Source organism: Paractinoplanes pyxinae (assembly GCF_026626335.1).
GTDB lineage: Bacteria > Actinomycetota > Actinomycetes > Mycobacteriales > Micromonosporaceae > Actinoplanes > Actinoplanes pyxinae.
The window spans coordinates 164,043-278,204 of the sequence record NZ_JAPNTZ010000009.1 but is presented as its reverse complement, the minus strand read 5'-3'; the positions used below and the strand labels follow the sequence as shown (position 1 = coordinate 278,204).

General features: G+C 67.4%; 116 protein-coding genes and 1 pseudogene (2 of these 117 running past the window's edge). 44 read left to right on the top strand and 73 right to left on the bottom strand.

The features are described 5' to 3' along the window. From OWR29_RS26445 to OWR29_RS26430, 4 genes are all read left to right on the top strand, one after another. On the top strand, positions 1-1,179 hold the 3' end of the coding sequence (locus OWR29_RS26445; RefSeq protein WP_267565946.1) for an AfsR/SARP family transcriptional regulator. The gene continues 1,923 nt to the left of window position 1, outside the view; only the last 1,179 of its 3,102 coding nucleotides appear in the window; its start codon lies beyond the left edge, outside the window; it ends in the stop codon at positions 1,177-1,179. Positions 1,180-1,247: 68 nt separating this feature from the next. Next, the gene (locus OWR29_RS26440; protein WP_267565945.1) at positions 1,248-1,610 is read left to right on the top strand and encodes a hypothetical protein; all 363 of its coding nucleotides are present in this window, start codon (positions 1,248-1,250) and stop codon (positions 1,608-1,610) included. Between the two features lie 265 nt (positions 1,611-1,875). After that, positions 1,876-2,298: a hypothetical protein gene (locus OWR29_RS26435; protein WP_267565944.1), complete on the top strand. Its 423-nt coding sequence runs from the start codon at positions 1,876-1,878 to the stop codon at positions 2,296-2,298. Next, the gene (locus OWR29_RS26430) at positions 2,270-2,959 is read left to right on the top strand and encodes an AAA family ATPase (RefSeq protein WP_267565943.1); all 690 of its coding nucleotides are present in this window, start codon (positions 2,270-2,272) and stop codon (positions 2,957-2,959) included. The genes OWR29_RS26435 and OWR29_RS26430 overlap by 29 nt, the downstream gene beginning before the upstream one ends. Positions 2,960-3,331: 372 nt before the next feature. Here the strand turns inward: OWR29_RS26430 and OWR29_RS26425 are convergent, their stop codons facing one another. Then, positions 3,332-3,631: a hypothetical protein gene (locus OWR29_RS26425; protein WP_267565942.1), complete on the bottom strand. Its 300-nt coding sequence runs from the start codon at positions 3,629-3,631 to the stop codon at positions 3,332-3,334. Positions 3,632-3,783: 152 nt separating this feature from the next. Between OWR29_RS26425 and OWR29_RS26420 the strand changes: the two genes are divergently transcribed. Next, positions 3,784-4,098: a hypothetical protein gene (locus tag OWR29_RS26420; protein WP_267565941.1), complete on the top strand. Its 315-nt coding sequence runs from the start codon at positions 3,784-3,786 to the stop codon at positions 4,096-4,098. Between the two features lie 46 nt (positions 4,099-4,144). Here OWR29_RS26420 and OWR29_RS26415 read toward each other — a convergent pair whose 3' ends face one another. Together OWR29_RS26415 and OWR29_RS26410 are read right to left on the bottom strand one after the other, a co-directional pair. Continuing rightward, positions 4,145-4,540, bottom strand: coding sequence for a hypothetical protein (locus tag OWR29_RS26415; RefSeq protein WP_267565940.1), 396 nt, complete (start codon positions 4,538-4,540; stop codon positions 4,145-4,147). 102 nt (positions 4,541-4,642) lie between these two features. Continuing rightward, positions 4,643-4,873, bottom strand: coding sequence for a hypothetical protein (locus OWR29_RS26410; RefSeq protein ID WP_267565939.1), 231 nt, complete (start codon positions 4,871-4,873; stop codon positions 4,643-4,645). A gap of 184 nt (positions 4,874-5,057) precedes the next feature. On the opposite strand from OWR29_RS26410, the gene OWR29_RS26405 reads away from it, so the two are divergent. Together OWR29_RS26405 and OWR29_RS26400 are read left to right on the top strand one after the other, a co-directional pair. Then, complete coding sequence (locus tag OWR29_RS26405) at positions 5,058-5,582, top strand: hypothetical protein (protein ID WP_267565938.1); 525 nt, start codon at positions 5,058-5,060, stop codon at positions 5,580-5,582. 480 nt (positions 5,583-6,062) lie between these two features. Beyond that, the gene (locus OWR29_RS26400) at positions 6,063-6,356 is read left to right on the top strand and encodes a hypothetical protein (RefSeq protein WP_267565937.1); all 294 of its coding nucleotides are present in this window, start codon (positions 6,063-6,065) and stop codon (positions 6,354-6,356) included. Between the two features lie 45 nt (positions 6,357-6,401). Here OWR29_RS26400 and OWR29_RS26395 read toward each other — a convergent pair whose 3' ends face one another. Beyond that, a complete protein-coding gene (locus OWR29_RS26395; RefSeq protein WP_267565936.1) occupies positions 6,402-6,638 on the bottom strand; it encodes a hypothetical protein in 237 nt (78 codons plus the stop codon). Between the two features lie 517 nt (positions 6,639-7,155). On the opposite strand from OWR29_RS26395, the gene OWR29_RS26390 reads away from it, so the two are divergent. The 3 genes from OWR29_RS26390 to OWR29_RS26380 all read left to right on the top strand — a co-directional run bounded on the left by OWR29_RS26390 (position 7,156) and on the right by OWR29_RS26380 (position 8,737). Continuing rightward, on the top strand, positions 7,156-7,953 hold the full coding sequence (locus OWR29_RS26390) for a hypothetical protein (protein ID WP_267565934.1): 798 nt from the start codon (positions 7,156-7,158) through the stop codon (positions 7,951-7,953). Between the two features lie 183 nt (positions 7,954-8,136). Continuing rightward, complete coding sequence (locus OWR29_RS26385) at positions 8,137-8,373, top strand: hypothetical protein (protein ID WP_267565932.1); 237 nt, start codon at positions 8,137-8,139, stop codon at positions 8,371-8,373. 175 nt (positions 8,374-8,548) lie between these two features. Then, positions 8,549-8,737 carry a hypothetical protein gene (locus OWR29_RS26380; RefSeq protein ID WP_267565930.1) on the top strand — a complete coding sequence of 63 codons (189 nt, stop codon included), beginning with the start codon at positions 8,549-8,551 and terminating at the stop codon, positions 8,735-8,737. Between the two features lie 701 nt (positions 8,738-9,438). On the opposite strand, the gene OWR29_RS26375 is transcribed toward OWR29_RS26380, so the two are convergent. Continuing rightward, entirely contained in the window at positions 9,439-10,269 is an 831-nt protein-coding gene (locus tag OWR29_RS26375) for a hypothetical protein (protein WP_267565928.1), read from the bottom strand. Positions 10,270-10,373: 104 nt separating this feature from the next. Here OWR29_RS26375 and OWR29_RS26370 point away from each other — a divergent pair, with 104 nt between their 5' ends. Further along, positions 10,374-14,930, top strand: a complete 4,557-nt coding sequence (locus OWR29_RS26370; protein WP_267565926.1) for a caspase family protein — start codon at positions 10,374-10,376, stop codon at positions 14,928-14,930. A 5-nt stretch (positions 14,931-14,935) separates the two neighbouring features. Here the strand turns inward: OWR29_RS26370 and OWR29_RS26365 are convergent, their stop codons facing one another. Next, positions 14,936-15,616, bottom strand: coding sequence for a cell division ATP-binding protein FtsE (locus OWR29_RS26365; RefSeq protein ID WP_267565924.1), 681 nt, complete (start codon positions 15,614-15,616; stop codon positions 14,936-14,938). A 591-nt stretch (positions 15,617-16,207) separates the two neighbouring features. Here OWR29_RS26365 and OWR29_RS26360 point away from each other — a divergent pair. After that, positions 16,208-16,516: a hypothetical protein gene (locus tag OWR29_RS26360; protein ID WP_267565922.1), complete on the top strand. Its 309-nt coding sequence runs from the start codon at positions 16,208-16,210 to the stop codon at positions 16,514-16,516. An 88-nt stretch (positions 16,517-16,604) separates the two neighbouring features. Continuing rightward, positions 16,605-17,372, top strand: a complete 768-nt coding sequence (locus tag OWR29_RS26355; RefSeq protein WP_267565920.1) for a hypothetical protein — start codon at positions 16,605-16,607, stop codon at positions 17,370-17,372. 86 nt (positions 17,373-17,458) lie between these two features. Here OWR29_RS26355 and OWR29_RS26350 read toward each other — a convergent pair whose 3' ends face one another. Then, positions 17,459-17,749, bottom strand: a complete 291-nt coding sequence (locus tag OWR29_RS26350; protein WP_267565918.1) for a hypothetical protein — start codon at positions 17,747-17,749, stop codon at positions 17,459-17,461. Positions 17,750-18,574: 825 nt separating this feature from the next. On the opposite strand from OWR29_RS26350, the gene OWR29_RS26345 reads away from it, so the two are divergent. The 4 genes from OWR29_RS26345 (at position 18,575) to OWR29_RS26330 (ending at position 22,056) form a co-directional block, all read left to right on the top strand. After that, positions 18,575-19,075, top strand: coding sequence for a hypothetical protein (locus OWR29_RS26345; RefSeq protein WP_267565916.1), 501 nt, complete (start codon positions 18,575-18,577; stop codon positions 19,073-19,075). 544 nt (positions 19,076-19,619) lie between these two features. Beyond that, positions 19,620-20,714, top strand: coding sequence for a hypothetical protein (locus OWR29_RS26340; RefSeq protein WP_267565914.1), 1,095 nt, complete (start codon positions 19,620-19,622; stop codon positions 20,712-20,714). An 84-nt stretch (positions 20,715-20,798) separates the two neighbouring features. Beyond that, positions 20,799-21,005 carry a helix-turn-helix transcriptional regulator gene (locus OWR29_RS48395; RefSeq protein ID WP_498371635.1) on the top strand — a complete coding sequence of 69 codons (207 nt, stop codon included), beginning with the start codon at positions 20,799-20,801 and terminating at the stop codon, positions 21,003-21,005. A gap of 10 nt (positions 21,006-21,015) precedes the next feature. Then, a complete protein-coding gene (locus OWR29_RS26330) occupies positions 21,016-22,056 on the top strand; it encodes a hypothetical protein (protein ID WP_267565913.1) in 1,041 nt (346 codons plus the stop codon). Positions 22,057-22,506: 450 nt separating this feature from the next. On the opposite strand, the gene OWR29_RS26325 is transcribed toward OWR29_RS26330, so the two are convergent. From OWR29_RS26325 to OWR29_RS26240, 18 genes are all read right to left on the bottom strand, one after another. After that, a complete protein-coding gene (locus OWR29_RS26325; RefSeq protein ID WP_267565911.1) occupies positions 22,507-24,108 on the bottom strand; it encodes a VWA domain-containing protein in 1,602 nt (533 codons plus the stop codon). 26 nt (positions 24,109-24,134) lie between these two features. Then, on the bottom strand, positions 24,135-25,241 hold the full coding sequence (locus tag OWR29_RS26320) for an AAA family ATPase (RefSeq protein WP_267565910.1): 1,107 nt from the start codon (positions 25,239-25,241) through the stop codon (positions 24,135-24,137). 233 nt (positions 25,242-25,474) lie between these two features. After that, positions 25,475-25,849, bottom strand: coding sequence for a hypothetical protein (locus tag OWR29_RS26315; protein WP_267565909.1), 375 nt, complete (start codon positions 25,847-25,849; stop codon positions 25,475-25,477). Next, positions 25,846-26,514: a hypothetical protein gene (locus OWR29_RS26310; RefSeq protein ID WP_267565908.1), complete on the bottom strand. Its 669-nt coding sequence runs from the start codon at positions 26,512-26,514 to the stop codon at positions 25,846-25,848. Before OWR29_RS26310 ends, OWR29_RS26315 begins: the two co-directional genes overlap by 4 nt. Continuing rightward, the gene (locus OWR29_RS26305) at positions 26,511-27,743 is read right to left on the bottom strand and encodes a DUF4314 domain-containing protein (protein WP_267565907.1); all 1,233 of its coding nucleotides are present in this window, start codon (positions 27,741-27,743) and stop codon (positions 26,511-26,513) included. The genes OWR29_RS26310 and OWR29_RS26305 overlap by 4 nt, the downstream gene beginning before the upstream one ends. Positions 27,744-27,946: 203 nt before the next feature. Beyond that, positions 27,947-28,591 (bottom strand): GGDEF domain-containing protein, encoded by a 645-nt coding sequence (locus OWR29_RS26300; protein ID WP_267565906.1) that lies wholly within the window; start codon positions 28,589-28,591, stop codon positions 27,947-27,949. Between the two features lie 98 nt (positions 28,592-28,689). Next, entirely contained in the window at positions 28,690-29,520 is an 831-nt protein-coding gene (locus OWR29_RS26295; protein WP_267565905.1) for a MarR family transcriptional regulator, read from the bottom strand. Positions 29,521-29,698: 178 nt separating this feature from the next. Then, entirely contained in the window at positions 29,699-30,700 is a 1,002-nt protein-coding gene (locus tag OWR29_RS26290; RefSeq protein WP_267565904.1) for a VldE C-terminal domain-containing protein, read from the bottom strand. A gap of 590 nt (positions 30,701-31,290) precedes the next feature. After that, positions 31,291-31,638 (bottom strand): histone-like nucleoid-structuring protein Lsr2, encoded by a 348-nt coding sequence (locus OWR29_RS26285; protein ID WP_267565903.1) that lies wholly within the window; start codon positions 31,636-31,638, stop codon positions 31,291-31,293. 151 nt (positions 31,639-31,789) lie between these two features. Continuing rightward, positions 31,790-32,119 carry a hypothetical protein gene (locus tag OWR29_RS26280; protein ID WP_267565902.1) on the bottom strand — a complete coding sequence of 110 codons (330 nt, stop codon included), beginning with the start codon at positions 32,117-32,119 and terminating at the stop codon, positions 31,790-31,792. Positions 32,120-32,187: 68 nt separating this feature from the next. Further along, complete coding sequence (locus OWR29_RS26275) at positions 32,188-33,537, bottom strand: FAD-dependent oxidoreductase (RefSeq protein ID WP_267565901.1); 1,350 nt, start codon at positions 33,535-33,537, stop codon at positions 32,188-32,190. Positions 33,538-34,270: 733 nt separating this feature from the next. Next, complete coding sequence (locus OWR29_RS26270; protein ID WP_267565900.1) at positions 34,271-35,053, bottom strand: hypothetical protein; 783 nt, start codon at positions 35,051-35,053, stop codon at positions 34,271-34,273. Between the two features lie 422 nt (positions 35,054-35,475). After that, positions 35,476-36,333 (bottom strand): replication-relaxation family protein, encoded by an 858-nt coding sequence (locus OWR29_RS26265; RefSeq protein ID WP_267565899.1) that lies wholly within the window; start codon positions 36,331-36,333, stop codon positions 35,476-35,478. Positions 36,334-36,762: 429 nt separating this feature from the next. After that, positions 36,763-39,270 carry a type IV secretory system conjugative DNA transfer family protein gene (locus OWR29_RS26260; RefSeq protein WP_438872657.1) on the bottom strand — a complete coding sequence of 836 codons (2,508 nt, stop codon included), beginning with the start codon at positions 39,268-39,270 and terminating at the stop codon, positions 36,763-36,765. Then, on the bottom strand, positions 39,267-41,066 hold the full coding sequence (locus OWR29_RS26255) for a VirB4 family type IV secretion system protein (RefSeq protein WP_267566071.1): 1,800 nt from the start codon (positions 41,064-41,066) through the stop codon (positions 39,267-39,269). Before OWR29_RS26255 ends, OWR29_RS26260 begins: the two co-directional genes overlap by 4 nt. A 5-nt stretch (positions 41,067-41,071) precedes the next feature. Continuing rightward, a complete protein-coding gene (locus OWR29_RS26250; RefSeq protein ID WP_267565898.1) occupies positions 41,072-42,025 on the bottom strand; it encodes a PrgI family protein in 954 nt (317 codons plus the stop codon). Then, positions 42,022-42,936 carry a TrbL/VirB6 family protein gene (locus OWR29_RS26245; RefSeq protein ID WP_267565897.1) on the bottom strand — a complete coding sequence of 305 codons (915 nt, stop codon included), beginning with the start codon at positions 42,934-42,936 and terminating at the stop codon, positions 42,022-42,024. The genes OWR29_RS26250 and OWR29_RS26245 overlap by 4 nt, the downstream gene beginning before the upstream one ends. Then, positions 42,936-43,331, bottom strand: a complete 396-nt coding sequence (locus OWR29_RS26240) for a pilin (RefSeq protein WP_267565896.1) — start codon at positions 43,329-43,331, stop codon at positions 42,936-42,938. Before OWR29_RS26240 ends, OWR29_RS26245 begins: the two co-directional genes overlap by 1 nt. Before the next feature lie 923 nt (positions 43,332-44,254). Here OWR29_RS26240 and OWR29_RS48155 point away from each other — a divergent pair. Both OWR29_RS48155 and OWR29_RS26235 read left to right on the top strand, forming a co-directional pair. Next, on the top strand, positions 44,255-44,500 hold the full coding sequence (locus OWR29_RS48155) for a helix-turn-helix domain-containing protein (RefSeq protein ID WP_369077359.1): 246 nt from the start codon (positions 44,255-44,257) through the stop codon (positions 44,498-44,500). Then, positions 44,478-45,443 carry a helix-turn-helix transcriptional regulator gene (locus tag OWR29_RS26235; protein WP_267565895.1) on the top strand — a complete coding sequence of 322 codons (966 nt, stop codon included), beginning with the start codon at positions 44,478-44,480 and terminating at the stop codon, positions 45,441-45,443. Before OWR29_RS48155 ends, OWR29_RS26235 begins: the two co-directional genes overlap by 23 nt. 121 nt (positions 45,444-45,564) lie before the next feature. Here the strand turns inward: OWR29_RS26235 and OWR29_RS26230 are convergent, their stop codons facing one another. After that, positions 45,565-46,068, bottom strand: a complete 504-nt coding sequence (locus OWR29_RS26230; RefSeq protein ID WP_267565894.1) for an STAS domain-containing protein — start codon at positions 46,066-46,068, stop codon at positions 45,565-45,567. Positions 46,069-46,603: 535 nt separating this feature from the next. On the opposite strand from OWR29_RS26230, the gene OWR29_RS26225 reads away from it, so the two are divergent. Continuing rightward, the gene (locus tag OWR29_RS26225; RefSeq protein WP_267565892.1) at positions 46,604-47,596 is read left to right on the top strand and encodes a helix-turn-helix domain-containing protein; all 993 of its coding nucleotides are present in this window, start codon (positions 46,604-46,606) and stop codon (positions 47,594-47,596) included. Positions 47,597-47,746: 150 nt separating this feature from the next. On the opposite strand, the gene OWR29_RS26220 is transcribed toward OWR29_RS26225, so the two are convergent. The 4 genes from OWR29_RS26220 to OWR29_RS26205 all read right to left on the bottom strand — a co-directional run bounded on the left by OWR29_RS26220 (position 47,747) and on the right by OWR29_RS26205 (position 50,748). Further along, the gene (locus tag OWR29_RS26220) at positions 47,747-48,346 is read right to left on the bottom strand and encodes a cadmium resistance transporter (protein WP_267565891.1); all 600 of its coding nucleotides are present in this window, start codon (positions 48,344-48,346) and stop codon (positions 47,747-47,749) included. 146 nt (positions 48,347-48,492) lie between these two features. Next, positions 48,493-48,855 (bottom strand): hypothetical protein, encoded by a 363-nt coding sequence (locus tag OWR29_RS26215; protein ID WP_267565890.1) that lies wholly within the window; start codon positions 48,853-48,855, stop codon positions 48,493-48,495. A gap of 39 nt (positions 48,856-48,894) precedes the next feature. Next, positions 48,895-49,089 (bottom strand): hypothetical protein, encoded by a 195-nt coding sequence (locus OWR29_RS26210; RefSeq protein ID WP_267566076.1) that lies wholly within the window; start codon positions 49,087-49,089, stop codon positions 48,895-48,897. A gap of 750 nt (positions 49,090-49,839) precedes the next feature. Then, positions 49,840-50,748, bottom strand: coding sequence for a hypothetical protein (locus OWR29_RS26205; RefSeq protein ID WP_438872656.1), 909 nt, complete (start codon positions 50,746-50,748; stop codon positions 49,840-49,842). Between the two features lie 433 nt (positions 50,749-51,181). Between OWR29_RS26205 and OWR29_RS26200 the strand changes: the two genes are divergently transcribed. The 6 genes from OWR29_RS26200 (at position 51,182) to OWR29_RS26175 (ending at position 56,219) form a co-directional block, all read left to right on the top strand. Then, positions 51,182-52,102, top strand: coding sequence for a hypothetical protein (locus tag OWR29_RS26200; RefSeq protein WP_267565889.1), 921 nt, complete (start codon positions 51,182-51,184; stop codon positions 52,100-52,102). Beyond that, complete coding sequence (locus OWR29_RS26195; protein WP_267565888.1) at positions 52,086-53,063, top strand: TRM11 family SAM-dependent methyltransferase; 978 nt, start codon at positions 52,086-52,088, stop codon at positions 53,061-53,063. The genes OWR29_RS26200 and OWR29_RS26195 overlap by 17 nt, the downstream gene beginning before the upstream one ends. Then, positions 53,060-53,971 carry a hypothetical protein gene (locus tag OWR29_RS26190; protein ID WP_267565887.1) on the top strand — a complete coding sequence of 304 codons (912 nt, stop codon included), beginning with the start codon at positions 53,060-53,062 and terminating at the stop codon, positions 53,969-53,971. The genes OWR29_RS26195 and OWR29_RS26190 overlap by 4 nt, the downstream gene beginning before the upstream one ends. Beyond that, positions 53,968-54,531, top strand: coding sequence for a DNA cytosine methyltransferase (locus tag OWR29_RS26185; protein WP_267565886.1), 564 nt, complete (start codon positions 53,968-53,970; stop codon positions 54,529-54,531). Before OWR29_RS26190 ends, OWR29_RS26185 begins: the two co-directional genes overlap by 4 nt. Further along, positions 54,506-55,444, top strand: coding sequence for a hypothetical protein (locus OWR29_RS26180; protein WP_267565885.1), 939 nt, complete (start codon positions 54,506-54,508; stop codon positions 55,442-55,444). The genes OWR29_RS26185 and OWR29_RS26180 overlap by 26 nt, the downstream gene beginning before the upstream one ends. A gap of 169 nt (positions 55,445-55,613) precedes the next feature. Further along, positions 55,614-56,219, top strand: a complete 606-nt coding sequence (locus tag OWR29_RS26175; protein WP_267565884.1) for a hypothetical protein — start codon at positions 55,614-55,616, stop codon at positions 56,217-56,219. A gap of 306 nt (positions 56,220-56,525) precedes the next feature. Here OWR29_RS26175 and OWR29_RS26170 read toward each other — a convergent pair whose 3' ends face one another. Continuing rightward, positions 56,526-56,909: a hypothetical protein gene (locus OWR29_RS26170; protein WP_267565883.1), complete on the bottom strand. Its 384-nt coding sequence runs from the start codon at positions 56,907-56,909 to the stop codon at positions 56,526-56,528. Positions 56,910-57,212: 303 nt separating this feature from the next. Here OWR29_RS26170 and OWR29_RS26165 point away from each other — a divergent pair, with 303 nt between their 5' ends. The 3 genes from OWR29_RS26165 to OWR29_RS26155 are packed head-to-tail and all read left to right on the top strand — an operon-like array spanning position 57,213 to position 59,709. After that, positions 57,213-57,902 (top strand): hypothetical protein, encoded by a 690-nt coding sequence (locus OWR29_RS26165; protein WP_267565881.1) that lies wholly within the window; start codon positions 57,213-57,215, stop codon positions 57,900-57,902. Continuing rightward, positions 57,899-58,246, top strand: a complete 348-nt coding sequence (locus tag OWR29_RS26160) for a hypothetical protein (protein WP_267565880.1) — start codon at positions 57,899-57,901, stop codon at positions 58,244-58,246. The genes OWR29_RS26165 and OWR29_RS26160 overlap by 4 nt, the downstream gene beginning before the upstream one ends. Then, complete coding sequence (locus OWR29_RS26155) at positions 58,243-59,709, top strand: tyrosine-type recombinase/integrase (RefSeq protein WP_267565879.1); 1,467 nt, start codon at positions 58,243-58,245, stop codon at positions 59,707-59,709. Before OWR29_RS26160 ends, OWR29_RS26155 begins: the two co-directional genes overlap by 4 nt. Positions 59,710-59,977: 268 nt before the next feature. On the opposite strand, the gene OWR29_RS26150 is transcribed toward OWR29_RS26155, so the two are convergent. The 6 genes from OWR29_RS26150 to OWR29_RS26125 form a co-directional block, all read right to left on the bottom strand. Further along, complete coding sequence (locus OWR29_RS26150) at positions 59,978-60,271, bottom strand: hypothetical protein (RefSeq protein WP_267565878.1); 294 nt, start codon at positions 60,269-60,271, stop codon at positions 59,978-59,980. 24 nt (positions 60,272-60,295) lie between these two features. After that, a complete protein-coding gene (locus OWR29_RS26145) occupies positions 60,296-61,393 on the bottom strand; it encodes an NAD(P)H-dependent oxidoreductase (RefSeq protein WP_267565877.1) in 1,098 nt (365 codons plus the stop codon). A 61-nt stretch (positions 61,394-61,454) separates the two neighbouring features. Continuing rightward, a complete protein-coding gene (locus tag OWR29_RS26140; RefSeq protein ID WP_267565876.1) occupies positions 61,455-61,823 on the bottom strand; it encodes a hypothetical protein in 369 nt (122 codons plus the stop codon). A 145-nt stretch (positions 61,824-61,968) separates the two neighbouring features. Then, the gene (locus OWR29_RS26135; protein ID WP_267565875.1) at positions 61,969-62,622 is read right to left on the bottom strand and encodes a hypothetical protein; all 654 of its coding nucleotides are present in this window, start codon (positions 62,620-62,622) and stop codon (positions 61,969-61,971) included. 100 nt (positions 62,623-62,722) lie between these two features. Then, positions 62,723-63,373 (bottom strand): GNAT family N-acetyltransferase, encoded by a 651-nt coding sequence (locus OWR29_RS26130; RefSeq protein WP_267565874.1) that lies wholly within the window; start codon positions 63,371-63,373, stop codon positions 62,723-62,725. A gap of 186 nt (positions 63,374-63,559) precedes the next feature. Beyond that, on the bottom strand, positions 63,560-64,363 hold the full coding sequence (locus OWR29_RS26125) for an SAM-dependent methyltransferase (protein WP_267565873.1): 804 nt from the start codon (positions 64,361-64,363) through the stop codon (positions 63,560-63,562). 187 nt (positions 64,364-64,550) lie between these two features. Between OWR29_RS26125 and OWR29_RS26120 the strand changes: the two genes are divergently transcribed. Beyond that, positions 64,551-64,769: a hypothetical protein gene (locus tag OWR29_RS26120; RefSeq protein ID WP_267565871.1), complete on the top strand. Its 219-nt coding sequence runs from the start codon at positions 64,551-64,553 to the stop codon at positions 64,767-64,769. Between the two features lie 2 nt (positions 64,770-64,771). Here the strand turns inward: OWR29_RS26120 and OWR29_RS26115 are convergent, their stop codons facing one another. The 9 genes from OWR29_RS26115 to OWR29_RS26075 form a co-directional block, all read right to left on the bottom strand. Next, positions 64,772-65,413 (bottom strand): hypothetical protein, encoded by a 642-nt coding sequence (locus OWR29_RS26115; protein ID WP_267565870.1) that lies wholly within the window; start codon positions 65,411-65,413, stop codon positions 64,772-64,774. 233 nt (positions 65,414-65,646) lie between these two features. Beyond that, a complete protein-coding gene (locus tag OWR29_RS26110; RefSeq protein WP_267565869.1) occupies positions 65,647-66,453 on the bottom strand; it encodes a hypothetical protein in 807 nt (268 codons plus the stop codon). A gap of 232 nt (positions 66,454-66,685) precedes the next feature. Continuing rightward, positions 66,686-67,930: a pyridoxal-dependent decarboxylase gene (locus tag OWR29_RS26105; protein ID WP_267565868.1), complete on the bottom strand. Its 1,245-nt coding sequence runs from the start codon at positions 67,928-67,930 to the stop codon at positions 66,686-66,688. Beyond that, positions 67,927-68,826: a hypothetical protein gene (locus OWR29_RS26100; protein WP_267565867.1), complete on the bottom strand. Its 900-nt coding sequence runs from the start codon at positions 68,824-68,826 to the stop codon at positions 67,927-67,929. The genes OWR29_RS26105 and OWR29_RS26100 overlap by 4 nt, the downstream gene beginning before the upstream one ends. After that, on the bottom strand, positions 68,823-70,280 hold the full coding sequence (locus OWR29_RS26095) for an APC family permease (RefSeq protein ID WP_267565866.1): 1,458 nt from the start codon (positions 70,278-70,280) through the stop codon (positions 68,823-68,825). Before OWR29_RS26095 ends, OWR29_RS26100 begins: the two co-directional genes overlap by 4 nt. 418 nt (positions 70,281-70,698) lie before the next feature. Then, the gene (locus OWR29_RS26090; protein WP_267565865.1) at positions 70,699-71,343 is read right to left on the bottom strand and encodes a GNAT family N-acetyltransferase; all 645 of its coding nucleotides are present in this window, start codon (positions 71,341-71,343) and stop codon (positions 70,699-70,701) included. Positions 71,344-71,384: 41 nt separating this feature from the next. Then, complete coding sequence (locus tag OWR29_RS26085; RefSeq protein ID WP_267565864.1) at positions 71,385-71,996, bottom strand: GNAT family N-acetyltransferase; 612 nt, start codon at positions 71,994-71,996, stop codon at positions 71,385-71,387. A gap of 51 nt (positions 71,997-72,047) precedes the next feature. Beyond that, positions 72,048-73,544, bottom strand: a complete 1,497-nt coding sequence (locus OWR29_RS26080; RefSeq protein ID WP_267565863.1) for an APC family permease — start codon at positions 73,542-73,544, stop codon at positions 72,048-72,050. Between the two features lie 95 nt (positions 73,545-73,639). Beyond that, positions 73,640-74,284 (bottom strand): GPP34 family phosphoprotein, encoded by a 645-nt coding sequence (locus OWR29_RS26075; protein WP_267565862.1) that lies wholly within the window; start codon positions 74,282-74,284, stop codon positions 73,640-73,642. A 271-nt stretch (positions 74,285-74,555) separates the two neighbouring features. Here OWR29_RS26075 and OWR29_RS26070 point away from each other — a divergent pair, with 271 nt between their 5' ends. Next, the gene (locus tag OWR29_RS26070; RefSeq protein ID WP_267565861.1) at positions 74,556-75,866 is read left to right on the top strand and encodes a tetratricopeptide repeat protein; all 1,311 of its coding nucleotides are present in this window, start codon (positions 74,556-74,558) and stop codon (positions 75,864-75,866) included. A 104-nt stretch (positions 75,867-75,970) separates the two neighbouring features. Further along, complete coding sequence (locus OWR29_RS26065; protein ID WP_267565860.1) at positions 75,971-76,780, top strand: phosphotransferase; 810 nt, start codon at positions 75,971-75,973, stop codon at positions 76,778-76,780. Between the two features lie 209 nt (positions 76,781-76,989). Here OWR29_RS26065 and OWR29_RS26060 read toward each other — a convergent pair whose 3' ends face one another. The 3 genes from OWR29_RS26060 to OWR29_RS26050 form a co-directional block, all read right to left on the bottom strand. Next, entirely contained in the window at positions 76,990-77,466 is a 477-nt protein-coding gene (locus tag OWR29_RS26060) for a GNAT family N-acetyltransferase (RefSeq protein WP_267565859.1), read from the bottom strand. A gap of 885 nt (positions 77,467-78,351) precedes the next feature. After that, positions 78,352-79,293 (bottom strand): protein kinase family protein, encoded by a 942-nt coding sequence (locus OWR29_RS26055; protein WP_267565858.1) that lies wholly within the window; start codon positions 79,291-79,293, stop codon positions 78,352-78,354. After that, positions 79,290-79,865, bottom strand: coding sequence for a metal-dependent phosphohydrolase (locus OWR29_RS26050; RefSeq protein WP_267565857.1), 576 nt, complete (start codon positions 79,863-79,865; stop codon positions 79,290-79,292). Before OWR29_RS26050 ends, OWR29_RS26055 begins: the two co-directional genes overlap by 4 nt. A 34-nt stretch (positions 79,866-79,899) precedes the next feature. Here OWR29_RS26050 and OWR29_RS26045 point away from each other — a divergent pair, with 34 nt between their 5' ends. Next, positions 79,900-80,355 (top strand): hypothetical protein, encoded by a 456-nt coding sequence (locus OWR29_RS26045; RefSeq protein ID WP_267565856.1) that lies wholly within the window; start codon positions 79,900-79,902, stop codon positions 80,353-80,355. Here OWR29_RS26045 and OWR29_RS26040 read toward each other — a convergent pair. The 4 genes from OWR29_RS26040 to OWR29_RS26025 form a co-directional block, all read right to left on the bottom strand. Then, positions 80,352-80,933 carry a hypothetical protein gene (locus OWR29_RS26040; RefSeq protein WP_267565855.1) on the bottom strand — a complete coding sequence of 194 codons (582 nt, stop codon included), beginning with the start codon at positions 80,931-80,933 and terminating at the stop codon, positions 80,352-80,354. The genes OWR29_RS26045 and OWR29_RS26040 overlap by 4 nt on opposite strands. A gap of 177 nt (positions 80,934-81,110) precedes the next feature. Then, a complete protein-coding gene (locus OWR29_RS26035; protein WP_267565854.1) occupies positions 81,111-82,127 on the bottom strand; it encodes a hypothetical protein in 1,017 nt (338 codons plus the stop codon). Further along, positions 82,124-82,309 carry a helix-turn-helix domain-containing protein gene (locus OWR29_RS26030; protein WP_267565853.1) on the bottom strand — a complete coding sequence of 62 codons (186 nt, stop codon included), beginning with the start codon at positions 82,307-82,309 and terminating at the stop codon, positions 82,124-82,126. The genes OWR29_RS26035 and OWR29_RS26030 overlap by 4 nt, the downstream gene beginning before the upstream one ends. Before the next feature lie 318 nt (positions 82,310-82,627). Then, positions 82,628-82,834, bottom strand: coding sequence for a hypothetical protein (locus OWR29_RS26025; RefSeq protein WP_267565852.1), 207 nt, complete (start codon positions 82,832-82,834; stop codon positions 82,628-82,630). Between the two features lie 377 nt (positions 82,835-83,211). Between OWR29_RS26025 and OWR29_RS26020 the strand changes: the two genes are divergently transcribed. After that, a complete protein-coding gene (locus tag OWR29_RS26020) occupies positions 83,212-83,607 on the top strand; it encodes a hypothetical protein (RefSeq protein ID WP_267565851.1) in 396 nt (131 codons plus the stop codon). Positions 83,608-83,649: 42 nt separating this feature from the next. On the opposite strand, the gene OWR29_RS26015 is transcribed toward OWR29_RS26020, so the two are convergent. The 4 genes from OWR29_RS26015 to OWR29_RS26000 all read right to left on the bottom strand — a co-directional run bounded on the left by OWR29_RS26015 (position 83,650) and on the right by OWR29_RS26000 (position 88,101). After that, positions 83,650-84,768, bottom strand: a complete 1,119-nt coding sequence (locus OWR29_RS26015; RefSeq protein WP_267565850.1) for an IS630 family transposase — start codon at positions 84,766-84,768, stop codon at positions 83,650-83,652. A 189-nt stretch (positions 84,769-84,957) separates the two neighbouring features. Then, on the bottom strand, positions 84,958-86,343 hold the full coding sequence (locus tag OWR29_RS26010; protein WP_267565849.1) for an IS701 family transposase: 1,386 nt from the start codon (positions 86,341-86,343) through the stop codon (positions 84,958-84,960). Between the two features lie 109 nt (positions 86,344-86,452). Continuing rightward, positions 86,453-87,091, bottom strand: coding sequence for a hypothetical protein (locus OWR29_RS26005; RefSeq protein ID WP_267565848.1), 639 nt, complete (start codon positions 87,089-87,091; stop codon positions 86,453-86,455). A gap of 110 nt (positions 87,092-87,201) precedes the next feature. Further along, the gene (locus OWR29_RS26000; protein ID WP_267565847.1) at positions 87,202-88,101 is read right to left on the bottom strand and encodes a hypothetical protein; all 900 of its coding nucleotides are present in this window, start codon (positions 88,099-88,101) and stop codon (positions 87,202-87,204) included. Between the two features lie 410 nt (positions 88,102-88,511). Between OWR29_RS26000 and OWR29_RS25995 the strand changes: the two genes are divergently transcribed. Together OWR29_RS25995 and OWR29_RS25990 are read left to right on the top strand one after the other, a co-directional pair. Continuing rightward, the gene (locus OWR29_RS25995; protein WP_267565846.1) at positions 88,512-88,652 is read left to right on the top strand and encodes a hypothetical protein; all 141 of its coding nucleotides are present in this window, start codon (positions 88,512-88,514) and stop codon (positions 88,650-88,652) included. Positions 88,653-88,738: 86 nt separating this feature from the next. Next, positions 88,739-89,302, top strand: coding sequence for an SUKH-4 family immunity protein (locus OWR29_RS25990; protein WP_267565845.1), 564 nt, complete (start codon positions 88,739-88,741; stop codon positions 89,300-89,302). A gap of 261 nt (positions 89,303-89,563) precedes the next feature. Here OWR29_RS25990 and OWR29_RS25985 read toward each other — a convergent pair whose 3' ends face one another. After that, positions 89,564-89,947 carry a transposase gene (locus OWR29_RS25985; protein ID WP_267565844.1) on the bottom strand — a complete coding sequence of 128 codons (384 nt, stop codon included), beginning with the start codon at positions 89,945-89,947 and terminating at the stop codon, positions 89,564-89,566. Next, the gene (locus OWR29_RS25980; RefSeq protein WP_267565843.1) at positions 89,944-90,648 is read right to left on the bottom strand and encodes an IS110 family transposase; all 705 of its coding nucleotides are present in this window, start codon (positions 90,646-90,648) and stop codon (positions 89,944-89,946) included. The genes OWR29_RS25985 and OWR29_RS25980 overlap by 4 nt, the downstream gene beginning before the upstream one ends. Before the next feature lie 185 nt (positions 90,649-90,833). On the opposite strand from OWR29_RS25980, the gene OWR29_RS25975 reads away from it, so the two are divergent. After that, positions 90,834-91,391 carry an IS110 family transposase gene (locus tag OWR29_RS25975; RefSeq protein WP_267565842.1) on the top strand — a complete coding sequence of 186 codons (558 nt, stop codon included), beginning with the start codon at positions 90,834-90,836 and terminating at the stop codon, positions 91,389-91,391. Between the two features lie 35 nt (positions 91,392-91,426). Beyond that, positions 91,427-91,663, top strand: coding sequence for a hypothetical protein (locus OWR29_RS25970; RefSeq protein WP_267565841.1), 237 nt, complete (start codon positions 91,427-91,429; stop codon positions 91,661-91,663). A gap of 1,102 nt (positions 91,664-92,765) precedes the next feature. Here OWR29_RS25970 and OWR29_RS25965 read toward each other — a convergent pair. Both OWR29_RS25965 and OWR29_RS25960 read right to left on the bottom strand, forming a co-directional pair. Continuing rightward, positions 92,766-93,521 (bottom strand): annotated as a pseudogene (locus OWR29_RS25965) (SDR family NAD(P)-dependent oxidoreductase). Between the two features lie 147 nt (positions 93,522-93,668). Next, positions 93,669-94,445: an SDR family NAD(P)-dependent oxidoreductase gene (locus OWR29_RS25960; RefSeq protein WP_267565840.1), complete on the bottom strand. Its 777-nt coding sequence runs from the start codon at positions 94,443-94,445 to the stop codon at positions 93,669-93,671. Between the two features lie 125 nt (positions 94,446-94,570). On the opposite strand from OWR29_RS25960, the gene OWR29_RS25955 reads away from it, so the two are divergent. Then, positions 94,571-95,203 (top strand): TetR/AcrR family transcriptional regulator, encoded by a 633-nt coding sequence (locus OWR29_RS25955; protein ID WP_267565839.1) that lies wholly within the window; start codon positions 94,571-94,573, stop codon positions 95,201-95,203. A gap of 1,158 nt (positions 95,204-96,361) precedes the next feature. Here the strand turns inward: OWR29_RS25955 and OWR29_RS25950 are convergent. Next, complete coding sequence (locus tag OWR29_RS25950; RefSeq protein WP_267565838.1) at positions 96,362-96,892, bottom strand: hypothetical protein; 531 nt, start codon at positions 96,890-96,892, stop codon at positions 96,362-96,364. Between the two features lie 78 nt (positions 96,893-96,970). On the opposite strand from OWR29_RS25950, the gene OWR29_RS25945 reads away from it, so the two are divergent. Continuing rightward, positions 96,971-97,720 carry a hypothetical protein gene (locus tag OWR29_RS25945; RefSeq protein ID WP_267565837.1) on the top strand — a complete coding sequence of 250 codons (750 nt, stop codon included), beginning with the start codon at positions 96,971-96,973 and terminating at the stop codon, positions 97,718-97,720. Positions 97,721-97,788: 68 nt separating this feature from the next. On the opposite strand, the gene OWR29_RS25940 is transcribed toward OWR29_RS25945, so the two are convergent. From OWR29_RS25940 to OWR29_RS25930, 3 genes are all read right to left on the bottom strand, one after another. After that, positions 97,789-98,604: a MerR family transcriptional regulator gene (locus OWR29_RS25940; RefSeq protein WP_267565836.1), complete on the bottom strand. Its 816-nt coding sequence runs from the start codon at positions 98,602-98,604 to the stop codon at positions 97,789-97,791. Between the two features lie 121 nt (positions 98,605-98,725). Further along, positions 98,726-99,364 (bottom strand): TetR/AcrR family transcriptional regulator, encoded by a 639-nt coding sequence (locus OWR29_RS25935; RefSeq protein ID WP_267565835.1) that lies wholly within the window; start codon positions 99,362-99,364, stop codon positions 98,726-98,728. Continuing rightward, on the bottom strand, positions 99,361-101,307 hold the full coding sequence (locus OWR29_RS25930) for an AfsR/SARP family transcriptional regulator (RefSeq protein WP_267565834.1): 1,947 nt from the start codon (positions 101,305-101,307) through the stop codon (positions 99,361-99,363). Before OWR29_RS25930 ends, OWR29_RS25935 begins: the two co-directional genes overlap by 4 nt. A 1,352-nt stretch (positions 101,308-102,659) precedes the next feature. Here OWR29_RS25930 and OWR29_RS25925 point away from each other — a divergent pair. Then, positions 102,660-103,034: a DoxX family protein gene (locus OWR29_RS25925; protein ID WP_267565833.1), complete on the top strand. Its 375-nt coding sequence runs from the start codon at positions 102,660-102,662 to the stop codon at positions 103,032-103,034. Positions 103,035-103,668: 634 nt separating this feature from the next. Here the strand turns inward: OWR29_RS25925 and OWR29_RS25920 are convergent. The 8 genes from OWR29_RS25920 to OWR29_RS25885 form a co-directional block, all read right to left on the bottom strand. After that, complete coding sequence (locus tag OWR29_RS25920; protein ID WP_267565832.1) at positions 103,669-104,193, bottom strand: MarR family winged helix-turn-helix transcriptional regulator; 525 nt, start codon at positions 104,191-104,193, stop codon at positions 103,669-103,671. Between the two features lie 368 nt (positions 104,194-104,561). Next, entirely contained in the window at positions 104,562-106,016 is a 1,455-nt protein-coding gene (locus tag OWR29_RS25915; protein WP_267565831.1) for an MFS transporter, read from the bottom strand. A gap of 500 nt (positions 106,017-106,516) precedes the next feature. After that, positions 106,517-106,867: a VOC family protein gene (locus OWR29_RS25910; RefSeq protein ID WP_267565830.1), complete on the bottom strand. Its 351-nt coding sequence runs from the start codon at positions 106,865-106,867 to the stop codon at positions 106,517-106,519. A gap of 164 nt (positions 106,868-107,031) precedes the next feature. Next, a complete protein-coding gene (locus tag OWR29_RS25905; protein WP_267565829.1) occupies positions 107,032-107,952 on the bottom strand; it encodes an NmrA/HSCARG family protein in 921 nt (306 codons plus the stop codon). A gap of 26 nt (positions 107,953-107,978) precedes the next feature. Further along, on the bottom strand, positions 107,979-108,101 hold the full coding sequence (locus tag OWR29_RS25900) for a hypothetical protein (protein ID WP_267565828.1): 123 nt from the start codon (positions 108,099-108,101) through the stop codon (positions 107,979-107,981). A gap of 208 nt (positions 108,102-108,309) precedes the next feature. Beyond that, positions 108,310-109,008: a prenyltransferase/squalene oxidase repeat-containing protein gene (locus OWR29_RS25895; RefSeq protein WP_267565827.1), complete on the bottom strand. Its 699-nt coding sequence runs from the start codon at positions 109,006-109,008 to the stop codon at positions 108,310-108,312. A 567-nt stretch (positions 109,009-109,575) separates the two neighbouring features. After that, the gene (locus tag OWR29_RS25890; protein WP_267565826.1) at positions 109,576-109,926 is read right to left on the bottom strand and encodes a VOC family protein; all 351 of its coding nucleotides are present in this window, start codon (positions 109,924-109,926) and stop codon (positions 109,576-109,578) included. Between the two features lie 706 nt (positions 109,927-110,632). Further along, positions 110,633-111,100: a MarR family winged helix-turn-helix transcriptional regulator gene (locus OWR29_RS25885; protein ID WP_267565825.1), complete on the bottom strand. Its 468-nt coding sequence runs from the start codon at positions 111,098-111,100 to the stop codon at positions 110,633-110,635. 101 nt (positions 111,101-111,201) lie between these two features. Between OWR29_RS25885 and OWR29_RS25880 the strand changes: the two genes are divergently transcribed. The 3 genes from OWR29_RS25880 to OWR29_RS25870 form a co-directional block, all read left to right on the top strand. Beyond that, positions 111,202-111,912, top strand: coding sequence for an isochorismatase family protein (locus tag OWR29_RS25880; RefSeq protein ID WP_267565824.1), 711 nt, complete (start codon positions 111,202-111,204; stop codon positions 111,910-111,912). 776 nt (positions 111,913-112,688) lie between these two features. Continuing rightward, on the top strand, positions 112,689-113,966 hold the full coding sequence (locus tag OWR29_RS25875; RefSeq protein WP_267565823.1) for an FAD-binding oxidoreductase: 1,278 nt from the start codon (positions 112,689-112,691) through the stop codon (positions 113,964-113,966). 160 nt (positions 113,967-114,126) lie between these two features. Beyond that, on the top strand, positions 114,127-114,162 hold the 5' portion of the coding sequence (locus OWR29_RS25870) for an SAM-dependent methyltransferase (protein WP_267565822.1). It continues 882 nt past the right edge of the window; 36 of the gene's 918 nt are visible here — the first part of the coding sequence; it begins with the start codon at positions 114,127-114,129; its stop codon lies off the right edge, out of view.

Sequence of the window (114,162 nt, the reverse complement as noted above, 5' to 3'; positions counted from 1 at the left end):
GCCAGACCAGGGTCACCTGCGCCGACCACCACGTCGGACCGGCACGTTGCTACGGCCGGCAATCAGCCCGCCCAAGTCTTGACCGCCTTGGCGCAGCTGGGTGAGGCGAGCGCCGCTGCGGTGGCCGTGCACCTCGAGATGGCCTACCCGGCAGCGACCGCCGAACTCGTCCAGCAAGAACACGCCGGACACACCGAAACGGTCCGCACAGACACCGGCCGGACCGTATGGCGGCTCACCGACGCCGGCCGAGCCTTCCTAGCCGACACCGCAGAGACGTCAGCGGACGCCACGACCACGACCAGCACCCCCGACACCGGCATAGCCGGCAGCAGTGAAGGCCGGTACGCCGAGGTCGACACCGCGCTGCGGTGGCCTGACGGCGACACCATCTTCACCAGCGAACTTCCACCTGATGCAGCCGCCGCGGACGACCGGAAGCCGGGACGCGTTGAAGTCACTGTGCTGGGACCGGCCGGCATCGTCGCCACCAAGCCCGACCGGACACCGCGCCGCAAAGCCATCGAGCTGCTCGTCTACCTGGCCGTGCACGACGGCAGCGCCACCGTCGACGCCATCCTCGACGACCTCATGCCCGACGCCCCGGCCAGCAAAGCCCCCGAACGGCTCTACACCTACGTCTCCGACCTACGCGCCGTCATGCGCCGCATCGGCGGACCCGCCACCTACGTCACCCACCCCCGCGGGCGGTACGCACTCAACACCGACACCATCAGCATCGACCTGTGGCGCATGCGCGCCGCCATCCGCGACGCCCAGCAAACCACCAACCCGCAGCAACGCATCACCGCACTGCACCGGGTCATCGAGCTCTACCGCGGTCCCCTGGCCGCCGACACCGACTACGAATGGGCCGAGCCATACCGCGAAGCCATCCGCCAGCAAGCCCTCGACGCCCACCTCGCCCTGGCCGACGCCCTCACCCACGACCCCCTCGCCCGAGCCCAGGTGCTCGAGGCCGCCATCACGCACAGCCCCTACAGCGAACAGCTCTACCAGCAAGCCATGCGCACCCGTGCCGAACTCGGCCACCTCGACGCGATCCGCACCCTACGCCGCGACCTGACCCGAGCCCTTGCTGAGATCGACACCGAACCCGACGACCAGACCCTCACTCTCGCCGACCAGCTGACCGCCCAAACTCCACCACGAAAATGAACGCTCGACCCAGGTCAGCTCCTAGTTCAGTAATCTGCAATGATCGAACATACGTTCTATTATGCGAGGTGGAGTGGCGGCGCGGCTGGACCTATGAGCTGCGCTGGGCTCACGGCCACAGCGGCGTCCGGTCACGGACGGTCGACTCGACGGCGAAGCTGCGCGCAGTGGTCGAGTGGGCCCGGACTAACCCGCACGTCGAGAAATGCAGCTACACGGTCACCTACGAGCTGGTGGGCACACCGATCATGGCCTGCCCGGCCGGCCATTCACTGCTACAGCGCAAGGCGGCCCAGCCCTACCGCACCGAACGGCGGATGAACCGGCTGCACTGCCGTGCCTGTCCGGGACACGACCGCATCGTCTGCCCCGAATGCGGCGCTACCGTCTACGACCCGCCAGTGACCTTCGGTTGCGGGCCCATCCCGTAACGCAAGCGCCAAATCGAGTCCGCACGAGCTACGCTCACGTACAGACTCAATGATCCGGAACGGCCTCCTCCCGCCTTCACCCAACCATGCCCGAACACGACCAAATGGCGCCTTCTTCGCAGAGCCGTGGGGCCGAGCTCCGACATACCTCGCCGAGCCGATGGGACGATCTCCCGAGATCACCCGCCGCCGCGCAGTTGGCTAATCAGTGCCGGACGATCTTGCCCTAGCGCGTCGAGTGGGAGCGTCCCCCACAATGACGGGCGTGGCGAAGCGTCGGAGTCAGCTCGAGGTCGTTCGAGCCGAAGGATCGGACCGGCTGGCATTTCTGTCGGATGCTGGGATGAGCGGCCCGCACCCGACCGACGACGGGATCATCTACCGAAGCCCTAGCGTCGAGATTTCGATCTCCTACTACGGCCGTCCGGATGCCGGAGTCTTCACCACCGTGCACCGGATGGCTACCGATGAAGTCTGGCAACGAGCTGACCTGTCTTGTCTCCACGTCGCATGCGGCCAAGGCGTTCTGCAGGACGTGCCGACCAGCGCACCGAACCCAAAGGTGGCATCCAAGCGGGTCATGCAACATGCGGCGGCGCTACGCCGAATCCTTCCGAGGCTTCTGACCGACGACTCCGTCGTGCTCTTCGGTCGCTGCCATGGTCGACAGCTTCCCTCGCCAGATTAACTTCGAGAGGTCCGTAGACCGCGCACTATCGGCGGCAGATCCGGATGTCGACGAGGCCGAGGAAGGACAGGCGAGATACTCCTGCAGCGCCCGGGAATTGGCGGTCGTGCCGGTAGTCAGGCAGATTTGGACGATGCCTCTACTGGTAGTCCTCACAGGCCCGATCGCCGCCGGCAAGAACACCGTCGCCGACGCGCTGGCCAAACGCTTGACCGACCGCGGCAAGACCGTCGTCGTTGCAGATGTCGATGATGTCGCGGCGATGGTATCGACGCCCGGCGCTGCCCAGGCCGGACTGCGGTTCGCCGCCCACGAGGCTCATGGCGCACTCGTCGGCCAATGGATGCGCTCGGGGGTCGACTACGTCGTGGTCGTCGGACCGATTTACACCGAAGAAGAACAGGCGGCCCTCACCTGCGCCCTTCCGGACGATGCAGTAGCGCTATGGGCTGTCATCGACGCAACGGTAGCGGTCACGTTCGCGCGTGCGCAGGCTGACCCAAGTCGCGGGCTGTCACGCGAGCCAGATTTTCATCACGCCGCGCACCGCCGTTTCCGCGACCTGCTACCAGCGATCCCGGCCGACCACGCGTTCAACTCTGAGGAAATGGCCGCAGAACAGATCGCGACTGCAATCGAAGCCACGATCGGTGCTCTTTGACCGATCTCTCTTCGACCGCAAGCGCAGAATACCCCCCCCCCGGTCAAATGCCGGCGACGGTGCAACGCACACCGAGCGGCGATGTAGTACTCGTTCGGACGGACCCACAGTTGCGTACCGTCACCGCCTAGCGAGCCGGGCATGCGTTCTCCGCGGGCAGAAGAGTGCGCTGGTTCGCAAAGCCTTCGAGCGGTACTTCTTCCCCTGCAACACTGCGCTTCTTTCACTTTTTCGATCGGTGTGCACGGTGGCTGTAGCGTTAGTAAGAACGGCAATGCCTGGCCATGCGTCGATCAGGGGCAAGACCGCCAGCAATTCATCGGCGCGCGGTACCGCCCGCGTGAGGCAAACCGGTAAGCAGCTGGCTTGGTGTCATCCGGATAGCGGGATTTTTCGGCGGCGCTTTTGATCGCCCACATCTGCGATTAGCTCCTCTCGGACGGCAGCCGGGTCGGCACTGATCCGATCGCAAAACTCACGGGCTTGCTGATAAAGCTCTCGCACCACGTCACGATCATCGGTCGGATCAGAGTCGATTACCTGCCGTACCTTTTTAAGCGCTTTCGACGACTCGAATCCGCCATCGGCATGGCCACGGCAGTCGGTGACACGGCTGCCACTGCGGCCTTCCACTTCGACCTCGGCATCGTGTTCGACTCCGACGACCGCCACGTCGAATCGGCACACCACTTCGGTCGGGCCCTGCAGGGCTATCGACAGGCCGGTGACTCGGCGGCGAAGCAGCCTCTCTCAACGCCACCGGATGGGCCCGGCTCCACCTCGGCGCACCTGAGACAACTCTCGATCACTGCCGCCGGGCCCTCGTGCTGCACGCGCTGTCCGGAAACGCGCACGGCGAAGCATCGACGCTGGACACCTATGGACTGGCGCTCCACCGGACCGGCGACGCCGGTGCTGCTGTCGATGCTTACCGAGCCGCTCTGTCACTGATGCCTGCGGTCGGCGACCGTCATCTCGAGTCGACCATCCTCGAACACCTCGGCGACGCCTGCGAATCCTCCGGCGATCTCCTGCAGGCCCGCAGTGCCCGGCACCAGGCACTACTCATTCTGGACACTTTTCATATGGACAAGGCCGACCGGCTTCGGTCCCGGCTGCGCCGATCAGCCGTCGACTGATCCGCAGCGGGCCGCGAAGCGCACGCCACCCGACGTGCCGTCGTCATCAATAGGCGACGGGGCTCGATCCCGCATCGACCACCACCTGATTGACGAAGACCCGGGCGAACATGCGGTACCGCTTCCCGGAGTACTTGGTCGCCGAGATGGCCGAATGATGGCCGGCATTGCACCCGTCGATGCGGCTCGCCACGGTTCCCTCGACCGCATCGGCGCTGGTGTACCGGATGATGCTGAGTTCGATGTAGCATTCCCCGCCGAGGCTGCCTCGGGTATTGACGTAGATGTCGCCGTATACGGCACTGGGCGCCGAGATGCAGACGCCGACATTCCAGCGGTTCCGGCTGTAGTCGATGCATCCGCCTCCCGCCGCCATTGCCGGCGACGCCGCGACGACGATTCCTCCAGCGGCGACAACCGCAGCCGCGGCCGCGCTCGTCATTCTCCGATATCGCACAGGCTCTTCTCCTGTCGGTTGCTCGTCAATTCTTGTGTCCGATGCTTGCAGAAAGCACGAAGGCGGGACAGGCAAGAGACAGGCAATTCACCACGGCCGGTGGAGCCGGGTGACGAGCGCACGGTGTCGCACGGGAACAACCGTGGATCGAGGACGGCTCAGGTCGCTGAGGTAGCTGTGCACCGGTGAGATAACCAGGGAACCGTCGCCCACCGCCGAGGCCACCCGCTTCATCGATCCGGACTGCATGTCGCCCACAGCGAACGCGCCGGGGACGGTGTCGGCGTACGGGTTCGGGTGCAGAGCCGGGTACGCCAAAGGTGTAGAGGCTGGGCGGGTACCGCTCAGGGACGGTGTGGCGCCCCGCCGCCCGGTGACGCGCGTTCGCCGCTCACGGTGGGTAACCCAGGAGCTCGGCTGCCGCTCGGATCTCGCTTTGAGCGGGAACTCTGAAGGACGTGGTGCCCGGTGCTGACTGCCGGCCGAAGACCTACCATTGCGTATGCCCGACGAAACTGCGCAAGGCTTAGATTCGTTGAGACCGATCGATTCACCGGTGGTTGATTTCGAGATTGACTGCGGAGAGCTGGTGCCGGGTCATCGCGTCGTGTTGACCGGGTTGTCCGACAATGGTCGCTCGCGATCCGATCTCACCTCTCGCGAGCAGGAGATGGCATGCCAGACGGTGTCGCTGGAGTATGCCTTGATTCCCGGAGTGCGTCCGGACGAGGTGGTAGAGGGCTTCGACGAGGAGTTTATGCTGCTGGCGGGCTATCACGCTGACGTGGAGTTGCCGTGGACCACTGCCGGGTTCAGCGGCGTCGGTCCGAGTGGGATCGATTTGTTCGACGGCGGTGAGCGTACGAACGGCACGCTCGGCCCGTGGCCGGTACCCGACGGTGCTCGGAGGTTGACATTTGTGCTCCGCCGCCCGCCGTCTTCGCGGGTTGACCCACACACGCCGGTAGCCGGAACACTTGACGTCGACCTTGTGGAACGAGTCGCAGAGTGGGCGGAAGCAAGCTGATTTCGGCCGGATCCGGATGCCGCAGGGTCGACCTTGTACTGGGTGTAGTCGACCGCTGCTGAGCCAGCTTGGCCGCGAGCCTGCGATCGAGTGTGCCGATGTTGATAGCTGCCGTGTACTTGGTGGCGTACGCGGCTCTGCACTTTAAGCCGTACGCCGACATCCGGACGCCCGACGGACTCTGTTTACTCTTTAGACCCGAATGTCGGCAAGAGACTCGCATCGCCCACTGCAAGGACGCGCCGCCCGGTGAACGGCATCTCAGGACCGGGCCGGCCAAGTGGTGCGCACGGCGGCGTAGGAGTAAATCGCCAGCATGGCGAATGTGATCGCCTGTCCCAGGAAAAGCGACCATAGCGGTAGCAGGTAGTCGTACGGGTGCGAAGCTAGAAAGACCATGCCGAGGGGAGTGGAGGCGGTGGCTCCCAGGATAAGCCAGCCCACCCGCACCGGCGTCCACCGTCGGCTTCGCCGGGAAGCTTGGCGGGCGCCTACGAGCATGCCGATCGACACCACCAGCAGGATCGCGGTCAGCGAGACGCCGAACTAAAACGCCGCCCCGGGCACTGCCTCGAAGCAGGCATCGGACGGTTGATTGCCGCGGCCGGAGCAGAGACGAATCTCGACATCGTTGGCCGCGCCGGCAACCAGGAACATCGCGATTACGGGACCGATCACCGTCGCGAGAAGGCGAGCGACGGCAATCATCGGCTCGAGGTGGCCGAAGGGAGACGCAGCCAGCACTATCGCATAGAACATGCCGAGGATCGCTAGGGAAAACGCCGGACCGAGAAGGACGAATCCGGAGTATGTCGTTCCCTAGTCGGCGGGGCCACCAGCGACCTGGCCGTAGGTGATGGCCCAGATGACCAGCGCGCCCAGGGTGGTGAAAAGGACCGCAGTGGTGTCGCGGTGGGTGCTTATTGACGCATCCTTGGCCAATGGCCTACGCAAATAGCCTAGCAGCGCGCTGAACGCGAGCGCGGCAAGGACGCCAGCAATCTGCGAATACAACCCAGCCGTGTTGCCGAGGTCAATGTTCGAGTCAACAGCCACGTAACTCCCTTCAACGCCTGGAACCTACGCGGCGGCAAAGAGCTACACATCGCACACGTGGACGTCAGCATCGTCCACATCAGAGCTTGCGATCGGCGAAAAGGCGCATGCGGCGAACCGATCAGGTGGTCCCAGGCGTCGGAGCAGTCAGGGTCGGACTGAACGCCCGAGACTGGGCCGAACCGGGCCGGGAAACGCCACCACAGACCTTCTCAGCAAGATCGAACGCACCGCTGGCGGAACGGCGTGGGTCGACGCCTCAAGTCTCGTCACGCCACGTGACAGCTCGCCGCGCCTGCTCGGCGGCAGATCAGTACGCATTCGAGCTTCCAGCGAGGGTCTTCGCAGCACATCTGCAATTCGCGCCTCCGGCGGCTTCGTTGATACCCATCGGCTCAACCTGGCAGGTTTCGGTTGGTTCGACCGTCGAGGGTAATCGGTCTGGCCTGTCGGCCGATCTTGCGGCGCTGTTTATGTGATGGGATGCGAGGGAGGCGCTCAGGCGGGTGGAGGCGGTGTGCGAACTCACGGGCAACCGATCGTCGTGCGCGGCCCGTCCCGCTGGCAGCGAGGACGACCGCTGACTTCAGCGTCGATCCGCAACGGGGTGATTCTCGGCGCTGCTGCATCCGCGGCGATCGGTGTGATCCTGCTCAGCCAGCAGTTGTTGCTGCTCGCACTGACGCTCATCGGTGCGGCGGTCGCGGCGTTGATCGTGCTTGCTAGCGCTCTGCTCGCTCGACCGAAGGCATTCGTCACCGACCGACGGGCTTGGTATGACGTCGAGAAGTGGTGCCGGACGATCCTTGCGGCCTGGCCGCACGTCGAGGGGATAGCCGGCATCCAGGACGTCGCGTCGGTCATCGCGAGCGCACGGTGGGATATAGCTCGCCTGCAAGACGAGAAAGGTAACCTGGTCGCAGCGCGAGACGAAGCGACTTTTGCCCAGTACGGCATCGACGTCGACGACCCACTCCGGCTCGATCTGGCAGACCGGCGTGACCAGGTGATACTGCGTCTGACCGCCCTCGACGAGGAGATCGTCCGCCGGACGGATCGCCTGCGCACCCTGGCCGAGCATTGCATCCACTTGGGCTACCAGCCGAAACTCGCCGGTAAAGAATTGAAACGTCGGCGCCGTGCGCGCGAGGCGCTCGCAAAGGTCGACTCGGCGATTGTCGAGGCGGCACCATGGAACATCCGACCTGATCCGACCACGGACCTTTCCGAGCAGACCGCGATGGTCGTGGTCGCGTACCGGGAACTTATCGGCAAGAACGCTCAGGACCCACCCTCTCGCAGCTGGCACCTATAACGCTCAGTACCCGAATCCATGCTGTAGAAGGGGGCCTACCGCACGACTCGCGGCAAATGAGTGCGTCAGCGCGGCATGCCCGGTCAGCGACTAGATCCGGACACGAAAGAACCATTGTTCGTCGGGCCCTTCGCGTTGCTCCGGCTATACAGAAGATTTCGCCAGCCGCTACGGTGTCGGCTCGTGGATCTCCCCGCCGAGCTGGCTCAGGGTGTGCGCGACGCCGCCGGCGCGTGGCGGTTCGTCCGCTTGTTCGCAGCCGATTACGCGACCCACATCGTTCCCGGCCAGGGCTACGACGACGTCGAGTTGGGGAAAGGGGAGGCTCGGTTGGGAGTGACGTTGCCGGCGTCTGTGCGGGCGGCATACGCGTTGCTGAGCCGGCGTCCGGACCTGACCAGGTGCAAGATGACCTGCTGACTCCTCACCAACTCGAGTTCGACGAGACCGGTCGTGTGCTCGTGCTTCGTCTGGAGAGCCAGGGATGCACGCAATGGGGTATCCCGTTGTCGGCGTTGGGTGAAGCTGATCCGCCGGTGGTGTTTCGTGGTGTCGCGGCCTGGCATCCGTTCCTTACACGATTCCCCTGGCTTGCGTGGAAATGGTGCTGTCGGAGTGGGTCGTCGGTGGTGCACCGTACGGGATCAACTGTCAGCCGCGGGAAGAAACGATCGTGTTGCTGGAGCAGCGGTTGCGTCGGCTCCCGCTGCCGGATTATCCCGCCTGGTGGTGGCCTGCCGGCGGCCCGGTGAAATGGTTCGAGGCATCCGGGCCATGCTGCTAGAGCACCCAGACACCTGGTTGTGGGTCGGAGCACATTCGCTGGAGGGGATAGCCGCAATGCGGTAGGTACTCCCCGAAGACTGGTCGAACAGCTACGAATAGAATCGAGAGAGTTCTGCGGCTGCGTCCAGCGAGCCCGACGGCTCAGCGGTCGCCGCCGACATCATGACGTTCGCCGTAGTGGTCCGCCGCGCAGAGCGCACGATCAGCGGCATGATAGTTAATTAAACCGATCATGAGGTTTCTAAAGCGATGCGAGCCGCTCGCAGGTGCGGTTGAAGTCGCGATCCGCAAGGCCGACAGCCGTTTTATTTAGCTTCTGTGTGCGCCGTTTTCGGCCCAGTCGACGAAGTCGGGATGGCCAGCAACCGGATTAATCTGTCGTAGTCGGTGAGGTCGGCGTCGTTGAGGACTTCGCGCCATTGGCCGGGCTTGCCGGAGCGGACAAGGCATTGTTGTTTATGAACAGGTTGAGCCGCTCGTCGGGGGCCAACTGGTGGGCCTTGGCGTCACCCGCACCCATCGACGGCGTAGATCGAGTTCGGCGCCAGCCGGCCCTTACAGAAACCCGCTGTGGACGACGTCAGCCCCGGCTGGTTCGGAGTCAACCCCAACGCCATCGCTTCATCCCTCCCCGCACCCGACGATCAGCCTGGCACAACCACCGACCCACCAGAAGACCCCACGAAAAACACCAGTCACCTAGAACGCCGCAGCGACCGCGCTGCCGGTCTCGGCTGCGGTGAGATAGCGCTCGACGGAGTGCGCCGCCACGCCATTGTCGATCTCCACGTCGACCACACCGTCGCCGAACATCTTGCGGAGGCGCGGCTCCAGCGCGACGAAGTCGGCCGCGTCGCTGATGTTGACCCATCGCTGCACTCCTGGCCAGCGGCCGGGCTCCGGACGAAGCCGGTCGTAAACAATGTGGCGGACACCCAGCGGCGACCCCAGCGAGACGAAGTCGGTCACTTGCCACTCTGGGTGGGAGCAAAGCGCCTCGTACGCGATCACCGAGCCCAGCGAGTGGGCCACGACGACTTTGGTGTCCGCATTGATCTGCGCTACGAATCGCTTTTGCATGTCCGCCCGGATCGCCGGATCGAGCAGGTATCCACGGAACTGACGCAACCAGAACGCGATCATTCCCTCGGTGGTCCTCGCCAAGAACTTCGCCCCCGCGATCGCGTTCAGAGCAGTCCGCACTGTCGAGCGGATTCCCAGAGTAGTGGCGTCGGGCGGCATGACGTACGGGTCGCGGGCGGCAGCCTCGGTCCACCAGGCCATGAGGAGTTCCTGCTCGAATAGGTCTTTGATGTCGGCTTCATCCTCGTCGCCTTCATCACCCAGGAACCGGCCCGGCGTGCGGAACAAGTCACCCCAGGCCACGCAGGCCACGTCGTCGGCCGTCAGGAGGTCGCCGAGGCCGGCCAACTCGAGTCCGCCCAGCAGCGCGGGCGTCCACAATGCAGCCATTGACGACGCCGTCGTGAAGGTGTTGTTGATCCCGTGCACCACTACGACGCGCGCCACATCGCACCTCCGGTAGCTGACGCTAGCAACTCCAATCGCGTGCGCCGAGACCTGATCGAGTGATTCACCGGCCTAAAGGCCTGCGATATAGTTCCCGATCCACGATGAAACGGATCGGGGCAGGCATGGGCGAACGACTGTTCATCGGTGTCGCGACCACCCGCTATCCCGCACATCCGACCGCCGAAGACCGTCCTGAGCTGGCGGCCGGACTGCGCGCCATGCGCGACCTGTTTGTCGACGATCTCGGCTACACGGAGGTTCCCGGGTTCGGCGCCGACCTGACCATGGAACAGCTCCGTACGCGTCTCGGTGCCGTCCTCACCGATCCTCGACGCAGCGCCGAGGACGTGATCACCTTCTACTACACCGGTCATGGCGTGGTCGAGGAGGACGAGTTCGCACTGCTCTTCCCGGAGACCACGGAGAACATCTGGCACACCGGGCTTCCCGGCTCGCAGTTGGCCACTTGGCTGCTGCGCGGCACCATCGTCCGGCGGATGCTGATCGTCCTTGATACTTGCCACGCCGGGGCGGGCGGCATCCATCTGGTCGAGGAATCGTTGAAGAAGCTCCGACGTCAGCGCGCCGCCCAACAGAGCCGTGACACCGCGGTGGTCTGGGGTGCTCGGCCACGGCAGAAGGCGGAGAGCCTCGCCTTCACCAAGTCGTTCATCCAGGCCGTACACCATCCAGCGAGCGGCGGCGCCGAGCCCGACTACCTCCCGCTCGATTACCTAGTCAGCCGGATTAACGAGTCACCCCCGCTGTGGCAGGAGGCCACCCTCATCCAGGCGGGCGCCGGCGTCGGGATCTTCCTTCCCAACCCACGTTTCGACCCCCGCCTGCACGGATTCGACCTACGGACCCGCAGCGACGAGCAGGAGAAGCTGCGCGAGCAGGAGATGGTTGGACACGTCTGGCCCCGCGCGCAGGGCCTCGACGCGCCGGCCCAAGGACGCTGGCTATTTACCGGTCGGACAGTAGCGCTGCGCTACCTCAGCGGATGGCTATCCGCTGATCCGGACGACGAGCCGAACCTTGTCATCACCGGCGGACCCGGCTCAGGCAAATCGGCTCTGCTCTCCCGGTTCTTCGTGCTGAGCGACCCGAAGCGGCGAGCCCGTATTCCCAATGACAACCTCGGCGACTACGAGCTGCCCGACGTTCCGACGATTGAGCGATTCATCCACGCGCGCGGTATGACCGCGACCGAGCTTCTCGCCGGCATTTGCGAGGCCGTCCAAGTCGACGCGACAACGGTGGCCGACCTCGTCGCGATCCTTCGCCGTCGCACCGGACCGCCGGTCACGGTCGTAGTCGACGCCGTGGACGAGGCAGCGAACTCTCGGGAGGCGGTCAGCATCGTGCTCGCGCCGCTGCTGCGCAACAGCGTTCCGCGGAGCCTACGTTTATTAATCGGCACCCGAGAGCATCTGGTCGACGCACTGCCCGCCCGACAGATCAACATCGACAGCAGCGAGTTTGCCGATCCGGCTAGCGTGACCGAGTACGCGCGCCGCTGCCTGGTCGACTTGGTCACGACCAGTCCTTATCGGAACCGCCAATCCGTAGCCGCGCAGGTGGCGGAAGCGATCGGAGCGGCCGCCGGCACGACGTTTCTGGTGGCGCTGATCGTCGCGCGTACCTTCGCATTGCGTCCAGCGGTTGTGCCGGATCCGTCGGACCTGGCTTGGCGGGGCAGCCTCCCCGGACGGGCCGCCGAGGGGATGCAATTCGACATCGACGAGCGCCTGGGAGAGCGGGCTGCAGACGCCCGCAACCTGCTGCGGCCGCTTGCCTACGCCCAGGGTATGGGCCTGCCCTGGGAGAACGTCTGGGGCGAGGTGGCCTCCACCATGGCCGGCCGCTCCTACACCGACGACGACATTCAATGGCTCGAACGCGAGGCGGGCTACTACATCATCGAGACCAAGGAGGCACAGCGGTCCTGCTACCGTCTGTTCCACGAGTCTCTCGCCGAGCACCTGCGCGACGGCGACGACGCCGAGGTTCATCGCCGGATCGTGAAAGCCCTCCGCGATCTCGTTCCGGCCGGCGTATGGCGTGACAGCCATCCCTACATCCGGCGTTACTTCGCAGGCCACGCGGCCGAAGCCGGCGAGATCGACAGCTACATGAACGACCCAGAATTCTTGATGTCCGCCGACCGCGGCCGGCTGCTGACCGCGGCGCTCAGAACCAGGACCGTGCAGGGGCGGCGTGCCGCAATCGCCTTCCAACAGGCCTCCCAGGCTTCATCGGGCGACTTCGCCTCGCGGGCCTCTTACCTCGAACTGGCCGCCCACCAATATCGCGCCGATGAGCTGGCCACCGAGATCAAACGTCGGGCGATCCCGCGGCCCTGGAGCACCGCGTATGCAACATGGACGCCGTCGGCGCCACACCGCGTGCTCTGTCGCCTGGGACGGCCCGTCGGGCGGATCGGGATGCTGGAGCACGACGGCCAGCCCTACGTGATGGTGCTGACTTCCGAGCAGGCTCAAGCCATCAATCTGATGAACGGCGAGGTGGCCCGCCGCCAGCTGCGTCAGCCAGCGTCGTTCGACGGCATGATCGGCGACGCCGCTTCCGGGCAAGTACACGTGCCATCTGGGCGGCGGCTGGCCACGTTCTCGCTGACGGGACGGCGTCGTCGAAGCCGACGGATCGGTGGAGCGAGTGCCGTGCGGGAGACTGTGGTACAGGGCGCTCCGGTCGGGTGCCTGCTTCGAGACGATCGGCTATACCTGGTGGATCCTGCGAACGGGCGGGTCACTCGGACAATTTGGTACCAACACGGGGCCATCATCGACCTCTTCGAGCCGGCGGTCCTGCGGCAGCGGTCGAAGCTGCTGCTCCTTGACCGCACTGCCTTGCTGCACGTACTGGATGTCGAGACGCGTCGGATCGAGGCGACCATCCCGGTAGGCGATGATGCGGTCGACCACATCTTCGGTATGTCGCTGCCTGGCCGGGAGGTGGTCTGTCTCATCAGCCGGCAAAGGCTGTGGGACGCGTTCGACAAGTCGGCGCAGGACCTGTCGACTGCCGAAGGGCCCGGGGAGCAGGTTCGCTATCAGAGCCAGCAGAGCTTCCAATGCTGGGATGTCGCCGCTCCGGAGGCCGGACCTGCTACGGCGTATCGGCTCGAGGAAAAGGTAACTTCGGTAGCGCCATCAGTGATGGAGAACCGGCCGGTTGTCATCACCGGTGGCGAGGACGGGCTGGTTCGTATCCGGGACGAGACCGGCCGAGTGATCGGCGAGCTCTACGGGCATCGGGCAAAAGTCACGTCGCTGGTCGTCTGGACGTCGGTCGAGCTGGAGTCAATGGTGGTGTCCGGTGGGTCGGACGGCACCGTGCGCACCTTCGATCTGCAGCGGAATCTCTTCACGCGGGATGTGGTCGAGAACCGTCCCTCCGCCGGCCCTCCTAGCGATCCCGCATCCTCGCGGGTTCTGGAGGGCTCAAGCGCACTTGCGAGCGGCGGTCCCTGGAATCGACAGGGGATCTCAACCGTAGACATGGCGGTCATGCGATCTAGTCGAGACTCGATCGCCGTGACCGCAGGAGGAGACGACGGCTGCATCTATACGTGGGATGTCGCGGCCGGAAAGCTGCTCGACTACTGGTTCGCGCACCCCGGCGGAGCCTTGGCCGTGGCCACGGTCCGTACGTCAAAGCGGGTAGGAGGGCACGCAATCGTTTTCTCCGGTGGTGGTGACGGCGCCGTCAAGGCGTGGGACTGGCATCGAGGTGAGTTGATGTCGATCGTGTGGTTCAAACCGCAGCGAAGAGTTACCGCCCTCGGCGGTATCGAGTTCGGCTCGGCATCGGCGCTGATCGTAGGCTGCGACAACGGCGAGCTGCACCTGATCGCGCTGTCAGGCCGTGACCTGGCTCTCCCGATCAAGGTGGGCGGCCTGGTGGAGTTTGTGGTCGCCGCGGAGTCGCAGAGCAAGATCATCGTTCAAGCGGACGGCCGGCTCACGGCGATCGCGCTCCGTAAAGGAAGTCTGGCCGAACGCCGTCCGATCCACCTGTCGCCCCTGCGGGGCGATGCAGCCGCCGTTGCCAGCCTGGCGTATGGCCGCAACAGTCAGGCGTGGGCCGCAGCGGTCGGCGACGGAGTTCTGCACTACGACATCAGCAGTGGCGGAACGGCCCAGATCGAGGTCTGGTCGGCGGTCCGGTCGGTAGAAATCGACGACAGCGGGCTGCTGATCGTGGGCGCAGCCGACGGTGTCGCCGCGTTGTCGGTGGAGCCAGGTGATCACTCCTCACCCGGCGGATCGTACGGTGAGGCGCTCAGACTGCTGGCCCTCGCCGGGGCTCCGCTGCCAGATTTGGACGGAAGGATCGTCTCCCGCGGCTCGTTCGACACGCATCGACTCGACACGTCGCTTGGGACGAAGGACGACCGTGCCCGCTTCGATCGCGGCGGTGCCGCGATGCTCCCGTTCGTCGGTGTGCTCGTGACGATGGTGGCCATGCTGTACCTAGCCTTCTACCTGGTGGTGCCCTACCTCGCGGCTGACCACACCGCCTCCGACAAGTCTGGTCGCCTCGGAACGATGACCAGCGTCGTGCAGTCGGCGTGCAAACCTTCCTCGTCGCTGTATGGGCTACCGATAAATCTCTGCCGCCTGCTGCACTGACCGTTTCAACCGTAGACACCTCGCGCTTGGTCACGCACCAGCTTGCCGCGCTCCACCTCAAGCACCCGTCGCCTCATCTGGTTGACGATGTTCGCGTCGGTCGTCGTCATGATCACAGTCGTACCGGTCCGATTGATGCGGTCGAACAGCCGCATGAGCTCGATGGCGGAATCCGGGTCGACGGCGGCCGTCGGCTCGTCCGCGAGCAGCATGAGCGGTTGGTTGATGAATGCCCGGGCCGCCATGACGCGACGCTGGTCGATGCCGGAGAGCTCATGCGGATAGTGGTGCTCCCGCCCGCCCATGCCGACGAGCTCCAGCATTTCCGGCACCACTCGCCGAGCCAGGGCCTTAGTCTTTCCGAGGAGTTCCAGCGTCATTGCTACGTTTTCGTAGGCGGTCCGGTTATAGGCCAGCTCATACTCCTGAGACATGAAGCCGATAGCGCGCCGGTGATTCGCAAACTGCCGGAAGCTTGCGCGCGACAGGTCTCGGTTGTTGACCGTGACCGTGCCCCATGTTGCCTCTACCTGGCGCATCAGTAGCCGAATGATGCTCGTCTTGCCGCTACCCGTTGGTCCGATGATGAACGCGAACTCGCCCCTCGCTATCTCGAATGAGAGGTTGCTCAGCGTGGCCCGTCGCGTCCCCGGGAACACGAGCGAGACGTGGGAGAACGTGATCATCGGGCTCCTCGGGACGACGGCAACGTCCGGCAATTATGAGCCCGGGTGCGAGGGAATCGTCCGACGCGCCCCGATCGAGGTCAGCTCGGTGCGAACTTCTGGGCCGGTCTTCAGTTCTGGCGGTGGCCGCGGATTCTCCATCTGGACGAGTGTGGCATCGACCACTGACCTGAAACTTTGGTCGTTCTCCCGGCTCCTGGCAGCCGACCCGCGTCCGCTCGTTGAACCGCGCGCGCCGGCCCATCGGTTGGCAGGATGCTGCCGCCACTTCACCCTCTTCGCTGTCGCCGCACTACGCGCACATGGCGTCCCCGCTCGCGCCCGCTGGGTTTCGCCCGGTATTTCGTCCCCAGCATGCACATCGACCACTGGTAGCTGAATGCTGGGATGCGGTCAGATCCCGGGTCAGCCAACGTAGCGGCCAAACCTGTTCCCCGTGATGCCGTCGATACGACGCCGCGCGACCCCTGCGCGACACCGAGGTCGTCACGTGCCTGCCGTCCGATCTTGGCCTGCATGACATCTGACGGGTATCCGGCACTTGCGGCGTGGCGCAGCAGTCCATGATCGACTTGGCGGTACTTTTCGGGCATGGCAATGAGGACCCGGCGCAGTGTGCTGTGGGGGTTGCCTGTTCTTGTGGTGATGGTGCTGGCGCTGTTCGGCGCTTCGCAGGGCCTGACCACTTCCGGTGTCGCCGGATCCGTTCGCAGCGTCGCGGCTTCGGCCGCGGACCACGCCGTAGCTTTGTCGGCTACCGCGTCTGCGGATGTTGAGCCGGAGCTTTCGACCGCTCCTTCCCGTTCTGCCGAGTCTGTTGCCGACCGCTCGCTGCCGCTGTTCGACCAAGTTGCTGCGGCTGTCCGCGGCTCCCGCGCACCGCCCGCCGACGTCGCCTGACCGTCCGCGCCTGAGTGGCGTGCGGCGGTCGCAGCACGCCGTTCCGGGGCCCCGCGACGGCGATCGACGACGCGGATGGATTGCTGTTGTGAACGTGGTTGCGGACATGCTGCTGACCGAACTCACCCCGCTGGTCATCTGGGGAAGCCTGCTCGTGATGACCGTTCCGGCGGTGCTGCTGCTGGGCAGCCCGCACGTGCTGCGCGAACCGGGGCGGGCGCTGCGGGAACTGTTCGCCGCATTGCGTCGTATGAAGCCGGCACGTCCGTCGCCGCAGCAAGCCGCGGACGCCGTGCGGTTCGCGGCCGAGGTGCGCGTCGCCGCCGACCGCGCCGTCGCTGCCGCCGAGCAGTGGCGGCGGCGGTGGGAGCACGCCAACCAGCAGCAGGACCTTGACTGGCAGGCGTGGATCGACGCCGACGCGCGGCTGCGGGACAGCCGGGCGGCGGCCGCCTTCCGCCTGTCGTGGTCGGCGCCGTCGTGTGCGGAGTACGCGGAGCGGGAGCGTTTCCTGCATCGGACGGTGGCGACAGCGGTGGAACGAGGCGATCTGCCGGCAGCGGCGCTGGCCGATGCGCTCGCCGGCCGCAACGGCTGGGACGCCCGCCTGCACCCACTCGAGCAGCAGCTGGTCGTCGACCGGGCCGTCGCGGCCTACCGTCGTCGCCGCTACGACCTGTCGGCTCAAGCCGAGCAGGCCGCCTGGAACGATGCCGACGCAGCTGAGGGTGCCGCCCGCGCCCTCCGGCGTACGGCTCAAGAAGCCGCCGCCGGTGCCGTCGGCCTGCGTCTCCCGCTTCCAGCCGGCGCTGCTCGCGGCGCCCGTACTCGGCTAGTGCCCGTCTCGGCGATGTGACCCTGGCCGACCTGTCCGCGCCACTGCGAGTGGCGCGCGGCCGTGTGGACCCAGACGAGAGTCCACGGAGTTCAAGTCGCTCTGATCTATCTGCGAGCGATCGCGACCGCCAACTTGTCCAACACGTTGTCAGGATCAGCCTGGATTTCCGGGTTTTCTTGCAAGATTTCGACCTCGGCTTCGGACAGGGTGCGCACGGTTATGTTTGTGCCAGCAGGTCCTTCGGTCTTGATCACGAGGATCGAGTCGATCAAAACACACGCACGCGGAATTCTCGCGAGGCCGTCAACGAGCGATGCGACGCGTCGTGCGGCCTCCAAGTCGCTCAACATTCTCATCCTCATAGAGATCAAAAACCCTAGTTTCTTGAAGTCCACGATAAGGCGGTAGTCCACCCATCTGCGCCTGCCCGCCGAGAGCGACCCCACTCCGGCAGAGGAGCTCGTGAAACGCCGGAGGTACGGTGGACCCGTGTAGGAGCGACCGGGGGTGATAGCGGTCATCGACCGCGCTGCCTCGCGTACCGTCGTCACTGCTCCTAGCTGTCCGCTCAGGCCAAGTAAGACCGCCTGGCACGCCGCGGCACGCTGGCCAGTTCAAGATCTACGGTCCACGACGCTCAGTTTGTGATCCTTTGGGAACGCGACTTCGGCAGCTCGGACCATGCTCGCGGTCATTGCGCAGACCTCCCAGCCCGCCGCCAGCGATGTGGTCGGGGACAGGCACGCGGGCCCCAGGCGGACCACTAAGAGCCGAGAACCTCCGGCTACTGGATGCGGCTATCGCCAGCGTCGCGCGGGCGCCGGGCAGTGAACTGACATTGCGGCGACCGCGGCGATAAGTCCACGCCAGGTGTGTGAAAGCACGGAGATAGGCAGGCCGGGCGGTGGCAGTCGCTCGGGGAGAACCTGGCGATGAGATCGGCCACCACCCAGCCTTAGCGCAGCCTAGGGGAAGCGATGTCGCCGACGGCGCAGCCCGCCATCTCGCAGCCCACGGGCCGCATCATCACTGCCTCCCTGGCAACCCCGGCACAACTTGACACTTTTGATGAGGCATTGACGGCTATGGTGTCGTGTGGCCCGCTCAGTAGGTTAAGCAGCGCTGCTCGTCGGCGACAAGGTCGCGGTCATCGCCGTCGTTACGCACGGATGTCGATGCTCCTAACCTGGCGAACTGTCTGACTGCAGGAGGGTGACATCGTGGAGAGCTTCGATTGGTCCTCGTTGCAGGTGGCGCAGGCGGCAAGCATCGACAACGTCCCCGAGATGGTCAACCACGCACTGGTGGTGCTGGGCGACTTGCTGGAGGACGATTACGTTGCCTGCGAGTTCAGTCTTGAAGCCGGTCGGCTGATCGGCGACAACGTCGAGGCGTCGGTGAACGCTCTGCTACCGGGCCGGTGCCGCGTGCAGCGCCTGGAGCCGGCGGCGCTCTGGCGGCCTCTGGTCCGGGAGGCGCTGCCCGAGATTTTCCTGCCGGCCCGACAGCGAGACGTCTGGGACGAGGGCACGCCGCCACGGGTGGTGGCCGAGCTACTCATGGACTGGGCGGTGGCCCTGATGAGCCGGCTCTGGCCAGAGGATGCGGACTGCTGGACCCTGACCGTCGAGATTCGGGACGCGTATGCGCCGTCCTACCTCGACGTGGTGATCGAGCAGCAGGAACAGGTGTGGCTGCTGCACCTCGGCGTCACCGACTGATACGTCATCGGTGCCGGCCGGGTTGATAACGCCGGCATCTGTCAGCCTGGAGGAAGCACTGCGGCGACCAGAGGTCGCCACCGAAGGTGACTGCGGAGATGCTGCCCCGGGCGTTTTCATCTGCGGCCACCAATAATGAAACGATTGATGAGCAGCTAAGCCACCGCGAGTGCGCTCATCTTGGCAAGTCCGAGTGCCGCCGCGCCGGGAAGCGTCACGCTATGTACGTGATGGCTCTATCCACTGGCGGCCCGCCCGGCTGCCGGCTCGCCGTGCTGGACTTACGAGCGTCGATGCCTCTGGGTAGTCAACGGCATATGCGATCTTACGGTCTTACCCCTAAACCGATTTCGTGACGGCGAGTTGTTAGCGATCACGGTGTTCCGTAGGTGGATCGGCCAATCGCGTCGGCGACCTTCGCCGGCTCATGCTGGTCCCGGCAGCACTCTTTTGGCGACGTAAAGTCCGCGATCATCGCCTTGAGGCGAGCTTCCTCACACAGACCTTCGACGTCCTGCAGCCATTCTGTAGCGGTGGCCACCGCATGTATCTCGGTGAGGAAGCTTGTTCCGGCGCTGCCGCGGTCGGCGGTTACCAGCAGTCGGACCCGGCGCCTGTCGGGCCAACGCCAGTGCGCCTACCGTGCAACAGCGTCTCCAGCACTAAATATTACTGTATGCCCGAAACAAGGTCTTTAGTTGATAACTGGCAGATTTTTGGTAACGCCTGGTGCGGCACGTGCCGCAAGTACGACAGGACCGTCTTCGGCGATGCATGCGACCGATGTCATCCCGACACCCTGCGTACCCGAGGCGTGGCCCACCAGTGTGGGGAGTGTCTGCGCGACACCCGGTTGCTCGAGGATGGGACCCGCTGCCCGCGTTGTCACCCCTTCGCCGACTATGGAATCGACCGCTACGCCCTCAAGCCGTGGTGTGGGCGCTGCGACCCAGGCAGCCGATACGAATCAATCGGTGGCCGGCCTGAGCGCTGCCGCCGCTGCCACCGCCTCGGCAACAAACCGCTCCAGTGGCCGGCAGGTGACATTCCCAGCGGGTTCACCGAGCAGTTCCTCGCCTGCGACTGGCTCTGCTTCATCTCCCCTACGCTGCGCCGGGTCGGCCCCGACCGGCTACGTGCTCAGCTACGGAAGTGGTTCGAAGCCGACTACACCCCTAAAGACGTCGAGTATGCCTTGGACCACTCTCCCTCGGGAGGATGGCACGAGAGCTCCACCCTGACACCCCGCGACGAACCGCGAGTTATCGAGAACTGGGTCAGCCGCCGACTCAGGGCATGGCTCGACGACGACGAAGTACCCCTGCCCCCGCTGAGTGCGCAGATCCACGCCAAACGTGAGACTGCCCTGCGTCAGCAAGAAACGCTGCGCGCGGAGTTCGACCGTAGACAGAGCGCAGCCGCCGACGCCCTTGAATCACCGTACGCCGCACAAGCACGCACCGCAGCCCGCATCGCCGCCACCTTGGGCAAGAGAGCACACGCCGACGCCACCCGACGAGAACTGCAGCACCGACAAAACACACTCAACCACGAGAACGCCCAACGAGACGCCGCCGCCGCAATGCTCAACACCTTCAACAGGGAGCCGCCCACCACCGACCGCTCCCACTCCGGATGAATTGAGCACGTCAGCCGATCGGATGTACACCGCCTCCCGGCATCCGCGCACCAGTCAACTTGTCACAGGTCTATAGTCGCCCGTATGGCACAACCGCGCCTCATGGGAGCTCACGAAATCCGGGTCCGTCTCGGCGGCATCTCACGCCAGCGCACGTACCAGATCACGCAACGCGCTGACTTCCCCAAGCCGCTGGCTGAGCTGCAAGCCGGCAAGGTGTGGCGCGCCGAGGAAGTCGAAGCATGGATCAAAAAACGACGGCCACACCAAGACGACCTAGCTCATTGTTAAGGTGTACTGCGTGGATGGAGCCGGCCAGATACGGGCGATCGTATTCGATGCGAACGTCTTCGGCGGGAGTGTCGAACCTAACATCGCCACCATCGTGAATTGGTCCGAGGCGTGTGGACGGCATGACGCTGAATTATGGATCCCTGAGGTCGTAGCGTGGGAGTTGGCTCAGCGCGTCGTTCAAGAATGCGAGCAAATCGCTCGTCAGGTCGAGGCACACAATGGAAAGCGACGAAAATGGGGATTTCCCCACGTCGCTGAGCCACCGCTGATCGATGACGTCGATGTCGTTGAGCGATTGGAATCCGCGGGGGCCGTGATTGTGCCGTTGGGGGGCGACGCGGCCGTTTCCGCTATTCGGGACCAAGTCCTGCTTCGAGGACCGGGGTCTCGAAGGCGAGAAGTTAAGACTGGCGCCGCAGACAGCGCTTGGATTCGCTCGGTAATCGCTTACAACAGCGGGGAAACTACCGGCTTGATCCTTGTGACTGGCGATGTTAGAGCCGTGACCTCCACCTGCGAATCTTTAGATTTGAATCCTCCCAAGGTTGCGAAGAATCTTGGAGAGATCCGGCATCTCCTTGACGAGACTACCGAGGCGAATGACGAGCAGCGCACGAACTTTGTGTCGACGCTCTCCGATCTCTTTACGCGGCCTAGAATATCGCAGGTGGAGTTGAGGACCGTTGCAGACCTTAGCTACCCACACAACTGGTGGTCCGTCGATCTTGGAATGGATTCAGATGATAACTGGGAGATTCAAAGCTCGTCGGTCCAAGTAGTCTCTGTCGAGGTCACTGGAGTCGTTCAGTACGACGCCTGGACAGAGTCTCTATCCGGACCAGTTCGCATCGAGGTCGAAGTGGAGGAACAGTATGCCCGGCAAGATCGATGGGGAGATGCCCCAGAATATCGCAGCTTCTTTTATACGGCTTGGATCCAGGGTGATTTGACCTTGTTCGGGGAACAGAAACAGAGTCTAGATTCCATTGAGATCGTCGATGTGGAGTTCGTCGCCGATCCAACGTCAGTTTACTCTCAGGCTCTCTAGGCCGACCGGTCTCACACGCGCTCTCTTCCACACACTGTCATCGGCAAATCCGGATGCCGCGGCGGCCGGCAAGCCGACCAAGACGGTGGCCCGGGAGTGTTGCTGGCCAGAGCCACCGTCCTGCTTGACCGCTGAAGGATGGGCACCTATGAGAAGTGCCTGATTAGCCCACATCAGACACGTCAGCTGTTCCGCGAGGTGTCACTGCCGTGCGGAGCCGCTACAGGAACGTACGACGGTCTTCCTCCACCGACGTGCCGGGCGACCGTCTTGCCCCATGCTCGCTGATCTGTCGGCCATGCCGCCACGCTGAGCGTGTGTAATCGCCGAGCGGCGAGGTAGCCGGGATGCTGACGCGCCTTGGCCGCCGCGTACATGACTGGCAACGCCTACGTCTCTTGTGGCCACCGAATTGGTGGTCAGAGCGCCGTTAACGGGCAGGCACCGCGGTCAGGCTGTTTCGACAGCCGTAACGGCGGCGTCGGCGATGCGGGTGACGGCGTCGATCGGGTCGGTGACGGTGAGCGATGTGGTGTTGGCGAAGGTGTGCCGGGCCATTCCGGTGAGGTGGAGCCAGAGCACGGCGCAGCCTGCGCGGTGCAGGGTGGTGATGAGTTTCTGGGCGGCGGGTTTGTCGGCCAGTGCTCCGTCGGAGACGACCGCGAGCAGGCGCAGGGTGCGGGCGTGGCGCAGGTTGAGTAGTTGGTCGGCGAGTTTGACGGCTTCGCCGAAGGTGTGGGTGCCGCCTTCGGTTTGCATGTGCAGGATCTGTTCGGGGCGGCTGTGCGGCGCTACGAGCAGGGTGGTGCGGTTGCCGAAGCCGATGGTGGTGGTGACGGCGTGGCCGCGTCGGGCGGCGTGGGCGAGGATCCAGGCGGCCGACGACAGTTCCGTTGCGTAGGTGCGCATGGAGCCGGATAGGTCTACCAGTACGCCCAGGTGCAGGGTGGGTTTGGGTGGTGGGAGCTGGGTGCGTTGCCGCCAGGGTTGTGCGGTGGGTGTCTGGTTGGCGGCTTTTTGGGCGTCGGCGGTGATGGCGTGCCGGGGGTGCAGTCGGCCGGGTGGGAGTGCGGAGCTGCGTACGCCTGGCTCGAGGTGGCGGGTGCGGGCCTGCTGGAGGCGGTCGGCGAGGTGCCGGGCGGCTGTCTGGTGCTGGGCGGTCGGGGTGGTGTGCGGCCAGTTGCTGGGTGCGCTGTGCTGGCGGTGGTGAAGTTGGGCTTGGTAGTCGGCGGGGGTGAGCCCGGCTGTGGTGGCGAGGAAGTCGCTCAGGGCTTGGGCGAGTCGGCCGGGGAAGGCGCCGGGGTCGGCGGTAGGGATCTGTGGCTGCTGGGTGGGGTCGATGCCGAGGATGGTGCACCACTGGCGGGCTAGTTCGATCATGGTGGTAGCGTCGGTGTCGTTGACGGTGTGGGCGTGTTTCCATATGTCTCGCAGTTGGCGTAGGCGTTGTCGTCCTAAGACGGTGGTGACTGCGGTGCGGATGCTGGTGACGTCTTTGCTGGTGAGGATGCGTGCGTCGACGCGGGCCAGGAGCAGCGCGGCTAGGACGCCGGCGTGCCAGGCGTCGTCGACCGGGGCGGTGCCGGGGTGTACGACGGCGTTGATCATGTGGCGTAGCCAGCGCCGGTCGGCGCGTCGGCGGGTGCGTTGTTGGCGTTCGGCGCGGGATTCTTCGAGCAGTTCGGCAACCTCGGCGAGGATCGGCGCGGTGCCGGGCGGGGTTTGCCATTGGCTGTGGGCGGCGTGGGCGGCGCCGTGGACCAGCAGTCCGTAGCCGGTGGGGACCACGCGTTTGTGGCCGGCTTTGCGAGGGTCGGCGACGACGGGGTTGTCGGCGATGTAGGTGGCGTCGATTTCGATGCGCCGCAGGGCAGGGTAGAAGCATTCGGGAGCGCCGCCGCCGGCGCCGGGGGCGACGACGACGTGCAGGTCGGTGCGGCCGGTCAGCACAGCCGCGTGCCGGGTCCATGCCTGCGACCACGGCTGCCAGTCGGGGTCAGGAACAACGGTCATGGACGGGCTGGTGCCGCGGTGCGTGTTCGGTTGAGTCATCGGAGGTTCCTCCTCGGAAGGGGTGGTCAGCGTTTGCCGAGCGCGAGGGCGGTGATGGGTTGGCCGGTGTGCCGCGACAGGGTGGCGGTGACCTTGTCTCGGCAGTCCTCGGGGGCGATGCCGGCGAGGTTGGACAGGGCGGCTGTCATGCCGAGGGTGTCGCGGACTTGGACGAAGCCGAGCAGTTCGCGTAGTTGAGGTGCCCAGCTGATGGTGTCGGCGTTGCGGTCGAGGTTGAGGTCGATGGCGGCGGCGACCACGGGTTTGGGGACGCCGAGGGTCCGGGCCAGGTCCCAGTCGGTGGTGACCTCGATCTGGACGGTGAAGCGGCTGCTGAGGGCTTCGGTGAGGATGGCGCCGTGCACGCCGGGGTTGTGTCCTGCGCACACGTAGAACCCGTCGGCGGCTTCGACGGTCTCGGTGCCGTGCGGTGTGGTGACGGTGGTTTTGCCGCGGCCGTCCATCACCGGGTAGAGCACGGCCAGCACGCGGGGTGGGATGAGGGTGGCGTCGTCGACCAGCAGGGCCCGGCCTTGCTGCATGGCTTGCACGAGCAGGCCGTAGTTGAAGCCGTAGCCGCCGCCGGGTAGCGGGGCGTAGGCGCCGAGGAAGTCGTCGACCAGGGTGTCGCCGGTGCCGGCGATGGTGAGCAGGTCCGGGAAGGCGGCCTCGAGCATGGCGGTCTTGCCGGTTCCTGGTTGTCCGTATAGCAGAGCGGGGACCTGTTGCTGGCGCAGGGTGCGCAGGACGTCGATGTCCCAGCCGCCGGCCAGCCGGCGCGGGTAGTACTTCTGCCCGCCGGGCCGTTCGACTGGTTCCGGTCGCGTGCCGCGTCCTCTGCCGGTGCGGCGGTTGCCGGGTGGTGCAGGTGGCAGGGTTCCGGCGGCGGCGATGCCGGCGGGGGTGATCTGGAAACGGTGTGGGCCGGTGTGGTGGGTGGCGTGCCCGAGGGATGCCATTTTCTTGCCGGCTTCGAACACGGCGCCGGTCGACGGGGCGCCGATGGCCGTCGTGATCTCGCGGACTGTGAAGATTTCGTCGGGATGTTCTTTGAGGTAGAGGGCGACCTTGCGGTACAGGGGCCCCGGGGCGCCGCCGCTGCGGCGGCCGTCCGGGGATGCGGGTGCTGTCATGGGTGACCTTTCTGGGAAGGGCCAGGCCTGCGCACCCGTCTCGGGTGCGCAGGCCGGCCGGGCCGCACATCGGAGACGGGTGAAGCCGTCCTTCACCGCGACTGCGTTCAGTCGCCGGTCAGGCAAGCCGCACCCGAAAATTGGGGTTGGGGTCTGTCATGAACTGGTGTGTCGTCGCCGGGCCTCGCCCGTGGTTCGCCCGCCGATCTCGGGTGCCGGGTCGGGTCAGCTCGTTAGCTGGTCAGCGATGCCGGGTCTATGTCGTCGAAGCCGAACAGCCTGGCGATGATCTGCAGGGCTTGGGTGTCGTAGCGGTCGGCGAAGCCTCGGCAGACCGCTGGTCGCACCTCGGGCGGAGCGACGCCGGGCAGGGTGCTGTGACAAACGATGTAGCCGTCGCTGGCCTGCGTTTGGCTCACCAGCTCGGCCAGCCGTCCGGGTTGCAGATGCATCGGGTTGCCGGGCCGGAAGATGCAGGTGTCGCACATGCGGGCCAGTCGCCGGGTGTGCCGGGTGAGCGGATCACCAACGGACAGGCCGCCGTCGTTTTCGTCGGGTTCGCTGCGCTGCCGTTCGGAGCCCTTGCCGGGTTCGGTGCCGGGTGTCATCGAGCGCCGTCCGGCCGGACCGATGACAGGGTCCCGGACGAACCGGACGCCGGAGGGTCCGGCGGGCCGGTTTCGCCGGCTGGGCCGGTTCGTCGTCGCCGCTCCGCGTCGAGGCAGGCGTTCACGTGGTCCAAGGCTTGATCAGACAGGCTGTCGAGGGCGAGTTCGGGCAGGCGGGCGTGGTCGGGCCTGTACAGGTGGTTCAACAGGAGGCCGGCCAATTCGGTAAGGGTCGGCAGTCCAAGGTCGTCGGCGGCGATGGCGACCTGGTGGCATTCGTCGTCCAGATCGCTGTTGTCGTGTTGGCACCCTTGGTTGTCCGGCCCCATTTCGTAGCCGTACAGCGGTTCCTGGTCGGTATGGTCCGGGTCGATCTGCCACCGGCGGTCCGGGCCGAGGGTCAGGTACACGCCGGCCCGCTCGTCGATCCGGTGTCTGCCGGCGGCCTCACGCAGCAGGGCGTCGACGGCGGCGCGCCGCTCGGCGTCGGCGGCTTCCAGGTCTTGCGCCAGACCGGATGCGCGACGCGCCTCGGGGGTGGGCAGGCTGTTCCAGCGGACGGTCACGGCAGTCCGGCGTCGATCAGCTGCCTGGAACCGTTGCGCCGCGGTCGTGGCCGGTGCCGTCTGCTCGGCGGGTTCGCCGAGCCGCTCGAGTTCGGTCATGACGTGCTCGCCTGGTGCGCGGCGGTGCCCGTTGCGGGCACGGAGAACCAGTCGCGCCCGGTCCAGATCTGCCAGGACTGTCGCGGCCGGTTGGTGAGCGTACGGCCGACGGCAAGCCGCTCGTCCAAGTCGTGCGGGATGGAGTCGAGGATGGTGACCGTGCGGGTGCGGCTGGTGTCGTCGATCAGCCGCAGCAGGGTGTCCTTGTGGGCGTCGGCGAACCGGGTCGCTTCATCGAGCAGTATCTCGTCGGCCAGCGCCCGCAGCAGGCGGGCTTCGGTGACTGCATGACCCAGGTGCCGGCATCTTGCCGCGTAGGACTGCAGGGCGCCGCTCAGCGTCCCGGGAGGCTGGAGGGTGACGGTTCCGTCGTCGTGGCCGGTGAGCTTGGCGACCGGTTGGTCGTCGAGGTTCAGGACGGCGGTGAATGCTGCCGGAACGATCTCGCAGCGGGTGGGGCGCGGTTGCAGGCCGGTCAGCCGCAGCCGGGTGTGCGGCACCTGCATGCCGGGGGTGTGGCGCAGCAGCAGGAACTGTTGTTCGTCGCCCGGTTGGGGTAGGTCGCCGATGATGCGGTCGCATCGCTCCGGGTCGACGGCCTGCCAGCACCAGTTCCAGCCCATCACGATGTAGCGGCCGTCAACGTCCGGACTAAATCGGGCGATGGCGTCCGGGTCGTCGGCGCTTGCTCGCTGGTCGGCGATGAGGACGTCACCGTCGAAGCGCAGCTCGGCAAGCTGGGTGTTCACTTCCTTGTCCAGCTCGGCGTCCGGTACGCCTGCTGCGTGCAGGCTGGCACGCAGCGCGCGGCGTTGGTGCTGCTGGTCGCCGACGATCGCCTCGGCCACCTGCCGGGTGCAGGAAAACACGGCCCAGCCGTTCCAGCGGTCGATCAGGGTGCCGGCGAAGCCCACCTCGATGCGGTCACCGTCGGGGCCGTGGCGCCAGGCCCAGTCGCCGGCGAACACCCCGGCGCTGCCGATCCCGACCCGGTCGGGATGCAGATGGAACAGATCGCGGCTGATTCGCTCGGGTGCCGCGACGGGTCGAATGCGGTCGCCGGCGTCGAGGCACATGGCCAGGGCGGAGCCGGTGTCCCAGCGGACGTAGACGATTTGCTGCTGACGGTCATGGCGTTGCACGGTGCCGGTGTCGCCCGGCTGCAGCCGGGTGTGCAAGTCGCCGGTGTGGACCAGGGCGATGCGCTGCCCTGGCTGGAAGATGGTCATTGCTTTCTCCGATCATGAACAACGGTGCCGGGATACGTCTCGGATAGGCCTTGTTGGCGATCACCCGCGAGCGGCCATGGCTCTGAACAAGGGCAAGGGGAATCGCCTGCCGGGCGGGCGGGGCTTGTGCGTGCAGGCTGATGGGCGGGCTCGTCGCGAGACGATGTCGGCGAGCCCGTGGCTGCTGTGGGTCGCTTCGGTGGCTAGTGGCGGGGCCGGTCGCGGTAGCGGCGGCCGTAGTGGCCTTGGGGGATGCCGGTCGCGGCTCGGATGCCGCCGCGGGTGCGTTTCGCCTCGTACATGGCGATGTCGGCGGCGTGCAGCAGTTCAGCGGCGGTGGTGCCGGGTTCGGCGGTTGCGTGCCCGACGCTGGCGTGAACCCGGCGGAAGGTGCCGGCGACCGCTACCGGGTCGCGGCTGACCTGACTCCACGCGGCGCTGGCCGCGTAGGCGATGTGGTTGGTGTCGCCGGTGACCAGCAGCGCGAACTCGTCGCCGGAGAGCCGGGCGGCCAGCGCAACAGGATCGATGAGTGCGCTCAGGCGCCGCCCGACCGCGGTGAGCACTTCGTTGCCGGCCTGATGGCCGTACTGGTCGTTGATGGCTTTGAACCCGTCGAGGTCGAGCACGATCAGGCCGACCCCAGGCCCGTTCGCGGTGCGTAACGCGCGTTCCAGGGCGCTCAGCAGGGCGCGCCGGTTGGGCAGGCCGGTGGTGTCGTCGCGGTGGGCCAGGTATCGCCAGCGGTTGAGCAGGCGCTGCCGGTGCCAGACCAGCGGCCCGGCGGCGGCCAAGCCTGCGAGGACCCCGCCGCAGGCGGTGACGATTACTTCCAGGATGGGAGACACTGACAAAGCTCCTTCGCATGTAAGGAGCACCGGGGGTGGGCGTGGTTCTTGGCCGTTCGACGCCTGCCTCCGGGCTGGCGGATGGGTACCGGGCCGGGTCAGCCGTCAGCCGGTAGGTGGCTGAAGGTGGCGGGTTTCTCTGCCATCAGAGCGGCGCTGCCGATGGCGACGAGTTTGTGGGCCGCGTTGGATACCGCCCCCGCGCTGGCTTTCTTCGCGCCGGTGTCGCGGTTCGCCGCGTCGATCAGCCTGCACAGCTCAGCGACCTTGAGCCCGCGGCCGGGATGGTCGCGCAGGGCGGTCAGGATCGCGTCGCGCAGCGAGCCCGAGGACCGCCGTTGCGGCACAGCGAAGTCCTCCGGCTCGGCGGCGGGGTGGTTGCCGTCGTGGCCGGCGTTGCCCTCGTCAGCGTTGCCTGGAGATTCGTTCGGGCTCGGCGCCGGCGTCTGGGTGGTGGCGTCGATGCTCGTGTTGGCCTCAGGTGTGTCGACCGGTACCGCTGGACGCCTGGCGCTGTCCGCATCAGGGCCGGGGTTGGGGTTGTCCGGCCCGGGCGTCTCGCTGGGCTCGGCACCGGCAGGTGGTTCGGGGGTCTTTCTTCCCCGGACAAGGTCGTCGGGTGTGTCGGGTGTCGGTGGTCCGTCCGGGTCGGGCGGGATGGCAGGTGTTGCATCGGTGGGACGGCTGGTGGCGGCGCGGCCGGCGGCGGTCAGCTGCCACAGTGTCTGGTTGTCGTTGCTGCGGAATCGTTCGGCGTGCCCGGACTCCTGCCAGGCGCGCAGCTTCGGGGTGACGGTGGAGTAGGCGATGCCGCAGGTCGCGGCGATGGTGGCGGCGGTGGCCTCGTGCAGGTCGGCCAGGGCGGCCAGGACACGGAAGGCGGTGTGTGCCGGTTCTGCCGTGTCGGGGTGGTTGCCGGTGATGGTCATGGAGTCCCTTCCTCAGGGGGTATGTGGGTTTGCGGGTGCACTGATCCACGCTTCAGTGGGCGAAGGAATCAAGTGCTTTCGATGGGGAAGTGACGGTGGCGTCAGTCGGGTTCTGCGCCGTTTCGGGTCTGCTCGCCGGTGGGGTGGGGTGGTGCGGCTCGGCGCGCGGCGGGCGGGGTCAGCGGACGCTGATGTGGACGTGGTTGGTGTGCCAGCCGGACGGGTCGTTGCCGCCGTACGGGTTGTTGTAGGGGTGCCAGCCGTCGTCGGGTGTCCAGATCATGCGGAACCAGATGACGTAGCGGATGCCGAGCCGGTCGGCGTTGGCGACCACCCACGCGGCCATCGCGTCGCCGTGGGCCTTCTGCAGGCCGGAGGCTTCCCGGCCGCCGGTCATCATCCAGTCGCAGGCCTGGCCGGTGGGGTGCTCGCCGTGATCATCGACGCGGTAGCAGCCCGGCGGCGGGAAACCAGCTGCGGCGGCTTGCTGGACGAGGTGGTAGAGGCGAGGGGTGATGCAGCCGGCTCCGGTGGTCGGGTCCGGGCGGATGCTGCACTGCTGCTGTGGCCAGGAGCCATCGGGGTTACGCGCCGCGGGTGCCGCCGCTATCGCCAGCGCGGCGCAGCGGTGGTGTGCCGCGGTGACCGCGGCGATGACCCGGACGGCGTCCGGTTCCCACTTCGCGTAGGCCTGCGGGTATCCGCTGCGCTGGACGTGCTGGGCGGCGCGGGCCAGCGGCATGCTGTGCCAGCCGGGGGTCGTCAGCAGCTTGGTGTAGAACCTGCTCGCCGCGTAGTGCGGATCTCTCAGCTGTTCCGGTGTTCCCCAGCCTTGTGATGGGCGCTGCTGGAACAGTCCGACCGAGTCGCGGTCCCCGCTCGGTGTGTTGATCAGCGAGGATTCCTGCATGGCGGCCGCGACCGCGATCACCCAGCCGCGGGCCGGGAACTGCATGCGCTGGCCGACGGTGACGATGACGGCCGCGTTGGCGATCTGGTCGGCACTCCAGATCCCGACCGGGCCCGGCCCGGAATGGGCTTCTTCGTCCGGTGTAGTGCCGGAGGCCGTCAGGCAGCTCGTTGTCGCCGTGCCTGCACCGGGCAGGCTGATCAGCGCGGCGCAGGCGAGCAGGATCCCGATCACCGCAACCGCGATCCCGGCGGCGCCACGCGCCGTCATCGCAGCCCGCCGGACGGCCCAGCAGCCAGAGCATCACGGCGGCCGGACCATCGGATCACTGCGCCGCCGAACCGCCCGGCCGATTCGCGGGCCAGGTAACGGTGCCGTCTGCCGGCTCGAGCCTGATCAACCCGGTATCGAGTCCGTTGACGGCGGCAGGCGTACCGGCGGTGACCCGGTCGGCTGGCACGAGGTGACCGCTGACGGCAATAAGGGCCAGGGCTGTACCGGCGCCGGGCATCGGCCGCGAGCAGGGTCGCACAGGTTCGCCGCGGGGATTCGAAGTCGAGACGGGCCCCGTCATGGGCGAGTAATAGAGCGGCCGGACGGCCGGTGTCATAGCAGTAGGTACTCACAAAGGGACTCCTGGATGATCGATGAGATGTGGACACGACGAGGCCCTGCCTAAGAGCGGTAGGCAAGGCGAACATCGATGGCCGAGCATTGGCTGTGCCCGCGTGACCGCGGTAAGTGGAAAGTCGCCGTAGCGCGCGACGCCAGGGGTATCGGCTTACCGTGGCCCATACAGGCGGCCGGCGAGCCGATACCGACTGGCGCACGGGTTGCAGTGCGCACCCCAGCGGCAAGCTTTACTGCGGCGTTGCGGTGTTGTTGAAGGCTGCAGTCACGGCTTGCGGGATGGGGCCGTGCGGGTTGTAGCCGGGCATGCCGGGATCGCTGCGGTGGGCGTACCACCAGTGGCGGCTCGGACTGCTCTTGTCGCCTGGGGCACCGTTGCCGTTCTTGGCGGGCCGGCCTTTCGGCTGCCGTCGCCCGGCGGCGATGTAGGGATACAGCGCGGCGCGCAGCTTTTCGATGTTGCGGTCGCAGAGGTCGATCTCGTAGGTGCTGTCGTCCAGGGCGAAGCGATAGGTGCGGGCGCCTTCGGTGCTCTGGTCGAGGTCGTCGACGATGATGCGCCGGATGTGGACAGCCATGGCGGGTTCCTTCCGCTGGTGTTGGCGGTGAAATCCCGGGCACGGCCCTGACAGGCCGTACCCGGGATGCGTGGGGCCGCGCGGGTGGCCGGGCATCGGCCAGGTCATACGGGGCCAGGTCGAGCAGGAGCTGTTCGGCGCCGGGTGAAGGTCAGACCGGCGGCGGGGTAGCTGGGGCGAGGATGAACGCGAGCTGGCCGTCGGGCAGTAGGCAGGCCACGATGGCGCCGGCACGCAGGGCGTCAGCGGCGGCGACATCGAGAGCCGTGCTGCCGAGGCTGCTCTGCGGGTGGTCGCCGCTGTGGATCGCGTCGATCGCTTCGCCGGCAGTCAGGAGCCGAATCCCGGACTGCGGCGACAGCACCAGGGGCCGGAACTTGCCGGGTTGCTGTGGGCCGCCGTCGGTGTTGTCGTGGCCGCTTTCGGTGTTTCCCGTCGTGTCTGCGTTGGTGGGATCGGGCGCATGCTCGGAAGGGTTCACGGGTTCCTCTTTTGCGGTGGTGTCCTGGTGTCGGGTGCCGGCCCGCGGCGTGATTGCGCAGGGCACGCTCAGGACCGTGTGGGCGGCAGGGTGGCGGCAAGGGCTGCGGTTTTGCCGCTGAGCCGGAACATGGCGGCGGCGTTGCCGGGCTGCTCGGCGATGCCGTCGATGAATTCCTGTTCGCTGAACGGCAGCTGCGCGTGAGGGCCGATCCGGAATGCCGGCCGGTCGACGTACTTCTGAGCGACGGGCCCGGCGCCGGCGACGGTGTAGGTGCCGCAGTCGGCGACGCCGCCCAGCCCTGGGATAAGGGTTTCTTTGCTGCCGGTGCAGAGCACGGCCAGGTCGTAGCCGCGGCCCTCGATGAGGGCAAGCCCGGGCAGGTCGGCGACGGTGGCGCGGCGCGGCAGTACGATCAGCCGACGGCTGCCGGAGCGGTCGGGGCGCAGGTGGGCGCCGATCGCCAGGTACCGGCCGCGGGTGTCTTCCCGCCATTGTTCACAGCTGATCGGTAGCCGGTCTGCGTACCAGTCGACGCGATCGACACGGTCGAGCGCGGCCGCGGTCATGGCCGGTTGGGGGGCGATACCCAGCAGCGACTCGACGGCGCATTTACCGGCGTCGCCGCCGCCGAGGACGGCGACTCGGCGCAGGCCGCGCAGCGGCCAGGTTCCGGCCATGCGGTGCATGAACTGCGGGAAGGTGAGGATGGTGGTGCCATTGGCCAGATGCTGATCCTCCGGGTCGCCCAGACCTCTGGCGTCGATGACCCGTCTGGCCGGCACGCTGTAGCGGCCGTCGAGGTCGAGTTCGAGGCCTTCGCCGTTGACGTCGACAGCAGTGACCGTTGCTGCGGGTACCACGTCGGCGGCTTGGGCAAGGGTTAGCCGGATCACGAAGGCCATGTCGGAGTTCGTCTGATACTCGGCGGCTGACACGCTGGCTGCCTGGATCGGTGCGCCGGGCAGGAAGTTGAGGCTGGCGCCCAGGTCGCCGGCCGGGCCGGGCCCGCCGGGGCGGTTGCGGGAGTTGAGCGTGAACACCGGCTGGGCGGTCATGGCGAAGGTGCCGCCGACGCGCTGGTCGCGTTCGAGTACCAGCGGGCGGGGGTGCCCGGCGAGCACGCGGGTCGCGGCGTAGACGGCGGCGTGGTAGCCGCTGCCGATGATGACCTCGCGGTCCTCGCCGGCGGCGTCGAGAAGGTTTTGCTGGCGGTCGCCGTCCGACCAGTAGTCGTCCAGGAACCGTTCGGCCAGTTCGCGGCCGGCCGGATCGAGGGCGATCCCGGTCAGCTGAGCGGCCAGCCGGTTGGGAAATTCAGCGGCGCGTTCGTTGATCATTCGCATGCCTCCGGCGGCTGACGGTGTCGCGGCGACGGCGGCTAGCAGGTTGGCGATCGGGGTGAATGGCTCGGACATGAGCGGGACTCCCTTTTCTCGGGTGTCCCCGGGGTGCACCCGCGCTGACCGGTGCTGCGTATCCCGGGGCAACCCGGGATGACGGCGCATGGCCAGGCAAGACTTTCCCGGGGTTCTTGATGGGTCGGCTGGTACGTGGGCTTCTCTGACGCCCGGTCACGGCGGCGTGCCCGGCGTGGCCCCGGCGCCTGTCCCGGCCAACGGCGCCTGCCCGCGTCAGCGGGAAACGGCGGGCAGAAGGCAGGGGCACCTCGCGCACCCTGCTCAGCCGGTCGGCTGAAGGTGGGCAAGAGGCAAAGAACGGCCGTGTCGCTGGCCAGGCTTGGTGTGTCGCCCCCGCCCGGGCACCTGGCGCCGGAGCTTCGCCCACCATGGGCGGTGCGCGAGGCGCGGGCGATGCCGGTCAACCGGGAGCGGGGCCACTAGCGCGGCCATCGCCCGGTGGTAAGCGGGTAGCTGGAGCCGCCGAGCGGTTCGTATGCCGCAGGGGTGGCAATGTGCTCACCTGATGGCCTGAGCTGCCGGTTGAGGGTGGAGCCGGTCCGAACGGGTCGCTGGTCCCTTGGTTCAGGGCGCTACGCGACAGATGCCCGCATGGACGTTTCCGATCTGGTGCGTCAGTAGGGCACGTGACGGACGGGAAGTCGGCGCGGAGGGTGGAGCCAGTCCGGGCTGTCGCGTTTCCCTTGGGTGCAGGGGGTGGCGGCAGCGTCCGGACTGGTTCCGTGGGATTTCAGAGGGAGACCGCGACGAGTCGCTGGCCGGTGTTCTCGATGCCGGCCAGGTATCGGACGGCTTGCTCGAGGTAGGTCACCCGGTTGGCGAAGGCGTCGCTGGCGGGTGCCAGATTGGCGCCTTCGGCGGTCCGCAGCGCGTCGCCGCAGATCGCGGTCATGGCGCTGTAGTGCTGGTAGGCCGCGATTCCGGCCTGCAGCATCTCCAGCTCGTCGACCGCCAGGGGAGTGCCGACGTTGGCCGCGTTGTGTGCGCGCATCGCGCTGATGCGGGGCTGCTGCCAGAAGTCGGCGGCGGCCTGCTCGTAGCTGTACTTGGTCGGCTCCGTGAGGTGCCGGGTGTGGAAGGTGACCCAGGGCTGTGCGGGGCGGGTGCCCTGCACGGTCTGCTGCCATAGTTGGTGGCGGATGCCCGCACCGACACCGGCGGCGTGTCGCATGCCGGTGAGCTGAAGCAGCTTTGCCGGTCCGCCCGCGCAGTACTCGGGCTGGTTCTTTACGGCCTTCGTCCGGCCGATCAGGTGGCGCAGCTGCCACAGGTACAGGTTGGGCTTGGCCCAGAACCGGGGCTGCAGGGTGCCGGAGACACCGAAGTGCGGGTCGAGTTGGTGAGCCGTCAGCGGCTCACGCGACAGCTCGTCGGGCAGGCACACGATCATCGTCGTGATGGTCGCGGTCGGCCGGACGACGCTCGGGTTGCTGTTGCTGGTGGGCTGGGCGGCAGCCGGGGCCGGCGGGTTCGGGACACGCTGGCCGTTGCGGGCTGCGGTGTGAGTGGTCATGAAGGGTTCCTCCTCGGGATGCAGGCGCGTTTGGGGCGCGCGGAAGTGATCGGCCCACTGGGTGCATGGGTCGATGCGTACGGGACTGGAGAGAGGTTGGTGCTGGTGGTTCGGTGCGACCTGTAGGGCTGCCGCGCGGTGCGGGCGCCGACCGGCCTCGAAAGGGCGGTGGGTGCGGGCACCGGATGGTGCGGCGGTGGTTCCCGTAGGCGGGACCGGACCGGGGTGGAGATATATATGAAAGAGGTGTTGCCGGAAACGGTAGCGGCACGGTCTGTCAGAATCAGCCGCTGTCATGATCGTCGGAAAGTGCTTTGACCTGCTCTGTCAGACGCTTGTCTGACTTGTGTCAGGTTGCCGGTCGGCCTTGGTACGCGCTGTCGGGCTTCTTGCGGCCACCCGGAGCAGGTAGTGCCCGGCGGCTACGCCTGGGCGGTGCCGCCGGGGTAGCGGTGCGGGTTGGTGGCCGGGTTGTCCGGGCCGTGGTCGGACGGCAGCTCGTGCAGCCAGCGGCGCAGCGTCGGGTCGTGGGTCAGTGTCCAGGCCGGTCCGGCGGGATGCTCGTCGTGGATGCCGGTCGCGACCGGCATTGTGAGCCGCACCCCGGCGAGCACGTCGAGCAGGTGCTGCTCGCGGCGGCGGCCGGGTACGCGCAGCAGCACCGGATAACCGGGGCCGCCTCCGGTTGCCAGGCGGTCGTACTCGCGCAGCTTGCGCAGCACGGTGCCGATGGTCTCGGTGCCGTTGTCGTGCTCGAGGAAGAACCCGACCTCCCGGCCGCCGGCTTCCCAGACGCCGTGCCCGTCGGGGCGGATGCCCGGCCCGGCGGCGGCTGCGGCGACGGCGCCGTACACGGCGGTGGCGTGCTGCTCGGACCACCAGCGCGCCAGCCGCGCGTTTCCGTCGGTGCGGGTGTAGGCGTGCAGGTCGACGAACAGCTGGTTGGTGCCGAGCAGGTGCGGCAGCCGGCGGCTGCCGATGATGCGTTCGGTGCGTTCCACACTGGAGCGTGGTTCGCGGCCGTCGGTGCGCAGCGGGTCGTTGTACTGCGTCGGGTAGACCACGGCGCCCAGCGGGCCGAGGGTGTAAAGGTAGTGGCCGTCGCCGGTGGTGACGTCGACGAAGCGGGTCACGGCCTGCAGCGAGTGCAGCACGGATAGCCGGAGCCGGGCCGAGCGCAGCGACGGGAACAGGGCGGCGGCGATCTGCCTGGTGGTCAGCACGTAGTGCTCGGCGAGCCAGGCCAGCAGCAGGTGGTCGCGGGCGGTCAGGCGACGCACCCGGTCGAGGCGGTCCAGGCGAGACGACGAGGACCGAGACGAGAAACTTCGAGACGAGGACCGGGAGGAACCGGAGCGGGGAAACGAAGAGTTTGAGGACGAGGCAGGACGAGAGCGGGAAGAGAAGGACTTGGGATGAGAAAAGGGGTAGTCCGAGGTGGACACGAGTGAGGCTCCTTCAGGCGAGGAGGTTGTCCCTCCGTTGGAGGGGTGTCGGAGTACGCGCAGCGGCCGCAGAGGCTCGCTCAGCGGCGCTGTGCTGCGGGAACAGGGCACTTCCGTTGGTTCTGTCAGGACGACGGGGTGCTCGGTGGTGAAGGGCTGGTGAAGCCCGAACGGAAGGTGTGCTCGCAGGCTGCTGAGCTGCGGTGACAGACTTTCAGGTCTGTCGCCGACGACCTTTCGGCGTGCTGACAGAACGTGCAGTGCTCAGGTTTTCGGCTTCTCGCCGTTCTTGCCGCGCTGCTGCCGTCGGTCGTCGGGCCGTGCGGAGAACTTGTCGACAAGTTCGTCGATGGCGCTGGTGTCCTGCGCCGGCACTCGGGCCGCGGCTGCCTGCCGGATGGCGGTCGCCTCGCCGACGACCGGCTTGGGTGGCCGGGTCTTAAAGGTGAACGCCGGTGTCTGCCGTCCGGCGACGACCAGCCGGGCGGCCGCGGTGTAGGCGTCCAGGTGGGCGAGGTCGTGTTCGGCGAGCTCGGGCTGGGTGTGGCGGGCCAGGACGCGGGCGTCCTCGGGTGCCACCGAGAAGTAGATCTTGTTGCGGGCGTTGGCGCTGGCCGCGGCGAGCAGGTCCTTGGGGAACTGGGCCAGGTCCTGGTGGGCCAGGACCATCGACAGCCGGTACTTGCGGGCCTCGGCCAGCATGCTGTCCAGGCTGCTGGCGAGGGTGAGGAAGTTCTGTGCCTCGTCGATGATCAGCGTGGCGTCGCGGCGCCGGTCCGGCTCGATGGTGGCGCGGGCGGTGGCGGCCTGCCACACCTGCGCCAGGATCAGGGAGCCGAGCAGTTTGCTGGTGTCCTCCCCCAGTTGGCCTTTTGGGATGCGCACCAGCAGGGCGCCGCCGTCGAGGACCTTGCCCATGTCAAAACTGGACTTCGGGTAGCGCATGGTGCGTTTGACGAAGTCACGCAGCAGGAACGACCGCAGCCGAGCCAGCACGGGTCCGATGACCTGTGAGCGCAGGGCCGGGTTGAGCGAGTCGTACCACTGCCAGAACCCCGACAAGCCGGCCGGGTCGTCCAGGCCGACGGTCATCGCCGACCGGAACTGCGCCGAGTTCAGCAGCGGCGGGATGTGCTGCAGCGTCACGTTGGCGTGCTTGAGCAGGGTGAGGCAGGCGACGCGCATGACGTCGTCCATCCGCGGCCCCCACGCCTTGGCAAAGATGTTGCCGAAGATGCTCACGATGTTGTCGACCACCAGGTCCGGGTCGTCGCCCTCGAGCGGGTTGATCGTGGGCGGGTTGGGCTGATCGGGGTCGAACAGCACCACCCGATCCGCCACCGAGGCCGGCAGCCGGTCGAGGATGTCCAGCACGAGGTCGCCGTGCGGGTCGATCACCACGGTGCCGCGTCCGGCCTTGATGTCGTCGACGGCCATGTTCACTAGCAGCGTCGTCTTGCCCGAGCCGGTCGCGCCGACCACGTGCATCTGATAGCGGGCGTCGGATACCGCCACAGCGACCGGGTGGCCGCCGATCTCGGCGTCGCCGATCACCTTAACCCCACGCCCGCCGGCAGGGACCGCCACCGGCGCGGGCATCGACTTGGCCCGCGCCCGATCGAGGCCCGGCACGGCCAGATCCCGCGGCAGCGCGGCCAGGACGGCGAGTTCGGGGGTGGAGGCGAGGAACCCGGCGCCGAGGCGCCGGGCTGCGACCACGGCCACCGGCTGGCCCATCCGGGTGCGATGGGCGAGCCGGTTGCGGCCGGCGTAGACGGCGTACGCGGAGGCGATCGTGTCGGCGATGCCCCGCAACCGGTCGCGGGCGTGGACGCCGCCGCGTTCGTTGTCCTTGGCCACGACGTAACGGATACCGACTGTCCACAGGCTGTGGACGGTCTTGTCCAGAATCGCGCGGACATCGCGTTCGACGCCCGGATCACGCCGGACCGCAGGGGTGGCGCTGCGCGCTGGTGTACTACGGCCGGGCAGGAAGATCTCCAGCAGCCACAGCAGCGGCGCCGCCAGGTTGATCGCCGGGATCGCGGTCTTTCCGTCACGCAGCCGTCCGGCCGCCCTGCGTGCCCGAGCCACCCGCCTCGGTGGGGCCGGGCGGGCGAGGACCTGCACGCAGGCGTGCTCGTCGTTCTTGAGCTGCGAGCCGGCCGACATCAACGCTCGCAGCGGGTCGTTGTCGTGGTCGGTGTTGAACGGCAGCCATTCCGCGGCCTGTGGCAGCAGGTGTCCGCCGGTGGCCTGCGGCATGCCGAGCGGGATCGGCGGCGCTGCGTTGTTGGTGGTGCAGGCCGCGCCCGGCCAGGCGGCACGGACTGCGGCCTCGACCGCGCCCTGCGGCACGGTGCCAGGCACCCACACGCTGATGATCAGCTGCCGGCCGGTCCACGTGTACTGCCACACCACGTGCGGGCTGCCGTAAAGCAGCCGCCGTTTCGCCGACGGGGTGAGGGTGCCGTGCAGGTTCGCCCACAACGCGGCGGCGGAGGCGGCGTCGACCTCCGGTGGCGGCGCGACCGTGACCAGCCGGGCGCCTTCGGCGTGGCGGCGGTGCCGCCACCCGGCCAGGATGTTCTGGGCCGCGATGTACGCGATGAGCAGCCCGGCGGCGACGCCGATCAGCCAGGGCCGCTGGATCGCCCACGCTGCGGCGTCGAGGATCCACTGCGCGGGCGCGCTCGGCGGCACAATGACATCGGCGCCCGGTCCCGAAGGACCAGGCGCCGGAGTGGAGGGTGACAGCAGGGGTGGGCTCACAGGTCGGCCTCCTGGTCGTCGAGGCCTGCCAGGTCGGACGGCTTCGTGGTGGCCAGGGCGTGTTCGGCCCGCGACGAGATCGCCTCGAACGCGGTCCGATTCGCCCCAGAGATCAACAGGCCGTGGCCGACCCGGGCGGACAGCAGCATGCGCCGCTCTCCGCCGGTGAGCCCGAACGCGTCGGCAACCTTGTCGATGGCCTGTGGTGCCTGTTTGAGCAGCACCTGGGTGGCGGCGTTGCTGACGACGGCTTGGCCGAGGTCGGTGCCGAGCACGTCGGCGACGTCCTGCGTGATCACCGACAGGCCGGCGTTGCGTTTGCGGCCCGCCTTGCTCATCTTGAACAGGAACTTCGCGCCTTCGCCGTCGCGCATCAGCAGCCACGCCTCGTCCACGACCACCAGGCGGCGCACCCCGAGCCCGGTGCGGCCGGGGGCGTCAACGCTGCGCCAGATCGCGTCCAGCGCGAGCAGCGTGCCGACGGTGCGCAGTTCGTCGGGCAGTTGCCGAAGGCTCCAGACCACGAGGTGCCCGTCGGGGCGGGTGGTGGTCGGGCCGTTGAACAGTCCGGCGAAGGATCCGGCCACCCAGGGGGCGAGCCGGGCGGCGAGCTGGGCGGCGGCCGGATCGTCGTCGGCGTGCAGGACCGCGGCGAGATCGGCCAGCAGTGGGGCCGGTCGGTGGTGGGTGGCCGGGTCGGCGGTGATCCCGGCCCGCCGATAGACGGCGAGGATGGCCCGGTCCAGGGCGGCGCGTTCGGCCGGTGGCGGCACCTCGCCCAGCAGCACCGCGATCAGCGTGTGCAGGAACAGCCCACGGCGAGTGAGTACGTCCGGACGGCTGTCGCCGACCGGCAGATCCAAGGGGTTGATCTTCACTCCGGGGGCGCCGAGCCGCACGATGGTTCCACCGACCGCGTCCGCGAGGCGCAGGTACTCGTCCTCGGGGTCAACGACGGCGACCCGCACCTGCTGGTACAGCTGCCGCAGCACGTCGAGTTTGACGAAGTACGACTTTCCGGCGCCGGAGCGCGCCAAGACGATCGAGTTGTAGTTCTCCTGGCTCCATCGGTCCCACCAGACGATGCCCTCGGAATCCGGGTTGATGCCGTACAGCACCCCGCCGTTGGTCGCAGGGTCACCGGGCAGCGGCGCCGGCAGATCCGCCGACGCCAGAGGAAAGGCGGCGGCCAGGGCCTGGGTATCCATGGTCCGCCGCATCTGCAGCGAATCCGTCGCCAAGGGCAGGGTGGTGGTCCAACCGGGCAGATGCCGCCAGGTGGCCGGCTGGACCTCGATCAGCGTGGACGCGGCGGCGGCCTTGACCTGGGCGCACGCCTCGAGGAGTTCGGCCTCGGTGCGGGCGTGCACCGTCAGATAAAGGCCGACACGGAACAGTTTCGACACGCCGCGGGCGAGGCGTTCGGCGAGGTCGGCGGCGTCGTCGGCGGCGGCCTCGACGTACGGGTCGGCGAGTTTGCCTTTCGTCGCGTCCGCCCGCCGCGACGATTCGAAGCGGGCGCGTTGGGTCCGTAGCCGGGCCGCGGCGGTAGGGGCGGGGATCGGGTCGATGTGCAGGGTCAGGTCCAGCCGGCCCGGCCACGACAGCAGGGGTTCGAGCCAGGCCGGGCCGACCTCGGCCGGGTAGCCGGTGACCACCAGAGTGGCGGCGTAGCCGGCGCCGACGCGCAGGTAGCGGGGCGTGACCTCGACGGAGGCGGGCGCCGCGGCGGCGGCCAACGACGAGGTCGGGTGGTCGGAGGGTTCGGGCGGGGTTCTGCCGCGTTTGCGGGCCAGTGTCTTCACGATTGTCTCCAGGGTGTGGCCGGCGCGGGGCCGGTGATGACGGTGTTGGGGGCCGCCAGACCGCCGGGGCGCGGCGGCCGGTACGGGTCCGCCGCCGCGGCCAGGGCGGCGGTGGCGGCGTGCCCGTCCAGGACGCGGGTGGTGAGCCCGAGCCCGGACAGCGCACGCACGGTGCCGTCCGCGCGGCGGCGGGCGGCGTGATCGCCGCGCTCCCCCACGCTGGTGCGGGTGACGATCAGGACCTGCCGGCGCAGCGGATCGCGGCGCTCAGCGAGATCGTCGAGGAACTTCGCGTGGTCGCCTGCAGCGTCGGCGAGCGCCGGGTGCGGCATGCTGTCGGCGGCTGCGGCCACGGTGCGGGCGTGCGAGTGCAGGTCGACTGGCTGCGCCGACACGACGATCTGCGTCGCCGTCGACAAGCTGTTGAGCCAGCGGCCGAACGTGTCGACCAGCGCGGCTTGCTCGTCGCCGGTGCGCAACGCCAGGTTGACGCTGGTCGCGGCGACCATCGCCGCCCGGGAGCCGCCGAGGGTGATCTCGCCGTCGTCGCCGATGGCGTCGGCGGGCAGCTTCAGTGGCGCCGGCAACATCACCTTCGTCTTCGAAGCCTCGACCCAGTCGGGGATCTTGGCGCCTGAGTCGGTGGTCGACAGCGCCCGCGGTGCGCGCGAGTGCCGCACCGCGGCGAACAGCCACACATCCAACGGGAGCCCATCACGCCGGCCGACGGCGAGCCCGAACACCAGCCCGCTGAGCACGACGCCGCCGCCGACCAGCACCGGTATCGGCACGACATCGTGCAAGGCGTTCCAAGCGCCGTAGCAGAAGACCGCGGCGACGGCGAGGATCGCCAGCTGGCGAAACGTTAATCCGTAGGCGACTTTGTCGGCGGCGTCGACGTCGGCGGGCATCCGGGCCCGCACGACCTCGGATTCTCGGCGGTCGTTCATCGGAACGCCCTCCCGATGCCGGGCAGAGTTCGGCTGATCTGCTGCACGATCACGACCCGCACCACGGCGCCGAGGAAGTTGTTACCCCGCCCGCCCTCGGTGGCATAGCGGCGGACCAGGCCAGGCACCCTCACGCAGGTCCAAAGCAGGACCATGACGACGAACAGGTTGAACACGCTGCCGGACTCGACCGGCAGGCCGAGCAGCGGCAACATCGCCTGCGGGTCCAGCAGCATCCACTGGGCGGCGAACAGCACGAAACCCTGCAGGATCGGTACGGCCAAGACCCCGGCGAAAGAACGCCACCAGAACCGGGCAACCGGATCGGTCTGCGGCAGCGCGTGACACGCCAGCGCGATCGGAGCGCTGGCGGTCAGCACCAGCGCGATCACGAACCGGACGATCGCCGAGCAGCCCGTAGCGGCCATCAGGAACAGGATGATCGCGACGCAGACCAGGAATACGATCCCGCCGGTTTGGCCAGCGGTGGTGATGTGGTTGCGCATCGCCTGGAACGCGCCGTCGGAGTCCAAGTTCTGTTCGGTCAGCGCCCCGGTGAGCGCGTTGGCCAGATCGATCATCTGGCCGGCGATCAGCTGGGAGAAGTGGGCAGTGATGAACCCGACCACGCAGCGCGGGATCAGGTCCTTGACGGTGTAGCGGGAACGTTCGTCGCCTTGGTTGGTCATAGTCAGCACCCCGGCGGCGAGGAACACGAGCACGAACACCGTGTCGACGATCAGGACGGCTCGGCCGGTCAGGGCTTGCACCTGCGGCAGCCCGGTGACGTTCGGTGTGATCAGCAGAACATCGGTGATCACCGCGATCATGGTGTTTAGGCTGTCCAGCAGCAGCCCGGCGAACCAGTCCAGGATGCCGTCGAGCCAGCTACTCGGATCGAGCCAGCCCATCAGCCGGCCCCGACGATGCCGCCCACGACCTGCAGCAAGACCGGGGCGAGCACGGCCAGGCCGTAGCCGATCAGCGCGTTCCTCAACGCGCCTTTAGCCTTGTCGACCTGGGCAGGATCGCCGCCGGCGGTCGACCAGTACACCCCGGCGAGAACCCCGAAAAGAGTGGCGACGGCAAAAAGGATCCCCATGATCCATTCCCGGAGGTTCGCCACCACCTGAGGCAGGCTGTACGCCGCCAGGACCACGGTGCCGGGATCGGCGTGCGCTGCGGCCGGGGTGAGCAGGATCAGTGTTGCCGTGCCCAGCGGCACGGCGTAGCGGACGGCCCGGCGGGCCGTAGCTAGAGGGTGAATGTTCGGGACACGTAGGCGTGCCCGCAGTGTGCGGGACATGAGTGGTCACCTCCCGCCGCGCACCCGGCGAACAGACGGGGTGCGCGGCGTGCTCGAAACGGCGGAAAAGGGGACCGCCGCCGGGCGTCCGAGACGAAGGACGCAGGCGAGGTGAACCGGGAGTCTCGGGAGGAGCTCGTCCTCCCTATTCGGGTTTCGCTGGTGATGAGGTGTCAGCGCATCAAAGGCGCGGCACCCGAGAACGTCCCCGGGCTCACGTCGCCCGACCCTCGAAAGTTCGGGGCTCGGCGGCGGGCAGGGACCGCGCCGGACACCTTGTTTTCGGTGCCGTGGCGGTTCCGCACCCTCAAACCGGGGTTTGTGCGCTGTGACGAACACTCGGCTGTCTGACGCCGAACTGACACGCTTCCAACAGCGCTGACAGTGCAGTTCAGAACCACATTTCATGACGGCCGGCGGATGGCTGGCTTCGTTCGCGAGTTTGGGCACCAATTGTTCGCGACTTTCGGCACCACTTCACCGGCACCGCTCGTCGCGATGTTCGCCAGAACCGGCACCACTTGCGGATCATTACCACCCGGCGGCGCCAACGGCTCCCTCAGCATCCCGATTACGCTGCGTGCAAGGGATCATGAAGCCTCTCTGTGCTTGGATGCGCCGAGATGAGTGCGCCTCCCTCCTCAGCTGACTTTGTGCCGACAGGGACAGCGGCATGTGGCTCTACTGCTGCGTTTGTGACCACATCCTCGACGCGGTCGGCGAAGCTCCCGCCCGGGCGGCTGCGTCAGGGCAACGCCGGGTCGAATGTGGGCAGCTCAACCAGACGCTGACCTGCACTGTCACTGGTGACACCGGGCAACTTGGGGGCGTTTTCGGTAGCCGCGAGCCGGGGCCGCCGTGCACCGTACCGGTCTTCTTCATCTGGCCGGGTATGAATGCGTGCGCCCGGCACTTAGGCTGGGCTGCAGTGTGCGTTCCGCCGCTACCTCGACATCAGCCCGAGCGGGTACCGTCGTCGGGTCCGCCTGGAGCAGGCCGACGCAGAGCTGCGTGCCGGTGACCCGGCCGGTGGCCTGACCGTCGCCGCCGTCGCGCACCGGTGGGGGTGGGCCGGCGCCAGCCAGTTCACCGCCGCCTACCAGCAACGGTTCGGCTGCTGCCCAGCCGGACCTTGCGCGCGTTTGAATGGAGGCGCATCTGGTGAGTGAGTCTTTCGAGACGACGGACATCGCCGTCGCCGAGCAGCTGATGCGGGACACCTACAGTGGTCATCTCCGGCTCGAAGCCCACGGCCGGCACGGCGGGATGCGCGTCAGCCAGGCTCAGCTGTCCCCGGCGGTCCGCCTCGACGACATGAGGTTCTCCTTTTCCTACGAAGCCGAGTCGCCGCCGATCGGCGTGATCACCATCGGGCACCTGCGCTCCGGGCGGGCCAGTTACCGTTCCCACGACGGCGAACGGCTCATCGGCCCCGGAGATGTCGTTCTCTGCTTTCAGCCCGATCAATATTGCACCGTCAGCTGCGCCGACCTGGACATAGGAATCGCGTCGATCGACCCGGCCCTGCTCAGCCGGGTCGCCGACACCGCTCCCGGCCGTCGGCGGGAACCGGTGCGCCTGACCGGGTACACGCCCGTTACCTCGCAGGCCGCCCGGCTGTGGGAAAGCTCCTACGGCTACGCGCAGTCCGTAGCCGGTCAGCCCGGTGCGCTGGTGTCGCCGCTGCTGGTCGCCAGCGTCGCTCGGCTGCTGGCTGCCACCGCCCTCTCGGTCTTTCCGAACAACGCGCTGACCGATCCGACCATCGAAGACCGCCGCGACGCCCACTCCGCCACCCTGCGCCGCGCCATCGCGTTCATCGACGAGCACCCACACCGTGACATCACCGTGGCCGATATCGCGGCCGCCGCCTACGTAAGCGTCCGCGCGGTGCAGCTGGCGTTTCGGCGTCATCTCGGGACCACGCCGATGGCATACCTGCGGCGGGTCCGGCTGGACCGGGCACACCGTGATCTGCTCGGCGCCGATCCGGCGGTGACGACAGTCGGCCAGATTGCCGCCCGGTGGGGATTTTCCGATCACAGCCGGTTCACCGCGGCATATGGCCAGGAGTACGGCCATCCGCCGTCGTCGACGTTGCGCCAGGGCTGAATCGAAGGCGGTCAGGTCGTACCCGCCGGGCAAGGATCCGACCCGGGTCAAACCAATCGGCAAGAGGCCGAACGTGCGGCGCGGTGGCCACCGGTGTGTATTCGCGTCGCCTGCGATGACGTCACGATCCCTCGGCGCCTGGATCGGCGCTGAGCCGGCGGCCCAGTGCGAGCCGTGCGCACAAGGCCTGGGACCGTGCCACGGTGTCATGGGCCGTCGCGGTGATCTCGGCGGAAAAGCTCAGCAACTCGGCGACGGACCGCTGCCTGCGGGCCGGTCTGGTCACCCGGTCCCGGGCGCTGGACAGCGGGTCCGCCCAGAGGATGTCGATGACAACTTGGACCCCGGCGGCCGCATTGATCGGGCGGACAGCGCCGCCCCGACGCTCAGCGGCCTCCCGGTACTGCAGCAACACCCGAGTCGCGGCAGCGTCGAGGAAGGTCACCCCGGCCAGATCGATGTCGACGACCGGGTGAGAACCGGGCTCGACTGCGTTCAGCACAGCAGCCAGGGGCGCCACGACGTCGCGGTCGAGCTCGCCGACGGCGACGAAACGCGGCCGGCTGTCCGGCCCCTGGTCCCAGTGGCACCAGCGGCCGGTGATGCCCTCGGGAGCTACCGTCACAACCCGACATTCGTCGCGAACAACTACGCCGGCTACCGCGCGAAACGCACAGCGCCTGACGTCGTTGTGCGGCAAACGAAGGTGCGGCGCTGCGCAGGCGACGCATCAGGTCGCCGCAACTCGCCGATCGTGATCTTGCGTCGCTGCGTGACCTGCGAACTCTTGCTCCGCTGGTTGCGGACGGGCAGCCCGGAGCCGTTCCACACGTTCGCGGGCGAGGACGGCGGCGCGATGCGCGGCAACGGCCCGGTCCTTGAGCCGCTGGGCGGTGTCGGCCCGCGCTGCGGCGCGTTCGCTTGCCCGGGCCGCGTGCGCCGACAGCTGGTAGGCACGGTCGCCGGTCGACGACCCGTCGGGACGGTGTTGCCCCTGTCCATGGACCAGCACTGCTTCATGAACCAGCACTGCCCGGCGCAACGGCAAGATCAAGCCCGGCGGTGGCCAGGATGCGCGGATTGCCGGTCCGGGTGACTTCGTGTGGCAGGCATGCGCTTCGTGCGGTAGGCGTGCGAATAGGGGACACCCGGGAGGAGCGATGGGCGGGTCCGATCAGGTGGCACGGTTCGGGGTGTCGTCACAGGACGAGGCCGAGACCGAGGAGTACCTCAGGCAGATGTACGTTGACTGCCGGGTAGTGATGCTCGCGGTCGGTGAAGGAACCCGATTCGCCGCGGCCGGCGCTCAAACCGCGCAGATTGGCGCCGGTCGCATCCGCTCCACCCTCGACTACCGCGGTGAAACCGCCCCGTTCGACAGTTATCTGTTCTTCGGCCTGGACAACGGGCAGATGCGGATCCGCAACGGCGCCGAGGAGACGATGCTGCTGGCCGGCGACCAGACCTTCTACCCGCTGGGCGTGCCCTTCGTGGTGGACATGTTCGACATGGCCGCGAAAACCCTTCAACTACCCGCGGCCCGGATCGAGACGACAGCCGAACAAACCTTGGGAATCCGCGGATCCGATCTACGCTTCACCTCCACCACCCCGGTGTCGGCGACGATGGCCCGACAGTGGTCCACACTGATCGACCTCGTCGCCGCGGCCCTGCTATCGCAGGACGCAAGCGTCAGCCCGCTGATGATCGAGGAGCTGACCCGCACCACCGCGATCACCGCCCTGCACACCTTCCCGAGCACCGCGCTGACCGTCGCCTACCAGCCCAGTCCCGCCTGGGTAACCCCGGTCTCGGTACGCCGCGCCGCCGCCTTCCTGCACGCTCACGCCGACCAGCCCATCACCATCGACCAGATCGCCGCCGCAGCCGGCGTCACCGCACGGGCCCTGCAATACGCCTTCCGTCGCCACTACGACACCACCCCGACCCAATACCTACGCCGAATCCGGCTCGAGCGAGCCGAGCAGGACCTGCGCGCCCGACGCGGCACCATCGCCGAGATCGCCCGCCGGGGGGATGGGCCAGCGCCAGCCAGTTCGCAGTCGCCTACCGACGCCGCTTCGGAATTCTCCCCAGCCACACCCAGCGCGGCTGAACACCTCACCGAACGAGGCCACCTCCGCGGCAAATGAACAGCCCAAGATGCTTCCCGACCCGATAAGAGGCGCCAGGGCAGGCGGAACCGATCGACTACGGGCCCCAGTGCCAGGAAACCTGAAGTGTGGTGAACGACAACGGAGCGGGGGTGCCCGGCCGGGCACCCCCGCTCCGTTGTCAGGGGTTTATAGGCCGAATGCCCCGCCCTCGATGAGGATGAGCAGGCCGATGCCGATCAGGACGATGGGCAGGATGATGTGTCCCCAGCGGCTGAGTGCCTTGGCGATGATCGGGCGCGTGGCGAAGAAGCGCCCGGCAGCGACCCACACGCCGACCAGGAGCAGGAAGACGATCACGTAAACGGTCATGCCGCCGGCTCCGGCGGTGGCGAAGACCGGCACGTAGACGCCGATGTTGTCGCCGCCGTTGGCGAATGTGACGGCGGCGACGGCGAGGATCCCCGGAGCGTCGTTGTTCGCCTCGCTCTGGTCGTCGTCGTTGTCGTTGCGGTGCCGCCATGCTTGGACGGCGGCTTTGATGCCCAGGGCCAGCGGGAGCAGGCCGAGGTAGGGTACGGCCTCGTCCGGCAGGAAGGTAGCGCCGACCGCGGCTGCCACGGCGACGGCGAGGATGCCGGCGAAGCCGAGGTACTGGCCGGCGAGGATGTTGCGGGTGGTGTTGCGGTGGCCTGCGCCTTGGGCGAAGAACAGGGCCAGGATCAGGATGTCGTCGATGTTGGTGACCGCGAACAGGCCCGCGGCCTGTCCGATGATGCTCAGGTTCATGACCGCCCCGCCGGGGTGCCGATGACAGATGTCTGCATGTGATCAACCTCTGAAGATGCTGCTGATGAGGACGCGGAGGGCACGGCACAACGGGGCCGCCGCGCCATGTGGCGGCGTGCGGCAGGTGGTGCCCGGCCCGGGCTCAGTCAGCAGCGCAGGATCTGCAGGGCGTGCAGGTCGGGCTGCCATGCGGCGATGGACTGCCAGGTCGGCCTGTCACTCAGGCGCCCTGGAGACGGGTCCGCGAGGGGCGGGCTGAACGCGGGCAGCGGCAGCAGGGCCGCGTCGGCGCCGGCGGGTTGGGTGTCCGCGCGGGGCAGGATGGTGACGCCGTCGGAGGTCAGCTGAGGGTGCTGGGCGGGATCGTGGGCGCTGCCGGCCAGCCAGCTCTGCCCGCCGCCGGGCAGCGGGTGAGGCTGTTGCGTGGCAGGCAGCCGATCCGGGGTGATCAGGTAGATCACCAAGGCTAGGACGGTCAGCAGCACGGGGCCCGGCCACCGTCGTGTCACCGCGCCTCCTACCAGCGTCCGTTGCCTGTCGCAGCGAGATCACAGCATCTCATGCCGCGATCTTGGGCGGCGGCAGGCGCCGAGGCCCGCCGGGCCGGACGGATGCCGCCGCGGCCGTCGAAGCTGGATGAGTTCAAGCCGGTCATCGACGACATGCTGCGCGGTGATCTCGATGCTCCGGTCAAGCAGCGGCACACCATCAAGCGGATCTTCGACCGGCTGATCGACGAGCACAGGATGCGCGAGGTGTCCTGGTATTGCGCCGCTACGTCGCCGAGCGCAAGCCGAAGATCCGCGCCTAGGCCGGGCACGGATCCGGCATTTGGCTCTGCGGCTGGTCGGCGATTGAGCGAATACCTCGGTGCTGGATCAACGAATTGGCCGCACGCTACCGCGGACAAGGCGCGCCCAATCTCAGCCACCCCGTCACCGTGCGTGAACGATGGGGCCGCCCGACGACGCCTGAGCGGGTCTGGGTCAGGGTGGGGCCCAAACTCGCGAACATCGAAACAGATGAGGCCTCGGTGGTGTCGAAAGTCGCGAACAACTGGTGCCTGAACTCGCGAACAAAACCAGATGGCTTGGCGGCTGACACGCGACCGACAACAGCGAGCAGCACGCCCGTTGTCAGACCGCTACCGGACGGGTGGTGAGCCCGCGCCTGGTGACATCGCGCCGCGCACGGGCGTGGTTCGCGACGGGGCGGGCACGGTGTGGTCGCCGCTGCTGCAAGGGCGGCGGCCGGTGGCTCTGGGGCCGGCGCCGAAGCGGTCGAGAAGTGCGGCCCTCACCGTGGGCGCCCCACTTCGATACCTTCAACGCCGTCCGACAGCACGGCGTGGACGGGGGCCTGCGGCGCCGGTCCACTGTCGAGCTGACGACGCTGTCGCGCGCCTACGGGTCCTGCCGCCTTGGGGCTTGGATGGCAAAAGGCAGCGGACCGACACGGTGTCGGGTCCGCTGCCTGGTTGGTGCAGGCGGTTCTCAGGCGGCGATGAGCCGCCGCGGTGTGGCGGCGCGGCCGGCACGGATCCGGGCGCGTTGCTTAGCTCGCTTCTCCAGCTTCTCGCGCAGCTGCGGCGAAGTGGCCTCTTCGAGCATGCCGTCGCAGACGGCCTCGGCGATGCGGGCGTCAATGCGTTCGACGCGGCGGCGCAGGGTGTCGACCTGCAGGCCGAGGCGGGCGGCAATAGGTTCGATCGCCCGACCGCCGAGCCGCACGTCGATGTAGGACTGCTCGTCTTCCGCATCGACGATGCCGAGCACGACGGCGCGGCGCACCAGCAAATCGGGATGACCCCATGGCCGCCTCGGAGTCCGGGGGCCGGTGACATGTTCGAGGATCTCTTCCGGCAGCGGGATCGCCTCGGCGCCGTCGCGCTGGTGCAGCTCGTGCCCGGCGCGCCACGCGGCCCGGCACAGCGACGCGTACGGCGCAGGCCGGGCCAGGTCCACCCGGTCGCGTAGCGCGGTCAGGAAGCCGGTAAGTATCTCCGCGTCCAAATCGTAGGCGTCGCCGCCCCAGCCACGGCGCAGCTGCCCGGCGTAGCGGCGCAGCGACGGCATGGCGAGGGCAGTCGCGGCAATCACCCACGCCGGGCCGTCGAGGCGGGCCCGGCGGATCAGCTCCGTCCAGACCGCGTCGCGGGCAGCGAAAGAGCGCGGGTGCTTGAGCAGCCAGCGCCGCAGCGCGGGCAGGCTGGGCCTGCCCGCGGGTAGGTCGGTGCCTTCACGCAGCGGCTCCAGGTCGAGCAGCAACGGCTTCGGTCCAGTGGTCAAGGCGGTGAAGGCGGCGTCGACGGCGTCCAGCGGCGAGTCGGGCCAGTCAATGGCAGTCATGCGTGCGGGCTCCTGAAATTCGAGGCGGTCGGTTTCGCCGGCGACCGTGGCCATGAAGGTCCGGCCGCGTGCGGCATGCCGCTGACTGCGCCACGCGCCGCTGACACCGTTCCAACACCGCAGGTCAGCTCGGACACACGAGGCGAACACGCGGCGAAGCAGCCCCTGCTGAGGTCCCGCATCCACCTGACGGCCGTCCGACACGGTTCTGACAAAACGGTGCTGACCTGCGCCTACGGCAAATGGCACCATGTCAGTCGTTGAGCCACCAACGGCTAACAAGAATCCGGCAGCGGCACATCCGCGGGATCCGCGGCGCCTGACGGACGGCTGACAGCCCCCGCCGACGTGCCCGGCGGTTCCGGCCGGCGGGCGGCGTCAGAACAGTGTCAGACCGCTGCCAGGACCGCGAGTGTTCGCCACAGCGCACAAAACCCGGTTTGAGGGTGTCAGCGCATCACGGCGCGGCGCGGAGCCCAGCCACTTCATGAGCAAGCACACGCCGCAGCACCACACCGACCCGTCCACCCCCGCCGACCCGGCCGCACTCGACGCGGCCCCGACCGACCTGATCGCCGGCGCCCCGCCGGTCCCCATCACCGTCTGGCGCACCGCCCGCACCGAAGCCGACGCCGACCGCAGCATCGGCGCCCGGCTCGCGGCCCGGCTCATCGCCGCCTACTCGCGCCCCGGGGAGGCCGTCGTCGACCTCACCGACGGCCACGCCCTCACCCAGGCCTGCACGGCCGGTGGCCGCCTGCACCATCCGGCCTGGTTCACCGACGCGTCCAGCCTCATCATCGGCCCGGCCACCCCAGGACATTCGGCCGACACCACTACCTTCACCGGCGACAGCGCCGATGCGGACGACGAGGATCTGCCGGAGCTAAGCGCCTGGTTCGGTGACGACCTCACCGACCCGGACCTGCACCCCGCCGGCGCCCCGGACGTGGAGGTGCCGGCCGACGGCTCCCTGCACGGGGTGACCAGTCTGGTGGTCGCCCGCTGGCCCCTCGACAGCGGCGACGCCGCCAACCGGGTCCGGCTGGCGTGGCTGCTGACCGCCTGCGCGCAGCTGCTGCGCCCCGGCGGCTGCCTCATCCTCGTCGTGACGGTTCCGGCCGGCACCCCGCCGATCCCGGAGGACTTCACGCCGGTCGTGCAGGCCGCCGCCGGGGTCCGGCTCGGCTACCTGCAGCACATCGTCGCGGTCGCCGCCGACACCGACGGCGACGCGTTCATCTACCACGTCACCGACGAAGAGCTACTCGCCCTGGCCGACGCCACCGGGCAGTGGCAGGCCGCGCACCTGCGGGTGCACGCCGACCTGCTCGTCTTCAGCCAGACCGACCGGCCGGCGCCGCGATCCGGCAAGCGCGACCGGCGGGGCGGTGATCGCCGTGGCTAAGCACCGTTCACCGCAGAATCCGGGCACCCAGCCCGACACTCCTTCTCAGCCGGGTTCCGGCGGGCGGCACCGCGCCTACGACGCCCAGCTTCGCGCCGCCGGGCCCGACGGCCTGTCGGTATGGGCGACCGCCCAGTCCACCGGACCGGTCCAGCGCAAGGGCCGCTACCTAGCCGAGTCGGTCAAACACCCCGCCCGGATGCTCCCGGCGATCGCCGCGCACACCATCGCCCACTACACCCAGCCTGGCGATCTGGTGCTCGACCCGATGTGCGGGATCGGCACCACCCTGGTCGAAGCGGTCCACGCCGGCCGCGACGCGTTCGGCATCGAGTACGAGTCCCGCTGGTCGGACATCGCCGACGCCAACATCAAACACGCCCACACCCAGGGCGCAACCGGACGGGCCGCAGTCATCCGCGGCGACTCCACGAGCATCCTGTCAATGGTCCCGTCAGCCCTGACCGGACAGGCGGCGCTGGTGGTGACCAGCCCGCCGTACGGGCCGACCGTGCACGGCCTGGTCGAGCCGGGCGAAAGCGGGGTCCGCAAGTCCGACAACTCCTACAACGACGGCACCGACAAGGGAAACCTCGCCTACCGCGACCTGACCGGCCTGGCCGACGGGTTCGCGCAAATCCTGGCCGGCTGCCGGACGCTGCTACGCCCAGGCGGGGTGGTCGTGGTGACGGCCCGGCCGTGGCGCAAACACGGCCAGCTCGTCGACCTGCCCTCCGCGGTCATCGGCGCCGGAGTGCGGGCCGGGCTCATCCCGGTCGACCGGTGCGTGGCCCTGCTGGCGGCGGTCCGCGACGACCAGCTGGTCGCACGGCCCAGCTTCTTCCAACTGCAAGCCGTCCGTAAAGCCCGCCGGGCCGGCACGCCGATGCACCTGATCGCGCACGAAGACGTCCTGGTGTTCCAGGCACCAGGACTCGCCGAAGGCGGGGTGGTTGCGTGACCGCACCCATCGCCCGCTATCTCTCGCTGGGCGCCGGCATACAAAGCTCGGCGCTATTGCTGCTCGCCGTCCAGGGGCGGATCCCGGCGTTCGACGCCGCGATCTTCTCCGACACCGGCTGGGAGCCGGCCGCGGTCTACTCCCAACTGCAGCGTCTGGAGGAGATCGCCGCACCGGCGGGGATCCCGATCGTGCGGGTCTCGGCCGGCAACATCCGCGACGACGCCCTCGACCCGCAGCATCGGTTCGCGTCCATGCCGCTGTTCACCCTCGGCCTCAACGGCGAGCAAGGCATGGGCCGCCGTCAATGTACGAGCGAGTATAAAATCCGCCCGATCAAGGCGGACGTGCGGCGCAGGCTCGGCCATCCGCACCCCGCGCGGGTGCCGGCCGGTATGTACGCGCAGATGGCGATCGGTATCTCGGTCGACGAAGTGCATCGGGCGCGTGACGCCGACGTCGGGTACATGCGCAACGTCTTCCCGCTGCTCGATCTCGGATGGCGGCGCGGCGACTGCTCGGCGTTCTTGGCCGAACAGGACCTGGCGGATACGCCGAGATCGGCGTGCCTCGGTTGCCCATTTCACACCGACCTCGAGTGGGCTCAGCTTTGTGACGAGGACCCGGCGGGCTGGGCGGACGCGGTCGCGTTCGACGCCGCGATCCGGCACGGATCGGCGCAGGCGAACGCCGACGGGCATCCGCTGCGCGGGCAGTTCTTCCTGCACTGGCAGCGGGTGCCGCTCGACGAGGTGGTGCTGCGCCCGCGCGCCGGCGAGGAGCAAGAGACGCCGGGGTGCGGGCCGTGGAGCTGCCCGCACCCGGCCGAAGCGGCTCCCGAGGAGACCGCGGCTGTCTCGGCCGATGCGCGGTCCGGTGACGGGTCCGGGTTGCGGGAGGTGGCGTGATTGAACCGCCCGCAGCCGGTTCCGGGCAACTCCGGATCGGGTCCCTCTGCACCGGGTTCGGCGGGCTCGACCTCGCCGTCGAAGCGGTCCTCGGCAGCCGGCTCGCCTGGTACGCCGAAACCGACCCGCACGCCCAGAAAGTCCTCGCCGCGCGGTGGCCGGACGTCGTCAACCTCGGCGACATCCGCACCGTCGACTGGAGCAGCGTCGGCCCGGTCGACATCATCACCGCCGGATTCCCCTGCCAAGACATCAGCAACGCGGGGAAGAGGGCCGGCATCACCGGCCGCAACTCCAGCGTCTGGACGGCCGTCGCCGACGCCGTTCGCGCGCTTCTACCCCCGCTGGTCTTCGTGGAGAACGTGGCCGCGCTCCTCCGACGCGGCTTCGATGTCATCCACGCCGATCTGGCCGCGAGCGGGTACGACACACGCTGGGTATGCCTACGCGCTTCCGATGTCGGCGCAGCTCACCGCCGTGACAGGTTGTTTCTGCTGGCCGCCCACTCCGGCTTCGACACCGTCGTCAGGGCCGGTGCTGCCGACACCGTGCGCCCGTGACGGCAAAGGCCCCGGCCACCCGTACGGGCTGCCGGACCTGATCGAGCCGGGCGGCAGCCGCACGCTGCTGCCCACCCCGACCGCCGTCACCTACGGCTCGAACAAGTCCGTGTCGGCCGGGGCGGCCCGCAGGCCCTACCTGCCGCAGCTGGCCGGCAGCTTGTTACCGACCCCGACGGTGGCCGACAGCCGCAGCTCGGCCAACGCCACCGCCGGACGCAGCAAACCCATGCTCGGGCACGCCGGTCACACCCTGACCGACGCCACCCGGCTGCTGCCGACACCGCGGGCCAGTGACACCGGAACCCCGGGCCGGCGAGCCGGGCAAGGGTTTCGGCCACCGCTGTCGCAGGTGCTGCTGCCCACCCCGCGCGCCAGCGACGGGGAGAAGGGTTGTCCGGGGCAGCGTGGCAGCCACGGTGATCTCACCCTGTCATCGGCGGCGGTCCGGGTCCGGATGTTGCCTACGCCGCGGGCCAGCGACGGGCACGGCCTCTGCGTTCACGGCGACGGCGGCGCCGATCTGGTCACCGCGGTCGCCGCGCTCGGCGAGCCCGACGAGCAGCGGTGGGGCGTCTACGCCGCAGCGGTCGCCCGATGGGAGGGCCTGCTGGACCGGCCAGTGCCGGACCCGACCCAGCAGGGCAAGCACGGCCGGCCGGTGCTGGCCCCGCCGTTCGTCGAATGGCTGATGGGCCTCGACCAGGGCTGGGTCACCGACCGGGACCTGCCGCGCACCGCCGCGCTGCGGGTCCTCGGCAACGAGGTGGTCTGGCAGCAAGCCGCGTTCGCGTTGCGGATCCTGCTGTGCCCGCACCGGTGGGAGCCGGTGAACGCGGGCCTCGACGGATCCCGGTACCGCACGACTGGGCCCGCCGGCACCGCGCTGGCACGTCTCAGCCGGCCTGGCTGAGACCTCTGGGCGCGAGCACATCACGTAGGCGGGGTCCCCAGGGATCCCGCCTGCGTGACGCCGAAGCAACCGCGCTGCCCCTATCCGAGAACGCCTCAACGCCCGCACCGACCAGCACTGCACCGGTTCGACCTCCAGAGTCCCGTCCGTAGCCCAAGGAGGCCACACGGTGAACACCGCACTCACCACCTGCCCGTCGTCTTCGCCTGACACACCGTCTCCCGCCTCGCCGGACGTCCCGTCAACCGGCGAAGCACTCCCGAAGCGTCTCGTCGCCGAGTTGATCCGGCTGGTCAACGACGACGTCATGACGTTGGACACCGGCAACGCGCTGCTCGCGGCTCTGCGCCTGCCGACGCTGCCGGACGGCCGGCGGGTCGACTTCCGGGTACCGGTGGCCACACCCGCGCTGGGCGAACGGCCTTCCGAGATCTTCCGCGACGCGCAAGCTCAGATCGCAGCCCAAGTCGGGGCTTGGCGTCACACCTGTCTCGACGGCCTTCACGAGGGCTACGGCATCGAGGACATGCACGAACGAATCGACGGACTGCCGCTGTACAGGGTGCACGCCGATCTGTTCCTCACCGTGACCGTCGCCGCGCACCCGCCCGGTAATGCACTGTGCACCGCCAAGGAACTTCTCACCGCCGATCTCGCCGGCGTCGACGACTTCACCGTGCGAGCCGACCGGATCGAATTCTGCGACGAAGACGAAGATCAGGACGAGGGGGAGGATCTCGACAACGACGAGGACGTCTGGTGCCCGCTCGATTGACCCGCCGGTTCCTGACACACATCATCGCCGACCGACCGACGGGGTAACGCCAGAACCGCCTGCTGATACGGGCCGCGGCGCCCGATCACGATTCGACGGCGGCGACCGGAGTCGCCCTGAACGGGCGAGTCGTCGAACCGGCACAGCGCGCCAGTGACACCGCCGCGACAGCAGCCGAGCGCTTCAAACCAAAGGGGGTTCTGTGCGCTGCGGCCCGGCTTGGTGGTGCGAACGACGGGAGGGCTTCGGCCGGTGGCGCGGCCGGAACCCTCCCGTGTGCTTACACGCCGACCGGCTCCGCCGCGGTCACCGGTGATGACTCGTTGTCGATCGCGAGGTGGGTGCGGGCGGCGCTGAGTTCCAGGCAGACCTGCCGGAGCAGGTCACGGGCCGGCCCATCGCCTGGCCTCCGGCGGTGGAGAAGTCACCCACATACAGATCGATATGGCCGCCCAGCCGGTGCAGCACCCCCGTGGTCTGTTCCATCGCGGTCACCGCGACCTCCGGAGGGTAGATCGCGTTGATCTCCATCACCCGCAGCGTGGCCCGGGCCGTGTCGACCAGCCGGGCCAATGCCTCGGGCACGGCCCGTTCGTCCTCCGCATCGACGGTGACCGCCTCCATCGATGGTGCCGCGTCGGGCGGCTCGTCGGCGTCCGACGGTGGCCGACCGGCGTTCACGTCTCCCATTCCTACTCCTTGACAGGTGGCGTCGCGGCACGTGCGGTGCCCGTGCCGGCACCGGATCCGAACCGGTGCCACACCATGAACCGCAACCTCGCCGAACAGATCAAGTGCACCGGCACACCACTTCGACCAGGCCGTTTCCGTCGCCACGCACCTCGCGGCATCGACCGCACCGATCGGCGGGGATCACTCCGCCACGGCATCTAGCCGGCCATTGATACTGCCTTGTCTCACTCCGCCCGCCGGGCGGGCGCCCCTTCGCTTGGGGGTGTCCGCCCGGCTTTCTCGTTCCCGGAAGGCATGCTCATGACCAGGACCGTCGAGTCCGCCCTGCACCACCGCCCCTTCGCGACCCTGCTGCGCCCGCGCAGCGACGACACCCCGCTCCCCGCCGACGCCGTCCGGGCGGAAATCCGCGCCCTCGTCACCCGAGGAGCACTCGGTCGGCGCGACGGCGCCGACCTGCTCGCCCGGCTCGGCCTGCAGGTCTCGCCGTACCGGTGGGCCGTCGCCGTCAGCGTGCCGGTCAGCGTCACGATCACCGCACCCAACAACCGGTACGCCGTGCAAGCCGGCATCGGTCAGCTCGTCGCCGCGCTCGGCCGGCTGCGCACCGGCTACCTCACCCAGCCGGGCGCGATCACCGCACCCACCGATCAACCCGCCCGCCGATCGTTGAGCGGCGTGACCTACCGCCGGACTGAGGCCTGTCCCGGCTATCCCGTCGGCGGGATCTATCAGATCAGCGCCGACGCCCAGCTCGCGACCATGGTGAGCGCCGACACCGCCACCGCCGCGTACGCCGGCGCCATAGCCCGGCTGGCCGCCGAACTCGACCGGCTCACCGGCGTCGACGCCCAACCGTCGCGGATGCGCCAGCTCGGCGCGCACCGCTTCACCGGCCTCGACGACCCGCCCGACACCACCGCGGCCGGTTCACCCGAACCCGGCACCGCACCAGCGGCCCGCCGCCCGGCAGAGGCTGCCCAGCAGTGACGCCGGACCCGCATCCCACCGACGACACCGGCAGCGGTCCGGTGTGGACCGAGGAGCAGATCCGCGCCCTCGGCGTCATCACCGACCTGCCCACGGCCGGACGCATCTTCGGCATCGGCCGCGCCCAGGCCTACGACCTCGCCCGCGCCGGCGTGTTCCCGGCACCGGTCATCGCGGTCGGTGCCCGCTTCCGGGTGCCCGTCGCCGGCATCCTCACCGCCCTCGGCATACCCCCCGACCGCCACGACTTGACCACCCCCGCGAACCCAAGCGTGGATCACCACGACGCAATCAGATGCGTCGTAACGCCTGGCGAACCGCCATCGGAACAAGGAGAAACGTGAGCAGCGAAGGATCCGTCACCAAGCGGTGCACCTGCAAAGATCCCGCCACCGGGAAACGACTCAACAACAAGTGCCCGAAGCTGCGCCGCCCCGGTGGGGCGTGGAGCACCACCCACGGCACCTGGGGGTACCAGATCGAGCTGCCCACGGCCGCCGGCACGAAACGCCGCGCCCCGATGCGGCGTAGCGGCTTCGCCGGCAAGGACGACGCACGCGCCGAACTCGACCACGTCCGGTCGCTGCTCGACCTCGCCGCAGGCGACACCGTCGTGGCCGTGCAGATCGGCGACATGCTGCACGCCTGCACAAGCGGCGACCCGCTACCCAGCCGCGACGACGTCGCCGCCCGAGTCCGCGCCGGAATGCCCGCCTCGATCGAGGTCACCACCGGCCAGTACCTCAACGATTGGCTGGCCGGACGGCGCGGGCTGTCGGAGAAGACGATGCGCGGCTACGCCGACGACATCCGCCTCTACCTCGTCCCGCACCTCGGCGACATCGGACTGCAGCAGCTCCGGATCGGCCACGTCCAAGCCATGTTCTTGGCGCTGGAGGCGCGTAACACCGAGATCCGCGACGGCCGCGCCAGCCCGGATCCCGTCGTTCGGGCACGCTATCGCGGCATCCGCCCACGCAGCGCGACCAGCATGCGACGGCTGTTCGCCACCCTGCGGGTCGCGCTCAACCACGCCGTACTGCCTGGCCGGCTCATCCCGTTCAACCCGGCCCTCGGGGTCGAACTCGACCCGGAGGACTCGGCACCGCCGCGCGTCTGGACGCTGAAAGCGATCGAGAAGTGGAAGGCCACCGGCGAGCGACCCAGCCCGGTGATGGTGTGGCGGCCGCAGGAAGCCGGACAGTTCCTCGACTTCACAGCGCGCCACGACGCCGTCCTCTATCCGATGTTCGAGCTGATCATGCACCGTGGTCTGCGTCGCGGTGAGTGCTGCGGCCTGTCCGACTGGGATGTCGACCTCGACGACGCCACCTTGACGGTCATCGACCAGATCACCCCGGTCGGCTACAAGCCGGTCAAGAAAAAGGTGAAAAGCCGAGCCGGGGAACGCACCGTCGCCCTTGGGCCGAAGACCGTCGCCACCCAGAAGGACTACATCGCCATGCGCGAGCGGTGGCGGCAGGCCAGCGGCGACCAATGGCCCGACACCAATTACTACTTCGTCCGACCCGACGGCCACCCGTGGCACCCGCAAACCATCAGCGACCGGTTCGACAAACTCGTCGCCGCCAGCGGCCTACCCCCGATCCGGCTGCACGACCTGCGTCACTGCGCCGCGACCTTCCTGCGCGGCGGCGGCGCCGACATGAAAGAGGTCCAGGCGGTCCTCGGCCACTCCCGCCAAAGCGTCACCTCGGACCTCTACACCTCCGTCGTGCTCGAGCTGCAACGCGAACACGCCGATGCCGCAGCCGACCTCATCCCTCGCAGCGACAAGGCGGCCTGACCCCGCACTCGCGACGGTCGGCGGCCGAGGTAGCGGTCGAATGCCTCCGGGGGCTGCGGACCCTACGGTGTCTCGGCAGCTGCCGGGCCTGCGACGAGAGCTGCTCGCGGTCGGCGTTTTCGACGAGCTGTTGCCCTGCGACAGCGATGTCGAGCCGGGCCGCGCAGTTGCGGGCGGTTGGGCAGCAGCTGCCCGCGACGTAGATGGCGATGTACAACGCCGACTCCCGGCCCCGCCGAGCCTACCTTCGCTGCTTCCAACCCCTGATCTACGGTCCGTCGGCCGGTGTGGTGGAGGGTACGCGGGGTGGCGTCTGGGCGAGTTGCACGAGTGCGATGGCGGCTACCAGCCACGTAGCGGGTTGGGCCTGCTGGGTGCGCAGGGTGAGCCAGGCGTCTGCCACGGCGTGGATCTCGGGTGTTTCCCGCGTCCAGCTCGCCCGGATCTTGCCGACGAACTCGTCGAGGACGGGCAGGGTGGCTGCGTAGTCGGCGCTGGCGGCGGCGAGGATTTCCGGCGGTGGGGCGGGCCGATCATGGGCTCGCCTTCGTAGCTGCAGCAAGCGGCACGGATGCCGAAGGCGTGCTCATCGCGCGTGAGCCGACGGGGGTTCGTGGTGGTGCGGCGGCGTTGTCGGGAGGCCGGCTTGTATGCGCCTGGCGTGTTGTGCCGCCCAGCGGGCGGCGTCGGGTTGGGGGTCTACGGGTCCGTGCACGACCAGGGGTGGGGCGGGGGTGACCGCGCCGAGGTGCCCGAGGAGCTGGTTGAGGGTGGTTGCGGTGGTGGTGTGGTGTCCGCGGCTGGTTTCGAGCGCGGCGGCGACGGCGACGATGCCGGTCAGGCCGCCCGGTCTGATCTGGTCGAGGAATAGTTTGAGCAGTCCGGAGACGGTGCCTAGTTGTGATGGTGTGGCGGCGATCAGCAGTTGTGCTGACTGCACTGCCGCGAACGGGTCGGGGTGTCGTGGCCGGTGCCGGCAGCAGGTGCAGGCGGCAACCGGGCAGGTGGCGCCGAGCTCGATGATGACCGGCGGGCCGGCAAGCTGAAGAACTCCGGAGGCGGTCAGGGCATCGAGGGCCGCGCCGGCCAGTGCCCGGGTCCGTGAGCCGGGATGGCTGCCGATGACCGCGACGGCGCGGACCGTGGGGGGTCCGGCCAGGGCGGAGAGCTGAGCGGGTGGCGGCGATGCCGGTGTGGTGTCCAGGTAGGGCTGGACTCGGCTGGCTGAGGTCTGCCCGGTGGTGGGTGCGGCGGCCAGGCCGCACCAGGCGAGTGTGGCGACCGCGGCGTCGACGGTCTCGGTGGGCAGGTTTTCGGTGAGACCGCAGGGCCGGGGCGTGGTTTCGCCGGGGCGGTGCGCGGCGGTAAGGATGCCGGTCAGCAGCGGAGTTTGTGACCACGAGCAGGATCGTCCGCGGCGGGTGCGGCGGGTCAGTCCGGCGTGGGTGAGCCGGTCCAGGATCGGCCACAGCAGCTGGTCACGGTCGCGTCCGGTCAGGCCGAGACGCCGGCCGAGATCGGTGGTCGAGATCGGCGTCTGATCGTCGGTGGGCAGCAGCGGCAGGAGTCGTCGGGCCAGGTTTTGCCGCCGGTCGAAGGCCTGGGCGCTGCGCGACGCCGTCGGCGGGTAGCTGCCAGCACGGCTGTGGTCCAGCGGGCCGTACTCGGTCTTTGCAGAGCTCACGCCGGCCCTTGCCAGACGATGACGAACCCGCCGTCCGGCCGGTCGCGCCACGAGGCCGTTGTCATCGGTGACACTCCGCTCGCGGCTGCCATACGGCGCGGGCTCGCAGCGTCCTGGCTGACCGGGCTAGACCCACACCGAGAGCCGCATCGGCCGCAGCCAAGAGGTGGATCTGAACGGCGAAGGCGGACGTGTGCCCGGCCGGCACGGTCACCGCGACGGCGGTGGCCGTGGTCAGCAGCCGAGTCCAGGCCAGCACGGTGCCCAAGCGAGCCGCGGCGCTGGACGGGCGGCCCACCGCCACCAGGACCAGGGCCGCGCACACCACGGCGGCGACCGCGCAGCCGGCGGCGGCACTGGCGGCGCACAACGTCAGCGCTGCTTGGTCGCCCGGACCGTTGATGCGAGTGACGGCCGTCGCGAAGATCACCGCCAGGCCAACTTCGGCGCCAATTAGGAGCACGGCTAGGCCGGCGCAGCATGCTGCTCGCCGACGCCAATGCGGCGTCATGCCACGCCGTCCCGTCTCTGGCACGTGGGCGGACCGCACTGGATGGGAAGGCTGTTGTCGGCGTTCATCGCCGGGTCCAGCGGATGTCTCTGACGGCGAAACATGCGACCCCCACGGCGCTGGCCGCGATCAGGCGGATCACTACCGGAGCGCCCAGGTTTTGCAAGGTGGCGGTCAGCGCCATCGCGACCGCTATGCAGATCGCCCACCGGCCCAGGGCTTGCGGCCAGCCGTGCCGTACCGCGGCGGGCACGGCGCTGGTCTGTTCGCCGGCCGACGCCGAGCAAGCATGAGGGTGAGGCTTGGCCGGCGGCAGGTAGCGGCGTTGGCCTCTTGCTGTCAGGGTTAGCGCGGCCGCGGCGAACAGCAGCACCCCGGTGGTCCATGCCGGTGTGGTATCGCCACCGGCACGAATGAGCAGCACCCAGACGACGGCGAGCAGCCCGCAAGTACGGGCCAGAGCCCAGCAGATAGCCGCGCGCGCCAGGGTCAGGCTGCGCTGTTGGTGGTGTGGTGCGAGGACGGCTGCTGCCACGCTCAGCGCGGGTGCGACGGCGACGGTCGCCCCGTTGGCGACGAGCCACCCACCAGCGTTCTCGGTCTCAGCTGCGGCGGCGACAGACACCAGCGCGGCAATGACCAGCTCGGCCACACCGCCGGCGACAGCGAACACCACATACAGGGCCCGCCTGCTGGCGGGTGGTGGCGTACCGGTCACGGCCGGCCCCCGAGGACCGGGCCGGTCGTCGGCCGCCCGGCCGAAACGACGGCCGCCCCAGCGGTGCGCTGTTTCGGGGCGGAGGTTAGCGGTTGGGTGGTCACGGCTGCGGCGCCCGCTCGTAACTCGGGCCGAGGGCCGGCGGGGGTGCCTGCGCCGGGCTGCGTTCGGCGGGGTGCCACATCGCCCAGATCGGGGGGCTGTCGTCGACGGTCAGCGGCTGGCCGAGGTCGGTGAATCCGTGCCGCTGGTAGAGGGCCCGGTTACGCAGGTTGCTGGCCTCCAGGTAGGCCGGTATGCCGTTGGTGGTGAGCTGGGTGAGGTAGTCCGACAGCAGGTAGCTGCCGATCTGGTGCTGGCGGTGGTGCGGGTCGACGGCCAGGTAGGCCAGGTGGTGGTAGATGCCGTGGGGGCGTTGCTGGGCGGCGGTTTTCTCGAGCAGGGCGGGCCGGTTGACGGCGGTGCCGGGTGGCAGGTCGGCGGCGAGTTCGTCGAGGTCCACACTCGGGGTGGGTTCAGGGATCCACAACGCCGCCCCAACGATCCGTCCGTCGAGATGAGCGAGGCGGGTCAGGCTGTAGGGGTGGTTCAGCATCGCGGTGAAGCACGGCTCGAGCAGGCCGACCCGGGCGGTGGGGTCGGGTTCGGCCCATTCGATGATCGGGCCGGTCGAGAACGCCTTGATGAGGAGCCGGGCAGCGTCCGGCAGGTCGGCGAAGGTGGCGTTGTGCAGGCTCACGCTGGCAGGCATCGCGGTACAGGGGTCCCTTCAGAACCAGGTAGGGGGCGGGCCATGGTGGTGCGTCCGTTCATCCGCGCACTGGGCTACCGGTCGCCGTGGCGACGGCGACTGTCGCGGCGCGGGGCTTCGGGGTGAGGGCGCTGGCACCCCGCGTCAGCGGTGGACCAGAACAACTCCTGGTTGAGTCAGCTGGCGTTACGGACGTTTACCGATGGCTGCGTAGCAGATCGCGTGGTGCGGTTCGCCTTCTGCGCGCGGCTCTCGGTTCGGATGCCAGTCGACGGTGGATACGATGCCGGGCTCCTCGATGTCCAAGCCGTCGAAGAATGTGGCGACCTGGGCGCGGGTCCGGGCCTGAAACGGTCCGTGGCCGGCGCCGGGGGCGGCGAGCGCGGTCAGGCTCGCGCGGACGTCGTCGGGCAGCGGATCGAAGGTGGCGTGGGATATGACCAGGTAGCTGCCGGACGGCAGGGCGTCGACGAGAGTGCGCACGGCGGCGTAGGGGTCGTCCTGGTCGGTGCAGAAGTGCAGGACCGCGGCCAGCACCAACGCGATCGGCTGGTTCATGTCGAGGGTGTCGCCGGTGCGGGCGTGGTCGAGGATGGTGTCCGGGTCGCGAAGGTCGGCTTCGGCGAAAGCGACCTTCCCCTCAGGCGTGCTGGTGAGCAGGGCGCGGGCGTGAGCGGCGACCATCGGCTCGTGGTCGACGTAGAGGATGCGGCAGGCCGGGTCGACCCGCTGGGCGACTTCGTGCAGATTCGTCGCCATGGGCATGCCGACGCCGATGTCGAGGAACTGGCGGATACCGCGGTCGGCGGCCAGGTGGTGCACGGCGCGGAGCATGAACGCTCGGTTCTCCCGTGCGGCAACCGCGACGCTGGAAAATTCTTTCTGAATGGCCGCGGCCGATTCACGGTCGGCGGCGAAGTTGTCTTTGCCGCCCAGCAGCACGTTGTAGCGGCGTGCCGGGTCGGGTGTGGTTTGGTCGACGCCAGTCATGATGTCTCGGTTTCCTGGTCGCGGGCTGGTCGGGAGTGCGGGTCGGTCGGGCGGTCAGTGCTGGCCTGATAGAGGAGGTCGGCCACGTGGCCGCGGTCCGGTGAGGTGGTGCCGGGGTGCAGGACACCGCCGGGGACCGGCGGTGGAGGCGCAGCGAGGAGACCGTTGCGGTCGGTTGGTGTTGTGCATGGTGGTGGTCGCCGTGCGCAGCGCGGTGGTCATCGGTGAGCTGGCGCCGGTGGACAGCGAGGCTCGGCTCGGGATGGGTCTGGGCGAGCTGGTGGTGCAGGTGCCTGCTGGCGGCGGCTGGGCTGCCCGGGGTGAGCCGGCGCGGCCAGTTGCTCGACGAGCAGCCACGCCGCAGTTGCGCCAGCACTTCGGGCGAGACGTCGGGGAAGGTCGGTGAGATCACGGCAGGTCCCGCAGGTTGGGGTGGGCGTCCTGCCATTGCTGCCAGTGCTGGCATAGACAGGCTGAGCCGGTGGCGGGTTGCAGGCCGGTGAAGGGGGTCATGCAGACGGCCGTGGTGGTGTCGAGCGCGACGTGGCCGATCCGCTCGCCCAGCTTGATACGGCGCCACTCGGTGACCCGCAGGGGTGCACCTGTGTCGTCCGGTTCGTCGGCATGGTCCTGCTCGATCAGACGGGCTGCCCATTGCCGCGCGGATGTGTCGTCGCTCGGGTCGCGCAGGGCCGTGTTCTGCGCCCACGGGATGAGTCCGAAGGTGTCGGCGCCGAACGAACCGGCCGTGTCGGTGTGGGGAATGGCGAGTTCCCAGCACCCGGCGGCGTCGTCGTAGATCAGCAGGGTTTGCAGCCAGTCGGCCATCTCGGCGGCGTGGTGGAAGGCGAGGAGGGTGCCATCGGCGGGTGCCGGGTGTTGGGGGGCATACCGGTCCCGGCCGCCGTGCACGAAGGACGGGTCGTCGCCGGGTTGGTCCACCTTGGGTTGCGGGTCGGGCACGGTGCGCTCCGCGGATGTGTCGAATCGGATGCTGATGTGCCGGGTGCGCAACCGTCCTGTCCCCAGGAGGGTGGCGTACCCGGTCACCGAGATGTCAGTTCGCTGGGACTGCCATCTCGATGTCGCCGTCTCAACACCACGGGGTGGCAGTGAAACGGACGTCTGCTGCGAGGGCGCGATGGTGACGCGACCCTCGGTACGCCCGGTCGTGCCGGACAAGGCCGAGCCGGAAGGGGGTTCTGATCGGGTCTTCTCGCGTACGCGGTCGACGCCGGGCCGGCCGTTGCCGCTCGGATGGCCAAGCCCGGCTGCGGGGCGGGTCATGAGATCTGCCCGGTCTGGTGGTCGAGGCTGCGGCGCTGGTGCAGCTGGGGAGTTTGAAGCACGGAGAGCCAGAACACCTGTTGCTGCAGCACATCACGGTCAGGGGATGCTGCGGCCGAGGTGTATTGGCATTGCTGGGGGTGGGTGGTGGCGATGGTGGCGAGCCAGCGGGCGGCCATCCGCCGGCAGGACCCGTCCAGGTGCGCCAAGTGGGCGGCGTGGTCGACCAGGGTGGTGACCGCAGTGCGCGTGCGCCCGCACCCGGCCCGGATGGCCGCGGCCGACAGCAGCACCATGGCGGAGTGCCCGAGTCCGTGGGGGCTGGCCCACCAGGTGCGCAAAGCCAGTGCGGTTTGCTGTTCGGCTTGTTCGCAGTCACCGTCACGGTGCAACGCCGTCGCGTAGGAGCACCGGCTGGTCAAGGTCTGGACCTGGTCGCGGGCTCGTTCGAAGGCGTGCAGCCGCTGCTGGGCGACCCTTACTGCGTCGAAGGTGAACTGTTGCTCGGCCAGGATGCGCTGGTAGATCCGGCTGGCGGCGACCGCTGCCGGGTGCAGGTCACCGAACAGTGTCCGGGCGTTGTGGTAGGCGTAGCGGCCCCACAGCAATCGCGACTCGCGGTCGGCGCTGGTGTCGCGGGCGTGGGCCAGCGCGGCCGCCACGATGTCGGCGTCGGCCGGGGCGGTGATCGGGTCCAGGCCGGCCATCGCGGCCGGCCGGTCGCCGTCGTTGACGGCGGCGGGAGGCGGGAGCGGCGTCTGGGCGGCGCGGGTTACGGCCCGTAGCCAGGCGGCGGTGCTCATCGGTGGGCTCCGGTCGGGCCTGTCGCGTTGGTACGGGCGACTCGCAGCTGGGCAGCAGGCTGTGGTGGGGCCGGGTGCGCAGCCGTGCGCCCTCCTCGTCGGGGCTGCGCACCCGGCCTGCGGCCAGGACTCGGAGGCGGGGGCTCTGTCCTGGCCTGTCCCGGCGTCGGGCACGACGCTGTGCGTGCGCCGGGAAGACGGTGGTGGCCCGGTCGTACTGCGGGGGCGGTGTTCATGCCGGCACTCCGGTGGGGGTGCGCCCGGCGGCCTGGTCGTTCTCGGGCGGGCTTGGTGCGGGTACTACGGTGGTGGCCGGGCGGGTCAGGTCGGTGACGAGTTCGTCGATGGCGGCGGGGTCGGTGTCGGGTTTGCAGATGATGTGCGCGCGGGTGCCGTCGGGGGCCAGCACCCAGCGGGCGCACACTTCGGGTGGGGGCTGGGCGATGACGACGGTGAACGCGTGCGGGTTGCGGCTGGCCGGCCACCCGGCGGCGCGCAGCCGTTCGTGGGTGTAGCCGGCGAGTTCGCGGGATCGTTCGGCCCGCCGTCGGTGGGTGTCGAGGCCGTGGCTGAGCGAGGACCAGAGCAGCAGCGGGGTGTGCCCGCTACGGGAACCGCCGATGGTGGTGTCGGCGGTGCCGGTGTACGGCACGTGCGGGGTGCGGGCCAGCACCGGAGCTTCGGCGTAGATGAGTACCGCGCACGGGGTGAGCGTGCTGAGAAATTTGTGACCTGAGGTGACGATGCTGGTCGCGCCGCTGGTGAAGTCGAAGCTCGGTCGGTCGTGATCGGGCAGCAGAGCCAGGGGTAGGGCGGCGAGGGCGGCGTCGACGTGGATCCGGCGCCGGACGATGGCCAGGTCGTCGCAGGCATTAGCGATGGCGGCGACGTCGTCGAAGGCCTCGGTCATGGTGGTGCCCACGGTCGCCACGATCACCACCGGTTGGTGCCGCCACTGGCCGAGCAGGGTGCGCAGGTCGGTGATGTCCATCCGGCCGGTCGGGTCGGCGCGGACATGAACGAGGGTCAGGCGGTGCCGGGCGCAGGCCTTGGCCACGGAGTAGTGCGCTGCCGTGGACGCGAACACGACGGGTTCTTGGCCGGGGTAAGCCAACCGGGCGTCCCAGAGGGCGTGGTCGGTGCCTTCGCTGCTACCGGTGGTGACGTATCCCCATCGGGTTCGCGAGGCGCCGAACAGGTCAGCGAGGTGGTCGATGACGTCACGTTCGTAGGCTTTGGTGTGGTCGTGGCCATGTCCGGGGTCGTAGGGGTCGCCGACATTGTTGAGCAGCTGTTCGGTCATCAGCTCGGCGAGAGCACGGTGGGTCAGGTCGGTGAAGCCGGGATAGGCCAGGTTGCGCCGTCGGGCGGCGGTCAGGTGCTGGGCCAGGTCGTTGTAGTGCTGGTCGCGGAGGGCGGCGCCGATGGTGGCGGCGTCGTGCAGCCGAAACGGCGGGCCGGCGAGGGTGTGGGTCATGAGCGCCGTCCCGGTACGGGCTTGTCGAGTGCGGCTCGCCACAGGCTGCCTTTGGGTGGCCGGCCGAGCGGGCGGGTGAAATGGGTGCTGGTGTGCAGGGCGCCGAACAGTCCGTGGATGCGGCGCAGGATCGGCTCGTGCCAGCCGTTGGCGGCAAGGTGATCGGGACTGACGAGCCCATAGGGATACGGGGCGGTGAACTCGGAGTGGGACATCCGGTGTGTGCTGTAGATGGTTTTGGTGTTGTACTCGCTGATGCCGCGGCGTTCGGCAACGATCCAGGCGAGTTCTGGGATCGGGGAGCTGGCTACGTTGAGCAGGATGCGGATGGTGCCGGGCACGTGGGCCTGGCTCAGGGCCTGGTCGCCGGTCTGAGCCCAGGTGCCGGTCGGGGTGTCCAGGCTCGAGACTCCAATGCCGACCCAGAACGAGCCGGTGGTGATGGCGTCGTCGACGTCAGTGGTCAGCTGTTCACGCAGCACCCAGCCATCGGCGGCGCGCTGTTCAGCAACCTGGGTTTCCAGGCCGTACAGCAGGTCGGGCAGGTCACTGGCTTCGGGGCCGGCCAGCCAGACCCGGTTAGCCGCGTGCACGTCGAAAGCGCCGATGAAGTCGTCCCCGCTGGGCACGGTGGTGTCTGGGCTGCAATCGGCCCGGCCGGTGGGGGTGGCGAACAGTAAAGCGATTGTGTAGGGGGCGATCGGGTCGCGGCGGCGGCGCTCCCAAGTGACCTTGGCGTGTCCGCTGTTGATCGCCAGCATCCGTTGTAACGCGGTGCTGGTGATGTCGTATTGGAATCCCAAGGCTTGAACGCGGCCGAGCTGCTCCTGCGCCGAGAGCCACCCACGGACACCGCGCTCGGGCTGTGAGCTGTGCCGGTCGGTCATGGCGTTCACAGCTTCAGCCCCACGATCCGCGGATCGCGTACCCGTAGAGGATCGACACGGCGGTACCCGAGCTGCTCGTAGATCTGGGGCCGGTGCCGTTTGAGCCAGCGGCCCCGGACCACGAACAGCAGGACGGTGACGGCCAGGACCGGGACGCCGATCTGGAAGGGCAGGGGTGAGCCGTCGGGCAGGCCGAGCATCATCGGCAGGTTCGACCCAGTGAATACCAAGGTCAGGACACCGATCACGCCGCCGGCGCCGGGCAGCAGCTGGCGTACCCACACCGACTCCCGGCTGCCGTTACCTTTGCCGAAGAACGAAACGGCCGACCACGACGACAGCATCAGCAAGCCGAGGATGCACACCGCGCCGATGGTCGACAGCCACACGAACATGACCCCCATCGGGTCGACGCCGGCGACGACGAACCCACCCAGCACCACGGCCGAAACTGCGGCCTGGGCGAGGGACCCGCCGCGCGGGGCGCCGCCGTCCGCGCCGGGGCTGACGGCCGCGAGCGCGGCGGGCAGTACCCCGTCGTCGCCCAAAGCGCGTAGGTAGCGGGCGCTGATCCCGGCGAGCGCCGACATCGCGGCCAGCACACTGGTGATCAGCAGCACGGTGCCCATCGCACCGATACCCGGACCCCACGTGCCGGCCAGGATCGCCATGGGTTCGTCCACTACCGCACCCGTGCTGAGCCGGGTCGCGCCGACGACGGCGGCATACGCCCACGACGTCAGCGCGTACAGGCCACCGAGCAGGCCGTAGGCGGCGAACGTGGCGATCACGATGGTGCCCGTCGAGCGGGCCTCGTCACCGTAGGCGGGCAGGCTCTCCGCCCCGGCGAACGCCGCGGCCGCGAACACCAGCGCACCCGCACCGCCACCGGTGACGAAAAGTTCCGAAGGCACGAACCCGTCCAACGTGAGTCCCTGAGCCGGGTTGGACAGGGCGGCGATGTCGAACGCCAGCACGATGCCGATCTCACAGGCCAGCAACACGCCCAAAAACTTGGCGTTAGCGGCACCGGGATAGCGGCCCAGCAGCAGCACCACCAGCCACCCGGCCGCGGCCCACATCCACCACGAGCCGATCCCAGTCATCGCGGCGATAGCCGTGCCCAGCAGCGGGAACAGCGATACTTGCAGGCAGTTGTAGCCCAACAAGGCGATTCCCGCGACGGCCAGCCCCCAGCCCGGGCCCAGCCCGCGGGCGAGCTGGGCGTAGAACGGAGCCCCGTGCGGGACATGCCGCGACACCGCCACGTAACCGACCGCCAGCAGCGCCAGCACACCCATGACAATCACGAACGACAGCGGGACACCCTGCACCCCGGACTGGGCGTAGGTGGCGGGGATACCACCGTTGAGCACCGTCTGCGGCGACGACGCCACCGCCGCCACCCCGAGCAACGCCCCCACACCCATCGTGCGCCGCGCCAAGGTCACCGGGCCGGTCACGCCCCCACCCCCACCCGCGGCCCGGCCGGGCCTACCGTCGTCACCGGGCTCGGACCGGCCACAGCTCCGGATCGGACCGGGGTGCGCTGGACGGTGTGCGCTCGGCGGCGGCCCGCCGTGGCGGCGGGGGTGGCAATGCTGCCGAGGTCGTGTGATGCAGGGATGTGCCGTACGGGTCGGTCGTAGGTGCCGATGCCCATCATGAGGGGGAATCGCCTCTCGTCATCGAAGGGGTGTCATAAGACAGGAATTGGTGGGTGGGGGTGCCTCTGACGCTGGGGAACGCCAGAGGCACCCCACTGAGGGGTTCACCGGCCGGTAAGAATGTGCCCAGGGCCGGGGGCACACGGCCGAACGACCCCTGCTGGTGCCCCGCCCGCCGCACCGCCCTCCCCGGCAGATGCGACGAGCGAGGAATTCAGAGCGAGTCCATAGGGACACCCGCACGGACGTCCTTGCGGTCCGTCTTCGGTGGCCGCCACATCGACCACACCGGCGTCGCGCCCGGCAGCAGCTGCGGTGCTCCGATGTCGCTGTAGCCGCACCGCAGCAGCAGGCGCCGTCTGGACCCGTCAACGGTGACCGCGTACGCGCCGAGCCCGATGTCGTCGAGGTACTCATGCTGGCCGCGCAGCAGCAGAGCGCCGAGCCCGTGCCCCCGCAGATTCGGCTGCACCACGACCAGACCGAGTTGATGGTGCGGCGTCGCGGGCCGGCGCACCTCGGCCAACAGCTGCAACCGGCGGAGCCTTTCCGCGATCAGCCCACGGTGGTGCGGCCTTAGGGAGCCTGCTAAGACGCCGGCACGGACGGGATGGATGGTCCACAAAGCTGCAGCGAGGATGTCGGTGCCGTGAACGGCGACACCGATGAAGCCCGACGCCAGCGTTGCGGCGACGTCGGTGGCCAGCAACGCGCGCAGTGCCGAGGCATCGGCGCCTGCCTCGCCGCCGAACCACCGCAGGAACGGGTCTTCTGTGGTGCTGGTCAGCAGGCCTACAAGCGCGTCAGACTCATCCGGCCCGGCCAGCCGCAGCACCGTGTCGATCACCGCATCGAACATCGTCAGCTCCTTTCCTCGCCTGTCCAAAACCGGACCGGGGCTCAGCGCCCGGGGGTCCACCGCATCGGGTAAACCGGCGGACCACCGTGGCCGGTGATCGCAGCGCCGTGATCGGCGTAGCCGAGCCGGGCGTACAAGGCCCGGTTACGCGGGTCGTTGGCCTCCAGGTAGGCCGGCATGCCCGCGGCGCTCAGCGTGTCGTGGTATTCGCTGACCAACGTGGTGCCGATGCCTCGGTTCTGTTCGCCAGTGGCGACTCCGAGGTAGGCCAGATAGTGGTGCGGCTCCACCGGGCGGCGCTTGCGCAGCAGGTGCTCGAGCCGGGCCAGCCGGTGCAGGCTTTCCGGCACTCCGCTATCCCCGTTCGCGGGCAGCAGATCGTGGAGGCCGGTCTCGCCCGCGGTGTGCCGGTACCAGAGGGCAACGCCGACGATCCGGGTGTCGGCGGTGGCCAGCCGGATGGTGCCGTGCACGCCGGTATGGCGCAGCAACGCAGTGAAGTAGAAGCCGAGCTGGGCGGCGCGAGCGGCCGGGTTAGGTTGGGCCCAGCCGACCACCGGGCTATCCCCGAAGGCAGCGGCGAGGACCTCAGCCGCCGCCGGATGGTCGTGCGGGTGAGCGTCACGTATGACCAGATTCGCCAGTGCGATCATGACTGCCAATCAGCCCTTTCAGCAGAAGACAACGTCGCAGGGTGCACGGCGTCAGCGGGACGCCGACGATGCCGAGGCCGGTTCGGCAGCAACCGATGGCTGATGCCGGACGCCGGACGGGATTGCGGTGGTGCGGGTGCGCTCGCCGTGACCGATGACGGCGTAGACGTGTGGGCGGTGCCGGCGCAGATGCAGCGCCCAGCCGATCCCGGCCACGGCGACTGCGGCGTAGACCAGCGGCGCGCCCCACACCTTGACCGGGTGGCTCGAGCTGATCAGGTCACCGAAGAACGCGATGCTGGTCACCGCGATCAGCGTGAGCACCACGGTGGAGACGATCGGTGCGATCCGCCGCCGCCACACGGTCTCGCGGTGCGGATGACGGTGGAAATACCCGATGACCGCGGCGCCGGTCAGGCACATCATGATCAGCACCCCGAGCCCACCGGCCGTGGTGCCGAAGAAGAACAGGTCCTTCACCGGGTCCACACCGCCGATACCGGCGGCCACCAGCACCAGGAACGCGAGCGTGGACTGCATCAGCGACGCGGCGGCGGGAACATCATCGCTCCGAGTGATCGCCAGCCAAACCGGCAGCAAGCCTTCCCGGGACAGGGTGAGAATGTACCGGCTGACGGTGTTATGGAACGCCAGCGCCGCCGCGAACACGCTGGTCGCGAACAGCACCAGCCCGGCGGTTACCACCGCGGCTGGGACGTGCGGCGCCGCCAGATGGAAGAACAGGTCCTTGGGATGCTGCGCCGCGATCCCGACGATCTGGTCCGGGCCGGCGACCACGGTCATCGCCCACGCCGACCCGCCATACACCACGGCGACGATCAGCAGGATCCAACCGATCGCCCGCCGCACCGTCGTCCGCGGATCGACCGCCAACGGCGCGAACGCCAACGGCACCTCGAAGCCCACCAGCCCGGTGATCGCCCCGACCAGCGACGCGATCCCCGTCGGGTTGGCCAGCAACAACGGGTTCAACCCATCGAAACGGACGATCCCATCGGCCGGATGGAGCACCATCACCGCGTCCAGCACCAGCACCAACCCAAGCTCGGCGCAGATCAGCACCGCCAGCACCGAGGCATTGGTGCGGACCCGCACCTGCCCCAGGACCGCGACCGCGATCCACCCCATCAACGCCCAGAACGCCCACCAACCCGACTGGCCGAACGCGTCCAGCGCGGCCACCATGGCCACACCGAACAACCCGAACAGCCCGATCTGGATCGCCGTGTACGCCACCAAAGCAATCCCCGCCGTGGCCACCGCCAGCGGCCGGCTCAACCTGGCAGCAACATAGGCGTAGAACGCCCCCGGGTTCGGCAGATGGCGAGCCATCGCCGCCACACCGACGGCAAAGACCCCCAACACGGCGGCAGCCAGCAGGTAGCCCACCGCGGTCCCGACCTGACCGAGCTGCCCGAACCCCAGCGACTGCCCGCCCACAATCACCGTCAGCGGAGTCACCGCAGCAATACCGAAAAACACCAGCCGGCGCACACCCAGCCGAGACCGGCGCAAACCGGCAGACAACGAAGGAGGGTGCCGACGCGGCATAACAAACTCCAAACCGAAGAGAACGAGAAATAGATTCACAGGCCGCAGGCAGGACCCGCCCTCACCACCAGCTAAGCCGACACTGAAATTGCCCGCAGAGAGGAAACAGCCGCATTCACCAAATGGCGGTATCGCCGAGTCGCCACAGTTTCACCTGCCAACGCTCTAGCCACCATGCCCGACGGAAGGGTGTTAAGCAGAAAACCGTCGCCGCCGGCGTGATGCAGCAACGTGGCCAACAACCATTGCCCATCTGTCAACCGACGCCCCTGCACGACACTGTCAACGAGATCAGCCTCCACCGCCGCCGGCGCAAGATCACCCTCGCGTCGCACAGCCACCTGCCGCCAACCGGACCGCCGCCGAATCGCACGTTTGCTGGCCACCAAGTGGTCCGCCACCCGCTCCCGGACTCCCGGCACCAAGCCGTCGATGACATCGACCGGATGCAGCGCAGAGTCCTCGGCGAGCTGCCTGTGGACTGACGCCAATAACCGATCAGCGATCGGCGCCGTTTCCTGCAGGATGACGTGATCCGCTTCAACTGCAATCTGTCCGATGTCGATCAGTTCCGCCAAGACGGACGCTGCGACAATCCGATCGGCTGCTCGCATGGAACTCTTGAGAGCTCCGCTGACATCGAAGTGCACGAGCCAGTACGCATCATGCACTAGCATGCCGACGCTTAACGCGTCTCGATGTTGAACCACCTTCACCCGCCCCGGACGCTCCCACGGCGGATATCTAACATCCACCTCTGAGAGCGAAACTCCCATCTCAGGGACAGCTGCAGTAAGAGCGCCAAACGATCATCAACGCCTATCTGCACTCTGACCAGTTCGGCCGATCGGCTCGACCGATCACGGTTCCGCCGGGCTGGATTCAGCGTTATCCTTCGGTCACGAATCCTGACGGCATGGAGCGCCCGTGAACTCGACTCGGTCAGACGGTGGACCTCCCCCTCCGAGCATCTGGGAAACCCCGCCGATGCGCGCCGCCCTTGCTCGACACGATCTGGCCTATGTCTTCCGGCACTTGAGCAGGTCTGGTTTCTCCCAACGCCGCATAGGTCAGTTAACTGAGCAGTCCCAGTCCGAAATCTCCGAGATCGTCGGCGGCCGAATCGTTATGGCATATCCCGTTTTGCTGCGGATCGCCGACGGGCTTAAGATCCCACGCGGATACATGGGGTTGGGCAACTACGACCGGGAGGATCACTCGCCGGTCGAGGACGCCTTGACGGTGGGCGTGACGGGGGCTGATGAAGCGGAAGAGATTCGCCGCTCCCTCCAGCACGCAGCCGAAACCATGATGGGGACTTCTCTGCCGGAGACTGACCTATGGTGGCAACCGCTTTTTCGCAGCCGGACGCCAGTTCCTGAACGTGTCGGCCACAGCGACATCGACAATCTTGAACACCTAACACGAATTCTTAGGGCTGTGGACTATCAACACGGCGGAGGAGCGTGCCGCGAGGCAGTCCTCGCGCAGACCGACTATGCCCGGTCAATGCTGGGATCGAGATGCAGCGACGAGGTTCGTCGGCACCTCTGCTTGGCTACCGCTGATTTACACAACCTTGCTGGCTGGAGTTCGTTCGATGTCGGCCTCTACGGAAGCGCCCGTAGACACTTCGCCCTCGCCCTAGAGCAAGCGAAGGCCAACGACAACCTCTCACTGGCTGCAAACGTGCTCTATCGACTTGGGCGAATCCACCTGCACCGTGGGCACATAGAGCAGGCACTGAGGTTCTTCCAGCTCGGCCAGCTTGCCGCGCAGGACGCCGATGATCCCCTAACTGTCGCGATGCTTCACGCCAACGCCGGCTGGGCGTACGCACTAATGGGTAACGACAATAAGGCCATCAGCGCCCTCGGCCGAGCGCAGCACGAATTCAGCAGAGGAGAAGATGACCTACCTGCATGGGTTGCCTTTTTCGGCGCTGCCGATCTGTCAGCCCTGACGGGAATGATCTACGCGGAGCTGTGTAACGGCAGTGCAGGTAGCGACAACTTCGCGAAGGCGGTCCGGCACCTGACCCAGAGCATCGAGGGGCGCGGAGCAGGGAATACCCGCAGTGCGGTCTTCGAGCTGACCGCCCTCGCCACAGCTCGGTTAAAAGCCGGCGACAACAACGGAGGAATCGCCGACGGTAACCGTGCCGTCGACATGGCCAGCCAAGTACGGTCCGTGCGAACCGTCGATCGGCTTCTGCCGCTACTGAAAGCAACCGGAACAGAGTCTAGCGACGAGGCTGCGGCACTTGCCCGGCGTATTGTTACGCTTCGAGGAGGATGACTAGCCGAAGCTCACCGCCGGGCGGGCGGATCTCAGAGGAGCGCCTACGCGCGGTCCTCGCACGCGTACAGGTGGCAACTGGGATCGATGCCACCGACGCCCAGTTGATCAAGTTCACCAATAACGCTGTCTTTCGACTGCCCGCTTCCCGCGTCGTGGCTCGCATCGCGGCATCGTCCACCATGGCTGATCGCGTCAATAAGGTGATCCGTGTTGCCCGATGGCTCGAGCACGGAGACGTGCCAGCGGTCCGTCTTCTCAGCGGCGCCCAGCCCTTGATCATCGACGGCCTCAAAGTGACGCTCTGGCATGAGGTGCGTGTTGGCGATCAGCAGTTGAGTGGTGCTGACTTGGGCGCGATCCTGCAGCAGTGGCATACGCTCGCCCCGCCCGAAGCCGGCTTGCCTCGGTGGACGCCGATCGGCGAAATCCAGAGCCGCCTTGACGAGCCCGACGGCGTAAGTACCGACGACGTAGCGTACATGCGAGCCGAATGCGACCGACTGGAGGAAGCACTCGCCAACCTGAGCTACGAACTTCCGCCGGGCCCAATCCATGGTGACGCCTTCATGGGGAACCTCATAGCTGGCGTCGCAGGTCCAGCGATCTGCGACTTCGACTCAAGCTGTAGTGGCCCTCGAGAATGGGACTTAGTACCGGTGGCCGTCGGCAAGCTGAGGTTCGACTATCCCGGGGACGACTATGGCGCCCTGACCGGCCAGTACGGTTTCGACGTGATCACATGGCCCGGCTTTTCAACTTTGCGTCGACTGCGGGAATTTAAGCTTGTTACCAGCCTGGTGCCCGTACTCGCCAGCCGACCAATTCTCCGGCCTGAATGGCAACGGCGGCTAAATACCTATCGAAACGAAGATCAAGACGCACGCTGGTCGACCTATATCCGCGCTGCGTGACCGAGTCATCGGATCCGAACGTTGAAGGCACGTGACAACTCAGCTTTATGGAAGCGGTACGGACAAAATACGCTCCGCGTTCGAGATCCGACGTCTTTCGGATAGACCCGCTGCGTTTGGTGAAAGTACTTAGCGCTAGCGGTGACCATCCGCGAGCGCAGCTCTACGTTGACGCCGTGTAATGGGCAGCCGTCTCCTCGATCCGTTGCTCACGCGAGGGTGAGCTCGTAGACGGCTCGATCTTTACCCCGTCCTTTAAAGTTGGAGATGACCTGAACGCCGTCGACGACGTGGTCGCCGGGAATGTTGATGAAGCCAACCTTATGCCAGGCCATGGCAGCCGCATGATTATCTGGCTCTGACGTCAGGTAGATCCGGCGGCACTGCCACACGTTGGCCTGGACGGTGATCGATTGCAGCAGCGCTGCGGCGATGCCCTGACCACGATGGGCCGGATCGGTCATCACGTCTTGTATGTAGACGTCTCTGGGATCGTCCTGACTGCGCATTGCGATAATTGCCCCGACGACCCGATCGTCGGTTAGCGCGACGGGGCAGGTGGTGGAGAACAAAGCACTGTATAGCCAATAGTCCGAGCTCGTCCGCGCTCGCACGTAGGGTTCGCCCAACGCCATCAGATCCTCAACGTCTGAGATAAGGGCGTCGTTGAGGGCGACGATGCGCATATTTACTCCTAGTTCAGCAGCCCCGGATAAGATCGACTATTTCGTCGGCCGCTTGGGCGGGGTTTACCGCCTCGGAGATGCTACGACTGATGATCAGGATGTCCCAGACTTGGCTGGCGATGATGTCGTAATCGGTGGGGCTGAATCCACCTGACACGGCGACGGGAAGCTGGCTCCCGTCGCGGATCGCGTTGGGCGTGGTCGAGTGGACGCTGGCCGCGGATGCCGCGGTCGATATTGGTGGTCTGCGGGCCTTCGATGCCGGCGACACCTCCGTACGCGACCAGTTCGTCTTCGAGGTCGACTACCAGCTATTCCCCGGGTCCCGGATCGGCTGGGTCGAGCAGCCGCGCACCCAGAAGCCCTATCGCCGCTGGGTCCTGGCCGCCGCCGGCCTGGCCGCGCTACGTACGGAGAACCCTGGATTCGTCTGGCACGCCCTGGGCGGGCACATCGATGACTCCCCGGTCTTCTGGGACACTATCGGCGCCGACGTGCCGGAGGCTACCGCCCACCTGACGTACGCGAGCACGTTACCGCAGGCGGCTAAGCGCCCGGGCGGTGTCGGGCTCAGGACAGGGGGCCGGACCCGCCACGCGACGGGAACGGCCACCCGCGGGCCGAAGTCGGCCAGGTGCTGCGCCAGGATAGAAACTTTCAGGCCGCCCGGATTCCAGGATGTCCGATTCGTCCGCAGCTGCGCTCGGGCCGGCCGGTACCGAACTGGATGGATGGCAGCGCGTCCGCCCGCGCACGCAGATGCGCGCCCCGTGAACTCTGCTGTAGACCTCGCATTCTGCGGGGGTCACAGCATTCGCGGAGCGTGCACGCACCTTTATGGAATGGGCGGCCGGCAGCCTAATCAACGAGCGACCGCGCCCCGGACTACTCGAGCAGCTGGATGGCGGCCCGAAGTTGCCGCTCGGCCGCACCGACGTCGTCGTTCGGCGGTGGAGAAGGTGACAAGTGGCCGACACCATCGACGGGCTGGTCGGCACCCGCCTGCCGTAGATGCCGGAGCGCGGACAGCACGCGGTGCCACCCGAGCGCCCACCTGGCCGAGTCGAGTCCCCCGCGGTCCGCGCCGGCGTCCGGGTGGCCACCGGTCCGCACATACGAAGAGATAAGCGTACGCATGGCGTTGACGTCGACCGCTCTAACACCGAGGACGCTGGCCAGGTCGAGCAGACCGGGCCCGGTGTGCGCAAGCGGGACGTCGACGAAGTGCTGGCCGATGGTGCTGATGTGCAACGCGGTGGGGTGGAGTTCGCCGTGACAGATGCCGTAAGGCGGCCGGTCGGTGTCGCGGGCCCGGAGCGCGGCGAACTGGTCGAGATGCTTCAGGGCGGCGTGGAGCGGGCCGGGGTTGGCGATCGCGCCGACGGCGTGGGCTTGGTCGACGAGCGCGAGGCCTTGGACGGCGGTGTCGTGCAGCGCCGCTGTGTCGACGGTGGGGTGGCCGGGTAGCGGGTCGGGTCGGTGCAGGTGCGCGGCTGCGGCCCCCGCGGTCTGTTCGTATGTGGGTGCGTGCAGCGCCGGTCCGAGATCGGCCATGAGCATGCCGGTCACGTCGGCGTGCTGGGTGTAGGCGTGGAGCGCGGGGACGGGGATGCCGGCGGCAGCGAGCGCGGTCAGCGTGACTGGCTCGTTGGTGAACGGTGGCAGCGCGAGCTTCAGGATGAGGGTGCGGTCGGGCAGGTGCAGGCGATGCACGCCGCACAGCTCCCATTCGCGAATGGTGGTGCGCTGATGCGGGGCGGGCAGGCCTGCGGCTCGGCAGAGTTTGGTGGCTAGCTGCTCGAGCAGGGCGGAGCTCCAGCTGGTCAACGCGGGATTCCGTCGGTGACGTGGTCGAGGCGCGTGAGGGCAGCGCCGAGGGCCGCGGTCATGGTGTCGGGAACCCGGCCGGCGCTCGCATCGCAGCAGGCGTGGAAGTGCGGGAGCAGCTGAAGGAGCGGGCGGCGGCGGGCGAAGAAGGTGGTCACGTCGCCGGACCTGCGGGCCCGGGCCATCAGGGAGGACAGCGCGACGATCCGGTCGGCGGTGGAGGCTAGGAGCACCTGGTGATCGTCGACGACGATCTGTGGGCTGTCGGTGTCGAGGCTGCGGTGCTCGTCGTGCATGACGCGGACGATGCGGCGGACCGTGGCTGAGTAACGGGTAGTGAGTAGCCGGTCGAGGTCGATGTAGGGCGGGGCGAGGTCTGGGGAGTCGTGCAGCAGCGCCGCGGCGATGAGGTCAGTTTCCGGGTCGGGCACGTGCGCGCCAATGGTCACGGCGACCTTGACGGCGTGGGCCAGGGCGGGCCGGTCGTCGATGATCTGCCCGACACACCAGGTTCTGGCGTCGTTGAGGGCGGACTGCACCATCGGGTGACGGGGTGGGGCGAGGACGGTCATCAGCGGGTTATCCCTTCTCTCTTACGATGGGGGGATGGTTGGCCCGTTGCCGCAGTGGTGTGACGACACCTGTTCGGTGTGCCCGGCTCAGGAACTCGGCCCCGGAAAGTTCGATGTGGTGGCCCGGCCAGCCCGGGAGCTGGCGTATCGGCCTGAGGTGGGCTGGCGAGTGGGCCCTGACGGTACGGCGGTGTGCGTGCACCCGTACCGGGTGGGAATGCCGCCGGGCCGTTATGCCTCCGCCAGTACGCCGGTGCCGTCGATGGAGGCAAACTCGGCCCTTCCGGCGCCCTCGGCGGAGGCCTTGGAGTTACCGGCGCACGTGGACGACCTGGAGGGCTGGTTGGTCGCCGTGCTACGGACGGCTGACTCGGATGAGATTTTCGGAGCGGTGGCGCGGGCGGAGCGGCAGGCGGGTGAGCGCTTCGCACCCGGCGCGGTGGTAACGGCACTGCGCCGGGTGCTGTCGCGGGAGTTGGCCCGTCGTTAGGCGGGAACGGCCTCGAAGTTGATGTTGTGGCTGCGGCCGTTGCCGATGATGCCGGCCTTGCCGTACTTCTCCTCGAGGATGTTCAGGCGCCGGTTCACTTCGGCGGCGTCCAGCCAGTAGCGGGTGGGCTGCTCGCCCCACCCGGCGGCGGCGTAGTAGGCGTCGGTGGTGCAGCCTCGGGTGTAGCTAAATTCCTCGTGCTCGGTGGCGTGCGGGAAGTGCACGCCGATCGCCTCCTGGATCTTGCAGATGACGGTGAATTGCGCGAGGACGGCGTGGACCATCTCGTCGACGGCCGGCGGTAGGAGCAGCTCGGCGGTTTCCTCGTCGCCGCCGGTCAGCTCGAACACGGCGGCCTTGAGCGCCAGGGAGCGCAGGGCCTCCTCGAGCAGCGGCGCCGAGTCACGGTCGAGGTCCCACTGGCTGACCGTCGGGTAGCCGGTGAAGGTGGCCCAGCAGGTCGAGTACTTCATGGACGAGCCGGTGAGGCGCTCGTAGAGCGGATGGGCCTTGATCGCGTTGAGGATCTCCGCGGCGCGGGGGCCAACCGTGTTCGGGTCGAGCGTGGGGGTCTTCATGCCCGTGGTTCCTTCCGGATCGGGGATGTGGTCCGGCTGGCCGGCCCGGCGGCCGGGCGGCTGTGCCGATACCCGAAACGTATGGCGGAACCGTGCGACGGCGATGACCCACGGTGTCTTGGTTGGAGGGTCACCGTCGGTGCAGAGGTGACCCGGGGTGGGTCAGTGAGTTGCGGGTCAGGTGTCCATGCCCATGCGCTGCGCCAGTGCGCGGAGGCCTGGCAGGCGCTGGGTGCGGCGGCGGGGCAGCAGCTCGGCGACGATGGCGCGGGCGATGGACTGGTGCGGCAGCGCTTCAGGAGCGATCTTCTCGGCGCGCAGCACGGTGCCGACAGCCTCCCCGGAGCGCATGTCGATGGTCTGCGCCCAGGCGACGTTGAGCAGGTAGCGGGCGTGCATGGCCGGTGGCATCCGGTCGGGGTGCTCAACGTGCTGCGCGCGGATGAGGGCCTGGCGGGGCTGACCGGCTGAGATGGCGGCGTCTACGGCGCGCATACCGACGACGGTGGGCCCGAACGGCATACCGACGTAACGGGACACGGGATCGTCGCCGAGGCGGGCAGCGGCAGAGCCCATCAGCTGGATAACTTCGGCAGCCTCACTGTGCCTGCCGGACCGGGACAGGGCGACGGCGGCGTAACGCAGCAGCTCACCCCAGACGGCGAGCTGGTCGACGGTGGCGGTCGACAGCTTCGGCTCGATCCGCTCAGCCGTGGTGGTAGCCAGGTGCTCGGCTTCCGGCCACAAGCCCTGGCGGGACAGCACCCACGAGCGGGTGGCCTGCTGCGCGGCTTCCAACAGTTCGTCGTCGGCGTGCTCGGCTGCGCGTTTCGCGCCGTGTAAGGCCAGGTGGGCTAGATCTTCGTGGGCGAGATGGGCCAGCAGCGCGGCCGTGATTTGCAGAGTCTCCGCCAGCACCGTCGCTGCGATCGGCTGGTCCGCTTTAGCGGCGGTGCTGACGGCGACGCGGGCGGCGCTGATCCGCTCGGGCAAGGCATGGGCCAGCACCGGATAGGAGCCGGCCCAGTAAAGCTGCCAAAGTTGTGCGACGCCGGGCTGCAGAGTACGGGCGGCAACCGGGTTAGTGTCGAGGTCGGCCAAACCAAGGACGGCGCGGCGCAGCTGCACCATCTCGGAATCTTCGGCACCGGTGGCCAGACCACGCGGTTTACCGACGAGGTCACTGGCGGTCACGTCCAGGCGTGCGCGAGCGCGGTCAAGGTTTCCAGCCGGACCGACTGACGTTGGCCCTGCTCGAGCTTGCGGATGATGCCAACAGAGATCCCAGAGTGGTCGGCGAGCTGCTGCTGCGTCATGCCGCGGCGCTGGCGCAGCACGAGCAGGCGTCCGCCGATCGTGTGGGTGTCAGCCGCCATGACGCGTCCCTCCGTTGAACCCGGCCGGTCTGGTACTCCACGATACGGGTAGGCCGGGCCACGCCGCCCTACCCGCACTGCCACCCTCAGCCCTCTCGTCTGCGCACCACCCTGCGGGCGGTGGACTGTAGCTGAGCCACCCGGGCTTGATCTCGTAAGCTGCACTTGCAGATGTCGATACTGATGCGTATTCGGTGGCGTACGTGACTGTGCGCTCGAAGCTATACGCCGCCAGGTGGCCGCCGAGCCTCAATTCCCGGTCGCTTGTCGCGGCCTCTCTCCTGCTTGTTCGGGAGGTCGATGTGGGCGTGCTTGTCGTCACCAAGCGAGAGTCAGGTAGTCCTCCGCGCGGTTCTGGACCAGCGACACCGTCGCCTCGTCGCAGAGGCCATGGTTGATGAGCGCGACCTGCCAGCGGGCGTTGAACGCGAGGATCCAGGCGGCTGCGCCGGCGGCGGTTCGCCGCTCGCGGCCGCCCAGCGGCTGGGGGCGGGCAGCGTCGAAGTCGCGCATGAACAGCGCCACCTGCTCGGGGTCGACAAGCCGCCGCCGGCGGTGGAGCTGGAGGCGTAGCTCGCCGCGGCGAAACCTGCGATGACCGCCTCGGTGTCGGCGACCAGTTCCCAGTCGAAGGTTCCGACCAGCGCGCCACCGGAGATCGCGGTGTTGCCGGCGTACCAGTTGGCGTGACCCACGACGACGGCCCCTGCGTCGCGATGAGCCAAGATCTGGTCTGCGGCTCGCCGGCCGAACGCGTCAAGCCACTCATAACCGGCCGGAGTTGAGCGGAAGTCGACGAGGGTGTCGTGCGGAACGGGCCAGGGCCCGGCCTGGTATTGGCACCATGACGGCCCAGACCCGGCCCGGCCCACGAAGTCGGGTCGCTGTCGCAAGATCTCGGTGTGCCGGGCGAGTCCGTCGGCCAGCAATCTGCGGCTGGCCGGGTCTCGCCCGTCCGGGGCCTCGCCGTTGATCAGGGTATCCGCCGTCGAGACCCGGCCGTCGACCTCGTCCGGCCCAGCCAGGGGCACCGCGCAAGGAAAGCCCGCTTCTACCAGCAGAAGCTGGGCTTCGTTGGCGACCTGGGTCGCGTCAAGGTCAACCGGTGGTCGATGCGTTTTGAGGACAAGGGCGCGTCCGTCTTGCAGCTCGACTCCCCAGACGACGTCGATGCGCCCGGCGCGGAAGCGAACCTTCGCGATCGCGCTGCCCAAACGGCGTTTCGCCTAGGTATCGAGAAACGCGCGCAGCTCAAGCGGCGACACGGGCCCGTAGACGGGCGCGCTCGGTACCACTGATCTCCGCTAGTGCCGTGACCATGAACGTTTGAGGTGTTGGGGTCAGGCTGCCCGGGTGGCGGGTTGGCCCCAGCGTCGTTGGCGTTCGCTGCGTATGCGGGCGCGTTCACGGCGTTGGGCAGTCAGGACGTCGGGGTGGCGGGCGTTGGCGTTGCGCCAACGCAGATATGCGTGCAGGTGACGAGTCAGCGCGGGATGGTTCGGGTGGTCTGAGCCGGCGATGACGAAGGTGCGTAGCGGCCCGAACTGGGCCTCGATCGGGTTCGCCCAGGACGCGTAGGTCGGGGTGAAACACAACTCGACCTTGTTCCGGGCCGCCCAGGCTCGGATGGCCTTGCCCTTGTGCGCGGACAGGTTGTCCAGGATGACGTAGATCGGCGCGCCGTCCGGCCTAGCGCGGCGGATCGACTTGAGCGCGGCCAGGGTGTTCGTGGCGCCCTTGCGCCGCCGGACGACGCCCCAGAGCTGATCGTCACCGACGGAGTAACAGCCGTGGAACTGCCGGACACCGTGCAGCTTGTGATAGTTCGCAGGCAGCCGCCGCGGATGACCCATGCGTGCCCAGCCGGCACCGGCCTGCGGGCGGATGACCAGGGGCCCGAACTCGTCGAACGCGAACACTCGTTGCGGGAACTGGCTGCTCACCTGCTCAATCCGGGCGAGCTTTGCCTCGCGGTCGGGATCGTTGGATTCCTTCCACGTCTTGGTCCGCTGGAACGTGATCGAGTGCTTAATCAGCAGCAGCCGCAGCCGTTCCCGCCCGATCTCGATCGGGCGGGCGGCCAGCGAGCTGAGATGTTCGGCGAGCTTACGAACGCTCCACCGGGTGAACGGGCGCCCCAATGCTTCAGGGCGGGTGTTGGCCGTCGTGACGATGAACGTCTCCTCGTCAGGACTGATCAGGCGGGGACGGCCACCCGCCCACTGAGGGTCCAGGCTGGCCATCCCCGTCTCGTTGAACCGATGGATGACCTGCCGGATCGTGTCCTCGTCCGCCTGCACGAGCCGGGCGATAGCCGGCACCGTGTTCCCGCCGGCCGAAGCGAGCACGACCATCGCCCGCCGTAATCGGATCGGTGAGCCGGTGCCCCGGCGAGTAATGCGCAGCAGCGTCTGACCCTCCTGGTCACTGAGCCGCCGCACGCGAACTGGATCTGCCACCACCACGGCCTGACCGCCACACCACCGCCCAGCCGTCAGCCCCGACGGCGTGTCATCCAACACCGTGAACGTTCTTGGTCAGGGCACTAGTAGTACTTTGTTAGGTTGGTACTGGTTGGTGGCAGTGTGGGCAGAAGCCGAGCCAGGTGCCGAGTTGGTATTGCAGGTGTCGTAGTACGGCGTAGAGGCTCAGGGCTGCCCTGCTGCTTTTGGGTCGGTGAGCCGTAGCTGGGTGAGGAACAGTTGGGCGGCGGCGGCGAGGGTGACGTGGCGGTGCCAGCCGATCCAGGAGCGGCCTTCGAAGTGGTCGAGGCCGAGTCCGGTCTTCAGCTCACGGTAGTCGTGTTCGATGCGCCAGCGGCTTTTCGCGAGCAGGACCAGGTCGGTCAGGCTGGTGTCGGGTGGGAGGTCGGACAGCCAGTAGTCGGTGGGTTCGTCCTGGCCGGGTGGCCATTGCACGAGCAGCCAGCAGTCGGGCAGGACGCCACCGTGCTGCGGCAGGCCTTCGCGGACGGTTCTGCCGGCGGGCCGGACCCGCAGCGCGAAGAAGTGTCCCGACAGGGTGCCGGTGCCACGGTCGGAGTCGGTGCGGGCTGCGGGTAGTCGTTCCCGCCAGTGCACGAGCGTGGCCTGGCCGGCGCCGTGGTCGAGGGCGAGGGCTTTGATGCTGCGTGCCGGATGCGGGTATCGCGGTGCGGGATGTTTGCCGACCCCGGCATAAGCGGTCTCGACGGGTTCGGCGTCACCGCTCTGAGCGGTGGTGGTCGAGGTGGTCGCCATGATGAAACGGATGCCGCGGTCGCGCAGGCCTTGCCGGAACTCGGCGACCTGCCCGTAACCGGCGTCAGCGGTCAGCAACGGCGGATACAGGTGCCAGCCGGCCAACTCGTCGATCATCTCCAGAGCCATCAGCCATTTCGGCCGGTACCGCTGGTCGTCCGGGATCTTCGATGCTGCCCGACGCCGCAGGATCTGCGCGATCTGCTCCTCGCGGGGCAGCTGCTTACGCACGTGTGGTTTCTTCTTCCCGGCCTCGTCCAAGGTGACCGGCTGCCGGCGCAGACGACGGGCGTGCACGTTGGCGACCTTCCCGGCCTCGTCCGGCACGCACGTCTCGTCCCAAGACTCCGGGACGAACAACCGCCAATCGAGCACCGCCGACGCGGTATCGGTCGCCGCGTGAACGCTGACCGCGATCTGGCAGTTACCGACTTTGCCCAACGTTCCCGAGTACTGCCGGGCCACACATGCCGACGCGGTGCCGTCCTTGGCGAAGCCGGTGTCATCGACTACCCATACCGTCGGTGTCACCACCTGCACCGCGCTCGTCGCGACCCGTCGCCGCACCACGGCCGCGTCCCACGTCGACGAGGTCAGGAACTGCTGCAACTGCTGATGATCCACCCCGAGCCGAGCGGCCATCGGCTGCATCGATTTGCGCCGCCCGTCCAACATCAAGCCACGCAGATACCGCACACCCGTCTCACGCTGATCCACCCGCGGCAATCCCGCGAACATCTCCGATCCGAACTCCAGCAACCGTTCCCGGACCCGCGCCAGCGCACCCTCATCCACGCCAGGCAGCCAAACAGCACCAGCGAACAGCTACAAGCGACACACCGCAACGACCTAACAAAGTACTACTAAGCGAGATGCAGGAAGACCAGGCAATAAACGTCCGGAGTCAGCAGTCATCGGGAACGTGTTTGTCATCCGGAATGGTAACCAGGATCTGGGCTGTCGGCACACGCAAATTCTCCCCGGTCGTCACGTCATAGAAAACCGCTAGACCGGCTGCCTGCCCCAAGAACATCAGGCATCTTCGCGTGCTCAGCCCCGGCGCACCGCGTTCTGGAGGCTTGATCCATGCGACTTTGGCGGGGCTGGCATGCACCCCCAAAACCGGAATCCGAATCTTTGGCAGGTAGATGTGCCGTACCGCGTAACCGTGCTGAGCTTCAGTGCCGAACGTCCAGGCGAGCATCGGAAGGCAGACCAGTACGACGACGACAGCGGTGATTCCGCAGCGCTGTACGAGCCGCGCCCTCTCCGCACGAACGGGCATCGACGCTGCGGCCCGCCACCGTCCTGCCACCACCTGTCGAACCGCGCGAGCGGCGTACGCAGCAAGCACCAGGGCCCCAGTGAGAAGCAGCGCCAGTTCAGCAGTACCGGTCAGTTGGCTCGACAGGATCTCCGAGTACCCATAGCCGACCTCCTCCGGAGTCACATGCATACGCATGTAGAAGAAGACATACGCTAGACGTAGGACGCCGAACAGAAGCACCCCGACGATGCCGAGTAACGGCACCGCATACTTCACGATCCAGTCGAGCAGTGTGACGTTATCCGGCGCGGCCGCCGCAGGACATACGACAGTTGCCGCCGGTTGCGCAGAGTTTGGTGCGAGGGAACGGTGTGAGGCCCTACGGCTCAACGAACGACCTCAAAGGAGTCACACGAATAAAAGTCACACTCGCTTCCAGCGGTCGGGTCGATGCGTACGACGTAGTTACCAGGCAGATCTTGCTTGGTAACCGTCCAACGCAACACTGCCTCTCCAGCCCGACCAGCGACCACCGCCGGCAAGCTTCGCACCAGCTGATGCCTACTACGCATATCCGAATTTTTCGGGCCGTCCGTGCCACTTTCACGGTAGAGGCTGGCGGCGATTTGGGAGCCGGGCTGGCGCCCGAATGCGGTGACCATCATCGTGGTGCCTGCCCGGGCGGTCGTCCTACCCGACAATTTCGCCCTCCGCTCGGTACTCGGCTTGACCACGATACGACCGGTAGTGGTGTTCTTCGAAGTGGTGAAGGCGAAACGGTACGCGCCGGGACGGGGGAACGCTTCCACGGCATCCTCGGCGAACCATTCGAAGTTCCACTTCCGGTCTTTCCTAGGGCCGAACTGGTCGCCTGCTGCCTGGACCTGACGGCCGTCCGGGGTCGTGATACGCAGCTTTGCGGGACGGTCGGGTTTCGCGACACCTCTGAAGCAGATGCTCAACTGTTCGAAGCGCCGTGTCACGACATCCGGCACGACACCACCAGTCGGCCTACCGGGGGAACAGTCGCCACCCGGACTTTCAACACCTCCGTTGAAAATCCGCCAGATCCAGCCAGGCGGCTGAATTTTATACAACCGCCCGGAATGGCCGCCAGAACCAGAAGATCCGATCATCGCGCCTTCCACCGATACCACGACCGATGAGGACGAGGCAGGCAGCATCGCCGCGATGTGTGAATCTTTATCGCTACTGCAAAGGATGGTGCTTAACGCCGGCACCATGAGCAAAGCAAGCAGTGCGCGGCCGATCAGGCGAACAGTCATGCAACACCGACTCCAATTCCGCGGCTGGCCGCGCTTGCTTTGGCTCGCTCACTATCCGGGCTCTGACCCAACCCCGCAGCCGAACACGCCATCCGGTACCCATTCGAGCGATGACCGACTGACCTCCGGCTAACGGCCTACAAGCCCTCATACACTGAGCCCGCGTGGCGAATCCGCGGACGCCGGTCAGCCCGTGGGCAGTGGAGGCGGACAGCACCTCGCGGGTGAGTTGCTGGGCCGAGGGGCGGTAACGGACCTCTTCGGTACGTCGTGCCCGGCTCTCAGTAGCGCCTCGAACGCGGCGCCGGGCCGGCCGTGGCCCTGTAGAGCCAGCGCGGTGCCTTTCCAGTAGCAGGCGCGGCGCTCGGCGCCGGTAATGGCCCGCCAGTGGTTTCCAGCGCAACCACCCCGTGGCCAAGGCCCGGGCGGATCTGACCACCCTGCTCTACGCCGACGGCATCCACGACAGCCTGTACCGCTCCGGCGGCATCACCCTGCTCAACCCCGCCACCGTGCGGCTGCCGGCACCCGCTGTGGCCCCGGGCGCCTGACCCCCGGACACGCACCGTGACGAGAAGAACTTGGCCGCGTTAGCGTAGGGCAATGAAAGTGTGCGGCGCAGATCAGTGAGGCTGCTGTGAGTGATAGAGAGATACTGCAAGAATTTCATCAATTCCTCACCGCAAGCCTCGATGACCTTGTCGACGCGTCTAGCGCATCGATGGGCCTGCCTCAGATCGTAGAACGGTGGGCGATTCCGAGCGAGCATAAAGTTTTCGTGCTTACTTACGGTGTTCCGATCGAGCAAGATCCTGATGGACTGCAATTGCGTGGAGACGTGCAGTGGGTGACGGATCCCGAGGTCGCCGTTTCGGGACGCCTGGGCTATCGGCTCGGATCCGACTGGGGTCGTACATTGGCAGCCATGGCGCCCTCGGGTGAGGTGTGGGCGGTCCGTTCGCCGCTGGATCCCAGATACTCGATTCGTACCGCCGTGGCGCAAGTCAACTCATCGGTCACCGCCTTTATTGACCTGTCATGGCGGTGGCACACTCTGCGTCCGCTGCTTTTGGCGCTCGGCTATCGCGATGCCTTCTTCGATGCCGCGGAGGCGTATCTGGCGCGTCTCACTGAGATTGACGAGGCGTTGATGGACGAGAAAGAATATCCGTGGTGGCGCGACTTGATACTCGACTGGTGATGACATCTACGCACTCTCATCGGCTACTTATTTACTGGTCGTACGACCGCAGCCCGGCCAGGCTTGGTCGAGGTGACCAGCGGGATAGCTCTCACATCGGCTGCCCACCGTAATTGGTGTGGCTCTCATTCGGCGTGCGCTCCGCTGGTCACCGCGGCGCGGAGAGGCTCCAGAGCGCCTCTGTGTGTCAACCCCTCGCGGTGGTTAGGTTGATCTGGTCTCTGATGAGATGCCGGTAGAGGACGTTGGTGAGGCGTCGTTTCAGCGCGCGTCTCGCCTCAGCCGGGGTTTTGCCTTCGGCGAGTTGCGCTGGTAATAGACGCGGCCCGGGCCGGGATCGCGAGCTTGGACCAGCGCGATGGTGTGTAGTGCGGTATTGAGTTGGCGATTGCCGGTGGGGTTGAGCCGGTGGCGGCGGTGTTCGCCGCTGGACGCTTCCAACGGCGAGGTGCCGGCGTAGCTGGCGAAGTGATCTGCGGTCGGGAAGCGGGAGGCGTCGCCGACGTGGCCGAGGATTTTGGCGGCGATGAGGTGCCCGACGCCGTGCATGTCCGTGATTGTGGAGTGTGTCTCGGCTAGGACCTGCCGGATCTGGGCTTGGTTAGCGGTCAGCCGTTGGTCCATGTGGCGCAGGTCGACGATCATGTCGCGGGCGAGGTCACGGCGGCAGCTGTCGGTGGCGGTGATCGGCCGGACACTGCGCACAACGTCGCGGCTTTGTCGGCGGTAAGGTCGAGTGCCGCGCCGCCGGGGATCAGGTCACGCAGCACCACGTGGAGCCGGTTGAGTAGCCGGACGCGTTCTCGGGCCAGGTCGTCACGGCGTTCGGACAGCAGTCGCAGCCGGGTGTGGTCGTTCTCGGCGACGACCGGCCGCAACCGTCGTCGGCGCATAGCGGCGTGCGCAACGCTGGTGGCGTCCGCGACGTCGGTCTTGCGTGTTCCGCCGGTGTCGAGCAGCCGAGCTCGAGCGGCGAGCGTGGCGGGCACGTCCACAACGTCTTCGCCGGCGGCGGCCAGCAACTGAGCGATGCCGCGCCCCAGCCCGGCGGCGCCCTCGACAGCGAAGCGGCGCTGCGGCCAGCAAGCGGCCCAACCGGTCAGCGTCTTGAACGCCGCGGTGTTGACGGTGACCCTCCGCGAGCCCAACGTTTTTCCGGTTTCGTCGAGCGCGACGGCCGTCAGGGAGGACTTGTGCGGGTCGATACCGATCGTGATCACGGAGAGCTGGAACCTTCCACCAGGCGAACAGGGGAGATCGCCGTGGCGGGCAGCCTGACTTGAAGAAATCCTTGAGCACGCCTCTGTTGAGCCACGCCACGGCCGGGCGCCGGCCAGCGTCGGCACGCTCTTGATGAGCCAGCCCGAGGGCGGCAAGGGGTATGCGAGCCAGTGCCGACCGGCGCCCTGACGCTACGGGCTGCAGACCCATCGCGCCTGACCAAAATTCAACAAGTCAGGGGTATGCCCAGCTCGAAGTAGCGCTGCCCTCCCGCCGACATCCATGTCGGAACCAGGGAGGAGATCAGCAGGTGGCTCGGGTCATCATCGGGGTGGATCCGCACAAGCGGTCCGCAACCATTGAGGTCATCAACGAGCGGGAACGAACCCTGGCCCAGGGCCGTTTCGGCACCGACCGGGACGGCTACCAGGCGATGCTCGCCGCCGGCCGCAAATACGCTGACCGCCAGTGGGCGGTCGAGGGCTGCAAGGGCATCGGCCGGCACGTCGCCCAACGCTTGGTCGCCGACGGTGAAACCGTCGTAGACGTGCCGGCGAAACTGTCCGCCCGGGCCCGCGTGTTCAGCACCGGCCAAGGCCGCAAGACCGATCCGGTCGATGCCCATAGCGTCGCGGTCGTAGTCCTGCGCACCTCCGGGCTGCAGCAGGTCACCGTCGAGGACACCTCGCTCGACGACCTGGCAGGTGAACCGGACGGCCAAATTTCAGCGGTTCTGACTGCTGAGATCGACGAGCAGAGCCAGCCGGCGAGTGCGCGACCGGCTACCGCGATGACCCCGGCGAGCGCGCCCACCGACACCGCGGTCCACAACCCGGTGGTTGCGACCTGGCCGTCGACGCACTCATAGCCCGAGCACACGCGACCGGTGTACTACGCACCGACGTGACCAGAACTGATCTACACCTGCCCATCGAGCAACTCGGCAAGTCTCCGATGATCGACCAGCTGCGCCGGCAGGGCCGCGACGACCTCGTCGGCATGGCAACCCAGGCCCGCGCCCGAATCAACGCCATCGCACTCGACGGCCTCCGCGCCGGCGCGCCCCGTTCGCTCCCCTACGAGCCATCCGACGACGCGCTGCTTCCCGGTCGATGCGAACGGACAACCATCAACCCCTGACCGGGTGCGGTGCCGGAGCCGCAGTTGCGAACACGTCACGCAGCCGACCGACTGAAAGATGGTCGACCGCAATACGAGGTATTGACGATCCTAAAGGTGACACCGGGCGGGGCCCTTATGTTGGCGCCCCTGCATGCCGATCAAACAGATGTAGACGGCCGCGTCGCGCGCTCGCGGCCCCGATTCCTGAAGCCGCCGGACATGGACATACGCGGCCCGGTTCTCCTGAGAGGCCCGGCTGGCGGACACCACCTCACGCCCCTGGCTCTGGCCGCCAACGACGTTTGTTCATCGCGGTCCTGGGCGAAGTCATCGCGGGCACCCTCGGCGAGGTACACGAGAACCCGGGCGCCGCCTTGATCGGCCAAGCGCCGCCACTGACTTACGGGTAAGACGCCCAGAGTCACCCCGAGGTGCCGCTGCAGCCGGATCAGCGCAGCGTCAGCATCGTCGTCCACTCATCTCGTCCTACCAGCACTCACGACAGACCGATAGTGGTCGGACCGGATCCTGCGCCATCGAGTGACGCCCGTACTGTATCTGCGGGGCACGTCGGTGCCGATGATGGCCGAATGTCCTTTCCGGCGCGTCGGTGCCTCTGCTGATGGCCCGGGCGAGCGCGACGGCGAACGAGAGGCGCAGGCAAGTGAACTGCTCACTTGCTACCCCTACCGCACCGGCGAAGCACCGATGCGACCCGGGCACCTTGCCGTCTATCCTGTAACGACCGGGCGGCGGTCCAATCGTTAGGTTTCTCCGCGAGCGACACACGCCGCCCGGCGCCTCGGCAGTCACATGGCGCTCCGCTCCGCGCGTTGTCAGCGGCATGACCGGATGGTAGGGACGTTCGGCCTAGATGGTTCTGGACTCGTCGAGGCCCGCAGAGGCGGTCATCCGATTGGGAGCAGGGAGCAGGTCAGCCGGCGAGTTGTCTGACCCGCGGTCGCCGGATTATCGCGGCGGATGCCGCTGCTGCTTCGGGCAGCACATCCGGCCGTTGACCCTCCGTATGCAGCGGCATTGCTGCGAAGTAGTGGCCCCGGTACGACCGCCGTCATGCCGCTGGACGGCGGTCGGCCGGCCATGTAGTCGGGAGCAGGCGTCAGACGGCGTTGCGACCGCCGTCGACGGCGAGTACGGCGCCGTGCACGATGCTCGATTGCGGACCGGCGAGGAAGGCGATGGCGGAGGCGACCTCGTCGGCAGTCGCTGGGCGCTACGCCGGAGTTTGAGCCGCCAGCATTTTGATCATGTCGTCGCCGCCCGCGGTGGTTCCCTCGGTGATCGTGGGGCCGGGTGCCACCACGTTGACGCGTACACCGCGGCCGCCGAATTCGGCCGCCCAAGAGCGGGTCAGGGACTCGATGGCTGCTTTGGTCGACCCGTACAGGCTGGAGATCGGAGTCCCGCGTTGCGCTCCGAAAGTCGACACGTTCACGATCGCTCCGTCACCGCGCTCGGCCATCGCGGGAGCAAGTGCCGCGACCAGGAAGTACGGCGCCTTGACGTTGATCCCGTACACCCGGTCGAAGTCCTCCGGGGTGGTCTGGTGAGTCGGGCCGAACGGGAAGATCCCGGCGTTGTTGATCAGGATGTCGACCCGGCCGCCGCCGAGTTCCGTCGTGGTGGCGGCGAGTTCACGCGCGGCGCGCTCGTCGGCGAGGTCGACTGCGGCGAAGTCGGCTTTACCACCGGCGGCCCTGATCTCCTCAATCAGCCGCGCGCCTCGGGCGTGGTCACGGCCGCTGGCAATGACGTGCGCCCCGCGGCGGGCGAGTTCGACGGCGGTGGCACGGCCGATGCCGCTGGTGGCGCCGGTTACCAGGGCGACCAGGCCGTTAAGTTCCTGCTGATACATCGAATCCTCTTTGTCGGTGAAGGGAGTTGGCGACGTCCGGCGCCATGTGCGCCGCATGGTGCGCGTGAGAAAGTCGTGGTCGTGTAGATCGTGCGATGGCTATATCGGAGCGGCGGTCGGCGCGAGGGCTGCGCCGGTGTCCGCTGCTTAGTTCTCGGGGAACAGTGGCCAGCCCGCCATCAGGCCGCCGTCGAGGGTGATGACCTGACCGGTGATGTACTGCGACTGGGTGGACCCGAGGAACTGCACCGCCGTTGCGACTTCCTGCGGCGTTCCGGGGCGGTGCATCGGTAGCACCGCGTTGACGGCATCGCGCACGGCGTCGGCACCGGTCACGCGTTCGTACATGGCGGTCCGGGTGAAGCCGGGTGCGACCGCGTTGACCCGGATGTTGTGTCGGGCACCTTCCAGGGCGACGCCTTTGGTGATGCCGATGATGGCGTGCTTGCTGCCGACATAGAGCGACGCGTCGGGGAAGCCCATCTGTCCATAGGTGGAGCTGACGTTGATGATGCTGCCGCCGGTCTGTTTCATGACACGAAACTCGTGCTTGAGACTGAGCAGAGTGCCGCGGACGTTGGTGTCGAAGACGCTCGCATACCCGTCGTCGGTGACCTCAGTGATCGGTCCGGGGACGCCTTCGGTGCCGGCGTTGTTGAACGCCACATCGATGCGGCCGAAGCGGTCGACGGTGAAGTCGACCAGATCACGCAGGTCGTCGTCGGAGCGCACATCCGCCCGGAAAAACTCGGCGCGGGCACCGAGCCCGTTCAGTTCCTTCGCCAGCAGGTCACCGGCATCGGGGTGACGACCGGACACCACGACTGAGGCGCCGTCGCGCGCGAATGCCTCGGCGGTGGAACGGCCGATGCCGGTCAGCGCGCCGGTGATCAAAACCACGGGTACCGCCATGAAGTCCTCCATATTTGGGTCGCTGCTCCCAAAAAATAGTACGTCGTTTATGGGATTGCAAACCCATTCTTGGCGGTGTGGCAGACCTCATGTTCGGTGTCCGGGTCGGCTGACCCACGGTGGCTAACCTTGAGGGCATGTCCGCGACGAGTCCGCCCGCGCCGCGCTTGACCAGGAAGGGTCAGGCCACGAAGGAACGCATCCTGCAAGTGGCAGCCGACCTAATCCTCGAGCATGGCGTGCACGGCACGCAGATCGACGACGTGCGTAAAGCGGCCGGGGTCAGCGGCTCACAGATGACCCACTACTTCCACGACAAGCGATGCCTGATCGCCGAGGTGGTGGCCTGGCAGGCGCAGGACAACCTGGACAACCACACCCAGCCCGCTCTAGGCAACCTCGACAGCTTCGCCGCGCTGCACACCTGGGCCCGCTTACTGCTGGAGCGCCAACAAGATCGGGCGTACGTCGGCGGCTGCCAATTCGGATCGCTCGCCGGGCAACTGGTCGAATCCGATCCTGAGGTGCGAGCCGGCCTCGCCGACGGATTCACCCGCCTGCTGAAACTGTTCCGCGACGGCCTGCAAGCCATGCGCGACCGCGGCGACTTGCGGCCCGACGCCGACCCGGAGCAACTCTCCCACGTGCTCATCGCCGCCATGCAGGGCGGCATGCTGCTGACCCAAACTTTGCGCCGCCCCGAACCGCTACGCGACGCCCTCAATGGCGCGATCGCGCACGTAGAAACCTTCGCTGCAGCCGCCGAATAGGTCCGACCGCTCTCCGCCTGCGGACCCGAATGTCAAACCAGCAGCAATAGCGAGCATCGGACTGACGGACATATGCAAGCAGGCCGGGCTACAAGCTGCCGGTCAGTGAACGTCGACCTCCCCACCCACCAACAGCGGCTAAAGCGAAGAACGCAACCCGAGCAGCAAGGGGCCGAGCGGCCCGGCTGGCGTGATCGAATGCACTGATCTCGGCATGAGAGTGTGCTTTCCCAAGCTTACTTATCTACGGGATCAAACGATCGTTCGGCCGAGTTCCAGCAAAGAACTTGCGCCCTATTCCACAGGTCGGGAAGTTATTCAGAACCGGATGATGCGGGCGTCCAGGTTGGGTCTCCGACAATAATCACCATTTGGTCACCGCGAGGCGGAATTAGCCACGATGCGTGATCCTCATTTGAGACCGGCAGGCGCCATTCCCGATACCATAACCAATCAGATGGATTTCTCCGCAATGGTTGGCTTGGAACGTAGAGGGAGCAAAACGATCGAATGGTATCAGTGCCGAACGAAGAAGGCGCATCCGACAGAAGCTTCATGAGACCCTCGTCGGCCGCCGATGTCAACGAGACTACTGGGCCGGCACCATCCCTTGCCAGCCGCTCCCGCTTGAACCCGATCCCCCAAGGTGCGACCTCGCATCGTTCGAAAAGAAATCGGGCGTGGTCCAAGTCTTGCCCGGCCTCGGAGAAACACACTACTGGACGGCCTCCGTAATGTTGAGGAAAGGCACGAATCTCCCCCGTTGCAAGAATCGACGAAAGCCGTTGCTGCGGGGACATTTGAACAATCTCATGAGGCACCTTGTCTACCGTGAGGTGTCCGCGACGGTCACAAAAGTGAATTAAAAAGTCTGTAGTCTGAGGAATAGTGAAGTTTGACATGCCAACGAAGGTATCCTATTCCCTTGCCTGCACGCGGTGATTCCCCGATCCAGATCAATCTTGGTGTGTAGAATCTAACAACTGGTGCGAGAGTCGCATACCGAGCAGTTTGGGGAAATGGCTTCGTCCTGACATGCGCTGAACTCACATCGGCCATGAGAGTGAGCTGCTCGCCGCGTTACTACGAGCTCACGGCGTCGACCAGATGTGGTCCGTACATTCGCAGGCAGCCATGGCTGCGGCGGCGCCAGGCTTGTCAATGGGCTTCCGGAGGCGCCGTCACGAAGCCGAGATTCTGCGGCCCCTTGAAGGGAAACTCGACTCTTTCGTAACGAACATGGTTCTGCTCGAACCATCCCACGATCGACTCGGCCAAGGCATCCCGGCCGAGTCGTTGGTCGTCTCGCCAGAAGTTGCAGCACGGGACGATGACGGTCGCTGTGCGCAGCGCCGAGTGAACGACCTCGCGTAGCGCCTGGTCGGGGTGAAGACCAACGACGAGATCGTAATAGGAAGCATCTTTCGCCAGGTAGGGAACGGCGCGTGACTCGACACCTTTGAGCGTCCACCCGCGCGGATCCACGACTTCTACCCGGTAGTTCAGGCGCTTCCGCAGCTCCCGCGCCAGCATCCCCTGACCGCCGGCCACGTCGGCAACGTACTCGACCGAGTTACCGAAGCGCTCACCGATGAACTCGGCCAGTAATTGGAAACGATCCGGGTCTCCGTGAAACCGGTGCCCGTTCGCCTTCGGCGGGCGCTGTCTGCTCTTGACGCGATCGCACACCGACGAACCGTACCGTGCCGGCGCGCGACAAAATTTCCGACGAGATCGCGGGGCTCCTCCGACGCTGTCAGGCCCTCAATGACCACGACAGACCAGGACCGGTCGATCAGCGACCCGGTCGGTCTGATCACGGGTCTCGTCGCCGCCGCGGACCCGAGCCTGGCGCCGGACCGGATCCAGTCGGCCGTCACCGCAGTCGCCGGCGGGCGGGCGAAGACGCGGCGGCTCGCCGCCGCCCTGGCTGCGCGGCCCGCAGTCTTGCTCGACGGCCGGTCTCCGGCACCACGCGCGGTCGGTGAATTGCTGACAGCGCTACGCGCGACCGGGACGACGGCGATTTCAGCGCCGTCCTGCGCCGGATGCGGCAAACCCCTGCAGACCTTCACCCGCAAAGGCCAGGACTGGTACTGCAACTCCTGCGAACACCGCCGGGCTGCCTGCGCCGGATGCGGGAAGACCAAACGCGTGAAGATCATCGACCGCGATGGGCAGCCACGATGCCCTCAATGCTGCGACGTCGACCAGCGCGATCCCATCTCGGTGATCCACCGCGTTGTCGCCGAACTCGATCCCCGCATCGAGCGGGAGACGATCGTGTCAGCAGTCAACCAATGCTGCCGCCAGGGCGGCTATCAGCAGAAACTCGCATGGGCCTGCCAACGCCGAGCAGTGACCTGCTCACGCTGCACACGTCTTGCCCCGATCGCCGCGGGAACCCTGACCCACCCGACCTGCGCCGACTGCACGCCGCCCCAGCCTGGCTTGACTGCCCCGCCTGCAGCGGCCCCGACCACCCGAAGCCCGGACGATGCGAACGGTGGCGGATGAACCGGCGCCTGGACGAGATCATGAGCCTGGTCGAAGCCGACCAGTGCTGGATGGGCGTGGCGGGGTGGCTATTCGGTTGCGGCGGTGCGGAACACGGGCCAGCCGACTTCGGTGCGGTGCCGCGCTTCGTCGGACGTGTCGAGGGCGCTGACCAGATAATGTTCGCGCAGTGGACCGGCCACACCGAGGGAACGCTCAGCGACGACGCGGCCCAGCGCGGCGTAAGCCTGGTCGAGGTCCGCGACTGGGCCGTCGTGCAGCACGACCGCGTACTCGCCGGCCGGGATCTGAATGACTTCCACGTCAGGATGCGTCGCCTCGAGACGGTCGGTGGTCGGAAGGTAGGCGACGATCTCGCCTTCGTCGGACTCGAAGAGTTCCGGCGCGAAGGTGGCGCTGTCAGGTCCGGCACGGTGGCCGCCGAGTGCCGTCAATGCCGACCGCAGCTGCTGGTGGGTGTGTTCGACCCAGCCGAGACCGGCCTGCTCACCCACCCGTGCGCGTGCTGCCAGGGCCCAGCTAGCCGGTACGGTGCGGAAGCTCACCTGCTCGGCGGGCGGGGGTTGCTGCATTAATCGGCGCAGCGACGCCACCGTGGCGCGTGTCTGGTCGAGCTGGTCTTCCATCCGCTGCAGGTGCGCCGCAATTGTCCGGTTCCGGGCGGCCAGGTCCGGGGCGTTGACAAGGTCGCGTAGCTCGGCCAGGGGCATGCCCAGGTCGCGGAATCGGCGTACGACCTGCGCCACCGGTACCTGCGCCGCCGAGTAGTAGCGGTAGCCGGAGAACGGATCGACCGCGGCCGGTTCGAGCACGTGCAGTTCCTGGTATCGCCGCAGCGTCTTGACGCTCAGCAACGTCATCCGGGCGAAGTCGCCGATGGACAACCGATCAGTCATGAAGTCCAGGCTGCGCTCTCCCCCCGGGGGAGAGTCAACCGACACGCCCAGGACGAGGTGATCAGCCGGTCTGCCGCTTGCGTTCGGGCGCAGGAGCCGCGGCTGATTCTCACCCGCGAGGGGAGCCGGACGCCGATGTGGTGGTGCCGCCTGCGGGACGGGCGTGCCGGAGGGCGTCCAGGAGGTCATCGATCAGCCAGATCTGCCGGTCCGCGCTGAGCTCGGCGGGACTGAGCACCGCCAAGACCAGTAAGCCGTAGATCGTGACGCTGAGCCGGTCCAGCGCGGCGGCCTCGTCGAGGGTGTGCAGTTCCCCGTCGTGCAGGGCCTGGCGCAGGTAGTCCGACGCGCGGTGGCGTAGTTGCCGAAACGCCGACTGGAACTCCGCGGCCAGTTGGTCGTCGTGCAGGGCCCGCTGCCAGAACGGGATCACTACACGGGCTCCTTCGCGTTTGATGTCGTCGCAGGGCACCATCTCGATGCAGAAGACCCGCAGCGCGGCGAGACCGGTCAAGCCGGCCGCGTTGGTGTCGATGCGGTGCATGGTCGAGGAGAAGATGTACCGGAAGGTTTCGCGATTCAGTTCGTTCTTGTCGCGGAAGTAGTGGGCCAGCGCGCCGTTGGCGTAGCCGGCGCGCTGGGCGATCTGACGCATGGTGGCGCTTTCCATGCCGCTTTCGGCGATGATCGTCATCATGGTCGCGGCCAGCTCTCGTCGGCGTTTGTCGTGATCGATGCGTGCGGTCATGGGCGGTGCGCCGCCTGCAGAACACGCCGTTGCTGCGGAGAGCCGGCCAGTTGGGCGCGGATCGCGGCGAGCCGCCGCAGCAGCCTCTGATGCTCGTCATAGCCTTCTTGCAGGAGGTGGCGGCGGCGGGCGAACGCCGCGGCCAGAGTGGTGTACCGATAGAGGTGCCGGGCAGGGGTATAGACGAGGAACGCGTCCGTGAGGGCCTCCAGCGCCCCCGACACGGCGCGTTCGTCCCACTGCAGCAGCGCCGCGGCCAGGGGCACCGTGATATCGGCGTCGGCTGCCACCGACAACACCAGGAACGCGTGCGCGTGCGACGCTGAGAGACGATGCATCGACCGGCGCAGCGGCTCGTCGACGACCTCGCAGTCTTCGTGCATCACCACCGGCGCCCGGAAATCGGCCTCTAGCTGCTCGATGATCTCGGTAATCGGCCACGCCGGGCGGGCGCGGAGCCGGTCGGCTGCCACCCGGACCGCCAAGGGCTGCCGGGCACACAACTCCACCAGCCGCAACGCGTCATAAAGCTCGTCCTGCACCCGCTCGTGACCGGCCACCAAGCCCAGCAGATCCACCGCATCAGCCTGGCTCAGCCGCGGTATCGGAACCCAGCCTACATCGGACAGGCCGATCAGCCGCCGTGACGCGGTCAGCATGACCGCCGCCTGCGAACCGCCGGGCAGCAGCGGCCGAACCTGCTCCGCGCTGGCGGCATCGTCGAGCACGATCAGCACGCGCCGGCCCGTGGTCAGGCTGCGCCACAATGCCGCCCGGGCGTCCACGGAGCTGGGCAGCTCACGCTCGGCGATGCCCAGCCCCGCGAGCAACGTTCCCAGCAGATCGCGCGCTTGCGGCGGTACCCGCCTGCGACCGCCCAGATCGGCAAATACCTGCCCGTCGGGGAAGTAGCCGGCCGCCAAGTGCGCGGCCGCCAGCGCCAGGGTCGTCTTCCCTGAACCACCGAGCCCGACCAGAGCCGGGATCCACCCCTGCCGCTCGCCGGTCAGACACGCCACGAGGTCATCGACAACGCCACGCTGGCCCACCAGCGGCGCAACCGCCGGAAGCTGCGCGGGCCGCTGCCACACCGCTGCTCGCGCGGCGTTGCTCGGGTCATGCGCAGCCCGCGGATCATCCACCGACCTCTGGTAAGCCATCAGTGCCGGATCACCGGTGAGGATCTGCCGATGCAGCTCGGTCAATTCCGGGCCCGGTTCGACCCCGAGCTCGCTGGACATCAGCTGACGCGCGTCGCGGTAAGCCGTCAAGGCATCGGCCTGATGCCCGGAACGGTACAAAGCGAGCATCTGCAACTTACGCACCTGCTCGTCGTACGGGCGTTCCTCCACCGCCACGCCGAGCGCGGTCAACAGCCGATCATGACGGCCCAGCTCCAGCTCCAGCTCGAACCGCAGCATCCTGGCCGCCCACAACTCCTGCGTCAGCCGGCGGCGCTGCCCGTCGACGAACCCGCCCCGGGCGCCGCCTAGCGGCGTGCCCCGCCACAGCTTCACAGCACCCTCGAGCATGCTTAGAGCGGCCTGCGCATCTCCCTCATCACGGGCCTTGACCGCCTGCTGGACCTGGCGGGCGAAGTGGGTCCGATCCACCAGTTCAGGGTCGTGGTGCAGCGTGTAGCCGCCGCCGACCAACGGGATTGGATCAGTCAGCGGTTGCCCGTCACCCAGAGCAAACTGTTTCCGCAATCGTGAAACGTAGGTGCGGATGGTTCCCGCCGCGTCGCGCGGCGGCGCTGATCCCCACAGTTCGTCAATCAGCACTTCCATCGGCATCGGCCGCCCCTCGGCCAAGACCAGCAGCGCCACCACGGCGCGCTGCTGCGGCACGCCGAGATCCAGCTCCTGGCCGTCGCGCCAGGCCCGCAGCGGGCCCAGCAACGCGAACCGCACCGGTGACAAGACCAAGGCGTCTGCACTCATCGCAAGCCCACCCTCTTTCTACGGCCGTAGAAATTGATGGTTCGGATCATCCACGAAGGCCCCTAAACGCGCAAACCTTTCCCCTTGTGACGTGTGACGCTGTCATGCCCGAAAGACGGCAGCATGGCGGGGAGCAGTCTCGACTCGGCACCACTGCTGAGCCCGGCACGGACGTCGCTGACAGGGGCGGACGCGGAAACGGCACCTGGGACCCCTGTGACCGTCGTCGCGTGCTTCCCAGTCAACCGTCAACAGCCAGTTCATCGCAGGGCCGGCCGCTCCCGTCTTCGCCAGGGGGCGGTCGGCCCCACCCCGCGGACAACGCGGTCACCGTGTCGAGCCTGGTCGGATGATTCGGCTCACGTCCCTCGGCTCTGTGCGCGCGCAAGGGATCTCGACAGCAGCCAGGGCCGAGCACCCGCCAATGACTCCAGCCGAGTGAGTCAACCAGCGGCCTCGCCCAGAGTCTTGCGGTCCGGCCGTGCCGTCGGCTCCGGCAAAGGTGCCGATCCCGCAAGCAGCAAAGGGCAGGACTTCACCTGCGGCGACCAAACTCCAAGACACCGTTGCTTGCAACCTCGAGTGAGTACACGGGCACGCCGGGTGTGCTGGGAACCCTCGGCCCGGCCGAATCTGCGGCACCCGGAACAGCTCGTCCATCAATTCCGCATCGACGTTTTATTCACACCGCTCTGGTGTCATCGGTGCATGACCGCGAAATACCGACGGCTAGTTCGCCTGTCGCGACCATGATTTACCCGACCGGACTGCCCGGCGGGGTCCCGTCATATGACAACCAGTAAACACCTCGAAAGCCGTCGTGCAGATTCCATTGGGGCGCACGGGTTCCCGCTCACGACGGAGACCGGCTGGATGCGCCACGCCGGAGATAGGCCGCCCCAGAGGGCCGGCTGCGACTCGCCTCGACCGGTTATCGCTGGCCGCGGCGGAATGCACAAAACGGCGACCAGCAACGGACGTGCACTTACCGCACGCTGACTAGCGTGTGATCACCAGACACCGGGACTCGTCAACGCAGCCGCGAGCCTCCCCCGTGGCCTCCACCAAACGGCCCCTTGCCGCCGCGCCCTCGCGGATCCGCGAGGGCGTTGGCTGCTCAAATCTGACAGCCGGCCCAGCTTTGAATATCGGCGGCGCTGCACCGGTCCGCCTCCCGCGTGCGGCGTCGGACCGATGTGACTTGAGCTCGCCGTTGCTCAATGTCGTGCCGACGGATCTCGCGGGAATCACCGCTTCGTAGATCGGACGTCAGAGCCCAACTTCCGACGATTTGTAACTCGCCAAGGATTGTCCCGCTTACTTCAAGTTTTGAATAGGAGAGTTCGCCAACCATGGACGTCATCCTCTGGATCATCGCGGTGGTCCTTGCCGCTGTGTTCCTCGCCGCCGGCATCACGAAGTTGCGTCAGCCGTTGAAGAACCCTTCAGCGTCCGGTACAGGGCAGCTGGGGAACTTAAGTCCCACTGCGGTTAAGGCAATTGGTGTACTGGAGGTGCTTGCGGCGGTTGGTCTATTGCTTCCCGCTATTGTGGACATCGCTCCGATTTTGGTGCCGCTCGCGGCGCTGGGCGTGGCCCTGCTGATGGTCGGCGCCGCCATCACCCACGCACGCCGACGCGAAGCCCAGATGATCGCGGTGAATGTGCTGTTGTTCGTTCTGGCCGCGGTCGTGGTCTGGGGGCGACTCGGTCCCTTTCATTTCTGATCCTAGACCGCCCTTTCGCGATCTCATGATTGCCTCAGAACTCGTCTTCCTAGCTGGGCCTCGGACGAATCGGCGATACGTCGAAACTAGGTTTTTCGGCATCTGTGGGTCGGCTGCGCGCCGACGCCGGTTCGCACGGCAAAGGTTGCTGGTCAAGTAGCCAACGTGGGCGGGTGCAGCTCTCGACGAGCAGCACGGCGGACAAGGTGGCCTGGCGACAGACAGCGCGGGCCGCCCGTGATCGCTCAGATCGCGACAGATCTCGCCCGACTACAGGTATCCCGCCGGGATTCGTGGCAGCGGAAGAAGGCGGAGAGAAACAGCCATTGGAGCGTGTCCTCAGCAACCTACGAGAGGAAGCCGCGTATTCCTCATTAGGTCGACGACATCGGTATGTGATCCGAATGTAGGCAGGTGGTGGGCTACCGAGCCAGTGCGCGTATCAGTTGGCCAACCGGCAGGCAGTAATACCAACGGGGTGAGCGGAGGACGCGTTCTGGCCCAGGCCGGCCATTCCTGGACATGCAGGACGATCAGGGAGGGCCGAGGAGGACTGGCCATGGGGGGTCGATGAGAAGCGCAAGGCCTCACGTTGACGACGGCCCTGGGTGGCGCGCGGGTGCCCGGGATCAGACTACGACTTTCGTGCGCTCCGCTTGGGCCGCTGAGCTGTCAAGGCCATCTCGATGGCATGCTCCGGCTCGATGTGGTTGGCGATCTGATGGCCGATATCGCGCAGCTGGAGAATTTGCCGAGGGTGCAGCGCGTCGAAGACATGCTGGCGGACGGCCGTCAGGTGGGCGGGGGTGGCCTGCTGGACGACGGCGAGGCCCACGTTGGTAAGGATGGCATCGACGAAGCGGCCGTCGCCCGCGCTGGGTTCACGGCGGATCCAGCCGCGCTCTTCCAAGCGTTTAACAAGGTGCGAGAGCCGCGAGAGTGAGCCGCTGACGAAGGTCGCCAGGTCGCTCATCGGCATTCGCCGCTCAGGTGCCGTCGCGAGGCTGGCGAGTACGCGGTTCTCGAAGAGCGAGAGGCCGCTGTCGCGCCGCAGCTGGGCCTCGAGCCTGCCGGGTAGCTCGAACATCAGCCATGACAGCGTCGCCCAAGCTTCGGTTTCATCCGGTGACAACTCCGGCGGTTCACAGTGTCGTTCCACGACCTACTCCTGATCTGCTCCGGTGAGAAAGCACAGCCGGACCGCACCTTTGGGTCAGGCTTGCTTCATGTTCAGAGGCGGCAGCGCCAGTGTTGGGCAGCGCCTACTTCTGGCCGCTTCGGCGCACAGTGTGTGCTTCCATCTGCGCTGTCGACTAATGAACGCCGGCTCGGCGAGGCTATTGCCTGCCGGAGGTTGCGCTCGGTGGGGCAGCGGCCGAATCGCGTCGGCGATGATGGGATGATGGGTGGTGGTGTCCATCGTGGAACTAACATTGACTGAGAGTCAGCCCACATAGACAGCCCAGTGATTCTTGTTGCTGGAGTGGAGTTGTGCATTCTCCGGGATGCGCTGGTACGGGACCGCGGTCACGCGTGGCTTCTTGGCCGCGGTGCACTGCCTGGAATTAGGGCATAGGAAATAATCGCCGAAGCCATGGATACGACGCCGGCTGTGATGGTGGCCCAGCGAAGGCCAGCGTTTACCGCGTGGGCGGTCGCATCGGCCGGTAGACCCGTGGTGGCGACGGCGACTAAGACTGCCAAGCCGATGGGTGAGCCGATCGATTGAACTGTGGAGGTGAGGGCGGTCGCGACGCCCGCGCGGGCGCTGTCGATGCCGGCCGTTGCGACCATCCACAACGTCGCGTACGTCATCCCTTGCGCGAGTCCCAGAACTACCAGTCCCGGCAGTATCACGGACGCGTAGTCTCCGTGCTCGTGGAGTGGAATACCGATGAGCATGAGCCCGACGCCGCCGAGCAGCAGACCGGTGGTGATCGTCCAACGTAAACCGAGCAGGCGCGCGAATTGGTGGGCGAACCGGGCCGTGGCTACCGTGGCGATCATCAGGGGTAGCGCCGCCAGCCCTGCCGCGAAGGCGTCCCAGCCCTTGACGGTCTGCAGCCAGAGGTTGAGCAGATACTGCTGGGAACCGAAGATCGCGTAGAAGACGAACGCGACGAACATGCCGGCCAGCAATGAACGCCGCCTCAACAGGGCGAACGGTAACAGCGCATCGGCTTGGCGTCGTTCAACGGCAATCAACGATACCGCTGCTACCAGCGCGCCCGCGAAGGCCACGAGTACAACCGGGGACGCCCAGCCCGCAGCGGAACCTTGGATCAGTCCGAAAACCAGGAACAAGGCGGTCAACGTGATGGTGACCGCACCGGGGATGTCGAAGCGACGGATGAGTTCGCGTCTGCCACGTCCGGGGTGAGGGTCTCGGGGGAACGCCTGCGCCGACACGATCATCGCTGCGGCCACAGCGGGAACATTGGCCAGCATCACCCAGTGCCAGGACAGCGCCGCGGTCAGCATTCCCCCCAGGACGAGGCCGATGGCGCCGCCGGCGGAGCCTGCGCCACCCCAGACAGCGTAGGCACGGTGGCGCTCACGACCGTCGGGGAATGTGGCGTTCAAGAGCGCCAGTACCGCCGGGGTCAGCATGGCCCCGCCCAAGCCCTGTCCGGCGCGGCCGGCTATCAACATTGCCTGGGAGGCGGCGAACCCGCTCACCAGACTGGATGCTCCGAAAACTGTCAGCGCGGTGAAGAGCAGACGGCGCTTGCCGAGAAGGTCCACGGCTCGTCCGGCCAGCATCAGGAAGCCGCCAACCATCAGCGTGTAGGCCGATGCGACCCACTGGAGATCGGTGGAGCTGAAATCAAGGTCGCGGCCAATACTCGGCAGCGCCACATAAACGATGCTGAAGTTCGCCGCGGCGATGGCCTGCGCCAGCGCGAGGGACACCAAAGCCAACCCGGGCGCGACCGGCCTCACCGACGGGGAAGATTGCGGGGTGAGGGTGACCTTTTTCACGAGGAATACTCTCTGTCGAATCGTTCGTTTAGTTCGCTGCAAAATCACGCGCCAATACGAGCGGAGTACGCAGATCGGCATCCTCCGATGTGGCGTGAGGCAATAGAGGTTGCGCACCGCGGCTGCGACGAATGGATTGCTAACGACTGCGCGAGGCGCGAGCCCTTTTATCGCCGGTCTCGAGAGCCATCGCAACTTTTCGAGGTTAAAGCACAGTAATAATGACCGGGTCTTCCGCAGTCAGGAGTCGCGACTGTACGCCCCTGCCGCGGTAGTATGAGGAGCAGTGTGGCGTTTTCGATGTCGGGGGTTGCGCCGAGAACTTGGAGACCATGGATGACGGGGTACACCTGCATTGCTGCGCTGTGAACTAGCGAGCCCTAGAGGATCCGGCGGGCGGCAGTGCCGGCGTAGCCAGCGCCATCGCAAGTTCGACGGCAGCACGCCAGGTTCATCCCGTCCGGGGCAGCATGTCTCCGGCTTCCCCCGGAAGGATCACCTTATTCGTTGCTGACGTCGAACTTGTTGCCATCAGGATCGGCAAGGGTGTTGAAGCGGATTCCGTTCTCGGCGACCTCCGCGATGACGGTGGCGCCTAGGCCGACAAGGCGCTCGGTCTCCTCGTCCAGACGGTCACCGGCGGCAAAGTCGATATGGAACCGGTTGGGACCTCCACCGAGATCATCCAGCTTTTGAAAGACGTAGAACGGGAAAGTTCCTGGGGTGCCGATCGTGGCGAAACCCGGGAACTCGCTCGAGTTGGCCTCCAGGCCCAAGGCAGCGGCCCAAAACGTGGCAAGGGCTTCCGGGTCGGCAGTGTCGAAGGTGACAGCGTGCGGCTTGAGTGACATCGACGTACTCCCAATCAAAGTTGTTGGCTAATCTATAGTGCAGGAAATTCGCTTGGCTGAACGACTGCGTGACCGAATTGGGCTGTTGTCATGAGCGTCGAGGCGCTGACGCAGTTTTTCCTGATCTGCGGCTATCGCTGCGCTCGACGTCTAGAGGCTGGGCGCTATTGCCCTTTGATGTGGAAGTCTTCCGCATGTCGGCGGGCGAAATCGGCGAAGCTCGTTCGTTTCATGCCGAATGAGTCGACCTTTGCCATATCGACTCTGTAGCCTTCGACGTTGTTCCATTCCTCGCTGACGACAACGGCCGGAATTCGGCCTTGCGCCTTCGCGTCCTCGGCAGTGAGGTGCGCATAGGCTACAGTCTTCCCGGTCGCCTCCGAGAGGATGGCGGCGATCTCGACGGGGGTCAGCGCGTCGCCCGCCAGGTCGATTTCCTGCCCGTTGAAGCGACGCGGATCGGCGAAGGCGGCGGCGGCGAACCTGCCAATGTCGATCGCGTCGATCAGATCGAGCGTCGTGTCGGCTTTCACGGCTGTCTCGATAATGGATCGTTGCAGGGACGGCCATATCCATTGCGATCGCGGCGGGAGGAAATTGGCCATCATGAGCGCCGGCTTCAGGATCGTGTAAAACGGGAAGTTGGCGGCGCGCACCATGTCAATCACGCCGGACTTCGCGTTCCAATAGATCTCGTCCCATCTGCCGTCGTGCCAGCCGGCAAAGGACTGCTGGTCGCCAGCGCGCGCAACCGATGTCTGGACGAACGTGGTGACACCGGCGGCGTGTGCAGCGTCGATGAGGTTGCGGCCGGCCCGAAGCTCCGCCTCCGGAGCATCGTTGGTCGAAGGGTTCTGCATAGAAAAGACGCCCCACACGTCTGCCGTCGCGGCGTGAAGGCTGTCAGCATCGTCGAAATCGCCGTGGGCGAGTTCGACGCCGCGCGCGGCCAGCTGCAGGGCCGCCGGCGAAGCCGGATTGCGGACCAGAGCCCGAACCGGAGCGCTGTCTGCCAGCAGGGCGTCGACTACAGCGCCGCCCTGCAGACCTGTCGCGCCGGTGACGAGGATGAGCTTCGAGGCCATATCCTTCTTTTCCTCACTGAATGTGATTACTCCGGGCCGGAGTCGGCGGATTCGGACGGCGTGAGGTGAACGTTGACGCCGGCCGTGGCCGTGACGTGGCCCATCGTCTCGGGCACCGGCAGGGCGACGACGGATGCGACCTGATCCACCTCAGCCCGCGGCTCGAGCAGACATCGACCGAGACGAACAGGAGATGCTGTGCACACAGGCCTGCTTGTCCCAGGGATGCGGGCAGTTGGAGTTACGCAGCCACGGACGGTGTCGAGCCGGCGACCCTGAGCGCCGTGATGATCCCGACGACGTCGACAGAGACGGCCGGCAAGCCCGCCGAGTCGATAGGCGGCGATGACGGACCGTTCAGTTGATCCCTGGCGCGGCCGGGTCGTTGAGCCACCGATCGATCGTGAGAGCCAGGTAGGTGTTCACCAGATCGCCGCCGGTGCTGCCGGCATCCGGCTGGCCGGTGTAGCTGCCGTCGGTCTTCCGGCAGCTCTCGACGAACGCCGTCGCGGCAGTCGTGTCGACGGGCAGGGAGAGCGCGCGGACCACCCGCGCGATCCGATAGGTCGCCGCGAGGGTCGCCTTGCCGTCACTGTCACCATCGCCCCAGCCACCCTCGGCGGTTTGCGCGCCGATGATCGTCTGCCGCACCATGGCGGGTTCGGGCAGGGGAACGCCGAGCAGCAGCAGGGATGAGGCATGCATCGCCGTCTGGACGGCACGGTCCTGTCCGGCTCCCCATGTGCCGTCGGGGTTCCGGGCGCCCAACACCATGGCTTCCCATCGAGCGGCGTCGGATGAGCGCACCCCGGCGGTGTTGAGGAAGGCGCTGGCGATCCACACGTCCATGAGATCGTGCACCAGCGGCTTGACAAGCTGGCTCAGATTCTTGGTCCAGTGCGGCTCGGTATGGCCGAGCATGACCAGCGCGACATGCCCTTCGGCGATCGCGTGCAGACTGCTGTCCCCGCCGGGGGTGAGCGTGAACCCGTTGGAGTCGCCCTGGTAACACGACTCGACGTACCGCTCGACGGCGGCCCGGTCGGGTACGGGCACCGCACATTCGGAGAACACCCGCAGCGCGGTGGACGTCGCTCCGAGATCGGGGGCCAGGCCCGGCCTCCACGCGAAGGCGCCGTCAGGTGCTTGCAGCGAGGCGACGAACGCCGCCGTCTCAGCGTGGGCGCCGCTGCCAGACGACGGCCCTCGGCCGCCTTGTTCTGGAGTGCTCATGAGTGGGCCTCTCTACGTCTGTTCGCACGTTGGCGACGTCGAACCTGGTGTCTTCGAGGCCGGTCAACGTGCTCGAATGGATGCTGTTCCCAGCGATAGGTGCGCCGACAATCAGACCGAGCTCAATGAGACGGTCTGTCGCTGGACCGGGCCCGGTTCGCGGCGAAGGCGATCTGACACCGATCAAGTCCCGGAACGGAGCTGGTCAAGCTGCTCGAACACCTACGATGGGAGCTCGCTCATCGTCACAACGGTCGCGCCGGGAAAGTCGGAGCATTCGCCCCAAGGCCGAATGTGGCGACCTCGAAACGCTGCAAGCTTCTCCGCGGCGGCGCATGCCGAGGGCGAGGGCATGCGTTTTGTGGCTATGGTGATCACCCTTGGCCGACGTCAGTGCTCGTTGGCGAGGTCGAATTGGTTGCCCTCGGGATCGGTGAGCTTGTTGAACTTCAGGACCCCGAAGTCGAACTTCTCCACGAGCGTTGCCCCGACTCCGAGCAACCGCTCGGTCTCGCCGTCGAGGTCGGCCACGAAGATGTCGGCGTGCACCCGGTTCTTGCCGGCGCTGCGCTCGTCGACCTTTTGGAACACCCAGAACGGCGTAAGCGTGCCCATACCGATCGTGAGGATCTCGGTCTGGTCGCTCGGATCGACGGTGGTCTCCAGCGCCGCGGCCCAGAACGAGGCGACGGTGACCGGGTCGGCACAGTCGAAGGTAATAGCGTTGACGTTTCTAGTCATGAGGATCCTCCAGTAGGTATTTGGCAGCAGATGACGGCGAGCAAGCCGCCCGACAGGCGCTGCTGCTACGCACTATTGAGCGATGACAGAGTCATCTTCGGCATCCATTGCACTCACCGCTGAAGGTTCCACGGCGGAGCTGACCGAATCCCTGCGATAGGCACGCGATTTACTGTGAACTCTCCCTCGGGGGGAGAGTCAAGCGACCGGCAGGACACAGACGCAACGATCGCTGCCGACCGGCCAGCGAAGGTCGTGGAGAATGAACCGGGTTATCTCTCATAAGCGCAGAAGGCCCGCCTCAGCACGGTCGCCCACGACGACTCCATGACGGGCTGAGGCCGGCAGCGCCTGGGGGTGACATGCCCATGAAGAAGTCCGCGATCGTCCGCGGGGAGGATCGCCGAAGTGAGAACCTCACCAGGCGAATATCCAAACGATCAACGCTGGCCTGCACCCGCCCACCATCATCGCTGGACGCCTGTTCCGCGTTCGCGCCATCGCCGCCGCGCTTATTCTTCGCAACAGCCGACCGCTGACTGTCGGCGACCCGAGCACACTACCGTCGACCCAGGACACCCCGCCGTTGTCGACCGTCCAGGGCCGGGCACTGGCGAGGAGACCGGGCTGATTTCCAGGCACGAGATATGTGACCCCAGAGATCAGCTGTATCGATCTCATCGCAGTCGGTTTTGAGCGGTCTACTTTAAGGCGCGCGGCGGTTCTTCGCTGGCGCGCTTGCCGTCACACAGGCCTGCATCGCCTCCACGAGCTGAGGCAGGTCCATGCCATGTAGCGGCTCCACAAGCCGCGATCGCACGCCGGCCAAGTGGACCGGATAGGCGTCCCGGAGCCGCTCAAGGCCCTTCTCCGTCAACACGGCGTCCGCCCCGCGGCCGTCGTTGTCGGACTGAACCCTGGCGATGAGTCCCGCGCGGACCAGATTGTCGATCATGCGGGTCATGCCGCTGAGCGACATGTCGCACAGCGCCGCGAGATCACCGATACGCAGCCGGCGTTCCGGCGCCTCCGACAGATGCATCAACGCCCCGTATTCGCGTAACGACACCCCTTGGCCGGCCTGCAGATCAGCGTCGAGCGACCGAGGAAGCGTGATGGCGAGCCGGAACCAGGCTCGCACCAGCTCCTCCTCTAGAGAGTTCAGCGGCTGCATGTCTTCAGTATCACTCAGGACCAGAACTACTTGCTACGCGCTGCAAGTAGTTTTACGTTCGGTTAGACATGGAGCCGCCGCTGTAACAAGGAGCATCTTCGATGTCTAAGCTGACTCGCCGCCATGCGCTGCAAGCTGCTGGAGCCGCCGGGATCACCGCGGCCACGACCGCTGCGCCTGCGCACGCCACCGAACCTGCCGGCACCCGCAGCAGGAGCAACCCGCTGTTCAGCCCTGAGAACTCCGCCCTGGTCCTCATCGACTATCAGCCCGAAATGCTGTCCACGGTGACCTCGATGGACACCAAACTCCTCGAGCTGAACGTCCGCGCGCTGGCCCGCAGCGCCCGCCTGCTGAACGTGCCGACCGTCCTGACTACCGTCGGAGTCAAAGCCGGCGTCAACCACCCCACCATCGCCTCCCTGCGCCAGGAGGTTCCCGACCTGGTGGAATACGACCGCATGACCATGAACACCTGGGAAGACCCGGCAGTCCACCGCGTGATCAAGCAGACCGGTCGACACAACCTCGTCTTCGCTGCCCTCTACACCGAGATCTGCCTTGCCTATCCCGTTGTCAACGCTCAAGCCGACGGCTACCGCACCATGTTCGCCGCCGACGCGGTCGGCGGCATGAGCCCCGTGGCGCATGACATCGCCATCAAACGCATGATTCAGGCCGGTGCCATCCCCAACACCTGGCTAGCGGTCGTCACCGAATGGGTGCGCAGCTGGGACAGCAAATATGCAGACACCGGCCGCGAGATCGGAGCGTGGTACGTTGCCGAACTCGGAAAGCTGCACCTCCGCTGACCCCCGTCCAGGCAGCACCATGAGCGGGAACTCAACCGCCGAGCCGTCCCCGGGAACACGGCAGCGCTCGAGGAGACCAGATTACATCGCATTTCAGTCACTGTGCTGAATAAGTGACCGGAACAATCGCACGTCCCTCGAGGACCTCATGTGCCCGTTGCGGACACAGCCGGCCGTGCTTGCTCAGGCCGCCGTACGCCTGATGCCCGGTTGTTTCGGCGTGATCCGAAACAACCGGGCAGGTAACGACGTCTTGAGCGCGCTCGATTCCGAGCCTTCGATCGATCGCGTCACCACCCGCGTTGCCCGCCACGGCCCTTTCAGCATCATCCGGTGAAGCCGTTCCCGCAAAGCGCGGGGACGTCAAGAGGATGCCGCCTGCGGTAAGTCGTCCCGCTGGAGGCACATTGACGCCGACTGCTTTGCTGGTCGTCGGGTACGGCCGCGGGGTTCGGATTGGGTTGAGCTGAATACCCGAACCTCGTCGGCGGCCGGTGCATCTCGCACCTTCCGTCCCTGGCCGTCCTTGCTGATCTGGTACTGACAATCCATCAACCCGGGGACGGTTATCTGGTCGTGTCCATTCTTGGCCGACGGGGCAGAGCGACGAGCGGTGCCCAGTTTGGAAGCGACTGACCGTGTCTTCAACCTCATTGCCTGCAAGCCGCACTATTGGCGACGCGGACCTGGATGCCTTGGCCGGCGCTGTCACCGGGCCGGTGCTCCTGCCGCATGATCCGTCGTATGCGGCGGAGTGTGCTGTCTACAACCTCGCTGTGCAGCATCGGCCGCGTGTGGTGGTCGGCGCGGCGAGTGCCGCTGATGTGCAGGTGGCCGTGCGTTTCGCCGCCGATCGAGGGCTGCCGGTTGCGGTGCTGGCCACCGGCCATCATGCCGTCGTGCCGATTGAGGACGCGGTGCTGATCACGACTCATCGGATGGATGAGGTGGTCATCGACGCCGCGGCGCGCACCGCGACTGTCGGGGCGGGAGTGCGGTGGGCGCAGGTCGTGGCCGAGGCTGCACGGCACGGTCTGGCGCCGCTGAACGGGTCGTCGCCGCTGGTCGGCGTGGTGGGCTACACGCTGGGCGGCGGGATCAGCCCGACCATGGGCCGGCGCTACGGGTGGGCCGCCGACCACGTCGAGTCACTGGACCTGGTCACTGCGGACGGGCGGCTGCGGATGGTGACAGCCGAGTCCGACCCGGATCTGTTCTGGGCTGTTCGGGGCGGTACCAGCAACTTCGGGGTGGTCACCGCCCTGACCTTCCGACTGTTCCCGCAGGAAATCCTGTACGCGGGTGGCCTGTTCTTTGACGGCGCCCACGCGGCGGCCGTCCTGCAGGCGTACGCGGCGTGGGCCACGACCGCACCGGAGAGCTGCACCAGTTCGGTGGCGTTGCTGCGGCTGCCGCCGCTGCCGAGCGTGCCCGAGCCGGTGCGGGGACGGTTCGTCGTGCACGTACGGATCGCCTCCGTCGATCTGCTGCGCGCCCAGCAGACGATCGAGCCGTTACGCCGCGCGGCGCCGCTGTTTCTGGATACCGTGCAGGAGATTCCCTATTCGGCGTTCGACACGATCCACGCCGACCCGGTCGAGCCGATGCCGTTCGTCGAACGCTCGGCGATGCTGGCGGAGTTCACCGCGGAGACGGTGAACCGGCTGCTGGAGAACGCCGGGCCGGACACTGACGTGCCGGTGCAGATCATCGAGCTGCGGCACCTGGGCGGCGCGTTCAGCCGCCAGCCGTATCCGGCGAACGCGGTCGGTAACCGCGAGGCGCTGTTCTCGATGTGGATCGTCGGCGTCGGCGGCCCCGACGAGGCCGTCACCCAGCTCAGGTACGCCGACGAACTCGTCGGCGCGTTGGCGTCCTGGACGACCGGCGGCGCCTACATCAACCAGTACGGCCTCGACGATCACCTACCGCAACGCATCGCGGCCGCCTACCCCGAGCAGGCGTGGCCGCGGCTGCGGGCCATCAAGAGCCGGATCGATCCGACCAACACGTTCCGGCTCAACCACAACATCACTCCCGCAGCCGCCGGCTGACCGAAGCCCGCCCCAACGACGCCACGACGCCCATCCACGGCCTGCCGCCCTCGCCGAGCACAGCGTTGACGCGGACTTCGTGTGCCGCGTCGGCCGCCGGTCGCGCCCACGAAGCCACGTCGTCGCATTCTTCGATACCTCTGAAAGGAAACGACCGCCCATGCAGTGGACAGGACCACCCGACGGGGTAGAGACC

Excerpts from the sequence above, each read along its gene's own strand:
- OWR29_RS26430 (WP_267565943.1), top strand. The coding sequence starts at position 2,270 with ATGGTCGACAGCTTCCCTCGCCAGATTAACTTCGAGAGGTCCGTAGAC.
- OWR29_RS26415 (WP_267565940.1), bottom strand. The coding sequence starts at position 4,540 with ATGACGAGCGCGGCCGCGGCTGCGGTTGTCGCCGCTGGAGGAATCGTC.
- OWR29_RS26405 (WP_267565938.1), top strand. The coding sequence starts at position 5,058 with ATGCCCGACGAAACTGCGCAAGGCTTAGATTCGTTGAGACCGATCGAT.
- OWR29_RS26370 (WP_267565926.1), top strand. The coding sequence starts at position 10,374 with ATGAAACGGATCGGGGCAGGCATGGGCGAACGACTGTTCATCGGTGTC.
- OWR29_RS26365 (WP_267565924.1), bottom strand. The coding sequence starts at position 15,616 with ATGATCACGTTCTCCCACGTCTCGCTCGTGTTCCCGGGGACGCGACGG.
- OWR29_RS26360 (WP_267565922.1), top strand. The coding sequence starts at position 16,208 with ATGGCAATGAGGACCCGGCGCAGTGTGCTGTGGGGGTTGCCTGTTCTT.
- OWR29_RS26340 (WP_267565914.1), top strand. The coding sequence starts at position 19,620 with ATGTATCTCGGTGAGGAAGCTTGTTCCGGCGCTGCCGCGGTCGGCGGT.
- OWR29_RS48395 (WP_498371635.1), top strand. The coding sequence starts at position 20,799 with ATGGCACAACCGCGCCTCATGGGAGCTCACGAAATCCGGGTCCGTCTC.
- OWR29_RS26325 (WP_267565911.1), bottom strand. The coding sequence starts at position 24,108 with ATGACTCAACCGAACACGCACCGCGGCACCAGCCCGTCCATGACCGTT.
- OWR29_RS26320 (WP_267565910.1), bottom strand. The coding sequence starts at position 25,241 with ATGACAGCACCCGCATCCCCGGACGGCCGCCGCAGCGGCGGCGCCCCG.
- OWR29_RS26315 (WP_267565909.1), bottom strand. The coding sequence starts at position 25,849 with ATGACACCCGGCACCGAACCCGGCAAGGGCTCCGAACGGCAGCGCAGC.
- OWR29_RS26310 (WP_267565908.1), bottom strand. The coding sequence starts at position 26,514 with ATGACCGAACTCGAGCGGCTCGGCGAACCCGCCGAGCAGACGGCACCG.
- OWR29_RS26305 (WP_267565907.1), bottom strand. The coding sequence starts at position 27,743 with ATGACCATCTTCCAGCCAGGGCAGCGCATCGCCCTGGTCCACACCGGC.
- OWR29_RS26295 (WP_267565905.1), bottom strand. The coding sequence starts at position 29,520 with ATGACCATCACCGGCAACCACCCCGACACGGCAGAACCGGCACACACC.
- OWR29_RS26290 (WP_267565904.1), bottom strand. The coding sequence starts at position 30,700 with ATGACGGCGCGTGGCGCCGCCGGGATCGCGGTTGCGGTGATCGGGATC.
- OWR29_RS26285 (WP_267565903.1), bottom strand. The coding sequence starts at position 31,638 with ATGGCTGTCCACATCCGGCGCATCATCGTCGACGACCTCGACCAGAGC.
- OWR29_RS26275 (WP_267565901.1), bottom strand. The coding sequence starts at position 33,537 with ATGTCCGAGCCATTCACCCCGATCGCCAACCTGCTAGCCGCCGTCGCC.
- OWR29_RS26270 (WP_267565900.1), bottom strand. The coding sequence starts at position 35,053 with ATGACCACTCACACCGCAGCCCGCAACGGCCAGCGTGTCCCGAACCCG.
- OWR29_RS26250 (WP_267565898.1), bottom strand. The coding sequence starts at position 42,025 with ATGAACGACCGCCGAGAATCCGAGGTCGTGCGGGCCCGGATGCCCGCC.
- OWR29_RS26245 (WP_267565897.1), bottom strand. The coding sequence starts at position 42,936 with ATGGGCTGGCTCGATCCGAGTAGCTGGCTCGACGGCATCCTGGACTGG.
- OWR29_RS26240 (WP_267565896.1), bottom strand. The coding sequence starts at position 43,331 with ATGTCCCGCACACTGCGGGCACGCCTACGTGTCCCGAACATTCACCCT.
- OWR29_RS26235 (WP_267565895.1), top strand. The coding sequence starts at position 44,478 with ATGGAGGCGCATCTGGTGAGTGAGTCTTTCGAGACGACGGACATCGCC.
- OWR29_RS26225 (WP_267565892.1), top strand. The coding sequence starts at position 46,604 with ATGGGCGGGTCCGATCAGGTGGCACGGTTCGGGGTGTCGTCACAGGAC.
- OWR29_RS26220 (WP_267565891.1), bottom strand. The coding sequence starts at position 48,346 with ATGAACCTGAGCATCATCGGACAGGCCGCGGGCCTGTTCGCGGTCACC.
- OWR29_RS26205 (WP_438872656.1), bottom strand. The coding sequence starts at position 50,748 with ATGGCCACGGTCGCCGGCGAAACCGACCGCCTCGAATTTCAGGAGCCC.
- OWR29_RS26200 (WP_267565889.1), top strand. The coding sequence starts at position 51,182 with ATGAGCAAGCACACGCCGCAGCACCACACCGACCCGTCCACCCCCGCC.
- OWR29_RS26170 (WP_267565883.1), bottom strand. The coding sequence starts at position 56,909 with ATGGGAGACGTGAACGCCGGTCGGCCACCGTCGGACGCCGACGAGCCG.
- OWR29_RS26165 (WP_267565881.1), top strand. The coding sequence starts at position 57,213 with ATGACCAGGACCGTCGAGTCCGCCCTGCACCACCGCCCCTTCGCGACC.
- OWR29_RS26130 (WP_267565874.1), bottom strand. The coding sequence starts at position 63,373 with ATGCCTGCCAGCGTGAGCCTGCACAACGCCACCTTCGCCGACCTGCCG.
- OWR29_RS26125 (WP_267565873.1), bottom strand. The coding sequence starts at position 64,363 with ATGACTGGCGTCGACCAAACCACACCCGACCCGGCACGCCGCTACAAC.
- OWR29_RS26120 (WP_267565871.1), top strand. The coding sequence starts at position 64,551 with ATGGTGGTGGTCGCCGTGCGCAGCGCGGTGGTCATCGGTGAGCTGGCG.
- OWR29_RS26110 (WP_267565869.1), bottom strand. The coding sequence starts at position 66,453 with ATGAGCACCGCCGCCTGGCTACGGGCCGTAACCCGCGCCGCCCAGACG.
- OWR29_RS26105 (WP_267565868.1), bottom strand. The coding sequence starts at position 67,930 with ATGACCCACACCCTCGCCGGCCCGCCGTTTCGGCTGCACGACGCCGCC.
- OWR29_RS26090 (WP_267565865.1), bottom strand. The coding sequence starts at position 71,343 with ATGTTCGATGCGGTGATCGACACGGTGCTGCGGCTGGCCGGGCCGGAT.
- OWR29_RS26085 (WP_267565864.1), bottom strand. The coding sequence starts at position 71,996 with ATGATCGCACTGGCGAATCTGGTCATACGTGACGCTCACCCGCACGAC.
- OWR29_RS26070 (WP_267565861.1), top strand. The coding sequence starts at position 74,556 with ATGCGCGCCGCCCTTGCTCGACACGATCTGGCCTATGTCTTCCGGCAC.
- OWR29_RS26060 (WP_267565859.1), bottom strand. The coding sequence starts at position 77,466 with ATGCGCATCGTCGCCCTCAACGACGCCCTTATCTCAGACGTTGAGGAT.
- OWR29_RS26050 (WP_267565857.1), bottom strand. The coding sequence starts at position 79,865 with ATGACCGTCCTCGCCCCACCCCGTCACCCGATGGTGCAGTCCGCCCTC.
- OWR29_RS26045 (WP_267565856.1), top strand. The coding sequence starts at position 79,900 with ATGGTTGGCCCGTTGCCGCAGTGGTGTGACGACACCTGTTCGGTGTGC.
- OWR29_RS26040 (WP_267565855.1), bottom strand. The coding sequence starts at position 80,933 with ATGAAGACCCCCACGCTCGACCCGAACACGGTTGGCCCCCGCGCCGCG.
- OWR29_RS26030 (WP_267565853.1), bottom strand. The coding sequence starts at position 82,309 with ATGGCGGCTGACACCCACACGATCGGCGGACGCCTGCTCGTGCTGCGC.
- OWR29_RS26000 (WP_267565847.1), bottom strand. The coding sequence starts at position 88,101 with ATGACTGTTCGCCTGATCGGCCGCGCACTGCTTGCTTTGCTCATGGTG.
- OWR29_RS25985 (WP_267565844.1), bottom strand. The coding sequence starts at position 89,947 with ATGATCGTCGACCTGCGCCACATGGACCAACGGCTGACCGCTAACCAA.
- OWR29_RS25960 (WP_267565840.1), bottom strand. The coding sequence starts at position 94,445 with ATGGAGGACTTCATGGCGGTACCCGTGGTTTTGATCACCGGCGCGCTG.
- OWR29_RS25955 (WP_267565839.1), top strand. The coding sequence starts at position 94,571 with ATGTCCGCGACGAGTCCGCCCGCGCCGCGCTTGACCAGGAAGGGTCAG.
- OWR29_RS25945 (WP_267565837.1), top strand. The coding sequence starts at position 96,971 with ATGACCACGACAGACCAGGACCGGTCGATCAGCGACCCGGTCGGTCTG.
- OWR29_RS25935 (WP_267565835.1), bottom strand. The coding sequence starts at position 99,364 with ATGACCGCACGCATCGATCACGACAAACGCCGACGAGAGCTGGCCGCG.
- OWR29_RS25930 (WP_267565834.1), bottom strand. The coding sequence starts at position 101,307 with ATGAGTGCAGACGCCTTGGTCTTGTCACCGGTGCGGTTCGCGTTGCTG.
- OWR29_RS25925 (WP_267565833.1), top strand. The coding sequence starts at position 102,660 with ATGGACGTCATCCTCTGGATCATCGCGGTGGTCCTTGCCGCTGTGTTC.
- OWR29_RS25910 (WP_267565830.1), bottom strand. The coding sequence starts at position 106,867 with ATGTCACTCAAGCCGCACGCTGTCACCTTCGACACTGCCGACCCGGAA.
- OWR29_RS25905 (WP_267565829.1), bottom strand. The coding sequence starts at position 107,952 with ATGGCCTCGAAGCTCATCCTCGTCACCGGCGCGACAGGTCTGCAGGGC.
- OWR29_RS25890 (WP_267565826.1), bottom strand. The coding sequence starts at position 109,926 with ATGACTAGAAACGTCAACGCTATTACCTTCGACTGTGCCGACCCGGTC.
- OWR29_RS25885 (WP_267565825.1), bottom strand. The coding sequence starts at position 111,100 with ATGCAGCCGCTGAACTCTCTAGAGGAGGAGCTGGTGCGAGCCTGGTTC.
- OWR29_RS25880 (WP_267565824.1), top strand. The coding sequence starts at position 111,202 with ATGTCTAAGCTGACTCGCCGCCATGCGCTGCAAGCTGCTGGAGCCGCC.